The following is a 115,343-nucleotide window of genomic DNA, read 5'->3' as shown; positions in this document are numbered from 1 at the left end:
ATCATAATTATATTTTTTATCATCTTATTATAAAAATTTTATTTATTTAAACATTATTTTAGGAATACCCATATAAATAAAAATTAATGATTATTAAATTGACCAATATTATGATTGATAAATCCTAATTCAAATAAGAATAGCCAAATCCCAACAGTTAAAACTGATAAATTTCAATTCCAATAAAAATAGATGAAAACCAAATAAACAGTTAAAATTAATAAAAAATAGTATATTATTTATTTTTGCAAAATAAATAAAAAATGATTAAAGAGAATAAAGTTTATCCTCTAGGTTCTTTTGCTTTGAATCTTAATCCTTTGTAACCACATTTTCTACAATTTGTAGCAGCAGCAGGATTACGAGCTCCACATTTTAAGCAAATTTTTACATTAAAGAGTCTTTCTTCAGCTTCTTCAAATTTTGCCATGATTAATCCTCCCTATAAAAATAATTAGTAAAAAAACACTAATCCAATGATTAGCTATGATAAAATTATAATGAAAATAAGTCTATTCATTACTATTATTAAAATATATTGTATTAATAGTATTTAAAGATTAGGTATTTTAAAGATAATTTCAATAAAAAACCAAGATTTTAATAAAATTAAATATTATTTTATTTAAAATACCAATCCAATAAAACACGTAATTTTAAAAACCAATATAAAATATCAATTCAATAAAAACCCGGTTTTTAAAAAACTAATATGGACTATTCCTTATACTGATTTAAAAACTGATTTTGAACATCCACAACTTCCGCACTGGTTTCCTGTTCACTATATAACTCCAAAAGATCATGATTCAATTCTATAAATGTATGACCCCATTTAAATCCGTCCATTAAATCTTTGGCCTTATCTTTAAAACCTGTAATATAAAATGTTGCGGCAATAGCTTCAACGGTAGATAATGTACATGGCTTTCCATAATTTACGGGATTTGTAGCTATTAGAAACGGAAGTGATCTGTGATATTTTGAAAGTGAGAAGAATGTTGCAGATTTGTTAACTTTATTCCAGGAACAATCAAGACCTACCACTCCCCTTCTCTCCACATATTTCCTATCTTCCATTGACACTGATTTATCACTAAATGGATTAAGAACAATGGCTCCCCTTGGAATTTTACGAATCTTATAAACCAATCTGGCTTTACCTTCCTTTTCAAGTTTTATAGCAGTACACTTTTTCTTATCACATTCATTAGCATGAAAAATTGTAACATCCATAATAAAACCTTTCTTAAATATTAAATAACCTATTTTATTTATATTTAATCTCATTAATATAATATTCCTTAAATCTAATAAAAATTTAAGATTCCCATAATGAAAATAGAACCAGCACACTAATCATGTCCCAAACAGACACCCCTCGGGAAAATATAGAAAGACAAATATCTTAAAAACAAAGCCTCAAAGAAAAAAGATAATCAATTGAAAATTTTTAAAAAAATAAAAAAGGAAATAAAAATTAAGCAGATGAATTAGTTCCGTTTGTTAGATTTCCTGCTTTATATGCATCAACATATTTAACCAAAGTATTGTAATCTGATTTGGATACACCTAACATATCATATACTTTAGGAGCATTGTTTGAATGTTTAACTTCAATTGATCTTAATAATGGCTCTATATAATTTGCATATAAATCACAGTAAGTTGAACCATCACATTTAACAGTGCCGTTAGATATTACATATATAAGATAGCTTTGTCCGTCCTTCTGTGCGGAACAGATATATACATTGTAAATCGCCTGGGAACTGTTGCCCGCTGTAGAATTATTTACAGCCTGTGATGTTGGAACAGCAGTTGAATAATAAATTGTCCAATTTAAACCATTATACTCACGGTATTCCGGTTCAGGTAATCCGCTTTGAATTTGAAGAATATCTAAAATCAAAGTATCGTTATCACATGAAGACATGTTATATTCGATACCATTTGATTTATCTTTATAACTTGCTCCCCAATCCTTAAACTTGCTGGAGGTATTAGCCGGAGACTGTTCTGTTACATTTCCCTGAAATGAACCACTCATAAACTTATTGTCAAATGGAGTAGTATCCTTGCCTATTCCAAAAGGATGTAAAGCAAAAACACCTATAACCACAGCAACAATTATAATGAGAGCAACTATACCAATTAAGTATTTTCTTTCCATTTAGATTCCTCTCTAATTTGACCTCTATCTAAATAAAATTATTTTATCTTAGATTTAAAATATAAAATAAAATTATTTTATTCTCGATATAAAGTTTTATTCATATAATATATACTTTTTAGTATAAATATTTCTTTATTTTATTTAAATAAATCATCAGCAAATGATTGATTTATAATTAGATTTAAATAATTAATATTATAAATAAAATATTGTATTTTAATAAAATATATGTGATAGAATGAGACAGAATAATAAAGTTCTATTAGTTATATTAATTTTAATTGTAATACTTGCATGTATTGTGACTTTAACACATATTACAAATACTCAAGAGAATACAATTAATACCACTGTTGCAGGAAATAACACAAATGGTACTGTATATAAAACCATTTGTGGTAATGCATCAAGTAATGATACTGTTGTTTTAATTTTAGGTGTACATAGTTTTGAAAGCGGTATCCATAATGCTACAAATGAAACCGTAATCAATATGACAAAAAACAACACATTAAACAAGAAATATGTCATATACTTCATCAAATTGAATATGGATGCACCTGGACTTAATACAAGTGCTTATCAGACCAACAGACATATGGGAGAGATGCTTGCAAATGAATATATTGTTCATGACTTAGCACAGTATCATCCATTTGTGGTTGTTGACGTTCATGAAATGGAATATTATTGGGATCCCGTTAAATACATTCAAGTAATAAGTACTAACTCACCTACCGCAGTTCAATATGGACATAAAATGAGTCAGGACACAGGTATTGAGGAGTATAACTTTACTGAGGGTACTTCACCACAATGGGTAACAGAGCCTATTGCAGACCAGGGATTTAATACCATTCTATTTGAGACTGCACAGTCAGATAGTCAGGAAAACAAAACTAAAATTGCAGAATCTTTAATAAAAAGTATTGACAGCTTCACACCAGCTTAATACTTTTATTTATCTTTTATATAACTAATTAAAAATTAGAATATTTTATTATTAAAAAAAACTGATAATAGAATATATTTTAAAAATCTACTTTTTCTTAATTTTTTATTTTTTTTAAATTCCAACATTTATACAAAACATATCTATTTTTTTATTTGAACTATATATTCAATTAAACAAACTTAAAAATCAATATAAAATAATAAATACTATTTAATACATAATAACCATTGACATAATAAAAAAATGGAAGGTGTAATTATGTGTTCTACCGGAGGCCCAATGGGCGATGTTGACCTAAAAAGTCTTAAAACAAAAAAATACAAATGTAAGAAATGTGGCAATACATTTAGGGGTATTGGAAAAAAAGTAGTTTGTCCAAACTGTAAAAGTAAGGATACAGAATGTTTAGAATAAATCCACATTTTTTACTTTTTTTATTTTTAGTTAAGGTGCCGACATGAATATAGATTTTAATAATAATGACATAGTCTTTCTTAATGGAGAAACCGGCATAGTTGGTATATGTAAAATGGCCAACTGTGATATGCTCTTTATAGAAACATCAGATAACGAGGAGGTAGTATTATATCCTGAAGATGATGATATCATAGCAGTTTCTGCATTTGGAAAGGGTGAAAAATTCAAAAAAGGTATAAAATCACTTATTTACCTAACCCGTGATATGCAATCACCAATTATAATATTGCCTAAGGAGAATAAAGCATCAAATAGACTTCCAATGGTATTATCCGTTGGAGATACCGTAAGATTTGATTGTAATATAATTCCTGGAACACATCCCGAACAAGACATATTATGTTCCTGTGATAGTTTAAGTGGTATAAAAATTGAAAAGACCACCAAGGGTATCAAACTAAACCGTGAAGATATTGATTATGAAATTGAGGAATTTTAAAATCAATATACTCTAATTTTTTCTTATAAATAAAAACACTTTATATATAAACAATAAATATTATATCTGATGATATTAATATTATAATTTTATAAAAGTTTTAAGGTACTATTTAAATGATAACAGATTCATTATTTAAATTATTGGGACAGAGTATTTTTATTATAGTAGTCGCCATAATTGCACTACTTATCATTGTATTGATAATCGGAAGAATACAATTGAAAAACAATAGGCTTATTTTTCCAAGATTCATATTGGTTATTACGGATATATTCTATTCACCTCTTAAAAGCCTATCCAATTGGTTAGGTTTTGAGGATACAATGGTGGATCAGATGAGCGTATCATTAAGGAACCATGTGAATAAAACCAACTTCAATAAAACAGACAATTCCAGAAAGATACTTGTACTTCCGCATTGTCTTAGAAGTAGTGACTGTCAAGCAAGACTTGATGAAACGGGACTTGTATGTGACAAATGCGGCAAATGTTCCATTGGGGTTATTAAAGAAAAGGCTGAAAGCATTGGATATAAAGTCTTTATAGTTCCCGGAAGCAGCTTTGTTAAAAAGATTATTGAAAACAATGATTTTGATTCTGTTGTTGGTGTTGCATGTTATGAAGATTTAAATCTGACAATGATGAAATTAAACCAGTTTTCACCACAGGGAGTGCTCCTTTCAAAAACAGGCTGTTTCGAGACAAAGGTAGATGTGAGATCTGTTCTTGAAAAGATTGGATATTTTGATATCAAAAAAGAGAATAGAAAATCAAAAAATCCTGATTTAGAGATACACCATGATTTATGTATCAAGAAGGAAGATATTAAAAATTCCAAATAATTCTAAAATCTTAAACATTTTTATTTTATCTATTTAAAAAAACAATAACTAATTTTTCAAACTTTTTAAACTACTCTTTTAAATGTTTTAAAAGGAATTAAAACATAAATATAATAATAAATCAATAACTATAACTAATTTTTCAGACATTAAAAAAATCAAAAACACAGGTAGAATAATAAATCAGAAACATCTAATCTTTCAAATATTTAAAAATAAAATCAAAACATGAATAAACCAATATCAGAAACATCTAATTTTTCAAAAATTTAAAAATAAAATTAATTATGAAAGACTAATTTTAAAACCAAAATTTTGTAAAAATTTAGTTATTCCTAAAACTTTATTAAAATTGAATAAAACTAAAACAAACAATTTTTAACTTATTTTTTTAGATTTATAAAATCATAAATCCTAACTTAAATTTTTAAACAATAAAACAATATTTATATATTAAAAGAAAGAATATATAACAATTGATATTATAATATGATTTTTCAAAAAATATTATAATTTATGGCTATTTCTTAAAAATTTAGAAACCTTTAAATATGTTCATATGAATATACTTTCATATGTCTAGTGATGTTTGTGAAATAAAAAGTATAAGGGAAGATATTGTAGAGAAAGTTTCAAACAATATGTCATCATGTGACACATATAAGGAAACTGCTGATTTATTCAAGTTATTAGGAGATTATAATAGAATAAGAATAATATCTGCCCTTAAACAAAAAGAAATGTGTGTATGTGAATTATCATTACTATTAGATATGAGCCAATCCAGTATATCACATCAATTAAGAATTCTACGTAACAAAGGAATTGTTAAAAATAGAAAGGAAAATAAAAGAGTATTTTATTCATTAAACAATCCACAGATATATGAACTAATAAAGATAGGTGAAAATACATGTTGAATAATCATGAAGATGAAGACCACATTCATGAGAACCATGTCCACAATGAAGGGGATCATGACCATCATGAACATGATGATTGCTGTTCTGTTGATGAACATGATCATAGCCACAGTCATTCCCATGGACATAGCCACTCACACGGCCATAGTCACTCTCATGACCATGGCGGAGGCTGTGCATGTTGCAGTGATGAGGGAATACTTTCAGACATTGGTGAAGAGGAGGAAAAATCCAGGGAACCATACTATAAAATTGGATTTGGTATAGCTGCATTTATTGTTGCATACATCTTAAACCAGTTAAATTTTGCAAGTGGAGCAATATATAGCTCAGCTAATATTGCATATGTATTATACATAATCATGGTATTATATGTTGGTTATGATACCATATGTGAAGGTATTGAAGGAGCTTTACATGGACAGGTAAGAATTGAATTACTTATGGTGATTGCTGTTGTAGGTGCTTTCCTATTAAACAGTGCTCCTGAAGGTGCCCTATTAATATTGTTATATTACATATCCGAGTTTCTTGAAGATTTATCAATTGACAGATCTAAGAAATCAATCAGCAATCTTGTAAAATTATCCCCAGATACAGCTATTGTAAAAGTCGGGGATAAAGAAGAGGAAAGAAATGTGGATGACATTAATGTTGGAGAGGTTGTAATTGTAAAACCTGGAGATAAAATACCAGTAGATGGTGAAATCATAAAAGGTTCAACATCTGTAAATCAAGCCTCAATTACAGGTGAAAGTTTAGCCGTTTCAAAGGATGTTGGAGATGAAGTCTACTCATCAACAATAAACGAAGAAGGTTACATTGAGATAGAAGTTACAAAATCATCTGACAATACCGTATTTGCTAAAATTGTAGATTTAATAAAGGAATCCGAGGAGAAAAAAGCACATATTAATATATTTGTAGATAAATTTGCAACATACTATACACCTTGTATTGTAGTTCTTGCAATCCTTGTTGCTGCTGTTCCAACATTGTTCTTTGGTCAGCCTTTCCAGACATGGGCCTATAGGGCACTATGTCTACTTGTAATTTCCTGTCCTTGTGCTGTTGCAATATCCACTCCGGTTTCAATGATATCCTCCATTACAGCAGGTACCAATAATGGTATCATTATAAAAGGTGGGGAATATATTGAGGAACTAGCCAATACAAAAGCGATTATGTTTGATAAAACAGGTACCCTGACTGAAGGAAACCTAAAAATAGATAATATTAATCCTTTAGACGGCATTGAAAAAGAGGAAATCATTAGAATTGCATGTTCCATTGAAAATCAATCAAAACATCCTATTGCAAAAACCTTCAATGACTATAAAAAAGAAAACAAGCTCAAATTATATGATGTGGAAGACTTCAAATCCATATCTGGAAAAGGACTTACAGGCTCAATAAATGGTGAAAACTATTATATAGGAAACAAAGAATTATTTAACTTCAATAATTATTTAGAATCCGAGTTAAGTAATATTCTTACTGACGAGGCTAAAACAACCATATTCATTGGTACTGAAAATGAGATATTAGGAAGCATTACCCTAAATGATAAAATCAGAGATGATACCCCAAGTACAATAAATTACTTAAAATCCAAAAACATTAAAACCATGATGATTACAGGGGATAACCAAAAAACCGCCGAACTCGTATCTAATGAAATCGGATTAGATAAATATTATTCAGATTTATTACCTGAAGATAAAGTAAATATTGTGGAAAAGGTTGTTGCAGAAGATAAACACGTTGCAATGGTTGGTGATGGAGTAAATGATGCACCTTCACTTGCCATGAGTAATGTCGGTATTGCAATGGGTATGGGATCCGATGTGGCTATTGATACCGGGGATATCATTCTAATGAATGATGAAATTTCAAAATTATCATATCTAATAGCATTAGCACGTAAAACCATGCAAGTTGTAAAAACAAATATTGGCGTTGCAGTTGCCGTAAAGGCAATTCTTGCAGTTGTTGCAATTCTTGGATTCGTCTCCCTTTGGGAAGCAATTACTATTGGTGATGTTGGTCTTACACTTTTAGTTGTTGCATATGGATTAAGACTCTCTAAATTCTAGACAATTATATTTATTTATAATTGTCACTATTTTTAAGACCATTTTTTTAATTCCCATTATACTTATTTTAATTTTAAAATGGATAAAATAATTTTAGAAATTATTTTTAAATTTTCAGTTATAGTAATTATTTTTAAAAGAATAAAATTAATTTTAAAACCTAAATTCTCGATTTCAAAATATGCTTATTTCAGTTATTTTAATGTTGTTTTAAATATTGTTAAATACCAGAAAATCCTCTTTTATTTAAAAATTCAAATTTTATAAGATTAATCAATACTGGTTTTAAATATTGTTAAATATCAGAAAAGATTAAATCTTAAGATTCAAAATCTTATAAAAATAGAAAACTATTCCTAATTTTATCGTTAATTAGTAAATGGCTATCCATATTGAAAAAAGTTCTTTAAAAAAAAATAGATTAAAAATGGATAAACTAAGATTTAAATTAAAAATATAAAAACATATTATTTTAAAAATAGCTGCTTTCAATATTAATCATTCTTCAATGATTTCTCAAAGTTTTCAAAGTCATAATATGCAAGTAGGTCTGTTGATTCAGGAGTTTCTCTAAATTCCTCAATGAAATTTTCAAGATCCCTGAAGAATTCCCTTTTTCTCTGTTTCAAGTCATCAATTTCGGAATAATCCTTTTTCAATGTAATGACCAGTTTCAAATCATCGGTTTCAAGCTCTATTTCAGGATAATCTGAAGAGATATATTCCTCGAATTCATTAAATAACTCATCATCATCACTCATTGTATCACTGATTTTAACAATTAATTAAAGTTTCAACTATAATTAGATTTATTCAACACCCTTAAATAAATTTATTATAAAACATCCGTAGGAACATTACTTTAAATATATTTAAGATGTTTAAAAAAAAAGGATAATTAATTTAAATTATCCTTAAAACTTTAAACTGTTTAATACAAGAGATTTTTTTGAGTCTTTTAAAATGGTTGAGAAATGAACCAATCCAAAAAATATAAAAGATATTTTTTAAGATCAATATTCGTAAAATCCTTTACCTGCATTAATACCTAATTCGCCAGCATCTATTTTTTCCTTTAAAGCTTTTGCAATTTTACCTTGAATGGAATCAGGGTTTTTAGATTCCGGATTCATGACAGCAATATTATACAATGTCACTAATCCAACTACATCAGCAATTTGGAATGGGCCCCTTGGTGCACCAGTTGCAAGCTTCCATGTTAAATCCACAGTTTTAGGTTCAGCAACGCCTTTAACCCATAACAATAATCCCGCATGTAAAAACGGTACAAGCAATGAATTAAGAATATAACCAGGTTGCTCTTTTAATACCCTTAAAGGAATCATACCAATATCCTCTGCAAAATCGGCAATTTCCTCAATATATTTAGGGTCGGTTTTTGCCTGAGGCATAATCTCTGCAGTGTTATTTTTCCAAATGTTATTTGCAAAATGGAAAGCCAAGTATTTCTCAGGCCTTCCTGTATAATCTGCAAATTGGCTTGGAAGTAAGGTTGAGGAATTTGTAACGAGCACAGTCTTCTCGGGAAGATACTTTGCAAATTGTTGATATAGATCAATTTTTTGTTCAGGGTCTTCTGCAATAGCCTCAATGACTAAATCTGCATCCTTTACAGCCTCTTCATGGCTAGTTGTTAAGGTTAATCCTTCATATGCTGCAATAGCTTTTTCCTTTAATTGATCAATTTCATCATCACTTAAATCCCTCTTATCAGATAAGCCTCTGCAATAAGCATCAGGATTGGTTTTCATCTCTTCCAATGTTTCAAGATATATATTTTTCAATCTTTCAAGTTTAGGTTTCGCCCTTTCAATTGAGCCTTCGCTTCTAAGCCAAATTGTAACATTAAACCCTTTAAAAGCAGTTTGATATGCAATTTGACTTCCTAAAACCCCACTACCTGCTACGGTAATATTTTTATATGTCATTTTTATATCCTCCATTAACCAATTTTTTTAAAAAATAAAATCAATTGTCCTTAAAAAAATCTTTTAAAGATTCTTGATTCATTTAATTCAATTAAAAATTTTAAATTCATTTATTGTAATCTATCCCCGTAAGTCTGAATCCACCAAATTGGGATTTATATTTAATATTTAATCCAATTAGAAGAGGAGTTACCACCTCTATTAATTGTGCCTTTTCAAGAGCACCAGCATCAATCACATTTATACCGGGAATTTTTTCAATCAAGTCCTTTGCAATATCCTTTGAATCTTTATCATCCCCTGCAATAATACAATCACAGTCAATAGGTTCCGGAATATTCAAAAGCAAACTATTGCTGATATTATTAAAAGCCGCAATTACCTTTACGTCTTCACCTTCAAGAAGTTGAGCCGTTCTTTCAGCTGCAGATCCTTCAGGTAATTTAATAATCCTCGAAACTTTACCTCCAATAGCAGTTTCCAAAGGAACTGTAGCATCTAAAAGGATTTTACCTTTTACAAATGGCTTAATAGTTTTTAAAGTAGCGCTTTGAGCTTGTAAAGGTACAGTCATAATGAGAATGTCCCCTTCTTTTGCAGCATCCCCATTAGCCAAACCTTTAATTTTTATATCATAATCTTTTAGTTCCTCAAGTGTCTCCTCAACTATTTTAATAGCTTTTTCTTCCTTACGTGATCCGACAATTACTTCCTCACCTGCAATAGCCAATCTTTTCGCAATACCTAAACCTTGCGGTCCGGTACCACCAATTACGCTTACTGTCAAAATTTACACCACCTAATACCTTTTAAAAGTTATAATTTTATAACTCCTTAAACATAATATAAAAATACACATTAATAAATAATCCTATTAAAATTGAATAAAAATATATATAAATAAATAAAATATAAATAATTATATATTTATTTTTTATAAAACTATAAAATGTTCAATAATAAATAAAACATGTGTTCAAGTATTTCAGGGAAAAGACACTAAAGAAAAAATTATAAGATTCAATAAAAAAAAATCGAATTTCATATACAGAAAATAGAATAGCAGTTAAATTAATATATTGATTTATAGAATTTTCTTGTATTTTAATACATGAAAAAAAAATTTTACACCCTATGATTTTTGGGAAATTTAAAAAAAACATGGACAATGTGCATATTAAATAAAAATAGACTTACACACATGTATAAATTTTAAATAAAAAAACTGTCTTAAAACAATAATAATTTAAAAATTAAAACAAAAACAGTGAAATAAATAAAATTAATTGACATAGACCAACAAAGAAAAAATATTTTTAATTATTATAAAAGTTTATTGAATAATTAAATAAATTTTTGGGAATAGTGAAAAAATGATTAACTTAGTTTAACATATAATATGGATAATTCAGACAGATATTTATGCAAATCCTCCACTGTGTATTTATCTAAGTTATCAATCCAGTAATAGGATATTTTCATCATTCCTCCAATAATCCACTGAGTTATGTAATCTGCAGGCGCATTATAAATAAGACCCTTTTCTTCCCCTTCACTTAATTTTTTAAATAGATTATTTTCCATCAAATCAAAAAAGTGGGATAAAAATAGTATTTTATTGGAATTTTTTGAAAAATAGCTAAATAAATCTTTATTCTGATTCAAATAGTCTACAGTAATGTTTACCATATTCTTTCTGTATTCCATTGATGAAAGGGAACTGGAATTAGTTATTTTATCCCCATAACCATCAGTTATAACTTTAAAAAAATATTCTAACAACTCTTCCTTATCTTCAAAATGATAATAAAAGGTACTTCTTGGAATATTAGCTTCCCTACAAATATCTATAATTTTTATATCATCATAAGAATTTGTTTTAAGCAACTTTTTAAATGCCTCGACAAGGGCATTGTCAACCTCTTCCTTTTTTGACATGGAAACCACTGAAATATTTAACCTCTAGCCAGCTGCTGATGAGCTCTTGCAAGGTGACCTGCTGCAAGTGCACCTAAAAGTGAAAGTTCTCCTGCAAGTACAGTAGATATAACGATTTCTGCAAATTTACGAGCTCCACCATCACCTTTTACACCTAGAATATTAAGACCTTCGCTAGCTGTTGCAAGGGAAGTTCCCCCACCAACGGTTGCAATAGGAACATCAGGCATATTTACAGAGAAATATAAATCCCCGTCCCTATCCTCTGCCGTTGTAATTCCAATAGAACCTTCACTTACATGAGCCGCATCCTGACCTGTTGCAAGGAAAATAGCAGCAATCATATTTGCATAATGAGCATTATAAGCCATACTACCTGCAACAGCAGATCCCAATAAGTTTTTAGCCGTATTAACTTCCGCAATAGCTGCAGCAGTGGTTTTTAATTTAGCTTCCACAACATCTTTTGGAATTAATATATCTGCAACAAGTGACTTTCCTCTACCTTCAATCATATTAATGGATGCAGGTTTTTTATCAACACATACATTACCACTTAATGCAATATGTACGGCATTTGTTTCCTCTGCCATTTTGTTTAATACCTTTTCCGTTGCAATGGTAACCATATTCATACCCATACTGTCACCAGTAGAGTATACAAATCTTGGATAAATATAATCCCCAACAACAAATATTGGATCTATCTTAAGCAATTTTCCATGTGAGGTAGTAGATTCCGCAATCTCTTTAAGTTCTTTGAAATTATCCTCAAACCATTTTTTAACATTTAATGCATCCACAGCAGAAGGTGCTTTAATAACAGGTGCCCTTGTCATTTTATCATCAATAATTCTAGCATTGACACCGCCAGACGCTTTAATGGTAGAGCATCCTCTGTTAATGGATGCTACAAGTGCACCTTCTGATGTTGCAAGGGGTATGTAAAATTCCCCATTTACCTCCTCACCATTTATCAATAATGGTCCTGCCACACCAAGAGGTAATTGGATTGCACCAATCGGATTTTCAATATTCTTCTTAAATACATTATCCATATCAAGGGTATAATGTGAAACATTTTCCAGACTAGTAGAGGTATATTTTTCAATAAATTCCCTTCTAACATCAACAGCCTCGTCAATAGAATCAGTGTATTTTTCTATCTGGTAAAGTTTCATTTCACCATTGAGTAATTTTTCAATAATTTGAGATTTATCCATTTTATAACCTAACCACTCATAAACTATTATTAAACCAAAAGAACATAGCAAAATTAATTAATTCCAGCTTGATGAAGTAAATCTACAAGTTCTGAAGGTTTTTTAGCAACATGAACTCCAACCTTCTCAAAAGTTTCGGTTTTTGTTTTTGCAGTTCCACTACTACCTTCAATAATAGCACCTGCGTGTCCCATTCTTTTACCTGGAGGTGCAGTTCTTCCTGCAATATATGAAACTACAGGTTTTGAAATATTATCCCTAATATATTCTGCTGCCTTTTCCTCAGCATTTCCACCTATTTCACCTATAAGTACAACTGCATCAGTATCGTCATCATCTTCAAACATTTGAAGAACCTGTGTATAATCTGTACCCACTACAGGATCTCCACCAATACCAAGACAAGTACTTTGACCAATGTTCGCCCTTGTAAGTTGACTTGCAACCTCATAGGTTAATGTTCCACTACGGGAGATAACTCCAACATTTCCCTTTTCAAAAATATGGGTTGGCATGATTCCCATTTTACCAACACCTGGTGTAATGATTCCTGGAGTGTTAGGTCCTATAACAGTTGTATTGTTCCTTTTAGCATATTCGACAAGTTCCATTGTATCATGAACTGGAATATGTTCTGTTATTATTACAACTAAATCAAAGTTTTTAATTGATTCAAATGCAGCATCTTTTGCAAAAGGTGCTGGTACAAAAATAATGGAAGAATTAATGTCTTCATTTTCTTTTGCTTCACGAATAGAATTATAAACAGGTACACCAAAGTGTTCTTGTCCTCCTTTACCCGGAGTTACACCTGCCACAATATTAGTATTATATTCAAGCATTTGCTGTGTATGGAATGAACCTTGTTTACCTGTTATTCCTTGAACTAAAATCTTAGTATCATTATCTAACAAAATCATATTATCACGTAACTATTCTTAAATTTATAATTACTTTATTTGAAAATCTAAACCATAACAAGTTTTTTAAAAACCCTTATTTTAACACACAATAATTTAGAAATATAAAAATTAATTTAAATATAATATTTAATCATTATATAATATATTTACTTTATATCTATTAATTAATAAAAGTTTCTAAATATAAAAGGTAATTTAATCAAGAAATAATAGACTTTTAGAATAGAATATAAAAACTGTACTTTAAAGCATTAAAAGAAATTAAGGCTATTTAATATAAAATTAATACAAAAGATTATACAAAGACTTAAAGTCAACATTCCATTCTATATTAATCATTACAGATAATAAAAAACAATTCTCAATTATAAAAATAGCTAAACTTGAATAATTATCATGAAATAATTAAAAAAAAGTAATTCAAAATTATAAAAATAGCTAATTATTATATTTAAGAAAATTAAAAAAAGTTATAAAAATTAGGAATTATCTTAAAATTCTTGTTTTGTTTTCAAATGGAACAGCTAAATCAAGGGTATTTCCATTCATGAAAGCTGTTGCACTTACAATTACACTTCCAGGAATTACATTACAAGGAGTACCATATTCTACAAGATAAGTATTCTTACAACCAAGTGCTGCACCAATCATTGAAAAAGCTATAGTACCCATAGATTCCAAACCATTTACTGTAGCACAGACTACAGGATCATCTGTTTCATTAGATACATATCCTACACCGGGAATCTTTCTAACCTTACCACTTATCGGTTTACACACATCATGTACTGCAAAGAAATTTGAGGCAGCTTGAATTGTTGAATTCGCAACGTCTTCAACAAATGGTTCTCCACCATATGTATCAAAATGTAAAATTACGCTATCAGGATAGATATCATCTTGAATATCAGCCTCAGCATAGGATACTCCTTCACCAGCACTTTCTTTATCCTCAGAAATACCTGTCAAATCACCGAGATTTTCAGCATTATCCCTCATCAAATGAATGATGCCCCTATTAACTTCCTCAAGTAAATCATCTTCAACATAAGCGGCAATCACCAAATCATCACCGGTTACATTTGTTAAAGCTGCTTTATAAGCACCCAAATCTAATAATTTTGGAATATCTTTATTTATATTTTTAATCAAAGATTTACTACAAGAAACATCATTAGAAGATATATCTGCTCCAAATACTGTAAGTTTCATAATACACCCTTTTTTTATTTAATTAATCGAATCATTTAAAATTACTAAATCTAATTAATTATAATTTTTAAAATTAATATTATTTATTATTTTATAATTTACTTAAAAATCCTAAATTAGGGAACATGTGTAATAAAATTTAATATCTAATAACTTAAAATATATTATTAAGTAATTTAAAAATTAGTTTTTAATTTTTTAAAAATAAAGAATTTAGTTAGATGTTAAAATGTACTCACAAACAAAGATAGCTATACCAATTGCTCAGAAAGAGAAAGAGGATGTAATTGAAGTTGCACATGACTGTATACGTAAAGGTGCAGATATTCTTGAATTCCGCATTGATGCAATGAACAATCCTACAAGTGATTTAATTGTTGAAATTGCAAAGGAAATCAACTTCCCAATGATTGCAACCAATAGAATTGATATTGAAGGGGGCTCCTTTAAAGGTAGTGAAAAGGAAAGAGTTGAACTTCTAAAATCCATTGCACCATATGTTGACTATATTGACATAGAGCTTGTAACAGATGATAAGTATATCGAGGAAATCAAAAATACTGGTACAAAAACCATTATTTCCTATCACAACTTTGAAAAAACACCTGAATTAAATGAGTTAACCTACATAGTTGAGAAGGAAAAACAGATTGGAGACATTGCAAAAGTTGCTGTAATGCCTGAGAAATTAGAGGATACACTAGTCATACTGGCAATACTTTCAAGATTTGATGATACCATTGCAATTTCAATGGGAGAACTCGGAAGCTATACACGTGTCATGGCATCCAAATTTAATTCACCGATAACATTTGCTGCAGGAAGGGATGTTACAGCACCTGGACAATTAGATATTGAAACTATGAAAATGCTATTGAACATGGATATTATGGATGATGACGAGTTAGATGATATTAATTAGATTAACCCAATTATCCATAATACAATTTACCTTAATATCTCTTAACTAAAATACTCAAAAAACTCCCAATAAATCAATTAGATAATTCTTAACTAAAATATTATCAAATAACTTCTAATAAATCAAATAAATAAAAAGACATTTTAAAAAACTTAAAACATGACACATTCTAAACAAAAAAAAATCTTTAGAAACTTTTAAATTAAATAAGTTAATTAAAGTTTAAAACTAATTTTTAAATTACTCACAATAATATGGTGTTTAAATGAAAAATCATACCAAATGGATTCTTTCATTTATTATAATCATATTGGCTATAATTGGAACCATAGGATTTATGAGTTTTAATGATGCTTTAATTGTTGATTTAAAACTCAATGGCGTAACAGTGAAATCGGATATTCATACTCTTAACTTCTTAGAAGATAATGATCAAATGAATAGTGACATTACAAACTATGTAAAAGAGGAAATGATCAATGAGAATTCTACTGTGGACAGTATTAAATCAGGAGTTTCCAACATAACACAGAAATATGGTTATACTAACACAGAAATTAACATTAGATCCGAGTTTGGTGACGATACCTTACCAATGTTTTTTAATGTGCAAGGTACTTCAATGGTACCAACATTTCATGATGGAGAATCCGTTATTGTAAATAAAACCCATGATGTTTCCGTTGGAGACTGCGTAGTTGCAGATAGTCCCGAATATGGACGTATCATAAAAAGGGTAAGTCAGGTTAATGGTAACGAGGTTTATTTAACTAGTGATAATAAAGAAGTTAAATACCGATACGAGGATGGTTATACCATTAAAGAAGCGGGAATTAAAACCTGGGTTAATAAAAACAATATAATTGGTGTTGTCAAAATATCCAATATTACCAATAACACTAATTTAAATGTTTAAAATCAAAAATTTTTTAATTTTTTATTTTCATGTTCTTTTTAAACTCAAATTATAAACAAACTTATTTTAAATAATTATTTTTAAATTCAATCCTTTAATTTAAACTCTTAACTTTTCTAGAAAGATTTCTTAAAACTCTATTTATATCTTAAGCATAGTTTAAAATAGAAATCAATTCCAATCAATTTTTAAAAATAAAATTAAAACCTAGTTTTAATAAAAAATAGCAAAATAATAAAAATAAAAAAAATAAAGAATGATTGATTAAATTATACAAAAATACAATTAAAAGGAATTAACAACAATCAGAGGCAAGATAAAAAATTTAATTTAATCAAACATTCCATAAATATGAATCCAGTAATATAAGGTAAATTAGAAAATACTATAATAATAGTACTTTCCCGTGTTTTGTGTGATTTATATAGTTAACAAAAATGTTTAAAGAAGAATACTATTATATAGCATCTTCTCCAGTTTCACCAGTTCTAATTCTAACTAATTCTTCAACATTAGAGACAAATATTTTTCCATCTCCAATATCACCGGTTCTACCACCTTCGCAGATAGCTTCTACAACTTTATCAACATCTGAATCAGAAACAACTAATTCAACACGAGTTTTTGGAAGTAAATCAATACAATAATTAGATCCTCTATAAGTTTCTTTAACACCTAATTGAGTACCTCTTCCTTTGACTTCAATAACAGTCATACCTTTAAATCCAGCTGCATCTAAAGCTTTTTTTACATCTTCAAATTTTTCTTGTCTAATAACAGCTATAACTCTTTTCATTTTAAAACCTCATAAAAAATTTATGATTTTACAAACTCCATATATAATTCTAATGTTATATATACTTCAATACATACAAGGTAATCAATTATCTCAATTATAATAAATTAATATAATTAATTATTTCCTCGAGATTTAAGTTAAATACATCTTCATCAATGAAATGAAGATAATAGGTTTTAATAACCTATTAAACTTCGATGATTGAAGAAGATCTTAATCTGAATTTATAATCTGTATCCAGATTCTCCATGGAGTTGAGTATCTAATCCTTTAACTTCAGTAGCTTCATCTACTCTAATACCCATTGTGACATCAAGTACTTTAGCAATGATGTAACTTAATACAAATGCATATATAACAGTTGCAACTGCTGCAATGATCTGTATTACAACTTGGTTTGGATTACCGTATAATAATCCAGCTGCTTCATTAATTGCTGGGTTTGCAAATATACCTGTTGCGATTGCTCCCCATAAACCTGACATACCATGGATACCGAATACATCTAATGCATCGTCGTAACCAAGTTTTGGTTTTAAGTAGTATAATGCAAAGTAAGATACAAATGATGTTACAAAACCAATAACTATTGCTGCAGGTACATCAACGAAACCAGCTGCAGGAGTAATTGCTACTAAACCTGCTACTGCACCGGAAATTGCACCTAATACAGTTGGTTTTCCTACTTTTACTTTATCGATAACTACCCAAGTGACTAATGCAACTGCTGCTGCAACGTTAGTTACAAGAATTGCGTTTGCTGCAAGACCGTTTGCTGCAAGACCTGATCCACCGTTGAATCCTAACCAACCAAACCAGAGGAATGCTGCACCAATTACAGAATATCCTAAGTGGTGAGGTAATAATGTGGTATCTTTACGAGGTCCGAGAACTAATGCTAATGCTAATGCACTTACCCCTGAATCTATGTGTACAACTGTACCACCAGCGAAATCAAGAGCTCCCATTTCCATTAACCATCCTCCACCCCATACCCAGTGAGCTACAGGGACGTAAACTAAGGTAACCCATAAAATAACAAATGCTACCCAAGCGGAGGTTTTCATTCTTCCTACTACACCACCAGAAATAAGTGCTGCAGTTAATCCACAGAATGTTAATTGGAAAATAACAAATAACAATGCAGGGATTGTACCGTTAAGATCATTTACACCCATTCCAGTCATAAACAGATTTGCTGGAGCACCAATCAATCCATTTATTGTTGAACCGAAGGCAAATGAATATCCATAACATACCCAAATGATACTTGCAACGGAAAATGCTATGAAAGTTAAATAAATTGTGTTTAATACATTTTTACTTTTACTTAGACCACTATAATATAAGGCAATACCTGGAATACTCATTAACAATACTAAAATAGTAGCCATAAGCATCCAAGCAGTATCACCTGGATTTAAAACAACCATATTATCTTCTTCTCTATAATATTTTTTAACAATAAATTAAATACAACCAACTTAAAAAGTGAATAGGTTTTGAATAATCTATAATACAAAAAATTTTTAAAAGGGCTTTTTTAAAATAAAACTTTTTTATTATCAAGGAAAAGATTTTAAACTAAATTTTAATTATTCAAACCTATGCATCTTTTTTACAAAAAATTTTTCAATTTAAAAATTTTTATAGTCGGAAGACGGAAACCATGTTCCGTTATATTAAGATTATCTGTAAGAGTATATAAAGGTTTCGGAAGTATACTTCCGATTACCCTCATTCTTTAAAAATGATAATTATACAAATTATAGTTAAGATTAAAAAATTCTATAAAAAAATTATTTTTATTTAAAAAAAATATAATATTGAATAAAATTATTTAAAAAAACTACAAATTAGAAAATAAAAGCCAATCGGAAAAACCATCTTAAAAATTTTCAAAAAAATGAATATTGTAATAAATTAAAAAAATAGATAAAATATGAATAATTTAATTTTTTAAAAAAAATTATATATAAAATCCCAATAATTAATAAAAAAAACTATAAATTGAATAATATTTTAAAAATAAATTATATAAACTAATAAATCTAAAGAAAGGTGATTTTTTCATAAAATTTCATAAAATATTACTGAATTTTTCTTAGGATACGGAAAATTTTGAAAAAAAAGATACTGAAAAGACAAGAATTTCCGCCGGAAAAAATCTGAAATAGAAAGTCTCCTCATAATTGTCATGAAAAAATCTTAAAAAATATTATGAAATCTAAAGGGTAATTAAAAAAATCAAGATCTGAAAAGAAAACAAAAGTATAAGTCAGATTATAAGAAACTATTAAAAAAATAGTCAATTAAAAAAAGCATCTATCTTCAAAATCTAAAAAAAACTAAAAAAATGTTAAAATTAGAAAAGAACCAATGAAAAAACAGCATTTTAAGAAAACATAAAAATAAAAAAAATTATTCATCTTCAACATAGAGATGTTTATTTAATTCCTTTCTGATATCATCAGGAATACGAATTGATTTTTGCTCATTAAAATCAAAATGAACCATCACAGCAGTACCTTTAGCACATAAACGACCATCCTGCCAAGCTTCGTGATATGTGGTAAAGGAACTATTACCAATTCTTAAAACATAAGTTCTTATCTCAACATCAGTACCATAAAACATTTGATCCAAATATTCATAAGTGGTTTTAACCATAATCAATTTCCAGTCATCATAACTTACGGATAAGTCTGGTGTAAAGATTTTAAAAATATCATTTCTTGCAAGTTCAAACCATGTTCCTAAAACATTGTTGTTTATGTGTTGTAGCGCATCGGTATCACCAAATAATGGTGTAACCATTATCTTAAACATTGTATCTCCTTAAATAAATTATTTAAATAAAAATCATCTATTTTTTTATTAAAATGATATTATATCTTATATTTAAACTATTATATAAAATGTTTTTTAATAAAAAACAGATTCAAAATCTTAAAAATCTACTGTAATCCCATTTAAAAAAATTAAACCCGCAAATTTTTTTAAAGACCCTGAAAGTTAGAAACTATGGTTATATTAAAATCTTAAAACTTTTATAATCCAAAAGTTACCAGTTAAGAATTCAACATTAAAAAAAATAAAATAAAATAATTAAAACTTGTATAATTCAATCATGACATGTATATTCATAGATTAAAACCATTATAATTTATAATGATTATTAAAATAATTAAAAGTAGATATGATTAAATTAAAAATATAAAAAAATTATAAAACAGATAATAATTGGAATAAAAAATTTAATAAGAAAAAATAGAAAAAAATACCCAAATAATTGCTAATAAATAATAGAACACAGATTATTAGAAAATATACTCAATAGTACTTTCTGAAACATTAAACTCATCAGCAATATCATCAATATCTTTTCTAATCTTAATTAAATCGTCCTTATTATCAGATGTAACCTTAAGTTTTGCAGACATAATCTGATCTATACCATCCAAACTCCAAAGGTGAATATCTAAAATATCCTCAACATTATCAATTGATAGAATTTCTCCTTTAAGATTTTCAAAATTATATAAATCCGGAACCCTTTGAAGTAAAATCCTAATACTGTCTATTAATGTTTTACCTAACTGATATATCAACCATATTGCTATTACAAGTGATATGATTGGATCAAGTATAGCTACATCCCAAAACATTAAAAGTACACTTAATACTAAAATAGCTAGCCATCTAAATACATCACCTAACATATGGTAACTGATTGCTTTTTCATTGTAAGTTTGACCCTTATAGACCTTATAAACAGACAAACCTTTAAAAAGTATACCTACAAGTGCAAATACAAACATTCCTTTTGCATCAGGTGTTACAACAGTAAATAATCTTGTTAAAGATTCATAAACAACTATAACTGATGCTACTATAACAGTACATGATGTAATTACAGCACCTAGAACAGAGAGTCTTTGATAACCATAAGTATATCTATCATTTTTCTCTTTAAGGGAAAATTTTTCAAGTATCCATGAAATTAATAGACAAAATGTATCAGTCATATCATGTATAGCATCTGATATAATAGCAATACTATTAGTATAAACACCACCGAAGATTACAAAAATATTAAATAAAAGGCTTAGAATCAATGTTATAGATATATTCCCACTAGCTTTTTTATGAAAATCTTTTGATTTCTCAGTTGTACATTGTGCCATATTATTTATTATATAACAATGACTTAAAAAAGATTTATATGAATATATGTACAGATATTAAAAAAATAGGATTTAGTTTTATAAAATAAGAATCATATTATCTGGAAACTATTAATAGAATATAAACTACTTAAAAGAAGCTTATTAAAAGTGAAATTCTAATTAAAAATTTATTTAACTTAATTATCCACTGAAAGTTATTATAAACAGCATTTTCAACTAAAAGAATATAAATTTTTAATTAATACTAAAAAATAACTTTTAGAAAAATAGATTTAACTTTAAAATCCCAAAGTGTCAAGTAATCTGTCTAAGACATCCAATATACTATCTTTAAATGGACCATTATTTTCCAACTTTAACGTTGATACAATGGAAGCGAATTGACCACTTTCATAGATATTAGATTTATTAAGACGTTTTACAATATATGCAGCCATATATGTATCCCCTGCTCCTGTTGGAGAGGATATTTTTCCTGCAGGACAAGCTTCAATATCATATAATCTCTTTTCATACCTATTATATATTAGAGATCCCTTACTATTTTCAGTTACTATAACCTCATTTGGACCTAAAGTAGATAAGTTTTTAACTGTATCTATTAAATCTAAGCTGCCCCCATATATGAACTCTGCTTCAAACTCATCTAAAAATAAAACATTCACATATTTTAGAATTTCTCCAAATTTATCAGGCATTGATTTTTTAACATAACCATTTAATGAATAATCCCTTAAAATTCCCTGTATTGAAAAGAATATCGGTAAATCAAAACCGCTTAAATATTTTAGCAAATCCAAGTCCACATCGGATAATAGCAGAGGGTTAATTAAGATTCCATCATAATCCTTTAAATCAATATTTAGATTTTTAAAGTCCTTAAGTGTAATTGGTATTTCTGCAAAATTGGACTTTTGAATCCTATTTGAATCATTTAAATATTCATTTATAAATATCAGTGTTTCATCTTTAAAGACAGGTATTATTCTATCTTCATTTGGAAAATTGTTTAATAGATACTCATCGTCTTTTGATAGAGCCGTAACAATTGTGTAGTCAGACTCTAAATTTTCCAAGACATATGACTCATAATATACGGCCCCTCCAATTGAGGATTCTGACTTGTTATTAAAAATATTCTTATCCCTTGTAATAGGACCAATAAGTAACAGATTGACCATACCATCACCTCCACAATAAATGGCTTAAAAAAAATATCAAGAATTATATAAAATTAAAATAGGATAAATAGTTTTCTATAGAATATGGCTTTAAATTAGAATTATGAAATTAAAAAAAAGAAAAGGAATTAAAAAAATAGATAGTATCTAAATACCTCTATCTTGCATTCTGTCTTCTTGGGATAAAGTAGACATGTCTAAACCTTTCATTGCTTCACCTAAGTTTTTGGAAACCTCAGCCAAAACATCAGGCTTATCATAGTTTGCGGTAGCTTCCACAATAGCATGTGCAAATGCAGGAGGATTATTGGATTTGAAGATTCCTGAACCTACAAAGATTCCATCTGATCCTAATTGCATCATTAATGAAGCGTCTGCAGGGGTAGCAATACCTCCAGCAGCAAAGTTAACTACAGGTAATTTACCAAGTTTTGCAGTTTCACGAACAAGTTCAATCGGTGCTTCGATATCCCTTGCATATCTCCAAATTTCCTCTTCATCTAAACCTTGAACAGTTCTGATTTCGCCCATAACCATTCTCATATGACGAACAGCTTCAACAATGTTTCCAGTACCAGGTTCACCTTTGGTACGAATCATTGCAGCACCTTCATCAATTCTTCTTAATGCCTCGCCTAAGTTTCTAGCACCACATACAAATGGAATGGTGAATTCTTTCTTATTAATATGATAAACATCATCGGCAGGTGTAAGTACTTCACTCTCATCAATCATGTCTACACCTAAAGTTTCGAGTATTTGAGCTTCTGCAATATGACCAATTCTACATTTAGCCATGACAGGAATGGAAACAGCATCAACTACTTCTTCAGTAATGGATGGATCAGCCATTCTAGCTACTCCACCAGCTTTACGGATATCTGCAGGAACTTTTTCTAAAGCCATAACAGCTACAGCACCAGCATCTTCTGCAATACCTGCTTGTTCTGCATTTACAACATCCATAATGACTCCGCCTTTTGTCATTTTAGCGAAACCTTCTTTTAATACATCAGTACCTTTTTGCATTATATTTTTCTCCTTTCTATAATTTTAAAACTATTCAATTATCGAAAATTAATATTAAATTGTGGATATCTAATATCCATTGTAAATTTTTATTAAAATATACAGCAATCTTATTTTTATAATAACTATAATATAAAATTTAATTATTAACTATTGTTATAATTTATTTTCTAAAAACAGATTCTGAAAACAAGAATCATAAAAAGTAATTATCCTAAAAGTATAGGACGTAAAACTATAAACGGACTGAAAGCCGCTATCAGAAACAAAACAATACCTACCATTAATTTATATCTGTTATTATCCATTTCACCAGAGATTATAAATAATACTCCGAAGAAAGCTAAAACAACTGGTAATATATGTGAAAATAATAATGTTCCGTTTACTGGCATTTTATCACTAAATTAACATTTTTTAAAAAAAATATAGTTATTATTCAATAATATTATACTATTAATATTTAATAATAAAGTTATATATATGTTTCCCTTTATTTGGAATTTTTATATTATAAATAACATTTTTATTTTTATAATTACTTAACAAGAATAAACTTTAACTGTTTTCAATATTAAAAAAATAATATTTCCATATCATATAATTTCTAAAATAAGAACAAATTCCAACTGTATTTAAAAAAATAATAATAAAAAAAATATTAAAAATCCTATTAACTAAAATTATAAGATAGAGATACTTCCATTATGTAAGGCAGTACCTATTAATGCTTTTTTTACACCATACCTTTCAAGGGGCTCTAAATCCTCTTGATTAATACCTCCGCCAATTATGATCTTATCCTTAAACTCTTTAAAATCATCCAAAAAGCGGATATCATAACCATTTCCAGTTCCAACATCAGATATATTTAAAAGGATAATCTCATTAGGATCAAGTTCCCTTAACACATCCCTAAACTCTTCCAAACTCATATCCAAATTATTTGAATAGAGTTGCCCATCTTTTATATCAACACTTACAACAATCCTCTCACGTGGAAATGTGTCAAAAATTTTCCTCATCTCGTCAATGGATTCAATTGTCTCAGTTGCAACTATAAGTTTATATGCAAAATCAAGATAAAACTTAAAAGATTCGAAATCCCTAATACCACAGTCCAACATTACAGGCAAAACAGTATTAACATCCTTGATTTTATAAAGATTATTACCCTGTTTTTCAATTAAATCCAAATCAGCGATGTAAATCTCCTTGGCACCATTAAGCTCAAGACCATTTGCAATGTTTAAAGGGTCTGAGTTTGGAGCATAAATTGTATTCAATGGAGTATAAGTAGACCTATTGCCACTTTTTCCACTGACAGCCTGATTACCTATTAAATCTAAAACTGGTACTATTTCAATCATCTAATCACTTGTATATAATAACTATTATATTATATAAAAGAACTTAATTTAATATTTTTCTAAAAATGATATATTCATAAAAAAACAATAAAGATTAAGATAAAATGATCAATAGTTAACTAATAGAAATCTCGTGAATAAGTATAAAGGATTTTAATATTTTATAAAAAGAGCAATAACTTATAAAAAAAAGGTTATATTAATAAAACAATCAAAAATAATAAATTAGACATGAAAAAACTGAAATGAAAAAATCAATACTTTTTAAAAAATTGAAATAATTTAAAAATAGATAATAAAAGATTTGTAAAAAAAATGAAAATTATACTGGCTCGTTAGATTCAACAACTACATAAATCTCATTTGCCAATTCTTTATCTACGGCTAACTGGGTATTACCTAATTGAAATACAAAGATTGGAAATTTTTGAATCAATTGAATCTTAGAACCTGGAAGAAGACCTAAATTCATAATTTTCTGTAATTTTTTGGCATCTGCAGTTTTAATATATGATACTGTTCCAATATCACCTACTTCTGTTTCAAGAAGTGGAACGGCTGAATCCTTATTATCGACTACCATACCGTCACGTGGTGGAATTGTATGACCATGTGGGCATTTTTTAGGATAACCAAGAATCCTCATAATATTGTCTTCAACATCATGACTCATTACATGCTCAATCTGGTCCGCCAAATCTTCCATCTCATCCCTATCTGCAAGAAACAAATCAGCTACAACCGTCTCGGCAATCCTATGTTTTCTGACAAGCTCCCTTCCCAGATATTCACCTGACTCAGATAATAGGATTTTATGATGGTCTATATTAATATATCCTTTCTTAAATAATTCTGTAATATAATCCTTATCAATCTGATCCTCGGTCATGATGTCCTTATCTTCCTTTTCCTTAACCCAAAGATTACGAAGAATATCCTCTATGTCTTTAGTTCTTAATGACATTTTAATCCCCTTTATAATATTATCTGTTAAAAATATGATTCTAAACTTCTATTAGTTTAATAAAATTACATATTAAAAATTAATTCCAAACATTTTATAATAAATAAAATAACCTATAGAAACAAATTCTAAAATTTTTACTAGTTCAAATTAGAACTACCTGTTAAAAATACAATCCTTTATCTTTCTTACTGAGTTTTCAATGAATTTATATGACTTTGATTCAGGTAAAATCTCATATCCACAATTAGGACAGTGAACTACCTGACAGTCTATTGGACAGCCTTCACAACTTTCACCATCACAGAGTTTAAATTCATATCCACAAAACTCACACTTTACCATAATATCTTCTGACATATTATCCACCACTATCCTTTATGAAACCATTAGAAAATTGAATATCATCCCTTCATTACCATAATAATTTCTGAAAAATATAAGTTAAATTCAAGTATTCACCTGATAATTAAAGTAATAAATTAAATTTTTTGCTAACCAAATAATTGTAATATAAATATTATTTCATTTAAATAAATTAAAATAAAGAATTCATAATTAATATAATTAATTACAGATTTAATTTACTTAACCATATTTTTAAGATTACAATAATGACTTATGTAAATATACATATCCATTATTAATTAAATAATTATGTTTTAACAACTTTTAATTTATTATAATATTTATGACAACGGCTAATCTAGTAAATAGCCATATTTCAATATTCAATATCCCATTTAAAATACTACTCCAAATGTTGTAAGTACTAAGTTAAGTAAGAAACCTGCTGTAAATGCAAGTACAATACTTAATATTGCAATACCTACAGCTATCTTTACCCCTCTTTCTTTAATCATTACAATAAACTGTGCAATACATGGTACAAACAAGGTTAAAGTAACACTTGCTACAAGTAACTGCACACCAGTTAGTGTATCTCTAATCTTCAAGATTCCCGCTGCACCAAAGTCTCTTCTAAAGAATCCTAAGATAAATGATTGGGTTGTTGAAGTTGGAAGACCTATGGCCTGTATAATCGGATTAAATAATTTAATGATTAATTGGAAGATACCTACAAGATCAAGACCCCAGATTAAAACACTTATAAGGATAAATATCGGTAACAATTCCTTAATATACATTACAACCCTCGTCCAGGTTTTTTTAAGTATATGCTTAGGTTTAGGAACTCTTAAAGGAGGAAGTTCCATGAAGAAACTTGCCTGTGAACCCGGTACAAATCTCTTAGCAATAAGCCCTACAACTATAAAGTTGAATATGATTATTCCAAGCCATATCCATAAGGTGATTGGATGTGAGGATAACAATGACATTATCACTCCAAGCTGTGCGGAACATGGAATAGTTAAAGCCATAAGTATTGTTGCAATGATTCTTTCACGATTAGTTTCGAGAGTACGTGTGGTCATGGTTGCCATACTTCCACAGCCTACTGCCAAAACCATAGGAATAATTGAACGACCACTTAAACCTATTTTTTTAAAAGCGTTGTCAGTTAAAAGTGCAAGTCTTGGAAGATAACCACTATCCTCAAGTATTGAAAATACAATGAAGAATAGACTTACGATTGGGAAAATAATTCCAATACCATAACTTAAACCAAATGTTACAATACCATAACTACCTATAAACAAGTCTTGTATTGGTTTCCATGGTATGACAGCTAAAACAATCTGAGTTAAAAATGGATTTATCCATTCTCCAAATATTACATCCTCAAAGAAATCAACCAGATATCCAGCACCTAGAACCCCTACGAATAGATACAATCCAAAGTATAAGACCAATGCCAGAATAATTAAACCATAAACAGGATGTATCATCAATCTTGATAGTTTTTCTTTAAAATCATCATTTGTTTGAGGTTTAACCTTGTTTATAGTTGTAAATTCATCTTTAAAATATAGTGCATACTTGGATAGTTGTAACTTGGTTAAATATTTAATCGGATCATCATACTCCTTTTCAATTGAATCAACTAAACTAAAAATATCCGTATATTTTTTTTCATGTTTTTTAACAGTGGTTCTGATATCCTTATCTCCCTCTAAAAGTAGAATGGCTACTGCACGGTTAGTCATCTCATCATATTTATGTTCCAATTTAGATTCTACTTTATTAATGGATCCTTCTAAATCATTACCATAATGAATTACAATTTTGGCCTTTGAATTAGAATCGATATTCTTTTTAATATCATCATAATTTAATATTGCATTCTTTAGTTCATCTAAACCAATATCATTTGCAGCTGAAGTTAAAACCACGGGAATACCTAGTTTTGCAGACAATCCTTCTTTATCTACTTTAGCACCCATACGGTCTAATTCATCAATCATATTTAATACTAAAATTACATCAGTACCTGCATCAATCAACTGTAAAGTCAAATCAATTGACTTATCAATATTTTTAGCATCTATAACATGTACAACTAAATCATAATCCCCACTAAATAGAAGTAATTTAGCAATTCTTTCCTCTTCGGTTATTGTATTTAAATCATACATTCCCGGAGGATCTGTAATTTCAATTGTTTCTCCATCAATTTTAAAATTACCTGTATCAATATCAACAGTTGTTCCAGGATAATTAGAAACTGTAGCAGAAAGACCTGTTAATTTATTAAAGGTAAGACTCTTACCTACATTAGGATTACCTATAAGCAATACATTATGAAGGTAATCTATACTGTCTTTCTTGTTCTCCAATAATTTTTCATCTCTTGTTTCTTGACTATCTAAAATAGAAAACCCCTCTCTTTAAAAAAATTAATAAATAAAATTTTAGGTTTACCTAAACAAAGTATTATTTTTACTACATATATAGTTTATTGAGTTTAGGTTTACCTAAAAAGAAATTAAAATTTTAATCAAGGTTAAATTTAAGAAAAGACAATTATATTGAATTTAAAAATTAAAAAATAATTGAAATCAATCAATTGATTAGTAAAAATAGAAAATAAAATTATAACAACTGAAACTAATTATTAAAAACAGAAAGAATCATTAAAAAAAATATTAAAAGATTAAAGTTAAATGAGTAAAAAATTATAAATCTTTAGCCTTATCAAGCTCTTCATCTATAATCTTTTCAAGTTCCTCTTTTACAATACCAACACAGATTTCCCCTTCCTCATCTAACCTTGCAGAATCATTTGGTTCATGACCTGTAGGTTTTAAAATCTGATCTATATTAATATGGCGAACCACATCAATACCTTTGTTTTTTAATATTTTATTAACGCAGTTACTCTGACAGCCATTGATTGCAATAATCGGATATTTATCAATGAGATTAATAAAATTCTCATTATCTGCAGATGTTGCGGATATACAAATAGACATTACATCATCAGAATCAATAGCTACATCAGTCACTACAGCTCTACCCACTAATCCATTAGGGCTCATTCCACTACAACATGAAATAGCTACCTTATTATCATCCCATACAATTTCATCATTTTCTTCCATCTTATCAACCACTAAAATAGTATAAACTCTTAATGAAAATCATACTTAATTTAAAAATCTAATAAAATATTTGGTCTTTATATTACTTATAATTTTATACAAATTTAATTATTAAAGAAAGATTTTCACATAAAATCATTAAAGAAATAGAAAACGCTAAGCAATCATTGGAATTAAATAAAAAATGCCTTATTAAAAAAAAGTTGTTGATAAAAGGTAAAGTAACCCTAATATTACCCTTTAATAAAAAATAAAAACTAAGGTTGGACCCTTACACATACTTTTAGACTTCCTAGTATATAAATGTTATTTGAAAATAATTAAAGTTTACTTTAAAATATTACAGATAAATTTATATAAAAATATTGGACCATATTAAGTAAAATAGTAAAATTCTAGTTTATAAAAAGTGAAACTAATAAAAACAGACAAAATAAAATTATTATTAAAAAATAATTAACAAATAGTTGTAAATTCTAAAATAAATGAGAACCAGATAAAAGAAATTTATTAAAATAAACCTTAATAAAATATAATTTAATCAGAATAAGTAAAAATCATCGGACGTTTGATAGAAATAAAAAATCTAAAAATCCGTTATTAAAAAAAAGTTAATTAGTAAAATAGTTATAAAACTATTCCCTATAATTTTCATCTATGAAAACATCTAATTTTTCATAGGATTCATCTACAACATTTTGAATATCTTCCTGACTTAGATTTGATAAAGCATCAACATCAACATTAATTTTTAAATCAACATTAAGTTCTTCATTTTCGTAACTTATGTCTGTTAAAATACTTTGATCTATAACTTCTTTAGAAGATACATGTTGTGATAATTTATTTTCTGCAGTGTTGGTAAGAAAATAAGTTATAGCATCTAAGTCATCTTGTGTTAATTCTTTAAGTTTCCTCATATAGTCATCTTTTGAAAATTTTAAATTAAAAAGTAATAAGTATTTAAAAATACTTAGTTAATATTTAAACCATTCATAGTATTTTGAATACTGGTTTGCATTTCTTGAAGTTTTTTCATGACTCTTTCTTCTTGACGTGCCATGGTTTTTTGTCTTAATTGAAGGGTTTCTAATTGTTCTTTAGTTTCATCATAAATATCATCACGATTTACTTTAATAAGTAAAGAACCAGCAGATTTGTAAACTTCAGTATCAGAATTAGTCTTTTCAAGTTCAGCAATCGCCCTTTCAGTTTCATTTATTTGTAAATCAAGGTTTTGTTTTTGAACTGTTACAGCTTGAGCTTGTTGTTGTAAGTTTTGATATTGATTCAATTGTTCTTGTACATTTTTTGGTAAATCCATAATATCACCTTTTTTGAAATATTTAATTAAATAATATTAATATTATAATTTAATTTATATATTTAATATTTAATAAAGATATCTTAAATTAGTCAGATTATCATCAGAAAAAATATTATTAATAAAACTTTACCCATTGAAAAAGAAATTAATATTATCTAAAAATTTAATAAACCATATAAATGAAAAGCTCATTTAAAAGATTTAAAATCTCTTAACCTATTTATTAATAAATAATTTATTCATTCAAAGAGAATTAATTTCCTAATATACCTATTATTTATGATTTGGTCATAAATAGAAAAAATAATTTAATTTAGATATAAATCAATAGAAATTACTCGATAAGATTATTAACTTCTAAGGATAGTTTAATCCATTTAATAGCCGAATTTATAGATGCCCTATAACTTGTTGCATCCTCGGCCTCTATATTAATAGTAATTATATTATCATGAACCTCTAAATCCATAGATGATCTATAATCTGGAGAAGTTTCAAATTCAAGTAAAACCGCATCATATATAATCTTAGCTTGTTTTGCATCATCAAATTTTATTGTAATATTATGGTTAATTGAATCAATAAAATTATTTTCCTTCTCCATAATCCTCACATAATAAATTAGTTATAAAAAAAATAAAGTAAATAGTCTAATTATCAAGAATCTTCCTAACTGCTATTTGAAAATCAATTTTTTCCCCATTTTTATTGTAAAAATCGATTATTCCAATTTTATAATCTACATAATCCTTCTCTATATACTCCTTTTGATCTTCCTCAGTATATTTATGAATGTAGAGATAATTCTCACTTGGATTATCATCTAATTCCGCATCAAGTAAGTCTGCAATTACAGCCAATTCCTCCACTTCACATTTAACTTTGAGATTTTTAGGGTTCATATGAAGACGGGTATTCTGGGTTTTAACAGTAACCAATATTGATAAAACCTTTTCTGCCCTTGAAAAAAATGTAATTTTACTAGGATTGCCCTTAATCTCATATACAAAAGCAGTTGAATCATTACCTAAAGTAGTGGATTTTAAAAGTATATCCCTAATACTACTTTTTCCTCTATTAATATATTCTGAACCTGTAGCATGCATTAAATTCTTACAAAATTTACGTGTATTTTGAGAAGGTTTTCTAGATGTTGAAATAAGCATATAATCACTAATAAAATAAATATCAAATTACAAAGTAATTAAATTAAAATAAGTTAATAAAAAATTAGAGATATAAGTTAAAAAGAAAAATAAAAATTTATCTTGCTTTGATTGTCCTTTTTACAGCAGGAGTTTGTTTGAATAAGATTCTGTATCTGCATTTAGGACATTTATTTTCTTCATAACTTTTGTGGTCCATTACATAGCCACAGTTAGGACATCTATACAATTAGTTTCCCCCATTTTTAACATTACGTTTTGCAGCTTTTGCCATAGGAGTTTCAGGAGTGTATGCTCCACCAGTGAAAACTGTTCCACATTTATTACATTTCCATATTCCTGCAGCAACTCTTTTTACACCAGGTCTGTCACATTGAGGACATACATGTTTTTGTTTCATGTTTTCTTCAATAATTTTAACAGATCTTTTAGCTTTTCTTCCGTATCTTGCACCGAATCTTCCAGTGATTCCCACTTTTTTTGTTCTAGCCATTATATTTCTCTCCAAATAATTATAATATAAAATATCATTAATCCATATATGGACTAAATAAAAGCCTATTAAACTAATCAAAAAATAATTAATGTTAATAGAAAAAAATTCCCTATTATTTAATGAAATAATATAAGAATAAAATTATAAAATTTATCTTTAATTGTGAATTAATAAAACATAAATTTATCTAATATAATAATTTAGCACTTTACAGTATTTAAAGTTATTGTTTTTACCAGTATTTTTAATATAAAATTTTAATAAATAAAAAAATATCCCATCTAAAACCTTAATCTCAACATATAAGTTTTAAGAGCAAATAAGATTCAGGAAGGATTTTAGACCGTTTAAATAAAATTTCAATAAGATAAAATAATAAAAATTAGAAAAAGAATGAAAAATTTTATTTAAAAATCTAAATTAGATAAAATCATTTCATTTTTAGACAATGCTACTTTTACTGCATCAAATATTTCCTCTTTAGTTAAAGGTTTGGAACCGCCCTTTTGCATGGAACAAATGCTACCTGATTCAGTAATACCTACTGACAATCTAGCAGATAAAACACGTTCCTCATCAAGTGATGGATCTAAAACCATTTTATCACCGATTTTAACAAAGGTGGATAATGCAACATTATGATTTAAAGGAACATTATATGTTTCCTCATCATCAAGAACAACCTCATCATCAACAACTGTTGCCTTTGGTAACTTACATGTTTTAAGTGCAGCATTTACAGCTAAATTAGCACAGTCAAAAAGATTTCCACAGTTATCTATTACATGAATATCAATAAACAACATCCAGACATGTTTACCTTCTTCAATACATAACTCATCTAATTTGACCATTTCACTTTCACGTATTCCACGATCCACTACACGTGCAAGTTCAATGGATTCCTGTGAAGGTGGGCCTGGTTCAAATTCGGGATCCGCCATTGGAAGCAATTCACAGTTTGTCATCAATACTCCAACATCAGGTGTATCTGGGAATGGTTCCCCAACGGAAGGTTTGATTCCAACAACAACCTTGGTCTTTCCAAGCTGACATAAAGCTGAACCTTCAGCCTTAGGAATTATATCTGTTTCAATGTTAATATTTCTATATTCATCAAGAGCCCTTCCATCAACTCTCTCATTATTATTTACAAGATTTGTAATATTATCAATAGTAATTTCCGGTATTACATCCATAATATCCCTCTATTCCTCTTCTTCCGGTACCTCGGTTGTACGTAAATAACGATTTTTAAGTGCTTCTTTCTGTACTTTACTAACTTCCATACAACCTTCAATAGCCAAATTAATAGCCTCTTCAAATTCTTCATCTGTTAAATTACCATCAGTTTGTAATAATGTAATCTCACCAGTTCTTGGCAATATCACTACAGGTACATCAGCCTGACCTGTCTTATCCTCAACTTCAGATAGATCCAATACAATGTCTCCATCCATTTTACCTGCTGCACAGCCTACAGGAATATCCTTCATAGGTATTCCGGCATCAGCTAAAGCAACAGCAGCAGCTGTTACACCAGCACAACGTGTTCCACCTTCTGCAGCAATAACCTCAATAGAAATATCAATAAGAGATCTTGGATATCCTTCTAACATTAATGCAGGAAGAAGTGCATCTGTTGTAATCTTTGAAATTTCATTTGATCTTCTATCCGGACCTGGTCTCTTTCTAGAGTCTACAGAAAATGGTGCCATATTATATCTTACCTTAATAACACCGGTATCTGGACGTAAAAATCTTCTTAAATATGATTCCTTAGGACCATAAACAGAAGCCAATATTTTATTTCCACCTACTTCAACATAAGCAGATCCATCAGCCCTTTCTAATACTCCTGCTTCTATTTTAATAGGACGAAGTTCATTATATGCTCTTCCATCAGCCCTTAATTTTTTTTCTTCACTAATAAAAATCACCTAATCAACATAAATTTTTAAAATACTCAAAATACAACTACTCATCATCTCTTAAAATAGAAAAACCTGATTTTTTACGACCAATTTCAAAATGAGACTTGTGAGATTTTTTCTCTTTTTCAATATTCTCCAAATTACTTATAAAATCATTATTTCTTTTGGTTTCAGCCTGTCTTTTAGCCTCAATCTCTTCTTTCAATTCCTCTTTAAAGTTTTCAAGTTTAGGTTTTTCTAACTCATATTTACTAGCTGAATTGTCTTTCTTATTTAACCTTTTATGGAAACCTTTATTATGTTTTCTATTACTGTGAGAATTAAAATCTGAGGTTCTTGACTCCTCAGGGAAATCTTCATCCAAATCATCAGGAATTTCACCGTCAATTTCAAGATATAATTTATCACGGATTCTATTAGTTAAACCAGAGGTATGTGCCTGTTCTTCAATAATATGAATAATATCCCTAGTGATTTGTTCCATCTTAGGTTCTCCCCTAACCCAAACAAGACCGTTTTGACCAACCACAATTTTACAGCCAGTCTTGTCCTTAATCATATTAATCATGGAACCTTTCTTACCAATTAAACGTGGAACCTTAGTTGGAGCAATGTCTACAATAATTCCTCCCTTAAATTTACCCATTCCACGGCCTTTAAGTCCAAGTTTAACTTTTTTAACCTCATCCACATCTACAACTCTTAAAAACAGAACATCTCCAACATCAAAAACCTTACTTAGACTTTTTTTATCTCTTCCAAAAACCTCTGAAGATGGGATTATACCGGAATATGGGGAATTAATATCTACATCCCACATTGAGAATCGAACATCTTCGATTTTACCAATGACCACATCTCCCTTCTTTGGAACATATTTACTTTTTAAAGGAATAACACTTATTTTTTTATTCCTTAAGGAAACTAAGCCCATTAAAGAAGAACAGATTTGACCATTATCTTTAAAAGTTCCTCTTCCTGAGTAGAAATCCTCATCTGCAAGAACATCACCAGGAATTACTAAGTCTTTATTTTCTACATAAATCATCTTATACACACCGTATAATAAATAAAAATCTAAAATTTTTACTTTAGATTATATAAACATGATATTTGATTAATATTTCTTCCCCATCCAATAAACAAGTTAAAATCCATTTTTAACCTATCAATATTAATCTTTGAAATATATATTAAAATCCATTTTTAACATATATCGATTTTTAACTTAAAATTAAATTGTATTATAAAAAATATTAGAAACTAAAAAAATTAATTATTTAATTAATTTAGTTTCTCCATTTCCATTAGAAAGTTCAGCCATTTTTCCAGAGAATTTATCCTGAAGACCACCAGGAATTTCAATAACTCCAATCCATGATCCATCCTGTTGCCATTCTTCCTCTAAGATTTTACCAAAACTTCTAATTGTAGAATATGCATGTCCTACACTATCACCAGGTAAACGGACAGCCATTTTAACTTTTTCAAAACGAATTGGTATAAGTGGTCTAATAGCTTTAAGAGCAACTTGAACTTGTTGATCTACTGAAACAAACGGATCAATTTTAACTTTTGCCTCATCCATAGCATTCTCAATTCTCTGAGGAGGATGAGGATAACCTGTTTGAGGGTTAATCGCTTCTCTTGAAATCTTATTAATAACTAACTTACGTTTTTCCTTCTGCATTTGCCTTTTTTGCTCGGCAGTAAGTTGAACATGCCCTCTTTCAAGAATTTGTTTCGCAACTTCTAAAGGATCTGTAGTATTAAATACCTTTTCCATAGCTTCCTCAGAAGCTAAATCTCCTTTTTTAGAATCTTTGAAAATCTCTTCAACTGCTAAAATATCCTCGACTTCAACATCCTTTCCATCAGGGTTTCTAAATTCGGCAGCCAAATCAGGGTCAACTAATATTTCAAAGTGTTCCCCATAAGATTCTAATTTAGCAATGATTGCATCATCAACATTTACCATATTTCTTACTCCATAGAACACTTATTTTATGCTTATTCCTCTTCAGAATCAGAATCTTCTTCAGTTTCATCCTCGGAATCTTCTTCATCCTCTTCTTTATTACGTTCTAAAAGTGATTCAACATAAGTAGCTACTTCATCGTCATCGAGTTTTCTGTATTTTCCTGTTTCTTTTTCGATAACTGCAATTTCAACATTATCTTTTGTAGTTTTACCGTCAGTAGCTTCATATATTGCATCTAAAGCTAAATCAATAGCCTGATTTAAAGTTAAATCATCATCGTATTTTTCTTCAAAAACATCCATAGCCTCATTTCTTCCAGCACCAATTGCGGTAGCTTTATACTCAATTAATGCTCCACTAGGATCTGTTTCGAATAATCTACAATTACCTTTGTTAATTCCACCAATGATAAGTGCGGAACCAAATGGTCTTACACCACCATTTTGGGTGTACATTTGTTTCATGTCACATATCTTTTTAACAAGTGCCTCAACACCAATAGGTTCATTATAAGTGATTTTATTAACTTGAGATTCAACTCTAGCTCTATCAACTAAAGCCCTTGCATCAGCAACTAAACCTGATGAAGCAGCACCAATATGATCATCAATTTGGAAAATTTTTTCAATAGATTTAGGTTCAACTAATCTACTAGTGGATCTTTTATCAACTGCTAAAACAATACCTTCTTTGGTTTTGACTCCTAAGGAAGTAGTACCTCTTTTAACAGCTTCTCTTGCATATTCGACTTGGAAAAGTCTTCCATCTGGGCTGAATACAGTGATAGCCCTATCATAACCAGCATTTTGTAAAGGTTGCATATTTATTACCTCACTTTTACTAACTTAATCAATTAGTTAACTAAAAAAATTCTTAAAAAAAATTTAACTATTTTTTTATTTTCATTAAAAAAAAATAAAACAAATCTCCATGATTTGATTAAATACTTTTATTACCCTAATGTCCTAATTAATATTTAATTTTATAATATAATAAATGTATCTATTTTTAATTTGAAAATAAATTATTTTTTTTAAAAAATTCACTAAATATTATATTCATCTATAAGTTTATTGCCAATAGATAATATATAAATCTAATTGTTTTATTCAATCTAAAAATTGATTTTTAAAAATAAGTAGAAAATAGTCAAATATTAAAAAAAATAAAAAAAAAACGATAAATTTTTAAAAAAATAAGTTAAAAAATTATAAAATCCTAAGAATAAATTAAAAAATAGTCAAACCTTAAGAAGCTAAAAAATAGTAGAAACTTAAAAAAAAGTAAAAATTAATAGTTTATATAAAAACTACTCAATATATTTTTCAATTGAAGATTTAATAGTTCCGGATAAACCAATAGTATTTATTGCAATCTGACGACCATTAAATTTGGTAATGGTTGAAAGACCACTGCGAACCTCTCCTTCATATCCTCTTTGACAACGTAAAATAGCTTTCATATGATGACAATCAGTTCGGTCATCAAGATAATAAACCCTCATCAGCCATAGATTAAAATTACTAGTTTCCATCTCTCCAAATAATCTAATACAAGAATCCCAAACAGCTAAAATTAAATCATTTTTATTGAAATAATCCAATGTTTTAATATCCAATGTAAGATAACGATTATTTTTTCTAAGTGTTGGGGGTAATACTTTCATTTTCATTTTAATCAACTATTTTTAATATAAAAAACCATAAGATTTGATTCGTACATGATTTGAATAAATATTATAAGGTTCTTATGACCATTCTTAATAAAACTCCATAAATCCAATTTTAATTAATGATGGAATCCAATATAACAAGTGATTGGACCATAATCCTGTTAATCATCTTTATTAACTATATGAACTCCTTCAAATAAGAAATTTTTCCTATTTTTATTAAAATCAACTATGCTTTTAGGACATTCCATCAATCCATTTTTAATTTCCTGGTCATTTAAACCTAGAACTTTAAAAAAATTAGAAATATCTATTGGAGAGCGTATATCAAAGATGTTTTCACTACCAGTGGTTATGATTAAAGGAAATTCAAATTTTCTCTGTAAAGCAATAATATCTCTAAAATTAGCTAAAACTTTAGCCCTATAGGATAAAAAATTAGTTAAAACGTCCTTAAAACATAATTCTATGGCTACCTGATTTTTAAAAGCCTCTTTAGCTAAAACATGATTTAATCCACAGTCGCTTTTCTTATAGTAAGGCCTGGATAAAACATCGACATGACGATTTTCAAGTGATGCCCTGTTAATCTCATTAGTTCCACCGAAAACTGATATAAAATCTGATTTGTTTCTAAATCTGTTTACTGTTTTTCTAACAGTATTTACATTTGATGAATTAATATTTAAACCAAAACTAATATCTAAAGGTTTATCCTCAACAGTAAACGATGAAATATCCTCAATGAGTTTATCCTTATAATTTAATGCATTTTGAAACTCTTCAGGAGAATATTGTAAATTTAAATAATTCCAACCGAAATCATATGCTTCCTTAATTAAATTATAATCATTATTATAATTAGAACCTTTAAGATTTAAATCATAGAATATCATGTAAAATCATTCTTAAATTTTATTAATTATTATTAAATTTATGATTTTCAATTTAATAAATGTATTTTTAATCTGGAAAAAATATTTCCAAAACTGAATTTTTAAGACAAGTAAAACTTACTTAGAAAATAATTCCATTAGCTCATTCCAAGAAAGTCTTAAGATACGATTAAATTCTTCAAAATCAATCCTGTTTAGCCTCAATCTCTGAAATTAAATATTCACCAAAGTTTTTTAATGCAATATCTTTTTTAGCAGGATAAGCAGCAATTTTTATCTTTAAATGAATACTATCTCCCCTATCAACAATTTGCCATTTCTCATCTACTGCAGCATCCTTTGAAAACCTTAAGAAAAGATTACATTGATCATCCATTTTTCTTTCCAAATCATCATATAGTTTCAATAATTGATCCTTATCCAATTGATTTATTAAATTAAATAAGAAATCCTTAAGATATCTTTTCTTATCCACAATACCAGAATATATTAAAATATTATCATTTTCACCAAGCATTCCCTCTGCCTCTTCAAGTTCCGGCACCACATCTGGTAAAATATTATGTAAACCATTAATCAATTCTTCTTCATTTTCATTTTCATATACAAATAATCGATATCTAATATTGTGAATCATATAAATCATTTTAAATTAGTTAAAATCATGAAAAATAGTATTTAATTAAAAAAAAATTCCAAAAAGTTAAATAAGTTTATTAAATTAAAAAACACAATCTAAAAAGTTAAATGGATTAAAACCATTGAAGAACTTGTATAGAATAAAAAAAATTAAATAGAAAAAAGTAAGAGGAATTATCCTCTTCTTGCGTGTTCAGCTCCTTTACCTTTAACGGAGAGACCACGACCTTTTTTACCAGCACTAGTTAAACCTCTACCAGCCCTGTCTTTGTGTTGACTTTCACAAATCCAGTTGATTTTGTGATCGTTTTTAATAGAAGGACTTTGTGGGTCTACTAAAATTACTTCGTAGTATTTGAATTTACCATCAGCCCATACCCAGTAGGAGTTTAATACTTCTAAGTTAGGGTATTTTTTAGAAACACGTTCTTCAGCAATTCTTTGGATAGATTTTGAAGCGGTAATCTTGTTTACTCCCATTTTAGATGGTTTACGACCTGAAGTGAAACGAGATTTTCTTCTTGAACCACGTCTTACCCTAGTTCTTACTACAACATATCCTTTTTTAGCTTTGTAACCTAAAGATCGTGCACGATCTAATCTGGTAGGTCTTTCAATTCTAGTTATAACTGGTTGTCTTCTCCATTTAGGAGCTCTTTCCCACATGAGTTCTCTTACATAAGATTCATCTGGGTTTTTCCATGCATCTCTAATATATTTATACATCATAAATAAACACCTTTTTTGTTCAGCTTAAAAGCCACATCCAGGGAATAAATCCCAAAAAAGTTTATCGTTGATAACTATAAAACTCTTTAATATTTGAAAAATCATTGAATAATATTAATCATAGTAAAAATAGTAAACATTACAACGATAATAAAATTTTGGTTATAATCACATATAAATGTTATGTTAATTATATAAAAAAAGAATATAAAATAAAAAATTTATAAAAAATAGATTCAATCTAATGCATTCAGGATTGTTACGGCATGCATAAATGCAGGCATTCCGGAAGTTAATAGAACTATTTTTAAAACGTCCATGACTTCTTCTTTGGTTATACCTAACTCTTTAATACCACTTTTAATTTGTTTTCTGGTAGCTTGTTTATCACATTTGGAAGCTGCAATACCAATAGCAATTAATTTTTGAGTTTTATAATCTAATGAACTACCAGAATATACAGTTTCATTAAGCTTTACAATGGTATCATAGATATCCGGATAGTCTTCCTTTATAATATCCATTGAATTACTATAAAATTTCTCTTGTTTCACTTAAATCACCTAAAATATTATATTTAATATTATGGTTAAATTAATATTTAAAATTTGTTAACTATCAAAAAAACAGCCAAAAAATAGACAATTAATATATATTATAAAAGTATATTGTAAATTGAATAAAATATAAAAAATTGATTATAACAAATCTTAAAATTTTGTATGAATTTTAAAAAAAAAGTATTATTGAAAATAAAATCAACTAAATTAAATCTGTAAATCCGAAAAAAAACCTTAAATTAATATAGAAAAGTAGAAAAAATCAAGTAAAAACTAAAATAAAAATAAAAGATTAATCAAAAAAGCTAAAAAGATAACTAAAATTAAAAGTAGAGACATTAAGTCCAAAATGAAATATAAACTGGTTTTAAAAAAAAAGCAGGAATAATAATCTCAAAAAAAAATAGAATCCCATAAAAAAAAAGAATAAGTATGAATAAGGTTAATTATTCAATACCTATTCAATATCACATTCTTCAGTTCCAGTAGCAAGACCTTTATAAGTTAAGGCACCTAAAATACCACCTACAATAGGTCCAATTATGTAAATTAAGAAATAATTCCATAGGTTTCCGCCACCTACTAATGAATCAATTAGGTATGGTCCAAAAGTACGTGCAGGGTTAATAGATCCTCCAGTAATAGGTCCAAGAACAAAGATTGCTGCAGCAACAGTTAAACCAATTGCAACACCTGCAAATCCAGGTTCTGCTTTTTTATCAACTGCAACACCCATTACAACAAATACAAGTAAGAATGTACCAATCAATTCAGCAACGGTTGCCTGTATAAAACTAATATTTGATGCAGGATAGGTAGCACCTAATGCTGCAACTGTTGCAGATGTCGGACCGAAACAGAAGTAAATACAAATGCTTCCAATTACAGCACCAATCAACTGTGCAATAATATACACAACTGAGTCTTTTCCTGAAATGTTTCCAGTTGAAAGTAATCCTAATGTAACTGCTGGATTAAAATGTGCTCCTGAGATCTTACCTACAGCATAAATGAAAATAATTACTGTAATACCAAAAGCTAAAGAAACACCAAACCATTCAGCAAATCCACCAACCATACCTATACCAACAAGTTTAGGATTTACAGTCCGTGAGATTAAAGTATCAGCCACTACTGAACCGGTACCAACAAACACTAAAAAGAATGTACCTATTAACTCAGCTAAAAATTTTTTACTTAAACTAGCCATCTTTTTCTCCTCCTTGAAAATATTTTAATTAAAAAAATAATAGTTAATGATAATTTTTAATTATATTAATCAATTTTTAACCAATTAATAAAAAAATGGAATCATAAATAGATTCCATTATTTATTCTTATACAGCTTCCCTCCATTGACAGTAATGATGTCTGAAGTCCATGAGAGATGCGACAGCACAGTTTTTACATCCTCTAACTGGTGAGTTAGGAATTTCCTTACTAAGTGCAATAACATTTGTCATTAAAGTAGCGGTCATTGGTTCTGAGGTAAGTAAACACGGATAATCTGCAAGACGCATAAGGGAGGAGAACCTGACAGATATAGCGCATGATGGATATGTATACCTTTGCGGATTCATGATCACCTCATTATTATCAACAGGACTTAAATCTACCTTATAACCTTTAATCATTGGTACTAAAGGATCAGGTTCTGATGATCTTGCCTTTCTTGCCTTTTCAATATATCCATATCCCCTGTAAACCATATCCATAAAGTCGGAGTTATGAAGTTCTGCAGCGGCACCTCTAGTTGGGTACATTTGAACAAAGTTGTGGAAACGTTTTGTAAGTAAATCAACAATCATTACAGCATTAAAACCGTCTAATTCCAACATATATTCAGTTGCACATGCAGATGCACCGGTGGTTAAATTTAAAATATCAGTACTGGATTTGAAATTCTCCAAGTTGTTGCGTAAGGTAGATTCAATTACATCTGTTGTAGCTTCAATACATGCCATTACAACATCATCCTTACACATGTTATAGGTAGATTGAGAGATATGGTGTCCAATATCCCCTACACAATATGCAGGAACAGTTACAATATTTCCATAATGAACTCCGTCATCCATTGCCGCTTTTACATAAGGAGTCATCAGTTTTTTATAATTTTTCATATATTTCCTTACATCAAAAGAAGATTCCTTTGCTGCATCCATAAGTTTTCCCTGTGCCTCAATAGGATCTAAGTAAATATCTTGTAACTGAGCAATTTCTACTTCAGTGGCTTCAGAAGCTGTAGCACCAGATTCAAGAGCTTGAGAGAAAGCATCTCCAACACCATAAGAGGTATTCATACCCCATGATTTAGAAGCTAAAATAGCCTGTTTATGAGGAGTTGGAATATCTGTTTTTGAAAGAATTTGGTTTACAATATTACTGGTACTTCCAGGAATTAATGCGAAGTCAACAACACATGTAGGACCATAAAATCCTGCATAGTGTCTAATGGATTCTTTTGAAACAATAGCCTCATGTTCTGCAATAGATTCTGCGAATTTTTCGACACTGTCATTGAACGCACTGTCCTCTTCTTTTAAGATTTCAAGTACTGGAGGTGTTTGATAATGTTCTACCATAGGATCGTCTTCAGGTCTTATGGTATCTGCTAAACTTACAAGGGTATCATAATGGGACTTTACTGAATTAGTATGTAAATCAAATACAGATTGTGCTTGATCGCCTATTGGTTTCATACTAGTTGCAGCTTCCATATATGGCTTAGCATCAGTTATTTTAAATTTACCGCCTCTTTTTTCCTTTATTACGTTAACATCAGCCCTTTGTGCGGCAACTGCCTCGTTGACCATTTTTTCATATAATTCATTCATTTTTGTCACCTTAAATCACAAATATATAATGGTAAAATTAAAAATATTTCAAAACCCATTTATATTTAATTAAGAATAGATTAATACTTCTATTTAATACTTTTGACTCAAAATAATTATACAAAAAGTCATTAAAATAGGAATAAAATGAATAATATTTAATAGAATTTAAAGCGGAACTATAAAAAATATACAGATAAATAAAATTTAAGAAATAGCTAATAAAAAAAACAATAAAAATTCCTATAAAAATAAAGATAAATAGACAAATAAGAATTATGTTTTAATGAAAAAATATCTATAAAATTAACTTCAATCAAAAATAAGAACTCAAAAAAATAAACAAAAAACAAATTAGTGTATAAAGATTTAATAAATAAAGAAAATTATTAGCTGCAATATAAATTTTTTTTAAATGTCACATCTTTTTTATACTTGTACTAATAGATTGCAGTTAATAAAATCCAATATAAGAATTAAATCTAGTTACAAGTAATTTTACCTTCATAGGTCAAAGTTTTAAAATCAGCAGTTTCTCCTGGTTTTAAAGTACGCATTGGAGAATTAGCTAACATAATATTATTACAAATTTCTCTAATACTGTTATTTGAAATCACTTCAGGATTAACCTTTTCATGAGTATTTTCATCTTCGTAATAAAAATCATAGTCTCCTTCATCTTTTTTTAAAGAAAAAGAAATACTATTACCTTTTCTAGTATTCTTTGCATCTATATTGTAAATCATAAAATTACCTCACACTATTATGTATATAATTATAGTTAATATTATATTTAAAAATTTTTATATTTTCCTAGATTTCAGGAATAAAAACCATTTATTTTAGGGAAAATAAAGTAAATTTTCTATAATAATATTAAATAAAAATAAATTTAAAACCAATCAGAAAATTTAATTAATTAAATAAATAATTAATTAAAGTTACCCGGCAATTTGAATTTTAAATAAATAGAAATATTTACATTTATGATTTTAGATTATCAACTCTTGATTTCCACTACCAATATATAAAGTGTATTCCAATATGTTTCTCCTCAATACTGGAAGGTAATCATAATCCATCATACCCTCAAGTCCGCAATATAAATGAAAGTATAATATATTCCCACTTAAGTGTAATTCTAAATCACTTATTTACAATTGCCGATAATTTCATTTAATGTATCTTCAAACTTATCAACAATACTTTCCCAGTCATTATCCTTTACATATTCACGTGCAGTTTTTGAAAGTGTTTCATACTTTCCACTATCAATAATGGATTGAGCTTTATCTAAAACCTCACTTGCCTCGTGAACATACTCAACACCATGACCATATCCAAATTCCGTTGAAATTCCTGGAAGTTCTGTTGCAATAACCACCTTTTCCATGGCAAGGTATTCATATATTTTAATTGGCACAATATCTTGCATAATCTCCTCGTCTATATATGCGGGAAGAAGACAAAAACTAGCTGCTGATAAAAATTCAGGGATTTTCTCAAATGGCTGGCGACCTGTTAATATCAATTGATCTTGAAGATTATAGTCGTTTTTAATTCCAACTAAATCATCATATGCATCACCGTCACCAACTATAAGAATCTTATAGTTGGGATACTTATCCTTGTTTCTACCTAGTTCAATTGCAAGTTCTTTCATTCCTGCAAAATCATAGATAAAACCCATAAAGAAAAGTACAATATCCTCATCATCAATATTATATTCCTTTTTAATAGCTGATGCATCAAGATTAGGATCATATGATTTTAAATCAATGCCTGCATCAATTTTAATTGTATCCTCTGGTTTTGCACCCAGACTTATTGCAAGTTCTGATAGTTTTTCATTAATGGTAATGACTTTTCTAGAATTTTTAATAGCCTTTTTATTTATTTTTTTACCTAATGATTGAAATGTCTTTTCCGGAATCAACGCATATAATACATCGATTAAATAATATACAAAGGGTATATCATATTTCATACATAGCTTAGATGCTGAATATGCATTAAGTAATCCTAAACCAACAATTACATCAGGTTTGAAGTTTTCAATCTGATATTTGATTTCTGCCTTATGGGATCTGTAAAGTGAAATATAATTAAGTACAGGTTTCTTGATAAAACCTGGTCTTATAACCTGAATATTTGCCTTCTTATCCACTTTATAAACATTGTCTACTACCTGTCTATTGAATCTAAAACCTTCCGGGTCATCCTTAGACCAATCAATTGGATAATCAATTACCTTAATTTCATGACCCCTTACAGACATTCTATCCATAAGATGATGTTGTTGATGAGGATTCCTCTTTAACCAATCAGACTCTTGAACAACTAAAATCTTCATAATAATCAATTAAAATAGCTTGAATTATTTAAAATTAAAAATATTTAAAATAGAAAAAAGAGAAAAGGAATAATTTATCTAATCAAACTCAGCTGATTCCTGTATATTATCCCAATTGTCCACGAACCAATCATGAACTTTTACAAGACCGTCATCAAATGAAACAGTAGGTTTATATCCAAGAATATCATGTGCTTTGTCAATACAGCTTAAAAGTTTAGTCTTTGCATCCCAATTTCTTCTTTCCTTAAATTCAATACCTGCCTCGTTTCCAGACAATTCGTTAACCCTATTAGCCATATCTATAACCCTATGGTCTTTACCAGAACCAAGGTTAATAGCCTCACCAATAGCCTCCTCTTCAATACCCATTGCTAAAAGACCATTACAGATATCTCCAACATAGGTCCAATCACGGGTTTCAGTACCTTCACCAGTAATAGGTAAAGCCTGACCATTCATAGACCAATAGAAAAAGTTTGGAATTACATTTCTATATTTACCTGGAACTTCTCCAGGACCAAATACATTGAAGAACCTTGCATTTACAATTGGTAAATCATATAGATTATGGAAATAATTGGTATATAATTCTCCAAGCAACTTTGTTAATTGGTAAGGAGTGTGCAATGAAATGGATATATCATCTTCTTTAAAAGGCATTTTGGAATCCAGACCATAAACTCCACAACCAGATGAGGAATAAACAAATCTTTCAACTCCAGTTAATTGTGCATGTTCTAAAACCTTGAGAATTCCTAAACCATTAACCATTAAATCAGTTTCAGGTTGATCTACACTATTCTGATTTGCAAAGTGAGCTGCTAAATGATAAACATAATCTGGTCTTTCTTTAAAGACACGATTTAAGTCTTCATCACTTCTTATATCTCCCTCAACAAATTCAACATTATCCGCTTTTACAACATTCCAATGATATGCGGAAGACATATTATCCAAGATAATTACCTTTTCAGCACCTAAATCAGAAAGTTTACGTGTAAGGTTACCTCCTACACAACCTGCTCCACCAGTTATTAAAATTGTTTTTCCTTCAAATTCATTATATGTTCTCATGAAAAATCCCTGTAATTTATATTTTTTAGAAATTTGATTATATTTAATAATTTATCAATATATCTTTTTGTTAATATTCATATAAATAAATTAAGTTTTTTAAAAAAAGAGGCAATTTAATAAAAATAGAAGTATTTCATAAAAAGAAAATTTAAAAATAGAAACTAGAATAAACAATAGAAACAAAAATTCAATGGAAAAGTTAACAGTCTTCACTACATTCAATAAAACAAGAAATTCAAATAAAAAGATTAATAGTCCACATTACACTCAACAAAAACAGAAATTCAATAAAAAGATTAATAGTTTTTATTGAGTAAAATCCTAATAAATAAAAACTCAATATAAAATTTAAATTAAATTTTATCTAGGTCTAGAACCGACTCTACGAGCCATTACTAATTCTCCAACAGAAATTAATCCTGTAAAGAAGTTTTCAAGACCGCCAGTTGCCCATATAGCATTACCAAATGTAACTGCATGAATCCTTTTATCATACTCTTCAGGAGTAATTTTTTCACCAGTTTCACGTCTTGTAACAATAGCTGATGCTTCCATAAGCTCTTCCCAGGAAACTCCTTTTAATTGTTTTAACATAGCTTCATAGAATTTATAAACCTTAGTTTCATATAAATCTGAGAAAGTATGTATAATATCAAAAGAACGTATAATACCTGTCAATATCTCATCATCATTATATACCGGAATAGCTATAACTTTATTACTATCGGTTTCAAGTACTGCATCCCTTGCTGAATCGTTTTCATGTAGATAATTAGTTTCTTCAGGAGGATGCATAATCTCTGCAACCTTTTCATTACCTTCACGTAATCCTTTTGTCAAATCTAAAGCAGTAATCCAACCTATTAATTTCATATTATCATCCACAACAGGACATGTGAAATTTTTATGATCCTCTAATAATTTAGAAGTATCACTGATTGAATCAAATGCATGAACACTTAAAAAATTCTTATCCATCATTTCTTTTGCTTTCATATTATACCCTTCATTTATTTATTATTATAAATCTGAATTTAAATCAACATCCACTAACTCTAATGCACCTACAGGACACCTGTCTGAACATGTATTACATCGAATACATTTATCGGCATCTAATTCTGGAATATTCTCGGAATTTAAAACAATTGCTGCTGTAGGACAATTATCCTCACATAAGAAACATGATACACATTTATCATCATGTATTAAAAGATTCTTAGTCTGTACTAAGGGACCAATATAATTATCTAGATTGTAAACACCTTGGGCACATATATTACTACATGATCCACAGCCAACACATAGTTTCTTATTGATAAATGGATATAATTGACCTTTCTCAAAGTTATCATAAACCTGGCATTCAGCCTCTTCAATGTATTCTTTAGTCTTTAATTTATTAGCTTTAGTTGGACAATATTTAACACAGTGACCACAACCGATACACTTACTCCTATCCATTTCAATATCATTAAGGCGTATAATCCTATGGGGTATCGTTACCTGTTTAAATGCATAGTCTAAGGTTTGGTCTTCAATGTCATCAGCCTCATTATTTATTACTGCCTCTGATTCAAATATGTAAATAGCTGATACAGGACAAGTTTGAACACATATTTCACATTTTACACAATTATCTAAAATTTTAGCACGTTTTGAATAGGTTGAATCACTTATAGCACCTACAGGACAATTCTCAACACAGAGGTTACATCTAATACAACGTGGAGATATAGCCATGAACCTTTCATTAGATTCAAAATCACCTATATCTACTTCAAAATCATCAAAATCATCATCTAAATCAACAGATTTTAAAATTACCTCTTTTTCAATAAGTTTCATCTGTTTTTCGAATTTAAGTTCCATAACCTATCATCCTGCAAATACCTGTTTAATCAACCATCACTAAATTACTTAATTAATTATATATTTTTATTATTAATTAATTTTTTTAAATAAAATTTAATCCTCATCATTTTCTTTGTCATATTCTTCCAAGAAATCTTCCAAATCATCAATCATTGGAAGACCAGAGATACCCATTTCCTGAACGGCTTTAGATGCAACCCAATTTCCAACAGTGACAGATTTTTCTAAATCGAAACCTTTCACATAACTATATAAAAATCCTGCATTAAATGAGTCACCTGCAGCGGTCGTATCCTTTGCATCTACTAAAAATGCTGGAACCTTTACCTCATCATCATTGGAATTTATACCATATGCCCCTTTAGTTCCCCGTTTTACAATTACGGTATCTATTCCGTCATCTCTGATTTTAATAGCCAAGTCCCTAAAACTTAAGTTCTCATCTTCAGGAATATTATCCCTTTTTCTATAATAATCCTCATATAGAATAAACATCTCGTTTTCATTTATAAGCAAGATGTCAGTTCTATCTAAAATTACTTTAAGTTCATCCACACCAAGTTTCGCATATATCAAACCTGGATCAAAACTCAAAATCATGGATTCTGGAAGTCTTGAGATTAAATCCTTTTGAGTTTGGAAAGTCTCACCAAACATTGAAGTGTAATGTATAATATGACCACGTGCAAGTTCGATAGGGTTAATCTCATCTAGTTCAATTGTTTCATTAACGCCGGTGTCGACATATAATGCCCTTTCACCATTCTGATCTACAAAACCTAAAACCTTACCTGACACACCGGTATCTGAATAGATTAGATTATTTAAGTATACTCCATGTTCTGCTAGATTGTATTCAAGTAATTCCCCTTCTGCATCATCTGCAATTTTACCTATATATGAGGTTGTAAGACCTAAATTTGCAAGACCAATTATTGTGTTGGCTGCAGAACCACCTGGACTTTCCTCCTCGGATATGATAGATCTTTCTTCATCATGACATGCAATCTCATCAACCGTAAATAGTTTATCCACATTCAATGCACCAAATCCAATAACATCATATTGGATATCATCAACAATTTCCATTTAAACACCTAAATAACCTAATTATAATTAATTTTAAACCAATATAAATAAAGAATTATAAATGATTTATTGGTTAAAAACCTATCTATCATTTATAAATGCTGATAATGATTTTAACTTAATTTATACCAATTTAAATACCTAAAATATCATGTAAATAAAAGGTATCCTCTCCGAGTTTTCCACCAAAGTTACCTGCAGAGATTTTTACAATTCCATCAATATCTAAAATACTGTCAATTGCCGCTTTTACGGCTTTTCTCATAGACTCCTCATTTACAGCATCTATAACAATTTCAGGAATATAGTTTACACCATCAGGTACCTTACTTTCATCACCTAATCTTTCTTTAAGTGAAGGACAAAATGGATGATTTGTGGAAGGTCCGATCTGTGGGAAATTAGTTTCAGGTTTACTTGCAGCTGAACAAACACCAAATGGTGCACATGCTCCGGGAACATTTAGAATTGCATCAACAATATTTCTTCCTGCCTCAAGTACTGCCTCTTTAGTGCTACACATATACCAGAAATTAGCACCCATAATACCATTACCATATCCCATTTCCTTATCAATTAAAAAGTCGGGAACGGCAATAGGGACATGAATCATATCCCTACCATAGATATTTTCTTCCCATTCGTAACCGTCACCACAATGACCTACCTGTTCCATCATGCCAATGTAACCGTCAGGGTTTTCAGTTGCTGAAAACATTGAGGTAAATGGTTTTACTAAAATATCCTGTCTAATCCTATAGGATAGTTCCAACTCATATTTTTTCAAATCATCAAGACCAAACCAATATTGAGCCATATATCCCGGTCTTCCGTCAGGAGTGAAATTGGCAGATACAGGTCCTTCAACTCCACCTTCAATTCTTCCAATAACTGAACTTGGTGTTGCAGTAGAATCATATGCTGCCTCTTTTGCGGTTTGTTCATCTTCAGCAGTAATTAATGCTCGTATATATTTTCCTCTGAAACTTTCAAAGAATGTATCTTCAACTAAACTATAATCTGTCATTTGAATCACGAATTTAATAATATTATAAAATAAGCAATTGCTTATTATAAACTTAACTTACATAATTGATGCAATATCCTTACCACGTAACTTAGCCCTCATTTCAATACTTTTATCAGCTAGTTCGTCTCTATTTTTATCGGTAATCTTAGCAATAAGGGGATATTTTTTACCATCGAAATGTTCCTTAAAGTAATCTAAGAAACGGTGGCTAATTCTGAAACCCTCATACATACCTTCAGGTAAAAATTCGTATTGATCTATAAATCCCATTGTATAATATTTACCTATTCTATAGAATAAATCAAGAATTACTGTAAATGGAATTGCATCCTCGGATATAATTGCAACTTCAGCTGCATTTATTGCATATTCATTTCCATTAAATGCAACTGCCAAACCCCCATGTGATTTTACATATTGAAGAGGTTCCAAATCTGTAATACTATCTCCTGCATAAATCACATTTTTAGGATCGATATCATTTTTTTCAATAATATCTTTTAGGGCCTTTTCTTTCTCAATACCCCCAACGGGATTAATGTTAAACATGTCCTCTGCAAAACTCATGTTCTTAAATTGATTAAAGAAGATATCATCAAGTAAATCTCCTTCCCTTTCAAGCTCTTCTGAATCTAGATTATTTCTATAATCTTGCATGAGATTACATTCAAGGATTTTACATCTGAATTCCTCAACTTTAACCTTTTCCTCATCTGTAATAGGCATTGAATCCAAATCAACCTCGGTATGATAAGTATTCTCATATGGAAAATCCATTTTATCACATAATGCTCTAATGTATTGACCATAGCTTGTACTTACAATATAGGAGTCAATGAATTCTTCTGCAATGAAAAATGAATTCTCAACACCATTAACAGTTTTTAAGGTTTCCTTTGCATAATCAATTAAATCCTGATTAGTAATATCCTCAGCTTTAAAGAATGGAGTGATATATGCCAAGGTTCCACCAACATGATAACCTTCCCTCTTTTCTACTTCAACTAAGTAATCGTCATAACTACTTAAAATCTTATAAAGTTTACTGCCATCCTGAATAAAATGGGAACATGCCTCATAAGCATTATCATTAATAGTTAATGGACCTTCACAATCTGTTACATAAACTTTCTTACTCAAATTAATCCTCCTAATCTAAAGTATTTAAAAAAAATGATAAAAATTAATGAAATAAAATTTAAAATGAAACAGTATTTTGGTTTTTAAGAATCTGTAAGTTGATTATTATCATCAGAATCTACAATATCAGAGCCTGTTTTATTGCTTATAGAATCTTCACCATCATCTGAATCTGTAGCTTGAGCATCAACATTATCAGAATCCAACATTTCTGAATTATTTGAATCAGTATCTTCACCGCCAGGGTTCTGACAATCCTTAATAATGTCAATGTCAATTGCATTTACAGGACATAGACATTCACATTCCCTACAATAAATACAGTTATCCTCGATATATTCAACCTTATCATTTACCATCTCAAGTGCATCTGTAGGACAGTTATTCACACATACACCGCAAGATAAACATCTAATATTGGATAATGTTAGTTTACCTTCCCTAGGCTTTTGAATCTCTGTGGACAAGTAATAGATTGTATCGCCTTTGGATTCAAATGATTCCTCGTAAATCGTAATGACATCAAACCTGCAAGCTTCAACACACTTACCACAAAAGACACATGAATCTGTAACATGTACCGGTGCAGGAGTATCTAACCATAATGCATCATCTACAGGACATACATTCATACATTCTCCACAGCCAATACATCTGAACTCATCTATAAATATTCTTCTTTTCGGTGGGAATGAATCAATCAAATTATTCATTTCTGTTATTTTAAAGTTTGAACCAGTGATATCCTCAAATTTTTTAGTGATTACCTCTGATGCGTTAAATTTAAGTTCAAATAAATTCTCGGATTCAATGATATCATCGGGTTTTACATTCTCTGCAGTTACCTCATCCAAATGTTTTGAAAATTGAAGTGATAAATCAGATAAGATCCTGTCAATTCTTGAAATGTTATGAGACAACACTGAAACATCTTTATCCACAATTTCTGATATGGTATCGGAGGTTCTAATCTTACTATATTGGGCATATGCTCTTTTACGTGAGGAGAATTTAATTGCCGTGGAAGGACATGCATGCATACACTCTTCACATCTTGCACAGTATCCTGGATTAATGTATGGTAGCTTTAATGTTTTACTAATAATAATGGAACCCTTAGACGGACATACCCTTACACAGGTTAAACAGCCAATACATTTCTTATGGTTTACAACAATTGCCTTTCCACCTTTAACAGTTCTTGGCAATATCTCACCATATTTAATTGCATCTGTAGGACATACCCTATAGCAATATCCGCATCTCATACATTTGTCTTCATCGATCTCACTGAAAGTTTCGGAACCCTCTGAACGTAGGTGAATAGCCCCTGTTTTACAATTAGCTACACATGCCCCACATGCTCTACATAATGCCTTGTTAATATTTGGAACATTTTCCTTAATTGGTTCTGCAATCTTTGTAGTCATTGTAATGGCAACATAGGGACATGCATTTCTACATAATACACAGCCGAAACATGAATCATGTAACCTAATATTACCATTAGGATCCAAGTAAATAGCCTCAACTGGACATGATTTTAAACATGGTTTTTCAACACAATGAGCACATTTATTATCATCAATATCCCATTGAACTTCAACTTCACGTATTGGTTTTCCGAAACGTTCATAATCTTCTCTAGCTTGCATTGTGCTCACCTTTTATAAAGTCATGATCTAATTGTGAAGGAGTAACAGTGATAAAGGCATATTCATTCCCATCATCATCAGAGTCAAGTACAAATTTAGCAAGGAATAATTTAATCACTGCAAATGGACAAGTTTGGAAACAAATACTACATCTACAACACTTATCATGGTCTCTTACAATAGTATCTCTCTCTTTATCAAAACTAATTGCACCAATTGGACATTCCTTAACACACATTTGGCATTTCTTACATTTTTCACTGTTCCATGTAATAACCCTAATCTTTAATCTGTCAACTGCATTTTCAATTATTTCATGCGCAATTTCAGTATCTGGAATAATCTTTAATGCCTCATCCCAGATATTTGATATTGGGAATTTTAATTGCAATAATGATTCTGGAGCCAGTTTTTCTAAATCTTCCTGTTGAGCCTCAATATATTTTTCAAGACTGTCAACAACCAGTTTAATCAATTTTCTTTGATCTTGTAGGTTATCAATAAATATTCCTTTCATTGCACCTTTAACTTTACAAGCCTTAACACATTCTCCACATGCAATACATTTTAATTGATTTACTTTTACATGTCCGTCAACAACTGAAACCGCATCTACGGGACATGCTTTAATACATGAATTACATTTAATACATAAATAATCATCAACAATATATCTGCGTTTAGATGGAATGATATTGAAATCTTCTTTAATTAAATGATTTTCTCCACATTCTAAAGTTTTTGGATTAGACGGGCAAACCTCAGCACAGAAACCACATCTAATACAGCCACCCTCATTAATTACAGGATAGACTAAACCTTCTGCTTCTTCAGTTGTCTCATCCCTTACAAGCTTAATTGCTGTTGGAGATGGACAACTTGCAATACAAGAACCGCATCCAATACAATTTTCCTTAATAACAACTGGAAAATCTCTAAATCTAGAAGGTTTTTCAACTGATTCTTTATGAGATTTTGCATCAGTAAAACGATTGATCCAGGTTTTTCTTGCAAATTCATATACATACCAAATTAAAGAACTCATAAACCATCATCTTTTAATTGAATTTAAAACATATCTTTTACGATTTTTTCATTAGTGTCTCTATTTAAAACTTGAACACGTTCAGCACATGCAATACAAGGATCACATGATGCATATGTAGCCACTGCATCTGCAACAGTTGGAACATTAGTTAGCATATATTTAGCACATGAATCTATATTTGTAATACTTGGAGTACGTATTGAAATATGTTTTATTAAATTGCCGTTTGTCTCACACATATACTTTACTTCACCACGAGGAGCCTCATTTACCCATTCACTGTAACCTGTATTAACTTCAACAGGTACTCTAATATCACCTTTAGGCATGTTATCAATAGCCTGTTTGATTAAATCAATTGATTGAGGTATCTCATCAAATCTATTCATAGCACGGGCATAATTATCTCCTTCTTTTCTCCAAATAGGAGAGAAATCCAAATGGTCTCTATAGGTAGGATGGAATTCCCTGCAATCATGTTTAAGACCTGATGCCCTACCAATAGGGCCTACTGCACGACCTTTTAATGCCTCTTCTCTGGTCATTTCTCCTACACCCTTAGTCCTTAAAGCTAAAACAGAACCTTCAGAGAATAATTCCACTATCCTATCATGGTTTTCCTCAATGACCTTAAGATTTTCAAGTATGGCATTGAAATGTTCTTCATTGGCATCCATTCTTACTCCACCAAGAACATTCCAACCCATATTAACCCTGTTACCTGTTAACAATTCAATAGAATCCATAGCATATTCCCTAAGTTCCAATACTTTCATGAACAATAACTCATGGTCCAAACATTTGAAAAATGTGGAATTCGCCAGATAATGAGATTGAATTCTATCCAATTCGTTAGTGATGACTCTTAAAAATTGGGCTCTTGGAGGTGCGTAAACTCCCGCCATATGCTCTAAAACCTCTGCAAATGATTGGGTATGTTCATAGGAACAAATACCACATATTCTTTCTGCAAGATAAATACATTTTTGCCAGGTTTTACCTTCCATAATCTTCTCTATTCCACGGTGGACATAACCATAATCTATTTCAGCTTTGACTACTCTTTCACCCTGAGTTTCAAGCTTTAATCTTAAAGGTTCCTTTAAACCTGGATGGACCGGACCTATAGGTACTATCATTTCTTACACCTCATCCTCATCATCTTTAATCTTCTTGTTCTCATGACTTTTTGCAACCATAGCATCAGGCGCAACATTTAAAATTGCATTAATAATTTCAGGAGGACTTGGAGGACAGCCAGATACAGCCCCATCTATAGGGATAAAATTAGATGCTGGAGCACTAACCCTACCACCTTCTTGAGCAAAAACACTTCCCGTTTGAGGACAGTTTCCAACAGCTAAAACAAGTTTTGGCTCTGGAGTCTTAGCATATATTCTTCTTAACTTATCCTCCCACTGTTCAGTGACAGGTCCTGTTAAAAGTATTATATCTGCATCACGAGGGTTGTTTTGTAAATAAATACCGTATTGTTCAAGATCATATCTAGGAGATAAACATGCAACGAGTTCTACATCACATCCATTACATCCACCACAATTAACAATACAAACGTTAATTGAGGTTTTTCGTACAATATCCTTAAGACGATCTAACATTTTCTTACCTCTAAACTGAAATTATTATCTAATAAAAATTATCTTAATTTTTCAACCAATATCCTTCTTCCTTCATCTACCGCATCACTGTAATCTTTACCATGAAGGATTTCCTCTGTCAATTTAAATTTAATATCCCTTGCTTCCTCCTGTGAAAGCAATTGAAGTACATCCACATACCATATAAATCTTAAATCAATATGTAATCTCATCATAATTTCTTCCGGAATTGCTGATTCATATGTTGAGTGAAGTGCCTCCAATGAGGACATGTCTAAATTTTTCATAAGAATATCCTCAAACTCTTCAACAGATATTCCCAGTTCTTTAGATAAAGGAACAATTAAATCATCATGCCATTTGAAACTTCTAAGAATTCTTAATTTATAAAGTTTCATTTTCTCTTCATCATCCATATAATCACCAATAGACTAAAATTAAATTATATTAAATAAACATTGTGTAAAAAACCAAATTACCACTGCAACTATAATACCAATTACAGTTTCTCTTCTACCATAACCTGGTCTCATATCTATTACAAAACCTATTAAGAATAGACCAATACTTATAACAATAAAGCTTGGAATAAAGTTAAGGAGACTGTAGTTAACAAATAAAAACCAACCAAGAATAGCCATAACTAATATTGGTATATTGGTTTCTTTAATAATATATGGTTCTAAATGTTTTTGATAGCTGTATAGAAGACCAAGAATAGCCCCAACTATAAAAACTATTAGATATATTAAAACATGTAATTGTTCTATCATAATCATCATCTGATTGGTTTGTTTTTAATTTAAATAATCTGTTTATAATGGTCTGTATAATAATATAATTGAAATACAGATCACAGCAAAGGTAATGAAAAACATTATCTTCTCTAGATTTTCTGCAAGTTCTGAACCTTTCTCTGTATATTGATATAATATTAACGGAGCAATAAGTATAGCTATAACTACAAGTGGCAAAACAACAGGACTATGAAATATGACAGCAAGTCCACTAATAAAAATAATACCAATAGCTACTAATGATGTAAGTATTAAAAAGTCTTTTTCTTGACTCATTTTCTCTCTCCGTATTTTATTTTTTAATTAAATTACCATTGGAATCAATGTTCCAAATACACATATAACCGCAATTGTAAACTGTGACATGACTGAATGGTTTGGATTTAACATAGGTGTTGTGGCACTTATAAAACCTGTAATTACAGATATTATTATCATTCCAATTGCATAACCCACTATTGTTAAAGGTCCAAAGAATATTGTAAGGAACAACCATAATAGAACATACCATAACATAGATTCGGAAAACATTATGAATCCTCTTAGGAATCCGAAATGTTCCGTTTCAAATCCGGAAATAATATCCTTACCTGTAGTGATTCCAAATGGAGAATATGGAGCCTTTGTAATAATAATCATAAAGAACATCAATGCCGCAAGTGGAATTGAAAATATTAGTGGTCCATGTGCAGATTGATAAGATATTATTTGTCCAATATTCATTGTATGAGTTTCCAAATAAACAAGTACAATAGCTGCAAACAATAAAAGCTCGGATGAAGCAGAGAAAACCGCCCTTACACAACTAAGTTTTCCATAGGGAGAACCTGATGAGGAACCTGAGTTATGTTCTACAATCTTATGAACCGCATAGATACCAAACATTACCATTAAGGATCCATAGGTTACAGGACCAACAATTACACCAGTAACCCATATAGCACATAATATAGTTACAATTGCTATGTAAAATGGTTTTGAAATTGTTTTAGGCCATGAAGATTCTTTAAAGAAAAATTTTAAAGAATGTAATAAATACTGAATCAAAGGAGGTCCTGGCCTTAACTGAACACGAGCCATAACTTTCCTATGTAAACCTAAAAGTAAGCTCCCAGCAAGAAAAGCTATCATTACATTTATTAGAATATCTGCCATTAAATTATACATATAAATCGAATACACACTCTATAAAGGATTTAATATCCAATAAATGGTTCCTGTATTCTTTCCTCCTTCTCATCTTTTTTAGGTTTAGCCATAGTAAGTAAACCTAATGAAAGGATAAAAAATGGTATAAATACAATTGCTACAGCATAGACAATCCAATCTGCAGGATTAAATATTAAGGCATATAATATTGCAATTGTTGATATGATAAGTAATATGCTACTTACAGTTTTTAATTTATTCATTTTTAACACCTTTTCTAAGTACAAATAATGAGTAATACTTCAATTACCCTTATAATAATAAATAATGAACTTAAATGTACAATTAATAAAAATGGAGAACCTGGGGTCCTAAACATCTCTGCTTTAGATGCGAAGAATGGCGCTATACCTGATTCACCACAGGCTCCGATAAATATTAATATTGCACCGAAAATCATCATTGCAGTAGGTTTCATACTTTGAATTGCAAGTAAACTTACTGTTCCACATGCTCCAAGAACAATTGCTGCACCTCCAAATAATGGTAAGCTACACATCATCGCAATTAAACCATATTGGAAAACAGAATCCAAAACATCTACTTGTTTTACTGATGATATAATACCAATATTTAAGATTCCGACAAGGGACATAAATAAGGTCAAATTATATAAATCCCCTGTAATCATTGCACCTGCTGTAGCTATACCACAAATCACAGATAAGAATCTTCTTGCTTTAAACTCCTTAATATCTACAGATTTTCTTTTGTCTGCAAGTGTACCGAACTCGGCTTCAACCTGAGTTTCCGTATGGCCTATAGCAATAAGAAACGTGAATATCAATATAGTCACAAACATGAACAAATGAAATGGATTTAAATAGAATACAATATCCCCTAAAGGTACTATCCCAAGTAAATTTCCACCTAAACTTGCAATACTCATAATTTTCCTCTATCAAATTTTTAATTCAACAACTAATATTTTAAATATTAAAATTAATTAGTTTAAGCTAATTAATTATTTTTTACCAAAATCTTCTCTCATAAGGACTCCGATCAATCCCATTTTTGTTGCAACTTTTAAGAGTAATCCGCAAGCTGCAAGGAATAAACATAATAACCAATATTGTGGCATGGTAAAGAACAACCAGAAAGATATAATCCACATACACCAGCCAAGTCCAGATATACCGGAAATACCATTTAATTCAAGTACAGGTAATCCTCTTGCTTTTCTTGAAAGGATATATAATAAGATACCTCCACCTGCAACTGCACCACCTGTGAATCCAGTTAAGAAAACTCCATAAGCAAGTAAAATCAAACTTAAGAAGTTTGGAGCGGTGGTTAATATTTCCATATTGTAATCCATAGGCATTGGAGCAAAAGATACATTAGGTTGATTTGATGAAATCTTTCTCATTTCACGGGATATTAAGATTTCGGAAATTGCCATAATCTCCGCAAGTTCCACAACCAAACCTGGTAGAATAAATGACTCAGCCAAATCTGTACCTACACCGGCAACTACGATAATCATTGCAAATCCAATTAAATCGGTTAAGATAAGAACATGGATATCACGTTTCTGCATTGCTATTGCAATACATGTAAAGAAACCTACAATTATTGCCGTGTAAAATGCAGGCAGATACATATTTGCATATATAAGGGGAACTGTTGTAGGAACTAACATTAATTGTCCCTCCTGTTCTGCTTAATATGAGCTTTACGATTATTCATCTCAACCTCGGAAGCCAATCTATCAGATTCAGATATTGCAACCTTCATATCTTTCTTAATATTTTCAGGATCATTCTTTCTATTCATGGTATAGTTTACACATAACCATGAGGCAATAATAAATGCCATCATTAAAATTGAAGATTCAAGAACCGTATCGAAACCTCTGGTATAGTATAAAATCTCGTCTATAAGTCCACCAGGAGATGAGTAGATACTCGTACCAAAGTATGGTGATATGCTCATAACAAATTGAGACAGTGGTGAAACGTAAGAGTTAATCCAACCTAAATTAGGCTCATACTGTGGATATTGAGATATAGTTATACCTCTCTCTTTAAGAGGTTCACCTCCACGGGCATAAGGAGCCATTGCCATACCCTGATCCACTTGAACCTGAGGCTCAGGTCTTGGATAAATTTGGTCTACATTTAATCCGACCGGAATTAAAAGACCAATGATTAAAGCGATACCTAAAATCAAAGCAAATAACCGTGGAATTCTTTTAGGAGTAGCTAACTTATTCCATAAATCTCCTATTCTCATAAGTTACACCCCTTAAACTTTAATACCATTAAACATCAGCTCCTATTTCTTCTAAACGTGAAATAGCTCTAAATAGAATTAATGTACATATAACAGATGTAGCGATCATTGTTAAAAGAGCTAATGTATGGTTATAACATAATAATATTAATGAAACACCAACTGAAGCAACCTCAGTATTCATAGTCCTAACAACCGGGTCTTTTACACCGGGACCCCAGCAAGCACCTAAAGTACCTACAACAGCCAGAATAATTCCTGCATAAAACCATATGTAAATATTAAACATTAGGACCACCTTCCCGATTATTATGCCTAATTCTATCAATTTTTAAAATTGACATTAAGAAAATGATAGTAGATACAGGACCTAAAATTGCTATGGCAAATGCAACATCCAGATACTTAAATGTCACTACAGCAAGTAGAAAACCAGCATCAACAATACTGTACAAGATAACTTTATCTATCGGTTTTTTTACAATTAACATACCAATTGAACCAATAAACATTAAAGCTAAAGCAACAGTAGTAATGTTAAAAAATCCTAGAAAATTCATTTTTATTCTCCATCTAAGACAATTTCATCATCCAATTTATTTAATGTATATGCAATTGCATTAGAACTAATTGTTGAACAGACAAAGAATACAGCTGCAACTATCAATGCAAAAGGTGTATTAATATATAATGCAATCATAGCAGGAACTGAAAATCCGATAACATTAATATACAATAATTTCTCAGCCCTATTTTGAGTTATTAAAGCTCTTAATGCCATGAGAATAGTAATAATACCCAAAATTTCCATATACATCTTATCGCCCCATATCTTTATTTAAAACTTAACCACTTATCTAAATAGATTTTTAGATATTTTTCAATAATTATTCTAATTTAGTATACCTATTAAATTTCCTTGCAATAGTACCGAGAAGTTTAGTACTTGCAGGATGGTGAATACCCTGTATTACAAATATTGCAATTACCATACCCACAACAAACATAATCGGCTTGAATCCGAGATAATCACAGAATATTGTAAGAATTACAGTCATAGTAAGAGCACCGGTAGTTCCCGCATATCCTGGATCTGCACATAATCTATTTCCAATATAAACTAAAAATGCAGCAAGGATTCCACCATTAATTCCTAGAACCATAAATCCAATACTTGCAAGTAAAGTTCCTGCGGATGCATCTGGAGAACATAATATATTTCCTTGGAAAAATCCGCCAGATAAATCTCCGCCCCTTTGTTTAATAGAGTGTCCAACATTATCTGCCCCTTTAACACCAGGTTCCTCAGGAAGACCTAAATACGTATCAATAAGTACAAAATTAAGCCAGGAAATAATTGCCGCTATGATTAATCCGATAATCTCATTCATTATTTCCACCCTCTGCATTTGGTGAATCAGGAAATACATATCTGAATAAATATTTCACAAATACTGCTGATAAAACACCTATAATTATCGCAAGTAATTTCCCATCATATAACCAATAGAAATTAATTGAAAAACAGAATGCTAAAATACCCATAGCTATAATAGCTGTAGGAAAAACAGCACTTTTAGTCCATGAAAACCTTCTAGGTTTTTCTGGAAGAAATGGCATTCCTAAAAGTAAAGCCACTGCAATAGAAACTATTATTGTAATTAGATAATTTAACAATAATGAGGTTTCACTAATTAGATATATCATAGTATTAATTATCCGATTAAATAATATATAAATTTTATGTATAAAAAGTTATATCTTAAAATTGTATTTTTAAGAAATAAAATCAATAAAACTAGTTTTAAACAAATCTATTAAAAATTAAACTCAAATAAACAAATAAGACAAAGATAAACATTAATTTTAAAAATAATAATTAGTTTGAATATAGGAGAAAGGAAATTTTAATATACACTATTTTATAATGTTCAATTTATTTCGACATATATAGTATTTTAAAACATCAGAATATTAAAAGTGAAAAAAAGCATGGTTTAAGGAAAGACAGGAAAAAACCTATTAAAATAATCGGACAATACTATTGAGGATTATCCATAAACCATTTAATAGTTTCTTTAAGTTGATTTTTAAAGTTATCTGAATCGACAGTGAAACCGATATTCCTCTGGTTAGATATGTCCGCAATAGAATGTTTAATATCACCAATACGTTCGTCCTCATATATAGGCTTTATGTCACTGCCCAATACCTCGGTGATAATATCATATAGTTGGTTAATTGAAAGACCTTTACCGCTTGCAATATTTACTATACCATTATAGTCAGACTCACATGCAAGAATATTGGCCCTTACGATATCCTTTACATAAATAAAATCCCTCGTCTGTTCTCCGTCACCAAATATAGTAGGCTGTCTACCGTTCAACAAACCATAAATAAAATTAGGAATTACTGCAGCATAAGAGGAGTGGATGTTTTGTTTAGGTCCGAAAACATTGAAATATCTTAATGAAACATAATTCAAGCCATAACTTTCATTAAAAGCCTTAAGATACAATTCAGAACCTGCTTTTTGTACTGCATATGGTGATTCCGGCATATATGGTTCAGTTTCCTTAAGGGGAATATTTGGATTCTCCCCATATATTGCTGCTGACGAAGAAAAGACTACCTTTTTAACATTATTATTTTTAGCCGCAACAAATAATTTTAAACTTCCATCCAAATTATTTTCATTGGAAAATAAAGGTTTTTCAACACTTTCAGGCACACTTGCAAGTGCAGCTAAATGAAACACATAATCAGTGCCTTTTAAAATTTTATCCAAATCCAGATCATTTAAATCCCCCTTAATGATTTTAAGATTTTCATGATTCGGATATTTAAGATTATCAATTTTACCTGATGAAAAATTATCGATTACTGTAACCCTGTTATTTTCTACCAATTCATCAACAATATGAGAACCAATAAAACCTAAACCTCCAGTTACAACTATATCCTTTCCTTCCATCGAAATCCACATATAAAAATTTATAAAAATAAAAAATAAATCTTGAAAATTAAAAACAGTAAATTTTCAAATATAATATTATTATATTAATTTTTATTCAATATAAATATATTGATTTAAAATAAGTAATAGCTAATTTATTTGTTAGTAAACTAGCTTTTTGTATAAAAAGTCTGGATAAATTCTATTAAAAAATAGTCTTTACGAATAAAAATTAAGAAAATCTTTATTTCTAATAAAAATAAAAAAATAAGGCAAAGAATGTAAAAAATAGATTACATAATTCCAAAATATGGGAAATCAGGAATTATGTTTAAAATAAACTTTTGAAAACCTCTAAAAAAAACAGAAAGAATGTGTAGAATTAGGCTGTAAAATTATGGAAACCACAATTTACACATTCATGTTCCTCTTCAAATTTAGGTGGGTTTTTAAGTTCTTGTAAGGTTATTGTAAAGAATGCATTGTTACCTAAACCATTTGAACCTTTATTTACAATTGGAGAAACACCTTTAAAGTAACATGGAATATCACCAGTTCCACCAATATCTACCTTTACAGGTTCAAACATTTTTAATCCTTCAAAGAAAATCATAGATTTACCTACAATTTCCTGTGGTGCATTTACAGTAAAAACAAACATGTCCTCATCTAAAGCTTTTAAGCGTACAAACTTATCATCAAACTCAAATTTGTCACCGTCGCCTCTTTTAAATAAAACTACATTTGAAATCTCATTGTTTGCCATAATATCACCTTCAAATGATTTTATAAAATTAAAATATTCTGAAATAGACTATTCCAATTTAAATTCTACTACCTAACAATTTAATAAAATATCATTATTAAAAATTTACTTTAAAATAACCTTATTTCATTAGCTCAACTTATAAAATTATTAAACATCATTAATTCAACCAAACATCTGCTTAATAATTTAATAGATACCATGAAATAATTTTATTTTAGACCAACACAATACTTTATTTAAATTCTTTAATTAAACTTTTATCATATTCATAAAGTTGAATATAAACATTGATTAAAGAATATAATTTTATGATTTATAAAGTTAATGTTTTGCTAAACCCATTTTAGATAATATTTTTCTAAATCAAATATCTTTATAAGATATATTATAATAATATTATATTATAATAATTTATATATTAAATTAAAATTCCCATGGAATTACTGTTTTAATTTTTTGAAGATAATAAAATTTTAATACAATTATAATTTTTTTAAACTAATTTTAAGAAATATCGAGGTTATAAATATGAATGAATACAATATTGATATTGGAAATAGAATTAAAGAGCTTAGAGAACTTTCAGATGTTAGTACTGAGGAATTATCTGAAAAATTAAATCTTGATAAAGAACTTTATGAAAAATATGAAAGTGGCCAAATCGATATTCCTGCAAGCGTTGTATACGAAATCTCCCGTATTTTTCAGGTGGATATGGGATTGCTTTTAACCGGTGAAGAGAGTAGAATGTCAATATTTGATGTTACACGTGCTGGTGAAGGTGTGTCCGTTGAACGAAGAAAAGAATACAAATATGAAAACCTATGTAAACGTTTCATCAACAAGAAAGCGGAAATGTACATCGTAACAGTAGATCCTAAAGAGGATGTAAGTCCTTCCTTTAATAACCATCCAGGTCAGGAATTTAACTATATCCTAAAAGGACAGATGAAACTTTATATCAAAAATAATGAAATTGTTTTAAATGAAGGAGATTGTGTATTCTTTGATTCAACCAATGACCATGCAATGGTTGCTTTAAATAATGAAGAAGCTAAATTTTTAGTTGTGTTAATGTAAATTTATTATTTTTTATAATTTTTTGTGGTAATATAATGACATCGTTAATAAGTGAATATGTAAATAGAGTAGATTTTGACTCATATGAAGATTTCGCGGAAAATTTTCAATTTAAAATACCGGAAGATTTTAACTTTGGTTTTGATATTGTTGACAAATACGCCGAAATAGATCCCAATAAAAGAGCACTTGTTTGGTGTGACGATAATGAAGATAAGATCTTCACATTCAAGGATATTAAAGAAGAATCAAACAAGGTTGCTAATTTCTTAAAAAAATTAGGAATCAAAAAGGGAGACTGTGTAATCCTTACCCTAAAAAACAGGTATGAATGGTGGTATACAATGGTTGCACTTCATAAAATAGGTGCAATTGCAATATCTGCAACACATATGTTGAAACTTCATGATATTAAATACCGTCTTAAAAAAGCACATATGAAAGCTATCATCACTATTGATGAAGATAACCTTATTAGAGATTATAATAAGGCTGTTGATGAGCTTGAAATGAATACCATAAAAATCACAGTTAGTGATGAAAAATTCGATGGCTGGTATAACCTTCATGAAGAGATGGATAAACAATATGATACCTTTAAAAGACCTACCGGAAGTCAGGCTACAGATATCCATGATCCCCTTGTAATGTATTTCTCATCAGGAACAAGCGGAGAACCTAAAATGGTTAAACATAATGGAAGATATCCAATTGGAGACATTGTTACTGCACAATACTGGCATGAGGTTGTAGAAGATGGACTTCACCATACCGCAGCTGACACCGGATGGATCAAAGCCGTATGGGGTAATCTATATGGACAATGGATCTGTGGTTCCGCCGTTTTCATCTATGATTATGTGAGATTCAACGCATATGATTTAATTAAGAAGATTACTGAACACCATGTTGATACATTCTGCGCACCTCCAACAATTTTCAGATTCCTCATTAAGGAAGACCTGTCAAAAATAGACTTCTCCAATCTTAAACATGTTTCAACAGCTGGAGAATCCTTACCCCCTGAGGTATTTAACAGATTTAAAGAACTAACTGGTCTTGAAATTAAGGAAGCATTTGGACAGACAGAAACCGTTATCAGTATTGGTACCTTCAAATGGTTAAAACCAAAACTAGGTTCTGTTGGTAAACCAAACCCGGTATTTAAAATTGACCTTTTAAATGAAGAGGGCAAACCCGTCGATTATGGTGAAGAGGGAGAAATATGTTTCGACTTAAGTGCAGATAATACTGGTCTATTTGACGAGTATAATAATGATCCTAAACGTAACCATGAAACCAGATATGACGGCCATTACCATTGCGGAGATAAGGCATGGAAGGATGAGGATGGATATTACCACTTTGTTGGTAGAAATGATGATGTGATTAAAAGTTCAGGTTATCGTATAGGACCTTATGAAGTAGAAAGCGCTGTAATTTCACACCCCGCTGTGGTCGAATGTGCAATTACTGCTTATCCTCATGAAATAAGGGGCCAAGTTGTAAAGGCTACAATTGTTCTTGCAAAAGGTTACAAACCTAGTGAAGAGTTAAAAAAAGATATTCAAAATCATGTTAAGAAGGTTACCGCTCCCTATAAATATCCTCGTATGATTAATTTTGTGGATGAAATACCTAAAACATCTAATGGAAAAATCATAAGGAAGGTTATCCGTGAGGCAGACCTAAAAAAATATGCCGAGGAGCAGAAGAATAAACAAAAATAGATTTTAACCCAAAGACCGATTTGAAATTAGACATTTTTAATTTCTAATCCAACTATTATTTTAAAAATTTTAAATTAACCATACTTATAGAAAATAAATATTTAAAGTGATTAAATGGCTTATAAAGAAAATTCAAAAAAGTTTTTATCTAACGCAAATATAACAATAGGAGATTTGGTGAAAGTTTCAAAGGAAGGAACCTCCTATACAGGTATATTGCTAGATAGATCCGAAGATGCTGAAGATAACTATATTGTTATAAAATTAGACAGTGGATATAATGTGGGTATTGAAATTACCAATGCCTCAATTGAACTAATTGAACATAAGGATAAACCAAAAATTGGTTACGATGAGACGGAATTAACCAAAGATCCTGAAAAGATGAATATATCCATCATATCTACCGGTGGTACAATATCCTCAATCATTGATTACAGTACCGGTGCAGTTCATCCTGCATTTACAGCTGGAGATTTACTTAGGGCAAATCCTGAAATCATAGACCTTGCAAACTATGATGTTAAAGCTTTATATAACATTCTAAGTGAGAACATGGAACCAAAATATTGGTTAGAAGCTGCTAAAAACATTGCAGATGATATTTCATCTGGTTCAGAAGGTGTTATTGTAGCTCATGGTACAGATACAATGCATTATACATCTGCAGCACTTAGTTTCCTACTTGAAACACCTGTACCTATCGTTGTAACAGGTGCTCAAAGAAGTTCCGACAGACCTTCCACAGATACACACTTAAATTTAATCAATTCCATTGGAGCTGCAAAATCTGATATTGCGGAGGTAAGTGTCTGTATGCATGATTCATTAAATGATGACATATGTGCATTACACAGTGGTGTGAAAGTAAGAAAGATGCATACTTCCAGAAGGGACACATTTAGAAGTATTGACTCAGAACCTATTGCATATCTAAAAGATGGTGAAATAAAAGAAACCACAAGACCATACGTTAAGAGGAATGAAAAAGAATTAAAAGTACAGGACAATATTGAGGATAAGGTTGGTCTTATTAAAAGTTATCCTGGAATCTCCCAGGAACTTATCGATTATCACATTGATAAGGGATATAAAGGTCTTTTAATTGAGGGAACTGGTCTCGGACATGTACCTGAGTATATGGTCCCATCACTTGAAAGGGCAGCTGATGAGGGTATTCCTTGCGTTATGACATCACAGTGTATTTATGGAAGAGTAAATATGAATGTCTACAGTACAGGACGTAAACTTATTGATGCACATCTTATATCCGGTGAAGATATGACCCCCGAGGTAGGATATGTTAAACTATGCTGTGCTTTAGGACAGACTGATGATATAGATGAAGTTAGAAAAATTATGGAAACTAACATTGCTGGTGAAATTACAGATAGAACCTCAGCAAAATACTTTTTAAATTAGGTGAGACAATGAGCGAAAAATATGATTGGAAAGATTTAGGCCTTAAAATGGGACTTGAAATACATCAACAATTAAATACAAAATCAAAACTATTCTGTTCATGTCCTACTGAACTTATTGATGATGATGTGGATTTAACAATTAGAAGAAATTTAAGACCTACTCAAAGTGAATTAGGTCAAATGGATAGAGCTGCACTTCAAGAATCAATGAGAAACTTAAATTTTAACTACGAGTCATTTAACAAACATACCTGTCTTGTAGAATGTGATGATGAACCACCTCATGCATTAAATCAAGAAGCATTGGAACTTGCAATTACAATATCCACACTTCTAAACATGCATATTGTAGATGAATTCCATACCATGAGAAAACAGGTTATTGACGGAAGTAATACAAGTGGATTCCAGAGAACAGGACTTCTTGCAACCGACGGATATTTGGATACCCCATATGGTAGGGTTAAGATAGAAACAATAGGTCTTGAGGAAGACGCTGCAAGAAGGGTGGACACCAATAGTGAATTTACCGAATTCAGATTAGATAGACTTGGAATACCTCTTGTAGAAATTACAACAGATCCTTCCATGCATCACCCTAAACAGGTTGAAGAAGTTGCATATATGATTGGTCAGGTTCTACGTAGTACAAATGTAAAAAGAGGACTTGGAACAATCAGACAGGATTTAAATGTTTCAATTGCAAAGGGTGCAAGAGTCGAGATCAAAGGTGTTCAGAATCTTGAATTAATGCCCTTAATAGTTGAAAGGGAAGTTGAAAGACAATTAAAACTTATTGAAATTAAAGAAGAACTTGAAAAACGTCATGCTGAAGTTGATGAAACAATATATGACTTAGATGAGGTATTCAAGGATACTGAAAGTAAAATCTTAAAATCAGCAAAGTCCATTAAAGGAATTATACTTAAAGGATTTGACGGACTTATAGGTGTTGAAGTTCAGAAAGGCAGAAGATTCGGTACAGAACTCTCAAGTTACGCCAAAAAACGTGGAGTAAGTGGCCTTTTCCATACTGACGAACTACCTGCATACGGCATTACTCAGGAAGAGGTAGATAAACTAAGAGAATTTTTAGATGCAAAACCTGAGGATGCAATAATCATAGTAGCACACAATCCGGATATTGCAGAATCAGCTCTTGAGGAAGTTATCAGAAGAGCCAAACTTGCATTTGAAGGTGTTGTAGAAGAAACACGTAAATCATTAGATGATGGTAATACCGAATATATGAGACCACTTGCAACAGCAAATAGGATGTATCTTGAAACCGATATACCATTATTTAAAATTACAGATGACATTATAGAACCTATTAGAAATAATCTTCCTGAACTTCCAGATGTTAAAAAGGAAAGAATCATCAAAGAATATAATTTAAGCGAGGATCTTGCAAGCCAAATTGTAAGAAGAACCCTTGGTGATGAATTCGAGAATATCCTAAAAGAGGTAGAGGTGGATCCTACAGTGGTCGCATCCACATTGAGTTATGATTTAAGGGATATTCGAAGGGAAGGTACCGATGTAGTTTCCATTACTGAGGATAAATTAATCGAGGTATTCAAATTACTTGAGGCCAATAAGATATCTAAAGACGCGATTAAAAAGTTAATTGAATCCATGTGTAAAAACCCTGATAAAAGTGCCGAGGTTGTTGCAGAGGAAAATAATTTAAGCCTACTAAGTTTAGATGATGTTAAAGCAATCATTGAAGAAATTGCAGATAAAAACGATTCAATGATTAAAGAACGTCAGATGGGTGCGATGGGACCTTTAATGGGTATGAGTATGAAACAACTAAAAGGTAAGGCAGATGGAAGTACTGTAAATAAAATAGTAAAAGAGGAGATTCAAAAACGTTTATAGACATAAACTTTTAATTAACGGATTCAAAAGCAGCATAAATATAAAACTTCCATTTACTTTTTAATTTTTTATGGAAATTAAGAGAAATTAGTAAAAAACAACCATACAATATTTTAAAAAAAAAGTTCATGAAAAAATTGATGTCTTTAATAAAAAAAATTCCAGTAAGACAATTGAAAACAGGTAAAAATAAACAAGAATCCGAATAAATAAAAACAAAGGAAAATAACTTAATTTTAAAATTAAGTTAAAATATTATTAAAATAAAATTAACATAACAATCTAGTATCCGCCATTACCAAACCTATCATTTAAGAACATATAAATGAAGAATGTAATTAAAAGAATTACTATTACAGGTAATAACCACATAAATAAATAGAATACTACAATTGCTAATAGTAATGCAATTAAAATAAATACTAAATCCTGAGTTTCCATACTTATTAATATTAAAAATCTAGTATATAAAACATTTGAATTATAAAAAAATATAAAAGAATTATAATTATATATAATTATAGTATATATCTAAAAAAATATCATTAGATACTTTAAAAATCATAGCGAGAATATATTATGAAAATTATTATTATAAATAATAGAGGTCAATATAATCACAGGATTCAAAGAAGCCTACAAAACTTAGATATACCTTGTGAGCTTGTAAGCAATTCCCTAACAGTTGACGAAATTAAAGAAAAAGAGCCAATGGGACTAATTTTAGGTGGAGGTCCATCCATTGAATTAAGTGGAAATAGTTCCGATTATATTGGTGAAATTGATGTTCCTACATTAGGAATCTGTTTAGGCCATCAATTGATTGCCTTAAAATATGGCGGTGAAGTAGAAACCTCAAAGACCGAAAGTTATGCACAGGTTCAAATTAATATTACCGAAGAGGAGGAACTTCTAAAAGGTCTTGGACCTGACATGGATGTTTGGACATCACATAAGGATGAAGTTAAGACTTTACCAAAAGACTTTAAAATACTTGCCAACTCTGACGTCTGTGATATTGAAGCTATGAAACATAAGGATAAAGATATTTACGGAATTCAATTCCACCCAGAAGTACATACCACCCCTAGAGGAGATGAGGTATTCTTAAACTTCTATGAAATATGTAAAAATAGTTTATAAAACTGATTTAAACTTCAAATAATATTATTCGATTAAATTTAAAAGATATTACACTTGTAAAACTATTAAAAAGAGGTTAAAAAATGATTGACAATCCAGAAGACTTGAAAAACAAAGCATTAGAATATAAACCAAATCTTAAAAGAGAAAAATTAGTCGTACCTATAGGTAGCGAAGACTATGAATTTAGAATCTCAGGCATTGGTGAAAAAAGTATTAAAATAGAAAAATACATCAAATACGATGCTATTATGGAAGCTGTGGATGCCGGAAATGAAGACGGTCTTGAATCAATACTTTTAAAATTAGTAGACGATTTCCAACCTCCTGAAGACACAGAATAAATTGATTTTTGAGGAATGATTTATGTTTACACCTAAGGGTTTTATAGATGAGGCTATAAAAAATGTTAAAGAAACAATCCAGGATGAGAAAGCGGTTATAGCATTATCTGGTGGAGTTGATAGTTCTGTATGCTCAGTCCTTGTTGGTGAAGCCATTGGAGATAACTTAACTGCCATATTTGTAGATCATGGATTACTTAGGAAAGGTGAAGCTGAACAGGTTATTGAAACCTTTAAAGATAGATTAAATTTCATTTATGTAGATGCATCAGAGGAATTTTTAGATGCCCTTAAAGGCATTACAGATCCCGAGAGGAAAAGAAAGATAATAGGTAAAAAATTTATTGATGTGTTTGAAAGAGAGGCTAAAAAAATAGATGCGAAATATCTTATTCAAGGTACAATTGCACCTGATTGGATTGAAAGCCAGGGAAAAATTAAATCTCACCACAACCTTGCACTTCCAAGTGGAATGGTTTTAGAAGTTGTAGAGCCTATCCGTGAATTATATAAAGATGAGGTTAGGGAAATAGGTGAGGAGTTAGGACTTCCTGATGCAATAGTACATCGCCAGCCATTTCCTGGCCCAGGTTTAGCTGTTCGTGTTATAGGTGAACTTACAAAAGAAAAAATAAAGGTATGTCAAGATGCCGATTTAATTGTCAGAGAAGAGGTTGAAAAGTCTGGATTTGATAAAGAATTATGGCAATATTTTGCTGCTTTAACAAACACAAAAGTAACTGGTGTTAAAGGGGATCAAAGGGACTTTGGATATTTAGTTGTGGTAAGGATGGTTGCATCATTTGATGCCATGACCGCATATGTTCCGGAAATACCTTGGGAACTCATAAAAAACATATCCAGAAGAATCACCTCCGAAGTTCCTGAAGTTACACATGTATCCCTTTCAGTTAGTGATAAACCACCTGCAACTATTGAATTTGCTTAAGAATTTAAAATGATAGTGAAGGTTAAATGATATTAATTTCATTAAAAATTAAAATTTAAAAACCTTCCCTACTTAATAAAAAACTAAAAAGATGAGAAAAATGCATGGTACAACAACTAAATACTGTATTTATTGTGGTAAAAAAATACCAATAGATACTAAGAAATGTCCTTACTGTCTTAAATGGCAAGAAGATGAGGACGACGTTTCAAGAAATCATTTTATCAATAGTTATGTATCACCAGAACACGAAATGGAATTAAAAGAGAAATCCAAAAATAAAAAAGAAGAAACAAGAAAAGAAAGTATTCAAGACAATACCCAATATAATCTTAATGAGGAATATTCCGACATACTGCCAATTAGAAGACAGTTGCTTCTTTTACTTGTTGGTGGTTGGTTTTACTCAGTTTGGTGGTATTATAAATCAAACACATTATTAAAAGATAGGTTTAACAAAGATATTCGTCCAGGTTGGCGTACAGTTGGTTTTATAATACCTATAGTTAACTGGTTTATGTATTATATTCTACTTAGGGACTATGAAAAATTAATTAGAAACGAGAACATAGAATCCTATGACTCAATCTTAAACACTTTAATATTTATTTTCATACCTATCATTGGTGATGTATGGACATTCTGTAATGTTCAGGAATCAATGAACCAGTTATGGCAAGTCAAGGAAAGAAACCTACCAATCAGACGTAGCTTTACCAACGGAGAAATAATATTTTTAGTGATTATAATAGTTCTAATGATATTCTTAATAATGACATTCCTATCATTAATTTTTTATAGTCTACAGTTTTTGGCAATGTAGGATTATAAATTAAAACAAATCTTTTTATTTTTAAACTTTTAATTAACATGTTTTTGAATATTTTAATTTTACATTATTAAAAAATTTTAAAGGATAAAATGAAAGGTAAAAATCAAAGAACAACAAAACATGCTTATCTTGAGAGATTGACCAAAGACATGAAGATGAAATCCGTAAATGTAGGTAAGGACCTTGAAGGTAGTACCCCGCCTTCTGTTTTTATAGGTCATTGGAACTATCCTAAAGTATATGCAGGACCAATGATGGCTAACCAATTAGGAGATACCTATATCATGGATTCACCAGAGTCCTGGTTAAATCAAAATAAAAGTCAGGACGATATTTTAAAGTATCGTATGAATCTAGTACGTGGAAAACAATTAATGAGGATAGATGACTTGGATAATCCTTTTGTTGAAAAACTTCAAGACATTTCACTTGCATCAAAATCCACTGATGCCGAAGCAAATTTCCTCAAAAGGCCAAGGGGTGCAAGCTTATCACAGGAGTCTATGCCCCATGGACCTAGTGGAATACTTGAAAACTTTGATATAGATGCTGTAAAATGGGACAGACAACTTGAAAAATCATATTATGATACTGACCTATCAGCCAAAGATGCTGTAATGAGGTTACATGAGAAGAATGTGCCTTTCTCAGCAATTCAGAAATCATTCTCTGTAGGTGCGTTCGGAATTGGCAAAAATAGAAAGTTAGTACCAACCAGATGGTCCATTACCGCTGTCGATTCAAGTCTAGCAGATGAACTACTTAAGGATGTTAGGAAAAATCCGATTCTTGATACCTATAGGGTTTACGAGAATGAGGATCTTAATAACTATTACGGAATCATATTAACACCTACAGAATGGCAATTTGAATGGATCGAGGCATTCTATAAAGTTAAAAATAATGAGGAACTAATTTTCTCCGATTATGAAACTAACGAGGACAAGAAAGAATATTCCTCAGTTGGCGGCTGTTACTATACAAGCAAAATGGTTGTATTAGATGCGCTAAAACAAATGAATCTGCAATCTGGTCTTTTAATATTAAGGGAAGCCTATACAGGTTACGTTCCAATGGGCGTGTTTAATGTTAGGGAAAATATTAAGAAAGCCATGGAGGAACCTTATAAAGAGTTTGAAGATTTAAAATCAGCTGTAAGATATGTCGGTTCCAATTTAAATATTCCATTAAGCAGATATGTGAAATCAAGTCACCTACTTAATGAGCTTTTACATACGAAACAAACAAGTTTAGATGCATTCTTTAAAAAAGAGCATCCAAACTAAACCCTTTTTTTAATCCAGGAATTTAAGAATTAAAATAATTTTAAATGCTAATTTTTTTTAAACACTAATTTTGATGTTTCTTAATTACTTCAATAATCCTATCCAAGTTATCTTTTTCAAGCTCTGATATATCAAGATTCTTAATTTCAATAGCTACAGCCTTTTCTTTAACCCTATTATAATTGGGACATCTGGTTATCATACCATGTTCATCAAGATTAAATTCCTTTTTAAGATTCCATGATAATTCTTTAGGATTATCCGATTTAACTATAACGTTTATACCCCTCTTATCAGGATATATTACATTATCCAAATTACTTTTAATATACATACAAGCATCTATTGTTTTATTAAGATTATCCTCAGCAAATGAAAGCTCGGATACGATACCGCTTGCCGTAATCTCATTTGACTTGAAGGATTTTAGTAATATTCTATTGTCCTCAAATATGGACGGATCATCAGATGTGATAAATCCACCGTCCCGGACATTTAATATTTTAGGACTGCCTGTTGAACCTACAATAATATCCGAATATTTACCATTAGCAAGTCTTGATTTACTATCCGCTATAGATCCTGATACATCCTCAATTAATATTACATCATTATCATGACATATTTTGGATATTTCCCTAATGTTCTGCTCCGCAGTATACCCTGCAAAACTAGTTAGAACAAATCCGTTTTTTACGGATTTATCTAGGGAAGATAGGATATCATTCAAGTTTTCAAGATCTATTAATCCCAAATCTGTTTCAACCATTTCAAAAGGTTTATCTAAAAATCTAGAAATCTGCTTGAAACCATTCCATCCACCCTGGTTAGGTAGAATTATCTTACCTGTAACAGAAGCCAGTGCCGTAAAAATAGCTCCATTACCACTGTTTAGAATATGAGCGTATTTATGGTTTATAGTCTCCTCAAGATTATATTGGGCAATCTCGGTAAAAGACATATCCTTCTCATCCAAAGGAGTTTTACCGATAGCCACTCTAGACATGATTCGTTTAGTCTCTTCATGAGGTTTTTTAAATAATAAATCCATTTTCCCACCATAATAATGATTGTTTTATTAAAAAAAAGACAATTTATTTTTTTTGACCCAGGAATTAATTAAATTAATTTAAGGTTAAAAAGTTAAAATACTTATAAATTTTTATATTTCCACAGTTAAATTTGTAGTTTTATCAATTAATATATCCTCGATATACATCGAGTCAAACTGTTTATCTGAAATATTATAAAGACCTTTCAAATATTCGATGTCCGGTTTGAATACATCATTGTTTTTAGAAAACATGTCATTTAACTCATCAACAAAATAATCTGGACAATCAATCATGACAACACAAATATCCATTTTACCTTCATGTAGACCTAAAACCTTAAGGGCTTTAGAGATTTGTCTTTGGGCGGATATCCTGATACATAACTCAATACCCAGATCATTAGCTAAATTAGTTCCCCTTTGAAAGGCTTTAATAGCCTGTATTGTACCTTGAAGAACATGACGTTTTCCTCCAATAGCCTTAGCATCAATTAATTGAATAACAACCCCATCGCAACACTGATCCTTTAATTTGTCAATATCTTTTAATGTTCTTGACACATCATCAATTTCACTTGTAAAACCCAGTATTTTAATATTGTCTGTAATATTATCCAAATAAATAACCTCTATTAAATTTATAATGCAAATTAGAATAAATAAATGAATTTTAAATCTATTATAATGCAAATCCTAAAATAGATTTCAAATTCACAATATAAATAAAATGAATGTATTCAATTAAAAAAAAAGGAATATTGATTTAAAATATTCCATTTTATTAAAATAGAATACAATAGATTAAACTAGTCATAAGTCCTCATCATTTTCCTCTAAAAGTCTGTTAACACCAGTGAGATATGATTCAACACTTGCAATAATTATATCGGAATCTGTTCCCCTTGAGGATATTACCTTATCCCCCAAACTTACCTTGGTAATTACATCAATAAGTGCGTCTGCACCACCTGTAATTGCATCTACGTGGAACTCTTCTAATTCAACATCTGAAAATTCATTAAGACATTTTTTAACTGCATTATATGCAGCATCAACAGGACCCAAACCAGTGCTGGATTCTAGAATCTCGGAATCACCTGTTTTAAGTTTTACAGATGCGGTAGGTGTAACATTATTACCTGACACCACAGTTACCTCTTCAAGATTTACTTTCTGTTTCATATCCTTTTCAAGAACCTTATCAGATATGGCCTGAAGATCCACATCAGTTAAACATTTGCCCTTATCGGAGAAGTCCTTAACCTGTTTAAAAATTTCAAGTAGCTGCTCCTTATCCACATCAATACCCAATTCTTCAAGGCGGTTCTTTAATCCCTTGGTTCCTGTATGTTTACCTACCACAAATTTTCTGTGACGGCCCAATAACTCGGGAGTGATTGACTCATAGGTAGATGCATTCTTAATTACACCATCTGCATGTATACCTGATTCATGTGCGAAGACATTTTCACCTACAATAGCTTTATTAGGTTGAAGATATACTCCAGTTGTTCTTGATACTAATTTTGAGGCATTGTACAATTGGTTAATTTTAATATCGGTAGTATATTTTCCCTCATAAAGATTGTTCAATGCAACTACAATCTCCTCCAAAGACGCGTTACCTGCACGTTCACCAATACCATTGATAGTTCCATGAATTATTGTTGCTCCACCACGTATAGCTTCCAGAGTATTTGCAACTGCAAGACCATAGTCGTTATGACAATGTGCACTTAGAGGTCCGTCTAAAAAGGACAGTTTATTATAGAAGTCATAGGACTTTTCAGGGGTAAGTACCCCTACGGTATCACATGGACATAATCTGTCAGCACCTGTATCCAATGCTGTCTGGAATACTTTCTTCAAATATTCAAAATCGGTTCTTGTTGCATCCTCGGCAGATAGTTCCACGATTAAACCATGATCCTTTGCATATTCTATATTTGAAACCATATTCTCTATAACTTCATCCCGACTTGAGTTTAATTTATATTTAATATGAATATCACTAGTAGATACAACAAGATTCACACAATCCACATCACAGTCAATACATGAATCGATATCCCCCTTGAGAGAACGTGCAAAACTTGATATTTCCGCATTTAAACCCTGATGAGTAATTTGACGAATAGCTTCTTTTTCTCCTTCTGAAGTAATAGCTGAACCTGCTTCAATAATATCTACTCCAATCTCATCTAATTTCTTTGCTATTCTTAATTTCTCATTTGATGTTAAAGAAACACCTGGAGTCTGCTCTCCATCTCTTAAAGTCGTATCTAATACATTGATTTTCATTTTATCACTATAATAAATTTTTTAAATATAAAAAATGGATTATTAAGTAAATTTATTATTATTTACATTTATAAAATTTTGTATAAAAACTTTAAAAAAAAAGCAAGTTTATTAATATTTACATTTATTGCATAAAAAAGAAAATAAAAAAGAAAAGGAAAATTCTAATGATTTAATTATCCAGAGCTATTACAGAAATGATACGTGTTAGACTTTTATGCATTTTAATCTGGTATCTTTCTAATAATTTAAAGCCCACCTCATCCAAAAACTGATCTATGTTAACGAAATGTGGACTGGCAATGACCAAAAGGGCATTTTCTTTCATGTTTCTTTTTATTGCTAGTAAAAAATCCTTAAAGATCAAATCATTACGGCCACCAGTGGTGGTGGATATTCCATAGGGAGGATCAGTTACTACCGCATCACATAACTCATACATTTTAAGTTCATTAATGTCCACTTGATAGGTTTTATAATCCTTAACACCTGCATATTCACAGTTAATGGCGGAACCATTCTTCATATTCCAGTCAATATCTGTTCCAACTACCCTTGCACCTATCAATCCACCTTCCATAAGCATGCCACCGGTACCACAGAATGGATCAAGAAGTAATTGGCCTTTCTTTATTCTAGATAGATTAACCATACATCTTGCAAGTTTCGGAGACATGCAACCTGGATGGAAAAAAGGTCTTTTATGAGGCTTAAAATCCTGGAAATACTTTTTATTTAAAATATATTTTTCCATACAAATATAGACAGTATTTTCATATACAATTAACCTGATTTTTGTATTTGGTTTGGTTAGATTCACCTTAAGGTTTTCAGAGTTATCCAATATTAAACTGCCTATCTTTCTTTCATAATCCTCAACATTTACATCTTTGTTAAATGTTTTAACCCTAACTACAAAGGTCTTATCAATTATATTATTCCAATCTATTTTGGAAATATCCTCTTTTAGATCATCCAAATTGGAATTGGATATTACCTGATTGATTTGATGAGTGTATGCCAACCTTTCAACTAGCCTTTTATAAATGTCATCGATCTCATCCGGATTGATTGAGTTTAAAATCGTTAAACCGGGTCTTATTTTCTCTATATTGCACCTGAAATCTTCGGCTTCAAGAACGGCTTTAAGTTCTGCAATAGGTAAAGATTCATGTTCCTGAGATTGAATTAAAAGAAGTTCCATATTTTTGCTCCTAAATAAATAACAAATTCATTTTTAATAAATTTAAATCAAAATATAAACATATAATCATTATTAAAAGTATGGATTTAACTCCAAATACGGGATATTTTACTTGATATGACCTTTGGAGTAATTTTAAATAACAATCCTCTTTTTAACACTTCCTTTACAAGAACGGATTGTTTATCCATATCCCCATATTCTGAGATAAGTCCTTCACCATTGTTTTCCTTGATTTTTTTAAATAGATAGTCAAGATTCCTATCAGATAGAATATTTAATGTATTATGAACCTTAACCTCGGTATTTAATTCTCCAGAGTATAATTTTTTAAATTCCTTTGAATAATTCTTTAAAACACTTACATCATCTTTTAAAAGTGTATCCTTAATCGTATCTACAGCAATGTCTATGGCTGAAAATCCGTAGATTAATCCACCGCCGGTTGTAGGTTTTACCTGACTTGCAGCATCACCGATTAAAATAGCCCTATCTTTAACAATAATCTTGTTTTTATCATAAAATGGGATGTTTCCACGATATTTCTCAATTATCTCGTAATAGGTAATGTTAAGATTATTATTTTCAAATTCTCCTCCATTATTTAAAAAATCATCAAGAATATTAGAATCCCCTTTGATTTTATTGTCCGAGAAAAGACCTATTCTAAACAGATTATCCCCAAGGGGTATGGACCATAAGAAACCAGGCAAAACACTACTATTTACAAAAACATCAACATGAGACAAGCTTAATTTAGAGGTATCACTATCACCTAATCTAACTAGATATTGACATGCCGGAGAATATTTTAACTTATTTCCCATGGTTTTAGACACAAGTGAATTACAGCCATCGGCACCCACAATTATCCTTGCTTTAAATTCCCCTTTATTAGTGTTTACAATACCTTCTTTGAGATTTAGATCAATTACCTTATGTTGTAAGAATACTTTAACACCATGGTTTACAGCACGGTTGATTAAATACTGATCATATCCTACCCTATCAATAATTAGAGCTTCGGTCTCATTTTTTTCAACTTTTAAGGTATAGTTTGGTGAATGTAAAAACGCCCCTTTAACCTTATTAATAATTACGTCATCTGGTAAGTCATTAAGCTCATAGACTGATTTACTTAATATTCCCGCACATTGTAGGGGGTATCCAACAAATTTCTTCTTATCAAAAACAGCTACGGAAATATCCTGAAGGGCAAGCCTATAAGCTAAACTTGAACCGACAGGTCCTCCACCAACTATCGCCACATCAAAATCATAAAGCATATAAAAACCTAAAAAATTTCTAAAAAAAAATTAAAAACAAGAATTAATTTTTTCTAAATTTACGAGCATGTTTTGCTAAAACGTCACTACTTGTTTTTTCACTGTTTTCATGTTCCCTGGTGTTATTCTCAGCATCATGAAAGTCATTATTAAATATCCGATTATGTTTATTATTAGATTTGTAATGATTCTCCTGTTTATGTTTGTGATAACTGCTATCCTCATTTAAATATTCATTAGCTCTGTTATCATATCTATTGAAATCTTCATCTATCCTATTATCATAAGTTCCATTGCTTCTATTATTATAATTTACATCGTAATTTTCATTATAATTTCCACTGCCCCTATTACCATAATTTACGTTACCATAGTTTCCATTATAATTTCCACTGCCCCTATTATCAAAATTTCTGTTAGGATTTACATATGGTTTTCCATTATGGTTGGTTCTATGATAATTGTTTCTATTGTTATAGTTACCACTATAATCCACTTTACTATCTGAGTGTCGGTTATTCAATAAATTGCCATATTGACCTTCAATAGAATGACCCTGATAAGTAATATTGGATCTGGGATATCCCCTAGGAATATTGTTGTCCATGACCTTGTCATCCTTGAATTTTAGGTTACCATCCAAATCTCTTACAGCACGATTTATAGTCTCATCAAGTTCATCGGGATCATGATAATCATTATAATAGATTTCATTATCGTTATAAGAATCTAATGGTTGGTTACTTAAATTAGATAAGGAATCATAATATCTTCCTTTCTGATATTCCTCTTCGGGATTATAATCGGGATAGTTTTCTTTAATATAATCCCCTTTTATATTGTTCTGGGGATTATATCCATAGTTAGGATTTTGATAATAATCGTTAGGATATCCTTGATTGAAAGAGGAGGATATATTGTTCATTCCATCAAATATGATCTCTTCAATATCCTTTGGTCCACTAATACATTTTAATGAAACATCACTATTATCATAAGCACTCATTATCTCAATAGTGCCCACGCCCAATATCTTCTGGAAAATAGTTTGGGATACCTGAATATCCTGAATATTTTTAAATGATACATATGATTTGTTTTGTCTAATAACACCGGTCTTAGTAATAATTCTCCTATCGGTGACTATATAATTAATATTATACCATTTGATCAGATTCCAAACCATCCAGATAAGGATAAGAAATACGATTCCATATATTACTAAAGCCACAATACCAGCCATAGGACGATTAACGAAGTTAAGTGTATATGTCTGCATATTAGAAATGGAACTGATTACAGTCATAGCACTACCTAATATAAAAGATATTAGAATAAAACCTATTATAACATTTTTACAGAAAAATATGAAACTAGGTTTCCCTTCATATAATACTTCTTCATTAGCTAATATTTCATCATCATCAAACATCATTATTTAGTTATTTAGTAATTTAATTTAAATAAGTTTTTGCATTTATTAAAAAAAATTGGATTAAAAAAAGATTATCTAATTATTTACATATAAAAATAGGGTTTTAATTAAAAAATGGATAAATAAGAAACTTAAAAAAAATAGAAAATAGGGTTATTTAAAAAAGACCCTATGAAACCTTTATTTTATTTGAAATCCTCATAGTACCATAATAGGTGACAATGGTATAAGTACCCCTTTTCAAGTTAATGTTTAACCTAGCCTGACCCTTAGAATCAGTGATCTTATAATAAGACTTACCACAAACAGTAAACTTAACCCTAACACCAGACAAAGCCTTACCATGATTATCCACCAACTTAGCAACAAACTTAGAGCCGCTACGATACTTCATATTCAAGTTACTAGCACTTAACCTAGACAAAACACTAATACTATTGGAAACCTTCAAATCACCATAAGTAGTTGTAATAGTGTATTTTTTAGGAGCCAAATTAATAGCCAAACTAGCAAAACCATCAGCATCAGTAACCCTACTATAAGTCTTACCACAAACAGTAAACTTAACACTTACACCAGAGGCATAACTACCATCCAAACCAACAATCCTAACAACAAAACGACTACCATTCTTATAATACATAACCAAATTACTACTCCTAACTGGAGATAAAACAGTAACATTATAAGATCTGAACTCACCAGTAACAGAATTCTTAACAACAATAGGATAAACACCAGGCCTAAGATTAATATTCAAACCAGCAAAACCATTAGCGTCGGTATACCTTACATAAGTAACACCTGAGATTTTAAAGCTTGCAGGAATATTAACTAACGGATTACCATTCTTATCTAAAAACAATCCAGTGAATTTAGTAGCGTTTTTATAAATCTTTACAAGATTGTCTGCTATAATAGTCTGACCTGTTTGATTATTTGAAACATTTACAGCACCGTCAGACTCAATTACATCATAGCCTCTGCTACCATTGTAAGTACCATTTATTAAATAGAGACCTGGCTTAGTAAAGGTATAATTTAGTGAAACTGATCCCTCGTTAACTGCAATTGCAAAGTCTTCACCATTAACTGTAAGTATTATAGATCCCCCACTAATTGGATTACCCATATCATCGGTTAAGATAGCTTTGATTGAACAAGGAACATTAGGTCTTGCAGATACTGTTTTATTATCTAATATTTTGATATATGTATTTCCAATTCTTAAATCATTGAATATGTATTTACCAGTACTTGCATTTGGATTTATCATAATATTAGAGGATAATGTTGTAATTCCATTTGAATAAATTACACCACCAATATTTGCAGAACCCTGATTAAAAGTATTATTTCTAATAGTTACAATAACATCTGAGCCTTCACTATAAATGGAACCTCCATTTGATGATGCACCATTATTAATAAATTTATTATCAATAATATCAGCCGTACCATAGACAGTATAGATAGCTCCACCATTTACAGCCGTATTAAAATCAAATATTGAACCATATACTTGAAGATTAGTTCCAATTGAATTAATTGCACCACCATTAACACCTTTATTTCCTGTAAAGTTTGAACCATTTACATAAATGGTGTTTTCATTAGATGTATCTGTGGATATGGCCGTGTAATTACTTCCTGCAATAGTTGAATTAATAAGGTAAAGTATGCCGCCTTCAGATACATATAATGGATAGTCATCATGATTGTTTAGAATACTTGAATTAATAAATCTTGAGTTTCCAGCCCTGACAAATGAGGCTCTACCATAAGAGTTATTAAATAATGTATTTTTAGCAATTAAAACCCCTCCATAATTTAGGATTCCGCTAGTTTCACTAGATGGAGCAGAGCTGCCATTTACAGTTAATCCATTATTGTCAAATATTATATTTTCAAGTTCCAAATAAGAATTTTCACCACGTGATACGATTGAGGATGAACGGTAACCGCCAATTACATACAAGTTAGTGAAGTTTGTATTTTTAATTGTTCCGTTTCCGTCTACAATATAGACATATCCCGCTAGGCTACCTGAGCTACAATTAGTAAACAATGAATTATTTACGCTTAGATAACCGCCATCAACATAGATTGCAGAATTCAAATAGGTTTTATCATTACCATTTGCAAATATAAGGCCATTCAAATATAGGCTTCCAGTAGAATCAACCTTAAATATATTATAGGAATTTTCCCTATTCAATATAACCTCACCATTATAAGAGGTGATTGTAATATTTACATCACTTATATTTGTTGAGTTAAGATTATAAACTCCTTTTTTTAGATAAATAGTAGATCCGGAACTTTTAGCATATATTAAACCATGTTCTATTGTTGCAAATGGATTAGATTCACTACCATCACCATTTATATCGCTTCCATCAACGGATACATAGATAGTATCTAATGTAGGGACATATTTATATGAAAAGTTTAAAGTCTCATCATCAATAACCGCACTACCGTTTATGTCCCCTGTAGCACCACCGACAACATATTCCAAAGTATAATTGTCAAACATGCTTAAATAATTATCATCAGTACTATTTTCAAAATTGAAGGTAAGTTTCAAATCAGGTGTAAATTCTTCGAAGCTTGGATTATCATTTAATAATAATCTTATGGTTATAGTGTCAGTAGAATCGGATTTTAAATAGGTTTTTGTAGTGTTAAGATCTACGATTAACCATTTGCTAGCAACAATATTTCCATAGACAATATTATTTCTAGATGGACCTTGATTTTGACCCCACCAGTTATAATCACCATTAATGATTGAAGATCCTGCATTATAAATAGCTAAACCGTTATCTGCAGAATTATTATTAAATTGGTTATATTTTAAATCTACTTTTGTGGAATTTGATGCGTAAATAGCTCCACCATTTACAGCTTTATTATTTCGAACTACACATGAAGTAAGCTCAAGAGTGGAATTAGAATCCAGATATATTGCTCCACCATCAGTAACGTTTCCATTAATTAGTGTAATGTTAAATAGCTTTAAAGTATTTCCAGATTTAACATTGAAAATTCTGTAATTAGATTCACCGGAAATTACAACCTCATCGTCATATGCTCTAATTGTTAAATTTGATAGAACATTTATGGTATTGGACAAGGTATAGTCCCCAGGAAGGAATTTAATGGTATCGTAATATGAATCTGTATTCACCTTACTAATTGCATCATTTAAACTATAGGGATTAGCTAAAGTTCCATTACCTTCACCATCCTCTGCATCTGAGGAAACATATAACGGAATCTTAGTGACGGTAATGTTCTTGTTTAATACCTGTCCACTTCCAACTTTAGCACTTATCGTGTAGGTTCCATAACTTGAAGGTGTAAATATACCTGATACATGGTGATCTGTAATATTAGCTAATGCAATGCTTAAGTTACCTCCATTTGATGAGAATTCCGCAGGGATATAAGGTATATAAATTCCAGAGTAAACATCCTCACCATCATTATTTAAAAATTTAAGTGTGAATACACTGGTTCCGTCTTCAGAAATCTCATCCTTATCAGAGGATAAATCTAAAACATACCATTTACTAACATTTAAATTGTTTACATAGGTTTTATTTAAATAAATTGAAGGATTATTTACTCCCCAATAGTTATAGCCAATTACAGTTGAGAATCCCTCACTGGTATAATAAGGAACATCAGTATTGTTATAAACAATACAGTTGAATAAGCCTAGACCTAAATAGCCAATACCATAGAAGATACCGCCGGTACCTCCACTATTATTTATAAAAGTACAGGAATTTGCAGTTAAGATATTAAAGTTATCGTTTCCCCTCTGATAAAATGCACCACCATGGGATGTAGCGGTGTTATTTATAAAAGTACAATTATTAAAGGTGGTCTGATGATTAATATTAGACGCATGCACAGCGGCACCATTATCTGCATATCCCCCCGTAAAAACAATATTATTCATGGTTAATTCTGAGTTTGAACCCAAATATAGGATCCTAGTCTGACCTCCACCATTAATTATTACCTGTCCATTTCCATTAATTGTAATGGCTTTGTCAATGGACAATGAACTATTAATGTAGTAGGTACCATTAGAGATGTTTAAGGTTTTACCATCGGGAGTATTGTCAATACCTTTTTGAATAGTAGCATATGGATTATTTATAGTTCCATCACCTGCACTATCACTACCATTACCAGATACAAATACAGTATCAACAGTAGAATTGTCATCATGTAATATATTGGAATCTGATATTGGAGTAGAAAGAGATAGATTAGATTCTGATGAATCAATAGTAACATTATCCGAATCCACAGCAGATACAGCACCAATACTTACATATAAAATAGCCACAAATAATAAAACCAAATAAATTTTATTAATTCTATTCACTACCTGTCCTCCTTTTTATTAAAGTAAACAGTTACATATCATTAAAATAATTAATGTTATTTATAAAAAAATAATCAAAAATAATGATTTAAAACCAAATATATTATTTAAAAACAAAATCTCCAATCATTTTTTTAAAAATAATAGGTTTAAATTATTTTTCTAACGATTCTTAAATAAATCACGATATGAACATTAATAAATATTAAAAAAATAGTATATATTTTTTATGACTTTAAAAGGTTAAAATAATCAACCTATATCAGAAATGAATATATTATAAATTAAATTTAAAAACTATTTCTTTGAGGAATTTTTTTATGTTAAAAATAACCTCTAACTTAAAAAGATAATAAAATAGCTAATTAAAATAAAAAATGAAGAAATAGACATTTAATAAAAAAATGAAATAAAAATACCAATGAAATTTTAAAAAAAACCAGATAAATAAAATAAACAATGAAATCAGAAGAGACATTAAAGTAAAATAAATAAAAAACAAAATTAGCCAAATCCTAAAAAAAAATAAAGAAAAATGAAAAAAATTATCTTAAATTTTTAATATCATCCCTATAATATATGTAACAGGATAGTAAAATAATTAAGAATACTAAAAATTCTCCAGCTATACGAGTAACCTGGTTTTCATCCAAATCAATAAATTTAGGTCCTGAATCAGAACCTGCTGATGAGGATTCAGAAGCACCATCACTTGAAGAGGATGCAGAATCTGATCCGTCATTACTTGATGAATCTGATGATGAACTTGAACCAGATGCAGATGAAGCAACAGCAGTAGCGGCAGTTGAAAATCCTATAGCAGTATTTGCTCCAGTGCTGGAACCAGATATTCCGCTATTGGAATTTGAACCGGAATTTGATCCGCCATTTCCCTGATTGTTGGAAGTTCCATTTCCACCAGAGTTTCCACCTGAATTTCCACCTGAATTTCCTCCAGTATCAGTACCGGAGTTTCCCCCGTTTCCATGAATCTTTTGCCAATTCTTATCCACATCATCCTGAGTCTTAACATTACCACTGTCTATTTTACCAAGTGACGGATCTGTAAAATCATCACTTGAAGCTTGATAAGTTATTTGCTGATTAGCTTTATCAATTGTTACAGTGATTTTATCACCATTAGATCCCTCAATACTTATTTTAGTTGAAGAGCCGGTTGTACTGATAGAGGTGACTCTACCATTATTGTTTTTATAACTTATAGTTCTTGAAGGAAGAGAAACTACCACAGAACCGTCAGGATTATAAAATGTAACCGTTGCTGTATTGGTACCGGTTTGTTTAACCCCAAATGTAATTAAACCAGTTTTAATTTTATTACATATTGCAGGGTTTCCACCATACCAATTATTTCCAATTTCTAAACGATCATTTCCAAAACCATATGATGAATCCTTAGCATTTACATCCCTAAAAGTATTAGACTGAATAACATTATAGCTAATATCCTGACCTTTAGGTTTAATATAATAGGTACCGAAATAGATTCCATTACTATTACGTTCGATTACATTTTGGGTAATTGTATTGGAACCTACTTTATTTAAGCTAATACCTTTATTGATATTATTTGAAATAGTGTTATTCAATATTTGAATACCACTACCGGCATCTTCTAGTTCAATACCATTATGATTGTTTTTAACAGTATTATACATCATACTAAGGTTACTAGCCCCTTCAGAATAGATATAGTTATTCAACTCAACAGAAGAGTATACACCCTTTGTATTGTTCAATATTGAATTATTCCATATTTTAATATTAGAACTTTGAGCCAATCCAACACCATAATCATTATTACGAATTAGATTATTAGAAATGTCAATATTATTTCCCTCTGAAATTGAAGCCCCAGATTTGGAATTTCCAATAATATTGTTATTTATAATATTAAGGTTTTCCACCTTTATCGCTTTAATTCCATTAGATTTACTTGTAATGGTATTCTGTGAAATTGTGATATTGGAGGCATTTTCAATTACAATACCATCGGTTCTGGTACTGTTAATATTAAAACCGCTGACAACAACAGGACCTGCTGTAGAGTCTATAGTTATTATAGGTTTATCCTTCCTTGAATTTAATGTAGAACCTACATATGAAATCAAACTCAAGGGTTTATTTATTACCAAATATAGATTACTATAATATTCATCTGTAAAATACAGTCTAGTACCGGGACTTGCCTTGTCTATTATATTCTGTATCTGATAAGAATTCAGGTTACTAGAAATTAAAACACCATCATATTTATACAATGTGGTTGAATTTGATGAGGAGTCATAAAACTCATTTCCCTTATATAGTGCTGTTAAGGTATATCTACCATCCCCCATATCACTAAAATCAAAGGTTATAAAACCTTCATTATTAGTAACACCTGAAAAGATTGATGAATTTACGTTAACACGGACAGTTTGATTTACAATAGGTTTAGAATTGGAATCAACTAATCTGACAGTATAATTTGAGTCATTACTTGATATAACTGATTTATTTTGAAGTATCACATTTGTTTTATCTAAAATATTAACAGTAGAATTACTAGTATCATTATCTTCTATGAAGGTTGAATTGTCAGAAAGAACACTTCCTGTATCATTTGTAGATTCAGCAGATATAGATACTATTGATAAGAATAATATTAATGATAGTATAACAAACATTAACTTCTTATTCAGTTTTTCCACCTCCCCTTAATTAAAGAGGATTAAATATTATCTCCCAATATTTAATCATGATTTTTATTATATCGATTAACATATATAACATTTCGTATTTATATTACAATAATTTCTATAAAAATTGTTTAATCAAATAGAACAATTAGAATTAATCTAATTTACATTATTCCATAGAATCCAGATAAACATGAAATAATCGAATAATATTATAATAAATCCATGTAAAGAATTTGAAAACGATATATAATTTTAAACAAATCGGATTATGAAATCTGATTCTAGAATAAAAAAAATGATGATTTAAAAAACAATTGGTTTTAAGATTCTAGAATAAAAAAAATGATGATTTAAAAAAAACAATTGGTTTTAAGATTTTAGAATAAAAAAATGATGATTTAAAAAAAAACTAAAAAAACCAGTTTTAATTTTAGGAATTATCGGCTGATGGTTCTAATTTAATTCTAGCTCCAAACAGGATTAAGCTTATCATTAAAACCACAATTGAACCAAGGAATATAAAACTGGTACCCTGATTTACAATAATAACCCCACCAATACTAGTTCCAATGGTTACACCAATATTTGCCATACTTAAAAAGATTCCATTGGCAAATTCAGGTGCCTTTGGCGCAGCGGTAACAATCCAAAATTGAAGTATATTATTAATAATACCTGCTATCAATCCCCAGAATATTACAAGAATACCTGTTGGAATTGTTGAACTGCCAACAAGGAACAAGCTTACAAATATTAAAGATAAAAATATTGGAGTTAAAATCACTGTTATATGGGGCCTGCTTGAAAGTAATTTACCGCCAACCCAATTACCGAATATGGATGTGATACCATATAAGAATAACAGTATTGTTAAATCCAGGTTAATAATATGGGTTACTGATTGTAAAAATTCTGAAACATATGAATAAGATAAGAACTGGCCACAGTTAAGCATTATTACACCTAAAACTGAGACAATGAAAATCATGCTCTTGGCTTCAGATACCTGGGATCCATAAGACTGTTCCTTTCCGGGAATACTTGGAAACAGCACAACAGTCGCTACCAATGCAAGAAGATTTACAAATGTAAACCATAACATTGCAATTTCATATCCGAAATAGCTAGCAAAATATGCTGTTATCGGAACACCAATAATCATTCCAGCACTGACACCCATTATTACCTTACTAATTGAATCGCGGGCCTCCTCTTTCGGAACAATTTCACCAGCTACAGTTAAACTTAATCCACAATATATAGGCATGAATAGTGATATGATCACCCTACATAAAAGTGCAATATAAAAATCAGTTGTAAATGCACTTACTGCCGTGAATATTACAAAGATTAAAAGGGATAAGGTAAAAACTTTTTTTCTGTTATACCTACCAAATAGAAGTGGTAATATTAATCCACTTACAGCAGAACCTATTGCAAAAAGACTTACAAACAGTCCCGCTTGGTCTATAGTAATATTGAAGTAATGAGCCACTTGAGGCAAAATACCTATCATACCCATTTCTGTACTTAGAATACTGAAAGTACCTAACATCATTATATAAATTGCTAAACTCTGTCGTTTCATATGAAAAAATCCTATAAAATTATAAAACGATACAACTTAATTTCTTCCAATAATGTTAAATATTAAAATACAAAAAGCCTTCTCATATTTATTAATTGAAAGGTCTTATTTAAATTAATCTATTAATTTTCTATGGAATATATAATACCAGACCACCTATAGAAAATAGCTACCAAGAAAACAATCTATAAATCACATGATATTGTATCCAATATCATTTATTTATCCAAATAGAACAGGCATTTACAATCAGATATTTACCGGTTAACTAAACTAAAAATGTATAACCGAAAAAATAGACAACAAAAACCAACCAGAAAAAAATAACCACACAGAAAACAGGAATATCCTTAAATGAAACCAGTTACAACAAAAAATATTCAAAAATAGAAAAATCCACAGACAAAAAAAACAACCGGAAAAAATAATCACACAAAACAGGAATGTCCATAAATAAAACTAGTTACAACAAAAAATATTCAAAAATAGAAAAATCCACAGACAAACCAGTGAAATAAACCATGCAAACCAATAAAAATTAAAAACAAGAATAGAATATAAATAAAAAAAGGCCTCAGTTCGCCCATCATTCATCACATATCAGAGCTCATAGGGTTCATCATTGGCCTCGTTTAATAGAATTAAGGGTAAATCAAAATTCCAAAAAAAATTGAAAATTGAAATTTTAGATTATCTTATATGTTTAACCGAACATTACTCCAGCTTCTTTTTGGAATTCGTCATCACTGTTTACATCCATGATTTTATCAACTGCATCCATAAAGTCGCTGACAGTAACACTGTCTCTGTCTGCCCTTATTGCAAACATACCTGCCTCAGTACAGATCGCTTTTAAATCAGCACCAGAACAACCATCGGTTAAAGTTGCAAGTAAATCTAAATCAGCCTCCTCATCTAAAGCCATTTTAGATGTATGGATCTTTAAGATTTGTTTTCTTGCTTCCTCATTAGGTTCAGGAACTTCTATAAACCTATCAAACCTTCCAGGTCTTAAAAGAGCAGGATCTAAAATATCAGGTCTGTTGGTAGCTCCAATAATACCTATATCTCCACGGGATTCAAATCCATCAAGTTCTGCAAGTAATTGCATTAAGGTCCTTTGGACTTCCCTATCACCACTTGTTGAACTTTTAAGTCTTTTAGCAGCTACTGCGTCAATCTCGTCAATAAATATAATGGCAGGGGCTTTCTCCTTAGCAAGTTCGAAAACTTCCCTTACAAGTCTTGCACCCTCACCAATATATTTTTTAACAAATTCGGATGCGACAATCTTAATAAAGGTTGCGTTAGTCTCATTAGCAACTGCCTTAGCAAGCAACGTTTTACCTGTTCCAGGTGGTCCATATAGAAGAATACCTTTAGGTGGATCAATACCTATCTTTTTAAATAATTCTGGTTTAGTAAGAGGTAACTCTACTGTTTCCTTAACCTCTACAATTTGGTCATCTAAACCACCAATATCATCATATGTAACATCAGGTTTAGTTTCAACTTCCATTCCAGATACACTTGGATCTTTTTCTGAAGGTAAAACCTCTACCACACCAAATGTTTGTTGATTTAAGGCAACTCTTGCACCTGGTTGTAATAATTTAGGATCAATAAATTTAGAATAATTGATTAAAAAATTTGGACCAGTACTACTTTTAACAGTCATTCTAGTATCGTCGATTACTTCATTAATTGTAGCAATTACTAAAGGAGGTGATCTAAATCTTTCAACTTCACCCCTTAATGATTTGACTTCCCTTTCTAGTCTGATTTTTTCATTTTCAGTTAGAACCTTATCCTTTTCAAGTTTTCTAACTTTCCACATTAAATTGCGTTTTGTTTTGGTATTTTCTTCTTTAAGCAAGTTTACTTCATCTTTCAATTCTTCGATTTTAGTAAGTAATGCCTGTGAAGAATTTTCTTCATGTTCATCCATTTTAAACGCTCCTAATTGAAATATGTTCTATTAATGTTCATCCATATATTAAAAATAAATTAAATAAAAAGGAAAAAAATAATAGATTGTTCTAATAATATAAAACAAACATTTCAAATATTTAATTCCATTTTATCTAACGTTTTACGGCGAAAACTCATTTTTAAATAAAAACTCACCGGAAAACAATATTTTTAAACATACCCAATAGTTATTTTTCATTAATTTTTAACAAATATGTCCTTATATATCATATTAAATTATGTAAACATAATATATATACTTTCTTAAAACTTTCCTTAATATGAATATTAATAGAACAATTAAATAAACTTGAACAACATTTTAAAAAACAGAACCATAAAATAAAATTAGTATATTAGAAAAGTTTAAAAAAGAAAAAACAATTATAAAATATGGATTGCGAAATGTGTGGTCAACCTATTAAAGGTCAACCAATTAGAATAAAAATTGATGGCGCAACAATGGATGTTTGTAAAGAATGCTCCAAATTTGGTAAGGTACAAAAAGTCCCTAGACGCCCAAAATATGTACAGAAAAATAAAAAATCTGGAAAAAATAATTCTAATAACAACAAAAACAATTACTCTAGAAGACCTGAAGAGCCAACCGATGAGTTAATTGAAAATTATGGTAAAGTTGTAAGACAAGGACGTGAAGCTCAACATCTTTCTAGAGAGCAATTAGGTGAAAAGGTTTTCGAAAAGGTTTCTGTCATTGCAAAAATAGAATCCGAGAAAATGGAACCCGATATTAAAACTGCTAAAAAATTAGAAAAGGCATTAAATATTAATCTAATTGAAAAAGTTGAACCATTAGATTTAGAAACCATGAAAAATATTTCAAGTGGTGCAAACACTATTGGAAGCATTGTAAAATTCAAAAAATCTAAGAAGTAAACTTTAAAAAACGAAATTGTTGTAAAATCATTAAACAAAACATCTTTCCATAATTAGATTTTTATAATCTAATTACTATTTTTTTCTTTTTTTAAAATATATAAAGTCTATTAGAAATCAATGAAAACAACTTATTTTAAGATTTAAAAAATTGATCTAAAATGTTTTATCAGATTCATTGAATTAAAATTAGTATGCATATGTTTACATTTTAAAATACGATGAACAGATAGATTAACTTTTTATGGAAAATAGCATTTTAAAGTTAATCCAAAATTAGAAGACTCTTTCTTATAAAATTTTTAAGATTAAATCAAATTAAAAAAAAACCGAAAAACAACAACAGAAATCCCAAAAAAAGTAAATCAAATTAAAAAACCATAAAAAAAATAAAAATACTATAAAAAAACTAATAAAAAACCTAAAGTTTAGGTTTTTTTGGCATTTTTTTATAATCAATTGTTTTTGTATTTTTTGCTTTAGCAGAATAATATCCTTCAAAATATTTTGCTTCATCCATCTTATTCAATAAATCCTCATAAATTTCATCATACTCATCACTAACCACAATGATATGTGCAGGTGGATGAATACTTCTAATTTTTGAAATTGCCAAGGTCGGATTTTCCTGAATGGAAAATACAGCTGCAACTTTGGATTCATTCTTTATATCTGCTTTTAAAATTTTTGAAACAATATTATCCGCAATATTAGCATCTAATGCTCGTGGCTTTGATGTTAAATGTAGACCCCCATGTTTTTCAACATCAGATATCGCATTAAGCACTTTTGAATTGTTTTCTCCTCTAATTAAAATTAAAGCCATAATATCACATAAAATAGAAAAATTAGAAGAAGATATTATTCATTCCTTTTTTGGAAGGAAGTAAGCAATCTTCCTCTAAATATTACTAGAACTATAATTACAATTCCGATAACTGTTTGGATTGCTCCAAGAACATTAAGTAAAAATGTGTTTATTGGTAAATTCCATGGAGGTGATGTTCTTCCATCTGGAAGTGCAGTATAATATACACCTACAGACTTAGCATTCTTGTTAACATTAATATCTTTAGCCTCAACATAGTTTACACCAACAATAATACCATTGTTGATTGCTTTGTTAATTGCTGAAGCTATGTTTGTAGAGCTATATCCATTTTTAGAAACTTCATATTGTACAACTTCCTGTGTAGTAGTGGCTAAACCTTGCTCATCAGAACCATAAACATATACATTCGCACTGTCATCACTAACTGTTATAGCTTTCTCCAGGGCATCATATGCATATTGGGTTTTTAGTTCCCCACCACAATATGGACATCTATTATAGTTTTCGGCAGCAGGATAAGCAACTGACCATCCACATTGTTGACAAACCTTGTTATAAGGATCGGACATCACATATCCTTTTTGATTTAACTCTGCTGGAGTGAACATATCACCGGTAGAAATACCACAGTAAAGGTTATCTGCACCTCCACCGTAAACCTCTCCAGTTTCAGTGGATACCAATCTAAAAACAGTACCCATAATATGTGTAGCAGAATATCCATCTCTTAATTCTTTTGCAATCTCGGTAGCGATAGCTTGTCTGTTGGCAGCTGCACCACCAGCAGATCCTGGACTATCCCTCAAGTGAATAATCGCTCCTTTTTTACCGGCAGGAATAGATACGGTACCACCTGAATAAGGAGTTACAGTATAAGATCCATTGTCCTGTTCAACAATAACATATGCATCGAAAGAACCACCAATTGCCATACCTACTTTAGGACCACCTACAATTGCCCTCATTCCAGAATAGGAACTAGCAACTGCAGCTGAGGATGAAGCTGAACCTCCACCTTCAATATCAGCTAAAGCGTTACAAACCATTTGAAGCCTTAAACTATCATCTTCACTTTCACCACCAGAAAGTACAGCATATTGATTTTTAGTAGACATTACAAATGTAGATTGAAACATGTTCTCTTCAAAAGACATACTACCTGCGGCAGCACCATTAGGATCATTACCACTAGGATCACTAATAATAATACAGTTCATAGTAGCTGAAACAGCACTAGCAGAAACCAAAGCAAGAAGTACACATAAAATTAATAAAATTAATTTAGACCTTTTCACTTAATCCCTCCTATCCTGAACTTGTTGTACGATAATATGAATTAGTACTATTTGAATTAGTAGTAGTGGAATTACCTAAATTAACTCTTGAAAAGTCTTCAACAACAGTAACAGTTACAATACCTGTGGTATTATCAATCTTGATATCCACTGCAGTAATAGGTCGTGCAGTAGTACCAGGTATTGTTGAGGCCATTGCATAGGTCTTAGCATCCGAAACCGCTTCAGTAAGAGGTAATGTCCTCTTAGTCGTGTGTAACATACTACCATCTATATAACTACCTTCCCTTAAACCAGAGCTTGCCACATTAGCTTTAATGGTTTCTAAAGGAATTACATCATTACCTTTAATCTGAACTCCAGTAATAGGGACACCCTGTTCTTCTTGAATAGTTGAAGCATATGCCACATAAGTTATTACTCTACCACATACAATAAGTAGAAATGCTAATAGTAAGATAATCAAAGTATCTCTTCTAACTTTTATAAGCATGAATTTCACTTCACTAATACCTAATAAATTAATTATTCATTTTTAAATTTGTTTAAATAAATAAAATTAATATTTTTTAATGTTTTTAAAACCTTAATGGTTTAAAACGAATATTACAAATCAATATTAAAATTTTATATTCATTTTTAAAGTTTAAATCAATATAAAATATTAGTATTCAATTTACAATATAAATATCTATTAGATTATTATTACATATATATTTTAACTATTTTTATAAATTATATAAACTAAGTCAAATTCTATCAAAATATAAAAAAGAATCGATTATAAATCGACGAATCCGAATATCAGATACCAGATAAATTTAAAAACCATTAAAACAAAACAAGAAAAAATAAAAACACAGAAAACCGGAAAACATTAAATAAAAAATAAAGAATAGTTGAACTAAATTTTAAAACTAGTACAACTAAATAAAAACAGATAGAAAAAATCACATCATGTTTTTAAGTATCTTCTCTGCAGGATCCATTCCCTGAGCTCCAAGAAGTAATATGGTATCATTTACATCTGCATTATTCAAAACATTGACCAATGCATCCTTAAGATGTTCGAAATGAGTATATTCGATATCTGCGTCATCCAATTTAGATAGAAATATTTCCCTTTCAGAATCTTTTACAATGTTTAAATGATCCACCACATCCTCACTTGAAGATAAGACCAGATTGACCTTACGTCCGTCCTCATCATGAATTCTTGTAATTACCTCGACAAGTGCATCTGCGTTTAACCCGTTTAATGTCTCACCACGTGAACCGCGTATTGCGTTTACAATCCAGAGGTGGCCTTTATCAGACAATAATTTATACCCTGCATAAACAGTTGATTTAATTCCATCTGGGTTATGTGCAAAGTCATCATATATCTCAGGATGTTCATTTAATTTAACGAATCTTCTTTTAAGTGGTCTGTAGGTTTTAACACCATCAACCACAACACTTAAAGGTACACCTAAAGACAATGTTCCGGCAATAGCCGCCAATGTATTCTGGATGAAATGGTTAGTCTTAAATGGCAAGTCATCGATGGTTAAAATTTCAACATTGTCCACAAGCACAACCTCGTTATCCGTATCAAATACCACATTATGAGTAGCGTTATCCTTATCCATTGAGAAGAATATTCTGTTTACACCGTCGTTTGGTTTAATTTGACTAACGTTTACGTCATCCTTATTCAATATGAGTGTTCCCTTTTTAAGTCCGCGGGCAAGTCCTGAGGTTTCCCTTAAAACATCGTCAATAGAGTTTACAAGTCCAATATGATCCATTGTGACATTTGTAATTATTCCAACATCGGGATTTATAGCACTGGTCATTAAATAAGCATGGTCACGCATTACATGATCCAACCATCCCTGAACCTCTGATACTTCAATTACGGCATAATCCAAAGGACCGTTTTCTTCAACTTCCTCATAAATCATTTTTGATACCATCGGATCAATTAGAGTATTGAATTCAGACCTTGCATCAGTATTGGTTAAAACATGAGCTCCTGAGTTTTTAATGATATGATAAATCATGTGGGAGGTTGTGGATTTTCCATTTGTACCTGTGATTGCAACCCTTTTAGAGTCTTTATCAAAATGATCAAAGACCCATTTTATTGCAAATGAATTTGCAATCTCGATTTTTTCAACTACAATCACAGGAAAATTTAACTGTTCCGCATTTTCCAAAGCATTTTCCAAAGGATTTTGAGTAATGATGGCTGCAGCCTCGTTTGCCTTAGCAATCTCAATTCCTTTACCGTTGATTTTATGACGAATTACAATATCCCCCCTCTTAGCATGGGCTAAAAAATCAAATTTTCCAGAGAAACTATAACCACAATTATAATCATCACTACCAATGATTTTACCACCAATGGCTTCTGCTAACTCATCAATACTTAAATTAAAATCTGACATAAAATATTCTCCATCAAATGAAATAAATATAAGATTTGTTTTGTTTAAAATATTTAAAAAAACTTTCTATAATAACTAAATGTTTAAAATCATCAAAAATATTGAAATAAAAAAATTAAAAAAAAGAAATTATGTTTTGTTAATTATATAAAGAATAGATAATCAACAATTAATCCAATAGCACATAATAAAACTGTTGCTCCCCAATAAGAGTAAATGATAGTTGTCTCAGGAATACCCCTATAGTTTAATGCATGGTGTAGCGGTTCTACAGGCATTTCTATCAAATGTGCTCTGTGAGCTAAACTTACACAAACTGAGAAAATTGGAACTCCTAATGCTAAGACTCCAAAGTATGGAACATCACATAACATTACCGCTGCAGCATAACCTGCACCAAGAAGTATTGAACCAGTATCTCCCATAAATATACTTGCTGGATACTTGTTAAACACTAAGAATCCTAAACAGATTGCTGTAAGTATAGCGAATGGAGGTATAATTTCCATTCTTCCATTGATAATACCAAATATTATACATGAAAATGATGCAATAGCTAAAATTCCTGCAGCCAATCCATCCATTCCATCTATTAAATTAACAGTGTTTACTGCACCTAATACTGCAATGACAACGATAGGTATTGCCCAAATTCCTAAATTGAATCCGCCAAGGGTGGTGATTGAACATGTCAATGCTAGCAAAACACCTAAGAACAATTGTACAAATATTTGTTCCGCCTCACCGGTTTCATATTTGATTGGAATCTGATCTATAACTTCAACCTTACCTTCCTCAAGTAATTGGTCCACTTGAGCCTTTGCCTTATCAGATGCAACCCTTGCCTCTTCACCTGGTTCAAGATTAAGTAAACCTATAGGTACAACCTCATCTGTAACATTCTTTACAAGTTTCTGTACCTCTGAGATCTTAAGACCAAGCAAATCATCTACAAGTCCCATAATACCTGCAGCTACCATAATAAAACAAGTAATTAAAATATAGTTATTTTTGTAATAAATAGCTGTGATTAAAAGAATAGAAAATAAAAATGCTATTCCACCCATTGTTGGGGTTCCAGCCTTATGACGATGCTCACTAACAATTGGACTGTCAGTTATCTTTGCCTGTAGCAATATCCTTCTAATATACCATGTAAAGAATATTGTTGAGAATAATGTAATAAAGAACATTATTATAATATCAACTGTCTTCATAATTTATCACAAAAATTCAATTTTATATTAATAATAATTTGTTTTAGATACTATTTATAATTTAATATTCCTTTATAAATGATTAAATAAAACATGAAAAATGTTTAAAAATAAAATAAGTAAAAAAAGTAATATTGAAATTAGATTTCAATATCCCTACCTGTAATGTCTTTAACCTTGGATATTAACTCATCCTTTGAGGATGCCCTAATGGTTACCCTTTGATATCCCACAGGTCCATGAACAACATAATCCTTTTCTTTAAAGGTTTTTTCAGGTATTTCTCCCTCATATGTACCTACAGGTATCTCCGCACAGTAATAGTTCCTGATTCTGGATTCCACATCCCCAATAGAAAAAACACCTGCGGCCATATCAACAAGTTCTGCAAGAGTGTTAATGGTGGAGCTTGCCTGTGTTAAATACCTGGTACCGCTTGGACGGGTGTTAGCTTCAATAGCATATAGTTTATTGTTTTTTCTATCATAGATAAAATCCAAATCAAGATTTCCTTCGGTCCTGATGTTTTGAGCAATCTTTAAAGCGGTAGCCCTTATCTCCTCATTGTCCAATTTTTCAAAATTAGTGGGCCCATACCTTACACGGGTAATGGGATGTGTTGCATTGATACCGGTATCCCCCTTATAGACAGGTACAAGCGGCAGATATTCACCTTTCCATCCCAATGTCTCTATTGAAATTTCAGCCCCTTCAATGAAATTCTCACATAAAGCGCCATCAAATGTTTCAAAGTACTTCCTAACACCGTCAATATCTGAGACAATAGATATGTCCTTTCCGCCCTGGCCCTGATTCTGTTTTAATACCACAGGAAAGTCAAAGCCCTCATTATGGATAATATCCTCAAAATCATCAAGGTCCTCTTTATAGACATAAACAGATTCCGGAGTGTTTACCCCTATCTTACGAAATATCTCTTTAGTCTTTGATTTATCAGATGATATCTGTACTGCATGGACATTTGAAGCCACAACAGGTATGTTGTTTTCGGCTTCGACTTCCTCCTTCATATATGCAACGTCCAAAAGAGGAGGATCGATACCGATTAATGGAACAATACCATCCACTTCTTCCTTTATAGCGACATCATGTGGAAATTTCATTCCCCTAGGCCCTATAAAAACTTCATCTGCCAAATCCAAATTATCTGCATCAGGATTTGATTCCGTTACAACACTTTCAATGCCTTTTTCTCTAAAATAAGGCGCAACATCATCAAACAGCCTTGAACCAATACATAGAATTTTCATATAATCACATAAATTAATTAAAAAAACAAAATAATAAAATCTTCAACATGATTTAATTTAAAGATTAACAAGAATACTAAATAATTATTAATTAATAATACTTAATTAAATTTTCTAAAAAATAATAAAATAATTTTAAAAATATCCAAGGAAATTAAAATTAAAATCCTAAAAATAAAGAAACATTCCGAATTATAGAATATCTAAGGAAATTAACATCTTAAAAATAAAAAAGTATTCTATAGATACTTTCCCAGTTGTTCATCCAAAACATCACCCAGTATCTAGAATTCATAATGTTTCTTAAATGGTTTTATAAGGAACTTCCCATATTTTCCCACTAAAAATTACATACTGTAAAATATTTACTAAATGTGCAATTAATCTTTTACTATCTAAACATATGCTTAATCTTGGTCATTAGCATTTAATTTTTTCTTCTTCTTAAATATTTCTGATGCCTGACTACGTAATCTACTGATTTCTTCTATATCTTCAAGTAATTCTTCATCAGTAAGTTCCCCATTATTATATCTCCTAGTTAAATCAACAATAGGTTCATCATTAAAAGCACCTGGATCAGTAGTTAATATATTTTTCTTAATATGTTCCGGTATCATTTTCTTATCCTCCTAAACTCCATATATTCATTTAAAATTGAATCATTAATATAAGCATTCCACATTTGATTGTTCAATTCGTATTGGTTTTTTAGTTCAGCTGTTATGATCTATTCTGTGTCAATATTTTTTTAAAAAATATTGTTCCATCCATTTAAACTTTATAAAAGATTTTTACAATCTATAAAAGGGAATCCAAAACATCAATAACACTGTCCGAGGAATCCTTACAAACCTTGCTCATATCCTCAACAAGACCCATTGATTCCGGTTGAATACCTAAAAACACAATGTTATATGGCTTCTCTATCTCCAAATATTTGATTAGAAATGACAAGGACATAGAATGGGTAGAGACACTTAATCCACCAACCTGCTCTTTTGAGATTACTCTAACAGTGCCAGGTTCCTCATTCATTAAAACGGCATCAATTATAAGTATATGGCTTGGATCTATCTTTCTGATTTTGCCTGTGAAATTCTCTGGAACGGTCTTAGCATTGATTATTATTACATCATCACTTTCCTTACCCAAATCCTTCAAGCTCTCTACAATATATTGGCCTACTCCATCATCGCCACGAATGTCATTACCGATTCCCAAAATAACAAGTCTAGTACAATCATGAAGGAAGTCTTTCAAATCCTTTTCAAACATAATATCACACAAAAAATATTAATTAAACCAATCAGATTAATTCTGTTTTGATTGTTTCAATTCCCCCACCCATTTTATATGATAGTTTTACCTTAACTGTATCCCCCGCTCTACAGTTTATCTCATCAACAGGTATAAAAAGCGGCGGATTAAACATAGGCGTTGGACCACAGACAATATTATCTCTGATTAAGGTTATGGTTGTAATCTTAATTCCATTAAATTTACTGTCCTCATTGATAGCAAATTCCAGAACATCTTCAAAATTCTCATCAATTCTGCTTTGAAGGTCTATCTCACTATAGCAAATGGATTTACCTATTATATTATAGTTTGGATGATAATCATCATCCTCCCAATGGACATTTCTCCGTTCCATTGAAACAGGTTCCGCATAATTCAAAACCTTACTTGGAATTACCGTACAATTATCCTCCTTAAAATCAATGAAATGGTTTAAAGCAAGAACTTCCTCCTCATCAATTAATGCGGTATCCAACATTTCACATATAATTAAATCAGCCTTGGCAAGTCCCTCCAATTTTAAAACATCCTCATTAACTATCAATACATTTTCAAAATCCTTGAGATTCTCCTTAGCATATCCTGCAATTTTACTATCCTTCTCAAAACCAACTACAGCAGAAAAATACAAGGCCGCAAAATAGGTTAAAACCCCACTTCCACAGCCCAAATCATATACAACCTTATTGATCAGACCTTCCTCATTTTCAAGATAATCCAAATCCTCTGCATACTGGGATATGCCTTCATAAAATGCTGATAGACGTTCTGTATCTTTAATTAAATGTGAATGGTATGGAGTTGTTTTAAATTTCATTATTCTAGATATGTTGTTTGTCATTAATAATTTTTTATATCCCGAGAAATCTAACAGGATATGTAAATATAGAACCAATAATTGAAAAATTAAAAATCAGAAGATTAGATTAGAAACATTAAAAAACACCGATCAATAATTAAAAGAAATAGATTATAAAATATTAAAAAACAAAATCAGCTAATAAAAAAATTAGATTAGAAACATTAAAAAACTCCAACCGGCCAATTAAAAAAAAAGTGGATTAAACATGGAAAAAACTATCATAATAAACTAAAAAAAAGGAAGTAGAAAGGAGTTTATGTATCCCTGATATCGTCACTGCTATCCGGATCGAAATTCTTACCATTAGCAGTACTTGTAAGTTTTACGTGTTCAACCCCTTTAAGTTTCATCATTTTCTCATAAACGGAACGAATATCTTTAACGTCTCCATTAACAATAACGACTTCCATACAATATTTTTCGGTCATATGCACATGCATGGTTGCTATAATGGTATCCTTATAATGATGTTGAATCTCAGCAAGTTCTTCCATTACACCAGTATAATGATGATCATAAATTATAGTTATAACACCAATTCTTTCTCCTTCCATCTCATTCATCCATTGATAACGGAGAATATAATCCTGAAGAGCATCTCTTATACCTTTTGATCTTGACTGATATCCCCTATCTTTTAAAACATCATCAAAATCAGACAATAACTTTTTTGGTAATGACATACTGATTCTCATCATATCCGAAACTCCTATAATTTTATTAAGATAATAAAGTAATAAAAATTACTTAATTAATATTAATTAGTCATTTAACATATATAAAATTAATTATAGTATTCATCAATTACATTATATAAAACATATATTATATAATGTTTTTTTATTTAATATAAGTTTTTAAAAAAGAAATAATATCAAAAAACTAAGATTAGTTATAAAAAAATGAACAAAATTAATATAATAACTTTCAATAAAAAATTATTAATTTCAATATGGTTATATAATTGATTAACCAAAATAGGAAAAAACTAAACTTTGTTTAAAATAAATATTAAACCATTTTTATTAGAAAGTGGGAAGTTTAAGATTAGAAACAAAAAACAACATCATATAATACCATTTCTAAAACCCGAAAACAGAATAAAAAGATAATAAAATTGCACTTTAAGACATATAGGTTTTTATATGGAAGTGGCCGTGGCACCACAAAGACCCCCAGATACTTTTTACTAATGTATGGGAAACTGATGATGAATAAACTCCTTATCTTTATTTTTTTTCACTTATTTTATTTTAAAAACTATCTATTTTATTATATAAAGATTTTTTTAAATGTTTATTTAATAATATAATAAATAACAGCTTTTTTTTAATAACTTTATAAGATTTTACTATTTAAAAAAAAATGAATACAAATTTAAAAAATGAATACATTTATATATTCATGATTCCAATTATTAATTGTATACAAAAAATAAATTTGTAATACAAATTAAAGGTGATAAAATATGTGTAACAATCCAAATTTTAGGTATGGTATGAACATAAACTTTAATGACTTTGACAATGATTTTCAATACAACCATCACCATAGAAACTGCCATCACCATGAAGACGATTTCGGAAACTGCAACCGTCACTACAGAAGCCACCACCACAGAAACTGCAAACACCCGGAAGACAAGTTCGAAAACTGCAACCATCATCATAGACACCACCATATTGATTGTAAGGACCATGACGACTATGATGATTTCCATAAGAGAAACTGTCATGAAAACCGTTTTTACGGCCCATATGGAAGGGACTTCGATGAATTAAGTGATGAGGAATTCAGGAACTTTTGCCATAGAAGACAAAAAATGATTAGAGAAATGAGAAAGAATGGTGAATTTCCAAGAGGTTTTGGACCTAGATGGATGGATGATGAGGGGGACGGAAAAAAACAAAGACTACAACCCTTAAGCATTAGGGTAAAACCACATACTAAAAAATTCCTAAAAGAGGATTCAGTACTATCTGCAAGGGAAATACTCGAACTTTATGAGGACTTTGCAAATGGATCTGAGGAATATGTACTTTCCCTTGAAGAGGATGAGGAAGCTTTAAAAGAGGAGTTATCCAAACTAGAAGATAAAATTAAAAATGCAAAATCATTTACAGACAATCTAGAAAATCTAAAATCCGAAAAGGAAAGTGCAGAGAAAGAGGATAATGAGGAATAAACTTATCCTCCTCTTTTTAAACAAGATTAAAAACTTTAAATTGATATTAATTTAAAGCCATTACCTTAAAGTATTTTAAGAGTTAGCCAAAATTACAATCCCTCCAAGACAATTACAACTTTAATAATTAAAAATTGGATTCTGGCTAACTCATCCTAAAATATATAACTATTTTTAAAAAAGAATCCAACTAATAAAAATACTTAAAACAAATCAAATTTAAATAAACTATTTTTAAAAAAGAATTTACCAGTAAAAAACTACTTAAAAACAAATAAAACTTAATAAACTTTTTTTTAAAATCAATTAAAGAAATCCGTTTTTAAACCTACCACCTATTTTAAAAAAAAAATATAATAAACCCCCCAATATTGTAGAAAATCCATTTTTAAACCATCTTAGACCATATAAAAAACTATATTAAACTTATTTTAAAAATATAAAAAATAATTAAAATGAAAATAAACTGATTATATGAGCAAAACAGAAGTAAATTCAATAAATATAAATTATGAGATTAAGGGAGAAGGCTATCCCGTGGTTTTAATACATGGTCTGGCTGAAGATCTGCATTACTGGAAATATATTTCTAACTATCTGAAAGACTATTTCAAGGTCGTTTCAATAGATTTAAGAGGCCATGGAAAAAGTGATTCCGGAGAGGACACAATCAGTATTGAATTATTTGCAGATGACATATACAAATTACTTGAAAAACTAGATATAAATCAAGCCAATATTATCGGATACTCCCTTGGGGGGCAGGTGGCAATTGAATCCGTAATCAAACATCCCGGTTTATATAACAAGCTTGTTCTGGTTTCAACATTTTCCCAGATAGAAGATGAGATGAAGGAAACATTTAAAAGGATGTATGATAGTTCCGCCGTTGACTATGAACTGTTCTTTGACACCATCATACAGTATATTCTTCCTGACGACATGTTAATCCAATATAGAGACAGATTAAACCAAAGCAAAAAGGAACTTAAAAACAGTAAGGACATAAATTTCATACATAACACCCTTTACAGCTGTTCCATATTCAATGCCACAGATGAATTAGAAAAGATTCAGAACGATACGTTAATATTATATGGAAAGGATGATCAGATTATTCCGAAAAAGGCAACCGATAGATTAAGCAACAATATCAAAAATTCAAGAGTAGTCGAGTTTGAGAACACAAAACACAACGTTTTAATTAAAAGGAATTTTGATAAGGCCAAGGTTATTATTAAGGATTTTCTAGAGGAATAAAAGGCAGAAATAAAAAAAATATTTAATAAAAAAGAGCATGGAAAATAGGAATAATCCCAAACATTTTCCAAAGGTGTAAAAAATTAGATCTTCCAGAAGATTAAAATAATCCCAAACATTTTCCAAAGGTGTAAAAAATTAGATCTTCCAGAAGATTAAAATAATCCCAAATATTTTCTAAAGGTGTAAAGAATTAGATTTTCTAGAAGATTAAAAATTAGAGGTAATAATCAATCCTCCTCTGTTAACATCAAACGATAGTATTGCTCCCCATAACGGAGAACAGGTTTAATTATTCCCTTGTTTGTTAAGGATATCACCACATGATACATTCTAAAGTCAGACAACTTTAACGGACCATATAATAGATTGCCCTCAAGAACGTATTTAGGTACAACGCCGTCATGTACAATGGACTTGATTAATTCAATAGACTTTTCCTCAATTTGATCTATTTCCGCGTCAATAACATCCTGTTTTGAATCTACTGTGTTAATCTTTTCTGTAATATCCAAAAGCTTTACACGGTTATCATCATATTCAATTATACCTTTTCTTTTAAGACTGTTCAATATTTCATATAACTGATATTCGTGGATTTGAAGTTCACTCTGTAAAACTTCCTGAGGAATATCTCCATCATAATCCTCATCAAATTTTCTAATCTGATCTAAGACCTTTTTTTCTTTTTTGGTAATCGTTTTCATAATATCATAAGATAGTAATTAATATTAAAAAATAAAGAATCAACTAAGTAATATTTTAGGTTATACAGATAAATATATTTTAAGATAAAAATATTTTCATCAATAATATAATATATTATATATAGTAAATATTTTAACCTAATTTTAAAAAGGAATAATTATGTTTGATAAACTGGAAGAACTTCAAGAACAGAATGAAATATCCAAGAACGATATTTTGAATATTATTAAAGACGAGGCAAGACACTTAACAATTTATGATGAGATGACCGCATCATCATACCTTCAGGATGAAGGCAAATACATTCAAAAGTCATACCGCGACGAGTATTTGGATGTCACCATCAAATACTTTCTAAAAAGGCTCCATAGAATAAAGAATGACAATAAAGATTATCCCGAAACCGTTGACAAAAAAAGACTTAGGGGCTCCCTTAAGATTCTAAAGAACCAATATCTACGACAGAAAGAGAAACTTCCGGAAAGCAATAAAACGCCCCTGATGTATGGAATAATATCAATCTACACCACATTTATTCTTGGGGAATCCATCCACCCATTGAATACCCCGTTTCCGGCAGACGAGAAGATCATACTTAAAGACGGCACATATTATTGTCCTGTAAAACACAACCAATCCAAAAATCCGGACGCTTTATGTAGATTATGCATTGCAAAAGAGATGGAGGATTTACCCAATTAGTTTAATTAAAAAATATAATTATTCTAAAACCTTTTTTTATTATTCGTTATTGTTTAATCTATTGTTTGTTTAAGATAATCAAATAAATTCAACTGCTATTTTTCTTAACTTAATTTTGAGGTTCAAATCTATATTAAATCCAGTATCTTTATAGGGATTTGTTAATGGTGCCATAATCTAAAAAGATAATATCAAAATTAAAAAAAGCAACAGATTCTAATATGATTAAAATTTTTATGAATTTAAGAAAAAGATTGAAAAACCAATCTTTATAAAGTTTATAGAAAATAATCCAAACCTGTTAAATCATTAAAAAAATAGATAAAATAATCCAATTTAAAAAATAGGCAACAACAAACAAATAATTAAACAAAAAAAATAGTTAAAACAAAACAAGATATCTTTCCTATCAATATATAATGTATGCAAAATAAACAACACCAAATAGAAAATAAAAACAATAACAACAATCAAACAAAAACTAAAATAAAAAAAACTCAACAAAATTTTTACATGAAAAACAAATAAAACAAGAAAAACCTATTATAAAGTAAAATAAACAATATCAACAAAATAAAATTCAACAACAAACAGTAAAAAAAAAAACAAAAATCAATAAGATAAACAAAAAATTAAACCAAATATAAAAAATAGACAAAATAATCTAAAGTGTTAGATTATGAAATAAATAGATAAAAACAATCTAATTAAAAAATAGACAACAATAAACAAATAAATAAACAAAAAAAATAGTTAAAACAAAACAAGATATCTTTCCTATCAATATATAATGTATGCAAAATAAACAACACCAAACAAAAGACAAAAACAAAAACAACAATAAAACAAACAGTAAAACTAAAAAAACTCAACAAAATTTTCACACAACAAACAAACAAAAACCAAATAACCAAACACAAAACAAAACAAACAATATAAACAAAAATAAATCCAACAACAAAATAGAAAAAATAGAAAATCAAATCAATAATAAAAAAAATTAGATCAATAAAAAAAAATATAAAAAATAATCTAAACCTGTTAAATCATAAAAAAAATAGATAAAAACAATCTAATTAAAAAATAGACAACAATAAACAAATAAATAAACAAAAAAAATAGTTAAAACAAAACAAGATATCTTTCCTATCAATATATAATGTATGCAAAATAAACAACACCAAACAAAAGACAAAAACAAAAACAACAATAAAACAAACAGTAAAACTAAAAAAACTCAACAAAATTTTCACACAACAAACAAACAAAAACCAAATAACCAAACACAAAACAAAACAAACAATATAAACAAAAATAAATCCAACAATAAACAGCAAAAAACAAGAAAAATCAATAAAATTAAATTAAAAATTACCGAAAAAACAGATAAAAATAGAAGATCAGATTTAATAAATCCATTAAAAAACCAGAAAAAACCAAAATCAAATATAAAAAATAATTATAAATAAATTAAAATCAAATAAAAATGGAAAAAAGAGAAGGGAATCTAATGTGGGAATTCATTACCAGCCATTGGAACTCCAGTTAAAGCTGAAGCTTCAAGGGATAAAGACCTGAGATTCTCTTTCTCAAGTTTTGAAAGATGAGTGTTTCCAGCCTGTTGAACCAACATACAAGCCTCATTTGTCATAGCTTTAATATAATTTGCCACCTGAATACCTGCCTGTTTAACATTTAGTCTATGTCTCAATTCAAGGTTTTGGGTAGCAATACCTTTCTTACAGTTACCGGTTTGACATTGTTGACAAACCCTACAACCAATGGATACGAGGGCACCAGTTGCAACATATACTGCATCTGCACCTAAAGCCATAGCTTTAGCTACATCAGGACCACTTCTAATACCGCCGGCAATGACAAGATCAACATCTTCCCTTAGGTTGATTTCTCTTAATGCCCTATCAGCTTCAACGACAGAAGCCAATGTTGGTATACCGGAATGTTCCATAATTACATCAGGACCTGCACCGGTACCACCTTGCATACCGTCTACCACAATTATGTCTGCTCCACCTTTAGCTGCAATCTTTACATCACTTGCAACTTTACCAGATGCAAATTTAACCATGATAGGTACTTTCCAATCTGTAATTTCCCTAAGCTGTGCGATCTTCATTGCTAGATCCTCAGGACCTACAATATCCATATGTCTTGCAGGGGATAGTGCATCTGAACCTATTGGGATGTTTCTGATTCTTGCAACATCTGCGGTTACCTTCTCACCTAGGAGGTGTCCACCCATACCAGATTTTGCACCTTGACCTATCTTAATCTCGATTGCATCACCTTTGTTTAATGTGTCGGCGGATATACCGAATCTACCTGATGCATACTGGACAATAAGTTTATCAGCCAATTCACGTTCCTCAGGAAGCAATCCTCCTTCACCAGTATTGGTAGCTGTTCCTGCAAGTGATGCACCAATAGCCAATGCCATTTTTGCCTCTTTACTAAGTGCACCGAAAGACATTGCACCTATCATAATAGGGGTATCAATCTTTAATGGGTTTTCGGCATATCTGCTTCCCAGTACAACATCTGTACCACAAGGTTCCCTGTATTTATCCAATGGTGGTCTTGATACCTGTGCTGGAGTAATTATTAAATCGTCAAAGGTTGGTATTTTTCTAAGTGCACCTGTACTTCTGATTTGATACTTTCCTGTTTGGGATTTCCTTTCAATTTCCATGACATCAGGATATTTCCAGGATTCCCTGTAATCTTCAGGAATAGCCTCAATTTCAATAGCCTTATTAGGACACATCTCCATACAGATCCTGCATCCAACACATCTTTCAGGATAAACCGCATATGGTTCCCCACCAACTACCTCATAAACATCATGAGGACAGTTATTCACACATGAAAAACATTTGTGACATATTTTAGGATCCCTATCATCACATAAATACCAGCAACATCCTGGTCTATCAAAATGTCTTTTACATAATACTGGACTTCTTTTTACTTTATATGGCATTCTATCACTCCAACTTAATTACCATAAACCGGTCTTGAACTTTCAGATACAATCTTTGTAAATTTGTTATAGTCATCATCACTTAGCTTGAAGTCATAATGTTCAAGAACTGATTTCAATTCTTTTTTATCGTCATCAGTAACATCTACAATAACTGCATTTTTACCTAAGCTTGTAACTTCTCCAAGAACGTAGATCTCTCCACGAATAATGGATTCAGCTGCATCTGCACCTAAATCACCTAGAATGATCATACGACCACCCATCATGAAGATACCGGTCATGAATCCGGAATCTCCACCAATGATGATTGTACCATTCTTCATGATTTCTCCAGTTCTTGAACCTACTCCTTCTCTTACGACTACGGTTCCACCATATATTCCTTGTCCTGCACCATCACCTGCAGATCCTTCAACTATGATTTCACCGCTAGTCATATTATCTCCAACAAACCAACCGGCATTTCCCTTAATAACGATGTTTGCTTTATCCACCATGGTTCCTGCAAAATAACCTGCGGATCCATCGATTACAATGTCATTATCTCCAACAAATCCTGCCGCAATATAATGTTCTGCCCCTGGGTTTTTAATAATGATTTTATCGTAATCCTTACCATATTTTCGAATCTTTCTATTTAATTCACGAGGTGTAACTGATGATGCATCAATTTCTATTTCTCCTGCCATCTAATCACCAACAATTAATTTAATAATTACTAAAAAATCTAAATCTCAAATACTCTTGTTTCACCTGGATAAATTTGCTCAACCTGATCAATATTAATGACTTCTTGAAGGGATACCTCCTCTGAAGCTATTGCAAATATTTCATCATTTTCAGCCATTACACCTGGTCTTAAACCTAGTTTATCTTTTGCAATACCAATACCTTGAGGAGTTGCAACTATATAAGAGAATGGACCGTCCATATCAACAATTGACTGTTCCAATGCCTCTTCCAGGGAATAGTTATTGGATATTTTATCTGCAATATAATGTACCAAACACTCGGTATCATTATTTGTTTCAAAGATATGACCTTTCCTTTCAAGCTCGTCCCTAACTTTCCAATAGTTAGTAATCTGTCCATTATGTACAACGGTTACATCCCTTAAGATATATGTTTGGAATGGATGAGCGTGGTATAAATCCACACCACTTTCAGTAGCGAATCTTGTATGTCCAATAGCATGGGTTCCTTTTATATCATCAACATCATATCTTTCAGCTATATCAAGTACATGACCAACATCCTTTACCATTCTAAAGGAATGTTCCCCATTGATAACAACCACATTATCATCAACGGAATCGATTTCACGGATAAGAGGTTTCAATAAATTAAACTCATCCAAAGCTATTTTACATTGATATAAACAATTATTCTCCATTGTTGCTAATTGTTTCTCAGATATAATTGGAGTAACTTCATTGATTGTATCTTGAACCTCATTAAATAGTTCGTCACTTCTTTTATCAAATTCAATATTAAGTAAATATTCATTCTCTTTTAAATCTAAACCACCATAAAGGGAAAAACCTGCTGAATCAGGACCTCTGTGTTGAAGGGCATTGAGCATTTTAGTCATGTCCTCTCCAACATTATGTATTTTACCATCTTTGTAAACAATTCCAGCTATTCCACACATTTTTCCACCTCCTTTATAAAGTATTCGTGTATCAGTGTATTATCAGTTAGTTCTGGATGGAAGGTACAAGCAATATTATGTCCTTGTTTTATCGCAATTACTTGATTGTCTAATCTTGATAATACCTCTATGTCTTTCTTAGTTTTATCATAACCAATAATTGACGGAGCTCTAATAAAGACCCCATTAAACTTTTCACCTAAAATTGATATTTCCGTTTCAAAAGAATTTTTTTGAGAGCCAAAAGCATTTCTCTTAACATCTATATCCATCATCTCAAGTGTTTTCTGATCTTTAAAATCTATCTTACGGGCCAATAAAACCACTCCGGCACAGGTACCGAAAACAGGTATATTATTCTCTTTGATTACCTTATCAATTCCTCTCTCAAAGATAATCTTACCTATTACAGTACTCTCACCACCGGAAATGACTACACCGTCACATGATTCCACGTCTTCGGCATATCGGACATTTTCACAGCAAGCCTCAATACCCAAATGTTCAATAGCCAACCTCATCATATCATAGTGTTCACTAACAGCACCCTGAAGATTTAAAATTCCAATCTTTAACATTACATCGCCTAAAATTCAATTATAAATAGTTAGATGTTTTCCATTAAATTTTAAATATTTTAATATAATAAAACCTTTTTTTAGAAAATTCAATCAGATTATTCTTATTAAAAAAACATGGATAATATTAGAATAGATCAACTTTATTTAAAAAAAATCAACCTATAACATTAAAATATTACATTACAATAATATTTTTTTTGTAAACTAATAAATCACTATAGATATATTTCACCTTAATTATATATAAAAGTGTGCAATTTAGGATTGAAAAATGAAGTTTTTTCTAAAAAATTATTAATCAAATTAAAAATTAAAGATAATTTGTTTAAAAATAATAAATTTTTTTAAAAAAAATAATTATTTTTTAAAAGCTTTTATTTTTAAATTTATAAAAAAAACAAAAAATACTTTACAATAATTTAAAAATATTTAGAAAACCCATTCTAAAATATGAATATTTATAGCAATTCTTTTCAATATATATTTAAAAATCTAGTTTTTTTAAGAAAAGATGTTAAACCATGTTAAAATAAATGAAAAACAATAAACAAACAAGAATTCTGGTAAAAATAAAAGTTTCTAAAAGATTTGTAAAATGGAATGAGACATCCAAATTTAAAAACCAACGACAAATGTTTTAAAAATTTAAATTGAACATTACATATTTAAAATAAAAATGGTAAACCTTCAGAACCGTTGAATATCCAGATAAACAACTATCGAAAACTAAAAACAACCCAACTAAATGAAGGTAGAAGGCTTAATAAAAAAAACCTAACTTTAAAAACAGTCAAACAAGTCAAAACCTAGAATAAATAAAGACAGAATCCTTAAGAATAATTTGACAAATAAATAAAAGTCAAAAATTAACAAAATAAATAAAATAAAATTAAAGAATTAAGATTTAATTGGATTCTTTAATTTGATTGATTGCAGACTTAGCACCTGCTTTTACAAAACCACTTTCATCATTAAGAAGTGGCTCCAAGGATTCGATAGCCTCTTCCTTACCTAATCCACCTAAAGCCCAAGCTGCAGCACCGCGAACTCTCCAGTTTTCATGGTTCAATAATTCAATCAATGAATCGTATGCAGGTTCACCGATACGTAGTAAAGCGGTTGAAGCTTCCCTTCTGACAAATTTATTGTTGTCCTCTAAAACAACGATTAAAGGTTCAATTGCCCTTTCATCTCCAATATATCCGAGAACTTGAGCTGAGTATCTTCTGATTTTTTTATTTCTATTACCTAAAGCCTCAACTAAAGAGTCGAAAGACTCTTCGGATCTTACTTCAAGTTGACCTAAAGCTTCTTCTCTATCAAAATCATCATCAGTTTTTAATTGTTGAATTAATTCATCTATAGTTTTTTCCATAATGAAAACCCCTTTTATGA

General features: G+C 30.1%; 117 protein-coding genes. 23 read left to right on the top strand and 94 right to left on the bottom strand.

The features are described 5' to 3' along the window. Nucleotides 1–283: 283 nt before the first annotated feature. The 3 genes from ON24_RS02550 to ON24_RS02540 all read right to left on the bottom strand — a co-directional run bounded on the left by ON24_RS02550 (nucleotide 284) and on the right by ON24_RS02540 (nucleotide 2,173). Nucleotides 284–430 (bottom strand): 50S ribosomal protein L40e, encoded by a 147-nt coding sequence (locus tag ON24_RS02550; RefSeq protein WP_016358474.1) that lies wholly within the window; start codon nucleotides 428–430, stop codon nucleotides 284–286. A 287-nt stretch (nucleotides 431–717) separates the two neighbouring features. Beyond that, a complete protein-coding gene (locus ON24_RS02545) occupies nucleotides 718–1,236 on the bottom strand; it encodes a DUF367 family protein (protein ID WP_040681823.1) in 519 nt (172 codons plus the stop codon). A gap of 244 nt (nucleotides 1,237–1,480) precedes the next feature. Next, a complete protein-coding gene (locus tag ON24_RS02540; RefSeq protein ID WP_040681822.1) occupies nucleotides 1,481–2,173 on the bottom strand; it encodes a hypothetical protein in 693 nt (230 codons plus the stop codon). A gap of 241 nt (nucleotides 2,174–2,414) precedes the next feature. Between ON24_RS02540 and ON24_RS02535 the strand changes: the two genes are divergently transcribed. From ON24_RS02535 to ON24_RS02515, 6 genes are all read left to right on the top strand, one after another. Further along, entirely contained in the window at nucleotides 2,415–3,128 is a 714-nt protein-coding gene (locus ON24_RS02535) for a hypothetical protein (protein WP_040681821.1), read from the top strand. A 261-nt stretch (nucleotides 3,129–3,389) separates the two neighbouring features. Beyond that, nucleotides 3,390–3,545, top strand: coding sequence for a hypothetical protein (locus ON24_RS09415; RefSeq protein ID WP_016358478.1), 156 nt, complete (start codon nucleotides 3,390–3,392; stop codon nucleotides 3,543–3,545). Nucleotides 3,546–3,588: 43 nt separating this feature from the next. Continuing rightward, complete coding sequence (locus ON24_RS02530) at nucleotides 3,589–4,047, top strand: hypothetical protein (RefSeq protein ID WP_040681820.1); 459 nt, start codon at nucleotides 3,589–3,591, stop codon at nucleotides 4,045–4,047. A 116-nt stretch (nucleotides 4,048–4,163) separates the two neighbouring features. Further along, entirely contained in the window at nucleotides 4,164–4,892 is a 729-nt protein-coding gene (locus ON24_RS02525) for a DUF116 domain-containing protein (RefSeq protein ID WP_040681819.1), read from the top strand. 575 nt (nucleotides 4,893–5,467) lie between these two features. Continuing rightward, nucleotides 5,468–5,812 carry an ArsR/SmtB family transcription factor gene (locus tag ON24_RS02520; protein WP_040681818.1) on the top strand — a complete coding sequence of 115 codons (345 nt, stop codon included), beginning with the start codon at nucleotides 5,468–5,470 and terminating at the stop codon, nucleotides 5,810–5,812. After that, nucleotides 5,806–7,911 carry a heavy metal translocating P-type ATPase gene (locus tag ON24_RS02515; protein ID WP_040681817.1) on the top strand — a complete coding sequence of 702 codons (2,106 nt, stop codon included), beginning with the start codon at nucleotides 5,806–5,808 and terminating at the stop codon, nucleotides 7,909–7,911. The genes ON24_RS02520 and ON24_RS02515 overlap by 7 nt, the downstream gene beginning before the upstream one ends. A gap of 494 nt (nucleotides 7,912–8,405) precedes the next feature. Here ON24_RS02515 and ON24_RS02510 read toward each other — a convergent pair whose 3' ends face one another. The 7 genes from ON24_RS02510 to ON24_RS02480 form a co-directional block, all read right to left on the bottom strand. Next, the gene (locus ON24_RS02510) at nucleotides 8,406–8,672 is read right to left on the bottom strand and encodes a hypothetical protein (protein ID WP_050553531.1); all 267 of its coding nucleotides are present in this window, start codon (nucleotides 8,670–8,672) and stop codon (nucleotides 8,406–8,408) included. 252 nt (nucleotides 8,673–8,924) lie between these two features. Next, the gene (locus tag ON24_RS02505) at nucleotides 8,925–9,860 is read right to left on the bottom strand and encodes a 3-hydroxyacyl-CoA dehydrogenase (RefSeq protein WP_040681816.1); all 936 of its coding nucleotides are present in this window, start codon (nucleotides 9,858–9,860) and stop codon (nucleotides 8,925–8,927) included. A 106-nt stretch (nucleotides 9,861–9,966) separates the two neighbouring features. Beyond that, nucleotides 9,967–10,647 carry an NADPH-dependent F420 reductase gene (gene npdG, locus ON24_RS02500; RefSeq protein ID WP_040681815.1) on the bottom strand — a complete coding sequence of 227 codons (681 nt, stop codon included), beginning with the start codon at nucleotides 10,645–10,647 and terminating at the stop codon, nucleotides 9,967–9,969. Between the two features lie 590 nt (nucleotides 10,648–11,237). Then, nucleotides 11,238–11,798, bottom strand: a complete 561-nt coding sequence (locus ON24_RS02495; RefSeq protein ID WP_040681814.1) for a TetR/AcrR family transcriptional regulator — start codon at nucleotides 11,796–11,798, stop codon at nucleotides 11,238–11,240. Between the two features lie 17 nt (nucleotides 11,799–11,815). Beyond that, nucleotides 11,816–13,021 carry a hydroxymethylglutaryl-CoA reductase (NADPH) gene (gene hmgA / locus ON24_RS02490; protein WP_040681813.1) on the bottom strand — a complete coding sequence of 402 codons (1,206 nt, stop codon included), beginning with the start codon at nucleotides 13,019–13,021 and terminating at the stop codon, nucleotides 11,816–11,818. Nucleotides 13,022–13,074: 53 nt separating this feature from the next. Next, nucleotides 13,075–13,941, bottom strand: a complete 867-nt coding sequence (gene sucD, locus ON24_RS02485; RefSeq protein ID WP_040681812.1) for a succinate--CoA ligase subunit alpha — start codon at nucleotides 13,939–13,941, stop codon at nucleotides 13,075–13,077. 489 nt (nucleotides 13,942–14,430) lie between these two features. Then, the gene (locus tag ON24_RS02480) at nucleotides 14,431–15,156 is read right to left on the bottom strand and encodes a hypothetical protein (protein ID WP_040681811.1); all 726 of its coding nucleotides are present in this window, start codon (nucleotides 15,154–15,156) and stop codon (nucleotides 14,431–14,433) included. A 229-nt stretch (nucleotides 15,157–15,385) separates the two neighbouring features. Between ON24_RS02480 and aroD the strand changes: the two genes are divergently transcribed. Continuing rightward, nucleotides 15,386–16,078: a type I 3-dehydroquinate dehydratase gene (gene aroD, locus ON24_RS02475; protein WP_016358487.1), complete on the top strand. Its 693-nt coding sequence runs from the start codon at nucleotides 15,386–15,388 to the stop codon at nucleotides 16,076–16,078. Nucleotides 16,079–16,343: 265 nt separating this feature from the next. Continuing rightward, the gene (locus tag ON24_RS02470) at nucleotides 16,344–16,994 is read left to right on the top strand and encodes a S24/S26 family peptidase (RefSeq protein WP_040681810.1); all 651 of its coding nucleotides are present in this window, start codon (nucleotides 16,344–16,346) and stop codon (nucleotides 16,992–16,994) included. 457 nt (nucleotides 16,995–17,451) lie between these two features. Here the strand turns inward: ON24_RS02470 and ON24_RS02465 are convergent, their stop codons facing one another. The 57 genes from ON24_RS02465 to ON24_RS08920 form a co-directional block, all read right to left on the bottom strand. Further along, nucleotides 17,452–17,790, bottom strand: a complete 339-nt coding sequence (locus tag ON24_RS02465) for a P-II family nitrogen regulator (protein WP_016358489.1) — start codon at nucleotides 17,788–17,790, stop codon at nucleotides 17,452–17,454. 227 nt (nucleotides 17,791–18,017) lie between these two features. Further along, nucleotides 18,018–19,226 (bottom strand): ammonium transporter, encoded by a 1,209-nt coding sequence (locus tag ON24_RS02460; protein ID WP_040681809.1) that lies wholly within the window; start codon nucleotides 19,224–19,226, stop codon nucleotides 18,018–18,020. A gap of 988 nt (nucleotides 19,227–20,214) precedes the next feature. After that, nucleotides 20,215–20,622 (bottom strand): acyl-CoA thioesterase, encoded by a 408-nt coding sequence (locus tag ON24_RS02455; RefSeq protein ID WP_040681808.1) that lies wholly within the window; start codon nucleotides 20,620–20,622, stop codon nucleotides 20,215–20,217. Nucleotides 20,623–21,113: 491 nt separating this feature from the next. Further along, nucleotides 21,114–21,980 carry a cation diffusion facilitator family transporter gene (locus ON24_RS02450; protein ID WP_040681807.1) on the bottom strand — a complete coding sequence of 289 codons (867 nt, stop codon included), beginning with the start codon at nucleotides 21,978–21,980 and terminating at the stop codon, nucleotides 21,114–21,116. A gap of 281 nt (nucleotides 21,981–22,261) precedes the next feature. Continuing rightward, nucleotides 22,262–23,164, bottom strand: coding sequence for a PfkB family carbohydrate kinase (locus tag ON24_RS02445; protein ID WP_040681806.1), 903 nt, complete (start codon nucleotides 23,162–23,164; stop codon nucleotides 22,262–22,264). 147 nt (nucleotides 23,165–23,311) lie between these two features. After that, nucleotides 23,312–24,193, bottom strand: coding sequence for a pyridoxal 5'-phosphate synthase lyase subunit PdxS (gene pdxS, locus ON24_RS02440; protein WP_016358494.1), 882 nt, complete (start codon nucleotides 24,191–24,193; stop codon nucleotides 23,312–23,314). Between the two features lie 209 nt (nucleotides 24,194–24,402). Beyond that, nucleotides 24,403–24,588, bottom strand: a complete 186-nt coding sequence (locus tag ON24_RS02435) for a hypothetical protein (protein ID WP_016358495.1) — start codon at nucleotides 24,586–24,588, stop codon at nucleotides 24,403–24,405. 288 nt (nucleotides 24,589–24,876) lie between these two features. Then, nucleotides 24,877–25,563, bottom strand: a complete 687-nt coding sequence (locus tag ON24_RS02430) for a HisA/HisF family protein (protein ID WP_040681805.1) — start codon at nucleotides 25,561–25,563, stop codon at nucleotides 24,877–24,879. A 322-nt stretch (nucleotides 25,564–25,885) separates the two neighbouring features. After that, on the bottom strand, nucleotides 25,886–26,527 hold the full coding sequence (locus ON24_RS02425; RefSeq protein ID WP_016358498.1) for a metal-dependent transcriptional regulator: 642 nt from the start codon (nucleotides 26,525–26,527) through the stop codon (nucleotides 25,886–25,888). Between the two features lie 156 nt (nucleotides 26,528–26,683). Next, nucleotides 26,684–26,887, bottom strand: coding sequence for a hypothetical protein (locus ON24_RS02420; protein ID WP_040681804.1), 204 nt, complete (start codon nucleotides 26,885–26,887; stop codon nucleotides 26,684–26,686). Nucleotides 26,888–27,270: 383 nt separating this feature from the next. Next, nucleotides 27,271–29,265 (bottom strand): ferrous iron transport protein B, encoded by a 1,995-nt coding sequence (gene feoB / locus ON24_RS02415; RefSeq protein ID WP_040681803.1) that lies wholly within the window; start codon nucleotides 29,263–29,265, stop codon nucleotides 27,271–27,273. A gap of 339 nt (nucleotides 29,266–29,604) precedes the next feature. Next, nucleotides 29,605–30,030 carry a putative zinc-binding protein gene (locus ON24_RS02410; RefSeq protein WP_040681802.1) on the bottom strand — a complete coding sequence of 142 codons (426 nt, stop codon included), beginning with the start codon at nucleotides 30,028–30,030 and terminating at the stop codon, nucleotides 29,605–29,607. Nucleotides 30,031–30,665: 635 nt separating this feature from the next. Then, nucleotides 30,666–30,950, bottom strand: a complete 285-nt coding sequence (locus ON24_RS02405) for a DUF3194 domain-containing protein (RefSeq protein ID WP_016358502.1) — start codon at nucleotides 30,948–30,950, stop codon at nucleotides 30,666–30,668. A 53-nt stretch (nucleotides 30,951–31,003) separates the two neighbouring features. After that, nucleotides 31,004–31,354, bottom strand: coding sequence for a prefoldin subunit beta (locus tag ON24_RS02400; RefSeq protein ID WP_016358503.1), 351 nt, complete (start codon nucleotides 31,352–31,354; stop codon nucleotides 31,004–31,006). A gap of 337 nt (nucleotides 31,355–31,691) precedes the next feature. Further along, entirely contained in the window at nucleotides 31,692–31,961 is a 270-nt protein-coding gene (locus ON24_RS02395; protein WP_016358504.1) for a KEOPS complex subunit Pcc1, read from the bottom strand. Between the two features lie 46 nt (nucleotides 31,962–32,007). Then, the gene (locus tag ON24_RS02390; RefSeq protein ID WP_040681801.1) at nucleotides 32,008–32,523 is read right to left on the bottom strand and encodes a ribonucleotide-diphosphate reductase subunit beta; all 516 of its coding nucleotides are present in this window, start codon (nucleotides 32,521–32,523) and stop codon (nucleotides 32,008–32,010) included. Nucleotides 32,524–32,620: 97 nt separating this feature from the next. After that, nucleotides 32,621–32,752: an Rpo12/RPC10 RNA polymerase subunit family protein gene (locus ON24_RS02385; RefSeq protein ID WP_016358506.1), complete on the bottom strand. Its 132-nt coding sequence runs from the start codon at nucleotides 32,750–32,752 to the stop codon at nucleotides 32,621–32,623. Next, on the bottom strand, nucleotides 32,753–33,016 hold the full coding sequence (gene rpl37A, locus ON24_RS02380) for a 50S ribosomal protein L37Ae (protein WP_016358507.1): 264 nt from the start codon (nucleotides 33,014–33,016) through the stop codon (nucleotides 32,753–32,755). A gap of 410 nt (nucleotides 33,017–33,426) precedes the next feature. Continuing rightward, on the bottom strand, nucleotides 33,427–34,221 hold the full coding sequence (rrp42, locus tag ON24_RS02375; RefSeq protein WP_081585229.1) for an exosome complex protein Rrp42: 795 nt from the start codon (nucleotides 34,219–34,221) through the stop codon (nucleotides 33,427–33,429). Between the two features lie 6 nt (nucleotides 34,222–34,227). Further along, nucleotides 34,228–34,959 (bottom strand): exosome complex exonuclease Rrp41, encoded by a 732-nt coding sequence (gene rrp41 / locus ON24_RS02370; protein ID WP_040681799.1) that lies wholly within the window; start codon nucleotides 34,957–34,959, stop codon nucleotides 34,228–34,230. Nucleotides 34,960–34,996: 37 nt separating this feature from the next. Next, nucleotides 34,997–36,001: an exosome complex RNA-binding protein Rrp4 gene (gene rrp4, locus ON24_RS02365; protein WP_040681798.1), complete on the bottom strand. Its 1,005-nt coding sequence runs from the start codon at nucleotides 35,999–36,001 to the stop codon at nucleotides 34,997–34,999. A 228-nt stretch (nucleotides 36,002–36,229) separates the two neighbouring features. After that, on the bottom strand, nucleotides 36,230–36,931 hold the full coding sequence (locus ON24_RS02360; protein ID WP_016358511.1) for a ribosome assembly factor SBDS: 702 nt from the start codon (nucleotides 36,929–36,931) through the stop codon (nucleotides 36,230–36,232). Nucleotides 36,932–36,963: 32 nt separating this feature from the next. Next, on the bottom strand, nucleotides 36,964–37,755 hold the full coding sequence (psmA, locus tag ON24_RS02355) for an archaeal proteasome endopeptidase complex subunit alpha (RefSeq protein WP_016358512.1): 792 nt from the start codon (nucleotides 37,753–37,755) through the stop codon (nucleotides 36,964–36,966). A 488-nt stretch (nucleotides 37,756–38,243) separates the two neighbouring features. Further along, nucleotides 38,244–38,606, bottom strand: coding sequence for an Rpp14/Pop5 family protein (locus ON24_RS02350; RefSeq protein ID WP_016358513.1), 363 nt, complete (start codon nucleotides 38,604–38,606; stop codon nucleotides 38,244–38,246). Nucleotides 38,607–38,767: 161 nt separating this feature from the next. After that, nucleotides 38,768–39,502, bottom strand: coding sequence for a ribonuclease P protein component 3 (gene rnp3, locus ON24_RS02345; protein WP_050553530.1), 735 nt, complete (start codon nucleotides 39,500–39,502; stop codon nucleotides 38,768–38,770). Between the two features lie 184 nt (nucleotides 39,503–39,686). Next, nucleotides 39,687–40,139 (bottom strand): RNA-binding protein, encoded by a 453-nt coding sequence (locus tag ON24_RS02340; RefSeq protein ID WP_040681797.1) that lies wholly within the window; start codon nucleotides 40,137–40,139, stop codon nucleotides 39,687–39,689. Nucleotides 40,140–40,315: 176 nt separating this feature from the next. Then, a complete protein-coding gene (locus ON24_RS02335) occupies nucleotides 40,316–40,867 on the bottom strand; it encodes a 50S ribosomal protein L15e (protein WP_040681847.1) in 552 nt (183 codons plus the stop codon). A gap of 239 nt (nucleotides 40,868–41,106) precedes the next feature. Next, nucleotides 41,107–41,424, bottom strand: a complete 318-nt coding sequence (locus ON24_RS02330) for a carboxymuconolactone decarboxylase family protein (RefSeq protein ID WP_016358517.1) — start codon at nucleotides 41,422–41,424, stop codon at nucleotides 41,107–41,109. Between the two features lie 463 nt (nucleotides 41,425–41,887). After that, on the bottom strand, nucleotides 41,888–42,640 hold the full coding sequence (locus ON24_RS02325) for an MIP/aquaporin family protein (protein ID WP_040681796.1): 753 nt from the start codon (nucleotides 42,638–42,640) through the stop codon (nucleotides 41,888–41,890). Nucleotides 42,641–42,767: 127 nt separating this feature from the next. Continuing rightward, nucleotides 42,768–44,267, bottom strand: coding sequence for a DUF2193 domain-containing protein (locus ON24_RS02320; RefSeq protein WP_040681795.1), 1,500 nt, complete (start codon nucleotides 44,265–44,267; stop codon nucleotides 42,768–42,770). A gap of 482 nt (nucleotides 44,268–44,749) precedes the next feature. Beyond that, a complete protein-coding gene (locus tag ON24_RS02315; protein WP_040681794.1) occupies nucleotides 44,750–45,013 on the bottom strand; it encodes a hypothetical protein in 264 nt (87 codons plus the stop codon). A gap of 404 nt (nucleotides 45,014–45,417) precedes the next feature. Then, entirely contained in the window at nucleotides 45,418–46,620 is a 1,203-nt protein-coding gene (locus ON24_RS02310; RefSeq protein ID WP_040681793.1) for a glycosyltransferase family 4 protein, read from the bottom strand. A gap of 78 nt (nucleotides 46,621–46,698) precedes the next feature. After that, entirely contained in the window at nucleotides 46,699–47,697 is a 999-nt protein-coding gene (locus tag ON24_RS02305) for an NAD-dependent epimerase/dehydratase family protein (protein ID WP_040681792.1), read from the bottom strand. 363 nt (nucleotides 47,698–48,060) lie between these two features. Beyond that, nucleotides 48,061–48,696: a CBS domain-containing protein gene (locus tag ON24_RS02300; RefSeq protein ID WP_016358523.1), complete on the bottom strand. Its 636-nt coding sequence runs from the start codon at nucleotides 48,694–48,696 to the stop codon at nucleotides 48,061–48,063. A 24-nt stretch (nucleotides 48,697–48,720) separates the two neighbouring features. Next, nucleotides 48,721–49,572 carry a 4Fe-4S dicluster domain-containing protein gene (locus ON24_RS02295; RefSeq protein ID WP_040681791.1) on the bottom strand — a complete coding sequence of 284 codons (852 nt, stop codon included), beginning with the start codon at nucleotides 49,570–49,572 and terminating at the stop codon, nucleotides 48,721–48,723. A 96-nt stretch (nucleotides 49,573–49,668) separates the two neighbouring features. Beyond that, entirely contained in the window at nucleotides 49,669–50,664 is a 996-nt protein-coding gene (locus tag ON24_RS02290; protein ID WP_040681790.1) for a carbohydrate kinase family protein, read from the bottom strand. Nucleotides 50,665–50,797: 133 nt separating this feature from the next. Beyond that, nucleotides 50,798–51,691 (bottom strand): formylmethanofuran--tetrahydromethanopterin N-formyltransferase, encoded by an 894-nt coding sequence (locus tag ON24_RS02285; RefSeq protein WP_040681789.1) that lies wholly within the window; start codon nucleotides 51,689–51,691, stop codon nucleotides 50,798–50,800. Nucleotides 51,692–51,748: 57 nt separating this feature from the next. After that, a complete protein-coding gene (locus ON24_RS02280) occupies nucleotides 51,749–52,834 on the bottom strand; it encodes an HAD hydrolase family protein (protein ID WP_040681788.1) in 1,086 nt (361 codons plus the stop codon). Between the two features lie 83 nt (nucleotides 52,835–52,917). Continuing rightward, the gene (locus ON24_RS02275) at nucleotides 52,918–54,489 is read right to left on the bottom strand and encodes a 4Fe-4S binding protein (protein WP_050553529.1); all 1,572 of its coding nucleotides are present in this window, start codon (nucleotides 54,487–54,489) and stop codon (nucleotides 52,918–52,920) included. Then, on the bottom strand, nucleotides 54,479–55,534 hold the full coding sequence (locus ON24_RS02270) for a 4Fe-4S binding protein (protein WP_040681787.1): 1,056 nt from the start codon (nucleotides 55,532–55,534) through the stop codon (nucleotides 54,479–54,481). Before ON24_RS02270 ends, ON24_RS02275 begins: the two co-directional genes overlap by 11 nt. 23 nt (nucleotides 55,535–55,557) lie before the next feature. Continuing rightward, nucleotides 55,558–56,676, bottom strand: a complete 1,119-nt coding sequence (locus tag ON24_RS02265) for a hydrogenase large subunit (RefSeq protein WP_016358530.1) — start codon at nucleotides 56,674–56,676, stop codon at nucleotides 55,558–55,560. A 3-nt stretch (nucleotides 56,677–56,679) separates the two neighbouring features. Beyond that, nucleotides 56,680–57,156 (bottom strand): NADH-quinone oxidoreductase subunit B family protein, encoded by a 477-nt coding sequence (locus tag ON24_RS02260; RefSeq protein ID WP_016358531.1) that lies wholly within the window; start codon nucleotides 57,154–57,156, stop codon nucleotides 56,680–56,682. A gap of 38 nt (nucleotides 57,157–57,194) precedes the next feature. Beyond that, nucleotides 57,195–57,572 carry a DUF1959 domain-containing protein gene (locus ON24_RS02255; protein WP_016358532.1) on the bottom strand — a complete coding sequence of 126 codons (378 nt, stop codon included), beginning with the start codon at nucleotides 57,570–57,572 and terminating at the stop codon, nucleotides 57,195–57,197. Nucleotides 57,573–57,593: 21 nt separating this feature from the next. Beyond that, nucleotides 57,594–57,929, bottom strand: a complete 336-nt coding sequence (locus ON24_RS02250) for a DUF2104 domain-containing protein (protein WP_016358533.1) — start codon at nucleotides 57,927–57,929, stop codon at nucleotides 57,594–57,596. 42 nt (nucleotides 57,930–57,971) lie between these two features. Then, the gene (locus tag ON24_RS02245; protein ID WP_050553528.1) at nucleotides 57,972–58,229 is read right to left on the bottom strand and encodes a hypothetical protein; all 258 of its coding nucleotides are present in this window, start codon (nucleotides 58,227–58,229) and stop codon (nucleotides 57,972–57,974) included. A gap of 27 nt (nucleotides 58,230–58,256) precedes the next feature. Beyond that, complete coding sequence (locus tag ON24_RS02240) at nucleotides 58,257–59,120, bottom strand: respiratory chain complex I subunit 1 family protein (RefSeq protein ID WP_040681786.1); 864 nt, start codon at nucleotides 59,118–59,120, stop codon at nucleotides 58,257–58,259. A gap of 29 nt (nucleotides 59,121–59,149) precedes the next feature. Beyond that, nucleotides 59,150–59,365, bottom strand: coding sequence for an SND2/TMEM208 family protein (locus ON24_RS02235; RefSeq protein ID WP_016358536.1), 216 nt, complete (start codon nucleotides 59,363–59,365; stop codon nucleotides 59,150–59,152). A gap of 14 nt (nucleotides 59,366–59,379) precedes the next feature. Next, entirely contained in the window at nucleotides 59,380–60,051 is a 672-nt protein-coding gene (locus tag ON24_RS02230; RefSeq protein ID WP_016358537.1) for an energy-converting hydrogenase A subunit H EhaH, read from the bottom strand. 75 nt (nucleotides 60,052–60,126) lie between these two features. Further along, a complete protein-coding gene (locus ON24_RS02225) occupies nucleotides 60,127–60,804 on the bottom strand; it encodes an EhaG family protein (protein WP_016358538.1) in 678 nt (225 codons plus the stop codon). Further along, nucleotides 60,804–61,397 carry an EhaF family protein gene (locus ON24_RS02220; protein ID WP_016358539.1) on the bottom strand — a complete coding sequence of 198 codons (594 nt, stop codon included), beginning with the start codon at nucleotides 61,395–61,397 and terminating at the stop codon, nucleotides 60,804–60,806. Before ON24_RS02220 ends, ON24_RS02225 begins: the two co-directional genes overlap by 1 nt. A 28-nt stretch (nucleotides 61,398–61,425) precedes the next feature. Further along, nucleotides 61,426–61,686 (bottom strand): EhaE family protein, encoded by a 261-nt coding sequence (locus tag ON24_RS02215; protein ID WP_016358540.1) that lies wholly within the window; start codon nucleotides 61,684–61,686, stop codon nucleotides 61,426–61,428. Continuing rightward, complete coding sequence (locus ON24_RS02210; protein ID WP_040681785.1) at nucleotides 61,679–61,957, bottom strand: EhaD family protein; 279 nt, start codon at nucleotides 61,955–61,957, stop codon at nucleotides 61,679–61,681. The genes ON24_RS02215 and ON24_RS02210 overlap by 8 nt, the downstream gene beginning before the upstream one ends. Before the next feature lie 2 nt (nucleotides 61,958–61,959). Continuing rightward, nucleotides 61,960–62,214, bottom strand: coding sequence for a DUF2109 domain-containing protein (locus tag ON24_RS02205; RefSeq protein WP_016358542.1), 255 nt, complete (start codon nucleotides 62,212–62,214; stop codon nucleotides 61,960–61,962). Between the two features lie 70 nt (nucleotides 62,215–62,284). Next, on the bottom strand, nucleotides 62,285–62,788 hold the full coding sequence (locus ON24_RS02200; protein WP_016358543.1) for an energy-converting hydrogenase A subunit B EhaB: 504 nt from the start codon (nucleotides 62,786–62,788) through the stop codon (nucleotides 62,285–62,287). Then, entirely contained in the window at nucleotides 62,781–63,104 is a 324-nt protein-coding gene (locus ON24_RS02195) for an energy-converting hydrogenase A subunit A EhaA (RefSeq protein ID WP_040681784.1), read from the bottom strand. The genes ON24_RS02200 and ON24_RS02195 overlap by 8 nt, the downstream gene beginning before the upstream one ends. A gap of 334 nt (nucleotides 63,105–63,438) precedes the next feature. After that, a complete protein-coding gene (locus tag ON24_RS02190; RefSeq protein WP_040681783.1) occupies nucleotides 63,439–64,374 on the bottom strand; it encodes an NAD-dependent epimerase/dehydratase family protein in 936 nt (311 codons plus the stop codon). A 364-nt stretch (nucleotides 64,375–64,738) separates the two neighbouring features. Continuing rightward, nucleotides 64,739–65,122 (bottom strand): hypothetical protein, encoded by a 384-nt coding sequence (locus tag ON24_RS08920; RefSeq protein ID WP_016358546.1) that lies wholly within the window; start codon nucleotides 65,120–65,122, stop codon nucleotides 64,739–64,741. A gap of 531 nt (nucleotides 65,123–65,653) precedes the next feature. On the opposite strand from ON24_RS08920, the gene ON24_RS02180 reads away from it, so the two are divergent. The 4 genes from ON24_RS02180 to gatE all read left to right on the top strand — a co-directional run bounded on the left by ON24_RS02180 (nucleotide 65,654) and on the right by gatE (nucleotide 71,243). Then, nucleotides 65,654–66,205: a helix-turn-helix domain-containing protein gene (locus ON24_RS02180; RefSeq protein WP_016358547.1), complete on the top strand. Its 552-nt coding sequence runs from the start codon at nucleotides 65,654–65,656 to the stop codon at nucleotides 66,203–66,205. Between the two features lie 35 nt (nucleotides 66,206–66,240). Continuing rightward, the gene (locus ON24_RS02175) at nucleotides 66,241–67,935 is read left to right on the top strand and encodes an AMP-binding protein (protein WP_040681782.1); all 1,695 of its coding nucleotides are present in this window, start codon (nucleotides 66,241–66,243) and stop codon (nucleotides 67,933–67,935) included. A gap of 114 nt (nucleotides 67,936–68,049) precedes the next feature. Beyond that, a complete protein-coding gene (gatD, locus tag ON24_RS02170) occupies nucleotides 68,050–69,357 on the top strand; it encodes a Glu-tRNA(Gln) amidotransferase subunit GatD (RefSeq protein ID WP_040681781.1) in 1,308 nt (435 codons plus the stop codon). Nucleotides 69,358–69,365: 8 nt separating this feature from the next. Next, entirely contained in the window at nucleotides 69,366–71,243 is a 1,878-nt protein-coding gene (gatE, locus tag ON24_RS02165; RefSeq protein WP_040681780.1) for a Glu-tRNA(Gln) amidotransferase subunit GatE, read from the top strand. Nucleotides 71,244–71,525: 282 nt separating this feature from the next. On the opposite strand, the gene ON24_RS09410 is transcribed toward gatE, so the two are convergent. Further along, on the bottom strand, nucleotides 71,526–71,684 hold the full coding sequence (locus tag ON24_RS09410; RefSeq protein WP_016358551.1) for a hypothetical protein: 159 nt from the start codon (nucleotides 71,682–71,684) through the stop codon (nucleotides 71,526–71,528). Nucleotides 71,685–71,822: 138 nt separating this feature from the next. Between ON24_RS09410 and ON24_RS02160 the strand changes: the two genes are divergently transcribed. The 5 genes from ON24_RS02160 to ON24_RS02140 all read left to right on the top strand — a co-directional run bounded on the left by ON24_RS02160 (nucleotide 71,823) and on the right by ON24_RS02140 (nucleotide 75,797). After that, complete coding sequence (locus ON24_RS02160; protein ID WP_016358552.1) at nucleotides 71,823–72,386, top strand: GMP synthase subunit A; 564 nt, start codon at nucleotides 71,823–71,825, stop codon at nucleotides 72,384–72,386. Nucleotides 72,387–72,469: 83 nt separating this feature from the next. Further along, a complete protein-coding gene (locus tag ON24_RS02155) occupies nucleotides 72,470–72,730 on the top strand; it encodes a hypothetical protein (RefSeq protein ID WP_016358553.1) in 261 nt (86 codons plus the stop codon). A gap of 22 nt (nucleotides 72,731–72,752) precedes the next feature. Next, the gene (gene guaA / locus ON24_RS02150) at nucleotides 72,753–73,679 is read left to right on the top strand and encodes a glutamine-hydrolyzing GMP synthase (protein WP_040681779.1); all 927 of its coding nucleotides are present in this window, start codon (nucleotides 72,753–72,755) and stop codon (nucleotides 73,677–73,679) included. Nucleotides 73,680–73,779: 100 nt separating this feature from the next. Beyond that, nucleotides 73,780–74,502, top strand: a complete 723-nt coding sequence (locus ON24_RS02145) for a zinc ribbon domain-containing protein (RefSeq protein ID WP_040681778.1) — start codon at nucleotides 73,780–73,782, stop codon at nucleotides 74,500–74,502. Between the two features lie 98 nt (nucleotides 74,503–74,600). Beyond that, complete coding sequence (locus tag ON24_RS02140; protein WP_050553527.1) at nucleotides 74,601–75,797, top strand: Nre family DNA repair protein; 1,197 nt, start codon at nucleotides 74,601–74,603, stop codon at nucleotides 75,795–75,797. A gap of 64 nt (nucleotides 75,798–75,861) precedes the next feature. Here ON24_RS02140 and ON24_RS02135 read toward each other — a convergent pair whose 3' ends face one another. From ON24_RS02135 to ON24_RS02090, 10 genes are all read right to left on the bottom strand, one after another. After that, on the bottom strand, nucleotides 75,862–76,848 hold the full coding sequence (locus tag ON24_RS02135) for a DegT/DnrJ/EryC1/StrS family aminotransferase (protein WP_040681777.1): 987 nt from the start codon (nucleotides 76,846–76,848) through the stop codon (nucleotides 75,862–75,864). A gap of 111 nt (nucleotides 76,849–76,959) precedes the next feature. Continuing rightward, nucleotides 76,960–77,469: a KEOPS complex subunit Cgi121 gene (gene cgi121 / locus ON24_RS02130; protein WP_050553526.1), complete on the bottom strand. Its 510-nt coding sequence runs from the start codon at nucleotides 77,467–77,469 to the stop codon at nucleotides 76,960–76,962. A 192-nt stretch (nucleotides 77,470–77,661) separates the two neighbouring features. Continuing rightward, entirely contained in the window at nucleotides 77,662–79,152 is a 1,491-nt protein-coding gene (locus ON24_RS02125; protein WP_040681776.1) for a (R)-citramalate synthase, read from the bottom strand. A gap of 172 nt (nucleotides 79,153–79,324) precedes the next feature. Further along, nucleotides 79,325–80,356 carry a TIGR01177 family methyltransferase gene (locus ON24_RS02120; RefSeq protein WP_016358560.1) on the bottom strand — a complete coding sequence of 344 codons (1,032 nt, stop codon included), beginning with the start codon at nucleotides 80,354–80,356 and terminating at the stop codon, nucleotides 79,325–79,327. An 86-nt stretch (nucleotides 80,357–80,442) separates the two neighbouring features. Continuing rightward, on the bottom strand, nucleotides 80,443–81,642 hold the full coding sequence (locus ON24_RS02115) for a geranylgeranyl reductase family protein (RefSeq protein ID WP_040681775.1): 1,200 nt from the start codon (nucleotides 81,640–81,642) through the stop codon (nucleotides 80,443–80,445). Nucleotides 81,643–81,685: 43 nt separating this feature from the next. After that, entirely contained in the window at nucleotides 81,686–83,077 is a 1,392-nt protein-coding gene (locus tag ON24_RS02110) for a PH domain-containing protein (protein WP_040681774.1), read from the bottom strand. 169 nt (nucleotides 83,078–83,246) lie between these two features. Continuing rightward, nucleotides 83,247–87,485, bottom strand: coding sequence for a beta strand repeat-containing protein (locus tag ON24_RS02105; RefSeq protein WP_040681773.1), 4,239 nt, complete (start codon nucleotides 87,483–87,485; stop codon nucleotides 83,247–83,249). Between the two features lie 545 nt (nucleotides 87,486–88,030). Next, nucleotides 88,031–90,199 (bottom strand): right-handed parallel beta-helix repeat-containing protein, encoded by a 2,169-nt coding sequence (locus ON24_RS02100; RefSeq protein WP_016358564.1) that lies wholly within the window; start codon nucleotides 90,197–90,199, stop codon nucleotides 88,031–88,033. A 421-nt stretch (nucleotides 90,200–90,620) separates the two neighbouring features. Continuing rightward, nucleotides 90,621–91,778, bottom strand: a complete 1,158-nt coding sequence (locus ON24_RS02095) for an MFS transporter (RefSeq protein WP_016358565.1) — start codon at nucleotides 91,776–91,778, stop codon at nucleotides 90,621–90,623. A 703-nt stretch (nucleotides 91,779–92,481) separates the two neighbouring features. Further along, complete coding sequence (locus ON24_RS02090) at nucleotides 92,482–93,726, bottom strand: proteasome-activating nucleotidase (RefSeq protein WP_016358566.1); 1,245 nt, start codon at nucleotides 93,724–93,726, stop codon at nucleotides 92,482–92,484. Between the two features lie 416 nt (nucleotides 93,727–94,142). Between ON24_RS02090 and ON24_RS02085 the strand changes: the two genes are divergently transcribed. Then, nucleotides 94,143–94,646 carry a multiprotein bridging factor aMBF1 gene (locus ON24_RS02085; protein WP_040681771.1) on the top strand — a complete coding sequence of 168 codons (504 nt, stop codon included), beginning with the start codon at nucleotides 94,143–94,145 and terminating at the stop codon, nucleotides 94,644–94,646. 421 nt (nucleotides 94,647–95,067) lie between these two features. Here ON24_RS02085 and ON24_RS02080 read toward each other — a convergent pair whose 3' ends face one another. The 10 genes from ON24_RS02080 to nikR form a co-directional block, all read right to left on the bottom strand. Continuing rightward, the gene (locus tag ON24_RS02080; protein WP_016358568.1) at nucleotides 95,068–95,472 is read right to left on the bottom strand and encodes a DUF356 domain-containing protein; all 405 of its coding nucleotides are present in this window, start codon (nucleotides 95,470–95,472) and stop codon (nucleotides 95,068–95,070) included. 35 nt (nucleotides 95,473–95,507) lie between these two features. Next, on the bottom strand, nucleotides 95,508–96,725 hold the full coding sequence (locus ON24_RS02075; RefSeq protein ID WP_050553532.1) for a hypothetical protein: 1,218 nt from the start codon (nucleotides 96,723–96,725) through the stop codon (nucleotides 95,508–95,510). A 58-nt stretch (nucleotides 96,726–96,783) separates the two neighbouring features. Further along, nucleotides 96,784–97,266, bottom strand: a complete 483-nt coding sequence (locus tag ON24_RS02070; protein ID WP_016358570.1) for a hypothetical protein — start codon at nucleotides 97,264–97,266, stop codon at nucleotides 96,784–96,786. Nucleotides 97,267–97,723: 457 nt separating this feature from the next. Beyond that, a complete protein-coding gene (locus tag ON24_RS02065; RefSeq protein WP_016358571.1) occupies nucleotides 97,724–99,205 on the bottom strand; it encodes a Mur ligase family protein in 1,482 nt (493 codons plus the stop codon). A gap of 143 nt (nucleotides 99,206–99,348) precedes the next feature. Further along, a complete protein-coding gene (locus tag ON24_RS02060) occupies nucleotides 99,349–100,422 on the bottom strand; it encodes a glycosyltransferase family 4 protein (RefSeq protein ID WP_040681769.1) in 1,074 nt (357 codons plus the stop codon). Nucleotides 100,423–100,562: 140 nt separating this feature from the next. Beyond that, nucleotides 100,563–101,693: an ATP-binding protein gene (locus tag ON24_RS02055; protein WP_040681768.1), complete on the bottom strand. Its 1,131-nt coding sequence runs from the start codon at nucleotides 101,691–101,693 to the stop codon at nucleotides 100,563–100,565. Nucleotides 101,694–102,100: 407 nt separating this feature from the next. Next, complete coding sequence (locus ON24_RS02050) at nucleotides 102,101–102,313, bottom strand: hypothetical protein (RefSeq protein WP_040681767.1); 213 nt, start codon at nucleotides 102,311–102,313, stop codon at nucleotides 102,101–102,103. A gap of 181 nt (nucleotides 102,314–102,494) precedes the next feature. After that, a complete protein-coding gene (gene hycI, locus ON24_RS02045) occupies nucleotides 102,495–102,971 on the bottom strand; it encodes a hydrogenase maturation peptidase HycI (RefSeq protein WP_016358576.1) in 477 nt (158 codons plus the stop codon). Between the two features lie 31 nt (nucleotides 102,972–103,002). Then, entirely contained in the window at nucleotides 103,003–103,812 is an 810-nt protein-coding gene (locus ON24_RS02040; protein ID WP_040681840.1) for a methyltransferase domain-containing protein, read from the bottom strand. 299 nt (nucleotides 103,813–104,111) lie between these two features. Then, entirely contained in the window at nucleotides 104,112–104,555 is a 444-nt protein-coding gene (gene nikR, locus ON24_RS02035; protein WP_040681766.1) for a nickel-responsive transcriptional regulator NikR, read from the bottom strand. A 770-nt stretch (nucleotides 104,556–105,325) separates the two neighbouring features. On the opposite strand from nikR, the gene ON24_RS09250 reads away from it, so the two are divergent. Both ON24_RS09250 and ON24_RS02020 read left to right on the top strand, forming a co-directional pair. After that, a complete protein-coding gene (locus tag ON24_RS09250; RefSeq protein ID WP_152411880.1) occupies nucleotides 105,326–106,042 on the top strand; it encodes a hypothetical protein in 717 nt (238 codons plus the stop codon). 474 nt (nucleotides 106,043–106,516) lie between these two features. Further along, on the top strand, nucleotides 106,517–107,302 hold the full coding sequence (locus ON24_RS02020; protein WP_040681763.1) for an alpha/beta fold hydrolase: 786 nt from the start codon (nucleotides 106,517–106,519) through the stop codon (nucleotides 107,300–107,302). A 230-nt stretch (nucleotides 107,303–107,532) separates the two neighbouring features. On the opposite strand, the gene ON24_RS02015 is transcribed toward ON24_RS02020, so the two are convergent. Then, entirely contained in the window at nucleotides 107,533–108,009 is a 477-nt protein-coding gene (locus ON24_RS02015) for a cyclic nucleotide-binding domain-containing protein (RefSeq protein ID WP_040681762.1), read from the bottom strand. A 160-nt stretch (nucleotides 108,010–108,169) separates the two neighbouring features. Between ON24_RS02015 and ON24_RS02010 the strand changes: the two genes are divergently transcribed. The 3 genes from ON24_RS02010 to ON24_RS02000 all read left to right on the top strand — a co-directional run bounded on the left by ON24_RS02010 (nucleotide 108,170) and on the right by ON24_RS02000 (nucleotide 110,181). Next, a complete protein-coding gene (locus ON24_RS02010) occupies nucleotides 108,170–108,712 on the top strand; it encodes a DUF2115 domain-containing protein (protein ID WP_050553524.1) in 543 nt (180 codons plus the stop codon). A 794-nt stretch (nucleotides 108,713–109,506) separates the two neighbouring features. Further along, entirely contained in the window at nucleotides 109,507–109,716 is a 210-nt protein-coding gene (locus ON24_RS02005) for a hypothetical protein (protein WP_040681761.1), read from the top strand. A gap of 159 nt (nucleotides 109,717–109,875) precedes the next feature. Beyond that, nucleotides 109,876–110,181: a hypothetical protein gene (locus tag ON24_RS02000; protein ID WP_040681760.1), complete on the top strand. Its 306-nt coding sequence runs from the start codon at nucleotides 109,876–109,878 to the stop codon at nucleotides 110,179–110,181. Between the two features lie 38 nt (nucleotides 110,182–110,219). Here the strand turns inward: ON24_RS02000 and ON24_RS01995 are convergent, their stop codons facing one another. The 5 genes from ON24_RS01995 to ON24_RS01975 form a co-directional block, all read right to left on the bottom strand. Next, nucleotides 110,220–111,713: a glutamate synthase-related protein gene (locus tag ON24_RS01995; protein ID WP_040681759.1), complete on the bottom strand. Its 1,494-nt coding sequence runs from the start codon at nucleotides 111,711–111,713 to the stop codon at nucleotides 110,220–110,222. A gap of 14 nt (nucleotides 111,714–111,727) precedes the next feature. Then, nucleotides 111,728–112,405 (bottom strand): GltB/FmdC/FwdC-like GXGXG domain-containing protein, encoded by a 678-nt coding sequence (locus ON24_RS01990; protein ID WP_016358585.1) that lies wholly within the window; start codon nucleotides 112,403–112,405, stop codon nucleotides 111,728–111,730. A gap of 38 nt (nucleotides 112,406–112,443) precedes the next feature. Further along, nucleotides 112,444–113,367, bottom strand: a complete 924-nt coding sequence (locus tag ON24_RS01985; RefSeq protein ID WP_016358586.1) for a class II glutamine amidotransferase — start codon at nucleotides 113,365–113,367, stop codon at nucleotides 112,444–112,446. After that, a complete protein-coding gene (gene pdxT / locus ON24_RS01980) occupies nucleotides 113,355–113,945 on the bottom strand; it encodes a pyridoxal 5'-phosphate synthase glutaminase subunit PdxT (protein ID WP_040681758.1) in 591 nt (196 codons plus the stop codon). Before pdxT ends, ON24_RS01985 begins: the two co-directional genes overlap by 13 nt. A 907-nt stretch (nucleotides 113,946–114,852) precedes the next feature. Next, on the bottom strand, nucleotides 114,853–115,323 hold the full coding sequence (locus ON24_RS01975) for a HEAT repeat domain-containing protein (RefSeq protein ID WP_040681757.1): 471 nt from the start codon (nucleotides 115,321–115,323) through the stop codon (nucleotides 114,853–114,855). Nucleotides 115,324–115,343 lie beyond the last annotated feature (20 nt).

The sequence above is a fragment of the Methanobrevibacter boviskoreani JH1 genome, from assembly GCF_000320505.1.
Taxonomy (GTDB): Archaea; Methanobacteriota; Methanobacteria; order Methanobacteriales; family Methanobacteriaceae; genus Methanarmilla; species Methanarmilla boviskoreani.
The sequence above is the reverse complement of the archived record's forward strand: the minus strand, read 5'-3'. Positions and strand labels throughout refer to the sequence as shown.

Excerpts from the sequence above, each read along its gene's own strand:
- ON24_RS02300 (WP_016358523.1), bottom strand. The coding sequence starts at position 48,696 with ATGAAAGCAAAAGAAATGATGGATAAGAATTTTTTAAGTGTTCATGCA.
- ON24_RS02000 (WP_040681760.1), top strand. The coding sequence starts at position 109,876 with ATGCAAAATAAACAACACCAAACAAAAGACAAAAACAAAAACAACAAT.
- ON24_RS02090 (WP_016358566.1), bottom strand. The coding sequence starts at position 93,726 with ATGGATGAACATGAAGAAAATTCTTCACAGGCATTACTTACTAAAATC.
- ON24_RS02445 (WP_040681806.1), bottom strand. The coding sequence starts at position 23,164 with ATGGTCAATCTGTTACTTATTGGTCCTATTACAAGGGATAAGAATATT.
- ON24_RS09410 (WP_016358551.1), bottom strand. The coding sequence starts at position 71,684 with ATGGAAACTCAGGATTTAGTATTTATTTTAATTGCATTACTATTAGCA.
- ON24_RS02295 (WP_040681791.1), bottom strand. The coding sequence starts at position 49,572 with ATGGAACTTAAATTCGAAAAACAGATGAAACTTATTGAAAAAGAGGTA.
- ON24_RS02405 (WP_016358502.1), bottom strand. The coding sequence starts at position 30,950 with ATGAGGAAACTTAAAGAATTAACACAAGATGACTTAGATGCTATAACT.
- ON24_RS02395 (WP_016358504.1), bottom strand. The coding sequence starts at position 31,961 with ATGGAGAAGGAAAATAATTTTATTGATTCAATTAACCATAATATTACA.
- ON24_RS02125 (WP_040681776.1), bottom strand. The coding sequence starts at position 79,152 with ATGAAAATCAATGTATTAGATACGACTTTAAGAGATGGAGAGCAGACT.
- ON24_RS02540 (WP_040681822.1), bottom strand. The coding sequence starts at position 2,173 with ATGGAAAGAAAATACTTAATTGGTATAGTTGCTCTCATTATAATTGTT.
- ON24_RS02335 (WP_040681847.1), bottom strand. The coding sequence starts at position 40,867 with ATGTATAAATATATTAGAGATGCATGGAAAAACCCAGATGAATCTTAT.
- ON24_RS02190 (WP_040681783.1), bottom strand. The coding sequence starts at position 64,374 with ATGGAAGGAAAGGATATAGTTGTAACTGGAGGTTTAGGTTTTATTGGT.
- ON24_RS02510 (WP_050553531.1), bottom strand. The coding sequence starts at position 8,672 with ATGAGTGATGATGATGAGTTATTTAATGAATTCGAGGAATATATCTCT.
- ON24_RS02325 (WP_040681796.1), bottom strand. The coding sequence starts at position 42,640 with ATGGCTAGTTTAAGTAAAAAATTTTTAGCTGAGTTAATAGGTACATTC.
- ON24_RS02465 (WP_016358489.1), bottom strand. The coding sequence starts at position 17,790 with ATGAAAAGAGTTATAGCTGTTATTAGACAAGAAAAATTTGAAGATGTA.
- ON24_RS01975 (WP_040681757.1), bottom strand. The coding sequence starts at position 115,323 with ATGGAAAAAACTATAGATGAATTAATTCAACAATTAAAAACTGATGAT.
- ON24_RS02200 (WP_016358543.1), bottom strand. The coding sequence starts at position 62,788 with ATGAATGAGATTATCGGATTAATCATAGCGGCAATTATTTCCTGGCTT.
- ON24_RS02430 (WP_040681805.1), bottom strand. The coding sequence starts at position 25,563 with ATGATTGAAATAGTACCAGTTTTAGATTTAATAGGTAATCAGGCTGTC.
- ON24_RS02120 (WP_016358560.1), bottom strand. The coding sequence starts at position 80,356 with ATGGAACTTCTTTTAATTCAATCTCAGGAACATGAATCTTTACCTATT.
- ON24_RS02270 (WP_040681787.1), bottom strand. The coding sequence starts at position 55,534 with ATGAGTTCTTTAATTTGGTATGTATATGAATTTGCAAGAAAAACCTGG.
- ON24_RS02175 (WP_040681782.1), top strand. The coding sequence starts at position 66,241 with ATGACATCGTTAATAAGTGAATATGTAAATAGAGTAGATTTTGACTCA.
- ON24_RS02135 (WP_040681777.1), bottom strand. The coding sequence starts at position 76,848 with ATGGATTTATTATTTAAAAAACCTCATGAAGAGACTAAACGAATCATG.
- ON24_RS02265 (WP_016358530.1), bottom strand. The coding sequence starts at position 56,676 with ATGATAGTACCTATAGGTCCGGTCCATCCAGGTTTAAAGGAACCTTTA.
- ON24_RS02420 (WP_040681804.1), bottom strand. The coding sequence starts at position 26,887 with ATGTCAGAAGATATTATGGTAAAGTGTGAGTTTTGTGGATATGAATTT.
- ON24_RS02460 (WP_040681809.1), bottom strand. The coding sequence starts at position 19,226 with ATGGTTGTTTTAAATCCAGGTGATACTGCTTGGATGCTTATGGCTACT.
- ON24_RS02205 (WP_016358542.1), bottom strand. The coding sequence starts at position 62,214 with ATGTATATGGAAATTTTGGGTATTATTACTATTCTCATGGCATTAAGA.
- ON24_RS02480 (WP_040681811.1), bottom strand. The coding sequence starts at position 15,156 with ATGAAACTTACAGTATTTGGAGCAGATATATCTTCTAATGATGTTTCT.
- ON24_RS02065 (WP_016358571.1), bottom strand. The coding sequence starts at position 99,205 with ATGTCAGATTTTAATTTAAGTATTGATGAGTTAGCAGAAGCCATTGGT.
- ON24_RS02005 (WP_040681761.1), top strand. The coding sequence starts at position 109,507 with ATGCAAAATAAACAACACCAAACAAAAGACAAAAACAAAAACAACAAT.
- ON24_RS02535 (WP_040681821.1), top strand. The coding sequence starts at position 2,415 with ATGAGACAGAATAATAAAGTTCTATTAGTTATATTAATTTTAATTGTA.
- ON24_RS02525 (WP_040681819.1), top strand. The coding sequence starts at position 4,164 with ATGATAACAGATTCATTATTTAAATTATTGGGACAGAGTATTTTTATT.
- ON24_RS02230 (WP_016358537.1), bottom strand. The coding sequence starts at position 60,051 with ATGAGTATTGCAAGTTTAGGTGGAAATTTACTTGGGATAGTACCTTTA.
- ON24_RS02085 (WP_040681771.1), top strand. The coding sequence starts at position 94,143 with ATGGATTGCGAAATGTGTGGTCAACCTATTAAAGGTCAACCAATTAGA.
- ON24_RS02215 (WP_016358540.1), bottom strand. The coding sequence starts at position 61,686 with ATGTTTAATATTTACATATGGTTTTATGCAGGAATTATTCTGGCTGTT.
- ON24_RS02410 (WP_040681802.1), bottom strand. The coding sequence starts at position 30,030 with ATGGAAGAAAATGATGAAATTGTATGGGATGATAATAAGGTAGCTATT.
- ON24_RS02435 (WP_016358495.1), bottom strand. The coding sequence starts at position 24,588 with ATGCCAGTAAACGGAACATTATTATTTTCACATATATTACCAGTTGTT.
- ON24_RS02450 (WP_040681807.1), bottom strand. The coding sequence starts at position 21,980 with ATGGCACAATGTACAACTGAGAAATCAAAAGATTTTCATAAAAAAGCT.
- ON24_RS02310 (WP_040681793.1), bottom strand. The coding sequence starts at position 46,620 with ATGAAGATTTTAGTTGTTCAAGAGTCTGATTGGTTAAAGAGGAATCCT.
- rnp3 (WP_050553530.1), bottom strand. The coding sequence starts at position 39,502 with ATGATATTCTATGATTTAAATCTTAAAGGTTCTAATTATAATAATGAT.
- ON24_RS02020 (WP_040681763.1), top strand. The coding sequence starts at position 106,517 with ATGAGCAAAACAGAAGTAAATTCAATAAATATAAATTATGAGATTAAG.
- ON24_RS02285 (WP_040681789.1), bottom strand. The coding sequence starts at position 51,691 with ATGACAGATTATAGTTTAGTTGAAGATACATTCTTTGAAAGTTTCAGA.
- ON24_RS02320 (WP_040681795.1), bottom strand. The coding sequence starts at position 44,267 with ATGAATGAATTATATGAAAAAATGGTCAACGAGGCAGTTGCCGCACAA.
- ON24_RS02470 (WP_040681810.1), top strand. The coding sequence starts at position 16,344 with ATGAAAAATCATACCAAATGGATTCTTTCATTTATTATAATCATATTG.
- ON24_RS02155 (WP_016358553.1), top strand. The coding sequence starts at position 72,470 with ATGATTGACAATCCAGAAGACTTGAAAAACAAAGCATTAGAATATAAA.
- ON24_RS01995 (WP_040681759.1), bottom strand. The coding sequence starts at position 111,713 with ATGCCATATAAAGTAAAAAGAAGTCCAGTATTATGTAAAAGACATTTT.
- ON24_RS02220 (WP_016358539.1), bottom strand. The coding sequence starts at position 61,397 with ATGAGAATAGGAGATTTATGGAATAAGTTAGCTACTCCTAAAAGAATT.
- ON24_RS02110 (WP_040681774.1), bottom strand. The coding sequence starts at position 83,077 with ATGATGTTTGATGATGATGAAATATTAGCTAATGAAGAAGTATTATAT.
- ON24_RS02195 (WP_040681784.1), bottom strand. The coding sequence starts at position 63,104 with ATGATATATCTAATTAGTGAAACCTCATTATTGTTAAATTATCTAATT.
- aroD (WP_016358487.1), top strand. The coding sequence starts at position 15,386 with ATGTACTCACAAACAAAGATAGCTATACCAATTGCTCAGAAAGAGAAA.
- pdxS (WP_016358494.1), bottom strand. The coding sequence starts at position 24,193 with ATGCAAAAAGGTACTGATGTATTAAAAGAAGGTTTCGCTAAAATGACA.
- ON24_RS02425 (WP_016358498.1), bottom strand. The coding sequence starts at position 26,527 with ATGTCATTAAGAACTAAAGACATAGAGGATATTCTTCGTAATCTTTGG.
- ON24_RS02360 (WP_016358511.1), bottom strand. The coding sequence starts at position 36,931 with ATGGTAAATGTTGATGATGCAATCATTGCTAAATTAGAATCTTATGGG.
- ON24_RS02160 (WP_016358552.1), top strand. The coding sequence starts at position 71,823 with ATGAAAATTATTATTATAAATAATAGAGGTCAATATAATCACAGGATT.
- ON24_RS02140 (WP_050553527.1), top strand. The coding sequence starts at position 74,601 with ATGAAAGGTAAAAATCAAAGAACAACAAAACATGCTTATCTTGAGAGA.
- ON24_RS02180 (WP_016358547.1), top strand. The coding sequence starts at position 65,654 with ATGAATGAATACAATATTGATATTGGAAATAGAATTAAAGAGCTTAGA.
- ON24_RS02235 (WP_016358536.1), bottom strand. The coding sequence starts at position 59,365 with ATGAATAAATTAAAAACTGTAAGTAGCATATTACTTATCATATCAACA.
- ON24_RS02515 (WP_040681817.1), top strand. The coding sequence starts at position 5,806 with ATGTTGAATAATCATGAAGATGAAGACCACATTCATGAGAACCATGTC.
- ON24_RS02255 (WP_016358532.1), bottom strand. The coding sequence starts at position 57,572 with ATGGATGATGAAGAGAAAATGAAACTTTATAAATTAAGAATTCTTAGA.
- rrp4 (WP_040681798.1), bottom strand. The coding sequence starts at position 36,001 with ATGATTTATGTAGAAAATAAAGACTTAGTAATTCCTGGTGATGTTCTT.
- nikR (WP_040681766.1), bottom strand. The coding sequence starts at position 104,555 with ATGATGAGAATCAGTATGTCATTACCAAAAAAGTTATTGTCTGATTTT.
- ON24_RS01990 (WP_016358585.1), bottom strand. The coding sequence starts at position 112,405 with ATGGCAGGAGAAATAGAAATTGATGCATCATCAGTTACACCTCGTGAA.
- ON24_RS02145 (WP_040681778.1), top strand. The coding sequence starts at position 73,780 with ATGCATGGTACAACAACTAAATACTGTATTTATTGTGGTAAAAAAATA.
- ON24_RS02545 (WP_040681823.1), bottom strand. The coding sequence starts at position 1,236 with ATGGATGTTACAATTTTTCATGCTAATGAATGTGATAAGAAAAAGTGT.
- ON24_RS02115 (WP_040681775.1), bottom strand. The coding sequence starts at position 81,642 with ATGCTTTATGATTTTGATGTGGCGATAGTTGGTGGAGGACCTGTCGGT.
- ON24_RS02275 (WP_050553529.1), bottom strand. The coding sequence starts at position 54,489 with ATGCAAGCTAGAGAAGATTATGAACGTTTCGGAAAACCAATACGTGAA.
- sucD (WP_040681812.1), bottom strand. The coding sequence starts at position 13,941 with ATGATTTTGTTAGATAATGATACTAAGATTTTAGTTCAAGGAATAACA.
- ON24_RS02550 (WP_016358474.1), bottom strand. The coding sequence starts at position 430 with ATGGCAAAATTTGAAGAAGCTGAAGAAAGACTCTTTAATGTAAAAATT.
- gatD (WP_040681781.1), top strand. The coding sequence starts at position 68,050 with ATGGCTTATAAAGAAAATTCAAAAAAGTTTTTATCTAACGCAAATATA.
- ON24_RS02245 (WP_050553528.1), bottom strand. The coding sequence starts at position 58,229 with ATGAGTCAAGAAAAAGACTTTTTAATACTTACATCATTAGTAGCTATT.
- ON24_RS08920 (WP_016358546.1), bottom strand. The coding sequence starts at position 65,122 with ATGGCAAACAATGAGATTTCAAATGTAGTTTTATTTAAAAGAGGCGAC.
- ON24_RS02495 (WP_040681814.1), bottom strand. The coding sequence starts at position 11,798 with ATGTCAAAAAAGGAAGAGGTTGACAATGCCCTTGTCGAGGCATTTAAA.
- pdxT (WP_040681758.1), bottom strand. The coding sequence starts at position 113,945 with ATGTTAAAGATTGGAATTTTAAATCTTCAGGGTGCTGTTAGTGAACAC.
- ON24_RS02400 (WP_016358503.1), bottom strand. The coding sequence starts at position 31,354 with ATGGATTTACCAAAAAATGTACAAGAACAATTGAATCAATATCAAAAC.
- ON24_RS02350 (WP_016358513.1), bottom strand. The coding sequence starts at position 38,606 with ATGAAAATGAAAGTATTACCCCCAACACTTAGAAAAAATAATCGTTAT.
- ON24_RS02060 (WP_040681769.1), bottom strand. The coding sequence starts at position 100,422 with ATGAAGACAGTTGATATTATAATAATGTTCTTTATTACATTATTCTCA.
- hmgA (WP_040681813.1), bottom strand. The coding sequence starts at position 13,021 with ATGGATAAATCTCAAATTATTGAAAAATTACTCAATGGTGAAATGAAA.
- ON24_RS09250 (WP_152411880.1), top strand. The coding sequence starts at position 105,326 with ATGTGTAACAATCCAAATTTTAGGTATGGTATGAACATAAACTTTAAT.
- ON24_RS02055 (WP_040681768.1), bottom strand. The coding sequence starts at position 101,693 with ATGAAAATTCTATGTATTGGTTCAAGGCTGTTTGATGATGTTGCGCCT.
- ON24_RS09415 (WP_016358478.1), top strand. The coding sequence starts at position 3,390 with ATGTGTTCTACCGGAGGCCCAATGGGCGATGTTGACCTAAAAAGTCTT.
- ON24_RS02080 (WP_016358568.1), bottom strand. The coding sequence starts at position 95,472 with ATGGCTTTAATTTTAATTAGAGGAGAAAACAATTCAAAAGTGCTTAAT.
- ON24_RS02530 (WP_040681820.1), top strand. The coding sequence starts at position 3,589 with ATGAATATAGATTTTAATAATAATGACATAGTCTTTCTTAATGGAGAA.
- guaA (WP_040681779.1), top strand. The coding sequence starts at position 72,753 with ATGTTTACACCTAAGGGTTTTATAGATGAGGCTATAAAAAATGTTAAA.
- ON24_RS02240 (WP_040681786.1), bottom strand. The coding sequence starts at position 59,120 with ATGTATAATTTAATGGCAGATATTCTAATAAATGTAATGATAGCTTTT.
- psmA (WP_016358512.1), bottom strand. The coding sequence starts at position 37,755 with ATGCAACCTTTACAAAATGCTGGTTATGATAGGGCTATCACTGTATTC.
- ON24_RS02505 (WP_040681816.1), bottom strand. The coding sequence starts at position 9,860 with ATGACATATAAAAATATTACCGTAGCAGGTAGTGGGGTTTTAGGAAGT.
- hycI (WP_016358576.1), bottom strand. The coding sequence starts at position 102,971 with ATGTTTGAAAAGGATTTGAAAGACTTCCTTCATGATTGTACTAGACTT.
- ON24_RS01985 (WP_016358586.1), bottom strand. The coding sequence starts at position 113,367 with ATGTGTGGAATAGCTGGAATTGTTTACAAAGATGGTAAAATACATAAT.
- ON24_RS02290 (WP_040681790.1), bottom strand. The coding sequence starts at position 50,664 with ATGGAAATTGTTGATGATATCCAATATGATGTTATTGGATTTGGTGCA.
- ON24_RS02340 (WP_040681797.1), bottom strand. The coding sequence starts at position 40,139 with ATGATTCACAATATTAGATATCGATTATTTGTATATGAAAATGAAAAT.
- rpl37A (WP_016358507.1), bottom strand. The coding sequence starts at position 33,016 with ATGGCTAGAACAAAAAAAGTGGGAATCACTGGAAGATTCGGTGCAAGA.
- ON24_RS02225 (WP_016358538.1), bottom strand. The coding sequence starts at position 60,804 with ATGTTAGTTCCTACAACAGTTCCCCTTATATATGCAAATATGTATCTG.
- ON24_RS02210 (WP_040681785.1), bottom strand. The coding sequence starts at position 61,957 with ATGAATTTTCTAGGATTTTTTAACATTACTACTGTTGCTTTAGCTTTA.
- gatE (WP_040681780.1), top strand. The coding sequence starts at position 69,366 with ATGAGCGAAAAATATGATTGGAAAGATTTAGGCCTTAAAATGGGACTT.
- ON24_RS02260 (WP_016358531.1), bottom strand. The coding sequence starts at position 57,156 with ATGTTAGATCGTCTTAAGGATATTGTACGAAAAACCTCAATTAACGTT.
- ON24_RS02520 (WP_040681818.1), top strand. The coding sequence starts at position 5,468 with ATGTCTAGTGATGTTTGTGAAATAAAAAGTATAAGGGAAGATATTGTA.
- ON24_RS02015 (WP_040681762.1), bottom strand. The coding sequence starts at position 108,009 with ATGAAAACGATTACCAAAAAAGAAAAAAAGGTCTTAGATCAGATTAGA.
- ON24_RS02040 (WP_040681840.1), bottom strand. The coding sequence starts at position 103,812 with ATGAAATTTAAAACAACTCCATACCATTCACATTTAATTAAAGATACA.
- ON24_RS02070 (WP_016358570.1), bottom strand. The coding sequence starts at position 97,266 with ATGCTTATAAAAGTTAGAAGAGATACTTTGATTATCTTACTATTAGCA.
- ON24_RS02305 (WP_040681792.1), bottom strand. The coding sequence starts at position 47,697 with ATGAGAACATATAATGAATTTGAAGGAAAAACAATTTTAATAACTGGT.
- ON24_RS02095 (WP_016358565.1), bottom strand. The coding sequence starts at position 91,778 with ATGAAACGACAGAGTTTAGCAATTTATATAATGATGTTAGGTACTTTC.
- ON24_RS02050 (WP_040681767.1), bottom strand. The coding sequence starts at position 102,313 with ATGATACCGGAACATATTAAGAAAAATATATTAACTACTGATCCAGGT.
- ON24_RS02455 (WP_040681808.1), bottom strand. The coding sequence starts at position 20,622 with ATGTTTAAGATAATGGTTACACCATTATTTGGTGATACCGATGCGCTA.
- ON24_RS02010 (WP_050553524.1), top strand. The coding sequence starts at position 108,170 with ATGTTTGATAAACTGGAAGAACTTCAAGAACAGAATGAAATATCCAAG.
- ON24_RS02390 (WP_040681801.1), bottom strand. The coding sequence starts at position 32,523 with ATGCTTATTTCAACATCTAGAAAACCTTCTCAAAATACACGTAAATTT.
- ON24_RS02250 (WP_016358533.1), bottom strand. The coding sequence starts at position 57,929 with ATGATAGAACAATTACATGTTTTAATATATCTAATAGTTTTTATAGTT.
- ON24_RS02315 (WP_040681794.1), bottom strand. The coding sequence starts at position 45,013 with ATGATTTACAATATAGATGCAAAGAATACTAGAAAAGGTAATAGTATT.